Below are 115,343 nucleotides of genomic sequence, written 5' to 3'. Positions count from 1 at the left end.
CCGCCCTCGATCATCGCCGGGCCGGCCATGCCGATGCTGGCGTTGCGGGTGGCAATGATCACGTCGCAGCAGCCGAGCAGGGCGGCGTTACCGGCAAAGCAGCGCCCGGAGACCACGCCAACCAGCGGCACCTGGCCGCTGAGCCGGGCCATGCGCATGAAGGTGGTGCAGTCCAGACCGGCCACGCCGACCTTGTCCACATCGCCGGGGCGACCGCCGCCGCCCTCGGTGAAGAACACCAGTGGCAGGCGCCACTGTTCGGCCAGCTCCAGCATGCGGTCGGTCTTCTTGTGGTTCATCACCCCCTGGGTGCCGGCGAACACCGTGTAGTCGTAACTCATGGCCATGCAGCGGGCGGCCTCGGCACCGAACTGCCCGGCGTTGACCGTGCCGATACCGGCGATCAGGCCATCCGCCGGGCTCATTTTCAGCAGTTCCTCGTGACTACGGCGGGTGCGCTGGGCGGCCAGGGCGAAGCCGCCGTACTCCATGAAACTGCCCTCGTCCAGCAGCTCGGCGAGATTCTCCCGGGCGGTACGCTGGTCGGTCCTGCGCCGCCGGGCGACCGCTTCCGGGCGCTGGGCATCGGTCAACTGGGCCTGACGCTCGAGTACTTCCTGCAGATCGGCGCGGATATGCTCCAGGTCGATCTGCTCTTCACTGAGCTGCTGGCTGCCGGCCTCCCCGGTCGGTTCGATAAACAGCAGCGGGCTGCCTTCGAACAGGTTATCGCCTGGGCTGGCGGCCAGCGTGCGGATAACGCCGCTGCAGTCGGCCTTGACCACGAACTCCATCTTCATCGCTTCCAGCACCGCGACCTGCTGGCCGGCGGCTACATTGTCACCGGGTTGTACATCGAGGCTGACCAGCACCCCCTGCACCGGGGTATTCAGCGGCTGGCTGCCGGAGGGGGCCAGTTGCTGGGCCTGGCTGCTGTGCTGCGCCGTGGCACTGCCCTGGGCATACAGATGCGGATGCGCCTGGCCGCTGGCGCCGACCAGGGCCGCCGCATGGGCTTCGATAAAGCCGGTGGTGACCTGGTTGGCCTGCACATCCGGGTGTTGCAGCAGGTTCTGCAGGAAGTGCAGGTTGCTGGTCACGCCCTCCAGGCGGAATTCGCACAGCGCCCGGTAGGCGCGGCGCAACACCGCCGGGTAGTCGGCATCGGCATGCACGATCAGCTTGGCCAGCAGCGAGTCGAAGGCGGGGTTGGTGGTGTAGCCGCTGTAGCCATAGCCATCGACCCGCACGCCGTGCCCGCCGGGGGCTTCGCAGGCGCTCAGGGTGCCGCCGCTGGGGCGGGCGCTGCCGTCGGCCTGCATGGCTTCCAGATTGATGCGCAGCTGTACGGCAAAGCCCCGGGGAGCGGGAATCTCGGCCTGGCTCAGGCCCAGTTCTGCCAGGCTGGCACCGGCGGCCAGGCGAATCTGCAGTTGCGCCAGATCCAGCCCGGTGATCGCCTCGGTGACGGTATGTTCGACCTGGATGCGCGGGTTGGCCTCCATGAACACGAACTCGCCGCTGTCGGCGTCGAGCAGGAATTCCACGGTACACAGGCCGCGATAGCTGACCGCGCCAGTCAGGGTCAGTGCGGCGTCCAGCAGGCGCTGGCGCAATTGCGGATCGAGGTCGGGGGCGGGCGCCACTTCCAGCAACTTCTGATGCCGTCGCTGCAGGGTGCAGTCGCGCTCCCACAGGTGGCTGACAGCATGTCCATCACCGATGACCTGCACCTCGATATGCCGGGCACGGCGGATCAGTCGCTCGATATACAGGTCGCCATTGCCGAACGCGGCCTGGGCCTCGGAACTGCAACGGGCGAAGGCCTGCTCCAGTTCATCCGGCCCCTGCACCACGCGCATGCCGCGGCCACCACCGCCAGCCAGCGCCTTGAGCATGACCGGTGTCCCCGCCGGCAGTTCGGCGACAAAGGCGCTGGCCTGCTGCAGGCTGGTCGGCTGGTTGGTGCCCTGCACCAGCGGCACGCCGTGCTCCATGGCCAGTCGCCGGGCGCTGGCCTTGTCACCGAACAGCGCCAGCACGCCGGCATCCGGGCCGATGAAGGTGATGCCGTTGGCGGCGCACTGGCGGGCGAACTCGGCGTTTTCGCTGAGAAAGCCGTATCCGGGGTGGATGGCGTCGCAGCCATGCTCCCGGGCTATGCCGATCAACTGCGCGGCGTCCAGATAGGCCGGCGCGCCGCGCCCATGCAGGGCGACCGCGGCATCGGCCTTGCGCCGGTGCAGCGACTCGGCGTCATCCTCGGAATACACCGCCAGGCTGGGGATATCCAGTTCCGCCGCGGCCCGTGCCAGGCGGATGGCGATCTCGCCACGGTTGGCGATCAGCAGTCGTTTGAAGGGCATCAGATCCATTCCTTGAGTTCGTTCTTCTTCACCTTGCCGGTGGCGGTCATCGGCAGTGATTCGACCAGCCGTACCTGCGGGAGCTTGTATACCGCCATGGCCTGGCGGCACCAGTCGGTCAGGCTGTCCACCGTCAGCCCGCTACCGGGCTTGGCGATGACAAAGGCTACCGGCAGCTCGCCGCGCCGCTTGTCCGGCCGACCGATCACCGCCGAGGCGAGGATCGCCGGATGCTGGCCGAGCATGGCTTCCAGCTCGCTGGGGAATACGCTCATGCCATTGACCTTGAGCATTTCCTTGCGCCGCCCGAGGTAGCGGATGAAGCCCTGTTCGGTGATCACGCCGCTGTCGCCGGTATGCAGCCAGCCATCGCGTAGTGCCTCGGCACTGGCCTCGGGTTTGTTCCAGTAGCCTTTGAACAACGAAGGCGAGCGTACGCACAGCTCGCCCTCGCTGCCCAGCGGCAGCAGCTCTCCGCTGTCGAAATCGCAGACCTTGAACTCGGTGCCGGGCACCGGCAGGCCGACGAAGGTGGGGGCCGACTTGAGGTCGAAGTCATCTGCCTGCAGCCCGGCGGTGAAGGTGTCGCAGGTATGGGTCTCGGTCATGCCGAAGCTGGTCTCGAACAGCGTGCAGCCGGTCAGCTCACGCCAGCGGCGACGGTATTCGGGGGTCAGTTTCTTGATGAAGGATACGCAACTGGTGACCTCCAGCGAGCTGAGATCGAAGGCATCGCGCTGCGGGTGATCGAGGATCTCCGCGGCGCTGTCGACCAGCAGGCCACTATGCTGGACCCGGTAGTGCTGCACTGCGCCCATGAATGCCAGTGCGTCCCAGCGGGCCAGCAGCACCAGGGTGGTGCCACCGAAGACCGGGAACAGCAGCCCGGCGTTTTCCCCGGCGATCCAGAACTCGGGCATGAAGTTCAGGCTGACCCGCTCGCTGTCCAGGCCCAGCGCGGCGGGCAGGAAGCTGGCGCAGGTATAGAGCATGTCGCCATGGGTATGGACGCAGCCCTTGGGCAGGCCGGTGGTGCCGCCGGTGTAGTTGAGCGCGGCGATGGCCTCCAGCGCCGGCTCCGGCAGGTCGCTGCGTGGCTGGGTAGCGGCCAGCGCGGGCAGCAGGTCGAGACTGTCGCTGATCGGCAGCTTGGGTGCCCGTAGCAGATCCGGCGCGGCAAAGGGTGGTTCGGCCGGGCACAGCTCGGACAGGCTGGTGCTGATCAACAGCTGCAGCTGGCACTCCTCAGCCACCTGGCGCACCACCGGGAGCAATTGGTCGAAGCAGACGATGACCCGGGAGCCGCTGTCCTTGAGCTGGTAGGCCAGCTCCATCGGCATCGCCATCGGGCTGACCGGGCAGTGCACGGCACCGGCCTTGAGAATGCCGTAGAACACGATATGCATATGGGGGCAATTGGGCATGTATACCGCCACCCGATCCCCGGCTTGCACGCCGCGCTGCAGCAGCAGGGCGGCAAAGCGGTCGCTCAGGTCATCCAGCTCGGCATAGCTGAGGTCGTGGCCGTAGAAGCGCACCGCCGGCTTGTCGGGCGTGCTCCGGGCCCAGTGCCGCAGGTAGTGGGTCAGGGGGCGCTGGCCCAGCGGGTACTGGGGCTCGCTGGCGTGGCCGGAGGGCCAGACTGCCTGTTGCAGGGTTGCGAGCTTTTGCAGATAAGCCTGTTCCGACATCTTGTGCTTCCTGTCTTGGTCTTGTTCTGGGGAATGTGGTCAGGTTAAGGGGCGGTCAGACTCCGGGGAAGCGATGTTTATTCATCCGCAAGTATGAACAATCCTCATGATTTGCTGGCAGGTATATACTGCCTGTCCGAAATATGCCGAGCCCCGCATTCAGACATGAATGAGAAGAATATATCGCCATCATTGAGTCGTATCGATCTGAACCTGTTTCGCATATTCGAGGTGGTCTATCGGGAGCGTAGCCTGACTCGTGCTGCGGCTGTACTGCATGTCAGCCAGTCGGCGGTGAGCCATGCGTTATCACGCCTGCGTGAGCACTTTGCCGATCCGCTGTTCGTGCGGGAGGGCAGGGGAGTCGCACCTACCGTGATGGCGCTGCGTATGGCGCCGGCGATTCTCGATAGCCTGGAGCGTCTGCAGCAGGGGATCGGCAGGTTGCAGCAGTTCGATCCGGCTACCGATAGGCGTACTTTCACGCTGAGTCTGCCGGAGCAACTGGAACCGGTGGTCCTGCCCGCCCTGTTCCTGCATATGCGGGCGATGGCGCCGTACTGCCGCATACATACCGCAGGGGTGCGCTGGAACGAGCTGCCACTGGAAATGTCGGCCGGACGTATTGATCTGGCCATACAGATCGCTCGTCCAGCGGCAGCACCGCTGCGCCAGACACACTTGGCCAATGCGCAGCTGTGTGTGATGGCGAATGCGCGGTTTGAGGGGGAACTGACAGCTGAACGCTACCTGGCAGCCGAGCATATTGCCGTTGCTTCCTGGCGGCGTGGGTTGTCCTTCGAGGATCTGGCGATGCGGCACCTGGGGCTGACCCGCAATGTGGTGCAACGATGCCAGAACTATCTGGCCGCAAGCCAGGTGGTGGCGGGCAGTGATCTGCTGCTGACCATGTCGCGCGCACAAGCCGAGCAGTTGAACCCGGCGTTAGGGAATCGATTGCTGAATATGCCGTTGCCCCTTCCCGAGATGGGACTGAGTATCTACTGGCACGAGGATGTCGAGCATGATCTGGCCAATCACTGGTTGCGCCAGCAGATACTGACGCTGACTCAGAACAGCTCCAGTGGGGTCAGTGCATCGTCGCTGCTATAGCCGCCGGCTTCCAGTTCGCTGTAGGGCGGTGGCATGTCCTCTTCCTTGAAAATTTCCAGGAAGGCGCCGGGCGTGCCCGGTCGGGCGCTGCGGCCGGTCTGCGGATCGATGCGGGTCGTCACCAGCCCTTCGGGCTGCGGTTGGCTGTGCTCCGGCAGGTCCTCCAGCGCGGCGGCCATGAAGCGCATCCAGATCGGCAGCGCGGTGGTGCCGCCATACTCGCGCCGGCCCAGTGGTGCCGGCTGGTCGAAGCCGACCCAGACGGTGGTCACGTAGTCGCCATTGTAGCCGGCGAACCAGCCGTCCTTCTGGTCGTTGGTGGTACCGGTCTTGCCGGCCAGGTCGCCCCGCTGCAGGGCCCGGGCGCGGGAGGCGGTGCCGCGGGTGATGACATCCTGCAGCATGCTGTTCAACTGATAGGTGGTACGCGGGTCGATGATCTGTTCGGCGGTCTCGACCGACGGCGTCGCCTGGCCGGGAGTCAGGCCGGCATAGGCGTCGATGCGTTGCTGCTGGGCGACCACCGCCTCCGGGGTGACTGTCGGACGGGTGAAGTCGATCACCTGCTGCTCGCTGTTCTCGATGCGCTCGATCAGCCAGGGCTCGATCGCATGTCCGCCATTGGCGATGACCGCATAGGCCGCAGCCATCTGCAGCGGCGTCAGTTCCGGTGTGCCCAGTGACGAGGACAGGTGGCGCGGCAGGTCGCTGCGGTTGAAGCCGAAGCGCTCGATATAGGTCAGCGCCTCATCCACGCCCAGGTCCATCATCAGGCGAATGGATACCAGGTTGCGCGAGCGGTACAGGGCCTCGCGCAGGCGGATCGGACCGAGGAAGTCGCCGCCGGAATTGCGTGGCCGCCAATCCTCGCTCTGGTGGCCGTCATTGAACACCAGCGGGGCGTCGTTGATCAGGCTGGCGGGGGTATAGCCATGATCCAGTGCCGCGCTGTAGAGAAACGGCTTGAACGCCGAGCCGGGCTGGCGCCGCGCCTGGGTCACCCGGTTGTAATTGCTCTGCACGAAGGAGAAGCCGCCGGTCAGCGCCTGGATGCTGCCGTCCTGGGGAGACACCGTTACCAGCGCGCTCTGCGCCTCGGGCAGTTGCACCAGCTTGAACTGGCCAGCCTCGTCCAGCGGCTGGACGCGGATGATATCGCCGCGCTGCAGCACATCGGCCGGCTTGCGTGGATTGGGCCCCATGCTGTTCACGCCCAGATAGGGACGCGCCCAGCGCATGGCCTCCCAGCCGATGCTGCCGCTGTCACCATTGCGCAGCAGGATGGTCACCGTATCCGCGCCAACCTCGCTGACGATCGCCGGGCGCAGGCCGCCCATGCCGCGGTAGGGCTTGAGCAGGTTGGCCAATTGCGCGGGGTCGGCGTCCGGATGGCGTGCCTCCGGGCCGCGGTAACCGTGGCGCTGGTCATATTCGATCAGGCCGTCGCGCAGGGCCTGGTTGGCCAGGGTCTGCAGGTGGCTGTCCACGGTGGTATAGACATGGTAACCATCGGTATAGGCCGCGGGGCCGAACCGCTCGAGCATTTCCAGGCGGGCCATCTCGGCCACATAGGGTGCTTCCAGCTCCGGATTGGCGCCATGGTTGCGAGCGGTGACCGGACTGGCGATCGCCTCTTCATAGGTGGCCTGGTCGATGCTGCCCAGATACAGCATGCGTTGCAGGATCCAGTCGCGGCGGATACGTGCGCGCTCGGGGTTGGCGACCGGGTTGTAGGCGGATGGCGCCTTGGGCAGGCCGGCGATCATCGCCAGTTCGGCCAGCGGCAGCTCGGCGATCGGCTTGCCGTAATACACATGTGCCGCCGCCTCGATGCCATAGGCGCGGTTGCCCAGGTAGATCTTGTTCACATACAGCTCGAAGATCTCCCGCTTGCTCAGATTGCGCTCGATCTGCAGCGCCAGCAGGATCTCGTTGAGCTTGCGGGAAAACACCCGGTCGCTGGTCAGGAAATAGTTCTTCGCCACCTGCATGGTAATGGTGCTGCCGCCGGTCTGGATCTGCCCGGTGCTGAGCAGTTCGGAGGTGGCGCGCAACAGGCTCTTGGGGTCGACCCCATGGTGATGCAGGAAGTTGTCATCTTCAGCCGCCAGAATGGCGTCGATGAAACCCTGGGGAATCTGTTCGAAGCTGATCGGCAGACGGCGCATTTCGCCGAACTCTGCGATCAGTTTGTGATCTTTGCTGTAAACTCGCAAAGGAGTTTGCAATTTGACATCACGCAGTGTATCTACATCGGGTAGAGCCGGGCTGAGATACAGGGCGACGCCACTGAGGATGAGTAGCGGACCACTTGCTGCGGCGACCAGCAACCAGAACAGAATGATTAGAAAACGCATGAGGGATTGATCATTTCCCGGTTGAATAAAGCAGTTGATGGGAGATGGTGTTGAGAACGGGTTAACAGTCCGCATTATAAGCGTATTTTTTTCCCTTTAGCCATTTGCGCTGGAACAAGGACTGTTATTTAATGTGGTCAAATATAAACCACCCGTAAGTGGTGGATGCTGATAGGAAATTGGCTGTGCTAGGGCTCCTCAGGAAAAAAACGAATACGCTGCTGGGTATCGATATCAGTTCCACCACGGTGAAACTACTGGAACTCAGCCGATCAGGAAACCGCTACAAGGTAGAAGCGTACGCGGTTGAACCACTACCCGCCGGTGCCGTGGCGGAAAAGAATATCATCGAACTCGAAGGTGTGGGCCAGACCCTGGAAAAGGTTCTGGCGCGCTCGCGTACCTCGCTGAAACAGGCGGCGGTGGCGGTGGCCGGTTCCGCGGTGATCACCAAGATCATCGAGATGGATGCCGGTCTCGATGACGACGAGATGGAAGAGCAGATCAAGCTCGAAGCCGATCAGTACATCCCCTATCCGCTCGACGAAGTGTCCATCGATTTCGAAGTCCAGGGCGTCTCACCACGCAACCCGGATCGGGTCGAGGTACTGCTGGCGGCCTGTCGCCGGGAAAACGTCGATATCCGCGAGGCGGCGCTGGCGCTGGCCGGGGTCGACGTCAAGGTGGTCGAGGTCGAGGCCTACGCCATGGAGCGCGCCTGCGAGCTGGTGGTCGACCAGCTCAGCGGCGACCCCAACGAGCTGACCATCGCGGTGATCGATATCGGTGCCACCATGATGACGCTCAGCGTATTGAGCCAGGGGCGCACCATCTATACCCGCGAACAGCTGTTCGGTGGCAAGCAACTGACCGACGAGATCCAGCGCCGCTACGGCCTGTCCCAGGATGAGGCGGGCCTGGCGAAGAAGCAGGGTGGCCTGCCCGACGACTACGAAAGCGAGGTACTGGGTCCCTTCAAGGATGCGGTGGTGCAGCAGGTGTCCCGGTCGCTGCAGTTCTTCTTCGCCGGCGGCCAGTACAACGATGTCGACTACATCCTGCTGGCCGGCGGAACCGCATCGATTCCGGGGCTGGACCAGCTGATCCAGCAGAAACTCGGTACCGCCACGCTGGTGGCCAACCCCTTTGCAAACATGACCCTCTCGAACAAGGTGAATGCGGTAGCGCTCAGTAATGACGCACCCGCACTGATGATCGCCTGTGGTCTGGCAATGAGGAGTTTCGACTAATGGCTCGCATTAACCTGTTGCCCTGGCGCGAGCAGCTCAGGGAAGAGCGCAAGAAGCAGTTTCTCTCCATCCTGGTATTGATCGTGCTGGCTGCCGGTCTGCTGGTCTTTCTCGGCGACCGCAACCTGAATGGCAAGATCGATCAGCAGAATGCCCGCAATGAATTCCTGCGCAAGGAAATCCGCCTGCTGGACGGGCGCATCAAGGAAATCGAAGAGCTGCAGGCCCGGCGCACGCAGCTGCTCGATCGGATGAAGATCATCCAGGACCTGCAGGGCAACCGGCCGATCATCGTTCGGGTGTTCGACGAACTGGCTCGTACCCTGCCCGATGGCGTGTATTTCACCTCGGTCAACATGAAGGGACCGGTGATCGGTATCAAGGGTGGTGCCGAGTCCAACAGCCGGGTCTCCAACCTGATGCGTCAGATGGATGCCTCCGACTGGCTCACCACGCCGAACCTGACCGCCGTGAAGGCGGTCACCCAGGGAGCATTGGATCAGGCCAACGTATTCGAGATGTCGGTCCGCCAGACCGAGCCGGGTGCGCCAGCCGCTGAGGGAGAACAGCAGCAATGAGTTTTGCTCAATCCATGGAGAGTCTGAAGAAGGTCGATCTCAACGACCTCGACTTCAATAACATAGGTTCCTGGCCGGGGGCACTGAAGGTCATCGTCGGCATGCTGGTGTTCGCCGTACTGCTGTTCCTCGGCTACCACTTCCACCTCAAGGACCTGCAGAGCCAACTGGAGCGCACCGAAGGCCAGGAAGTGACCCTGCGCAAGGAGTTCGCCGACAAGTCCTTCAAGGCGGCCAACCTGGAAGCCTACAAGGAACAGCTGGTCGAGATCGAGGAGCGCTTCGGTACCCTGCTCAAGCAACTGCCCAGCGATACCGAAGTGCCCGGGCTGCTTGAGGACATCACCCAGATGGGCCTGAACAGCGGCCTGGAGTTCGAATCCATTACCCTGCAGCCGGAAGTGGCGCAGCAGTTCTACATCGAGCTGCCGATCCGCATCGTGGTGCAGGGCAATTATCACGATATCGCCACCTTCGTCAGCAGTGTGGCCAGTCTGCCGCGCATCGTGACGCTGCATGACTTCGATATCGTGCCGGTCAGCGAAGGCAATCCCAACCTGCTGAAGATGAACATCCTGGCCCGGACCTACCGTTACCACGATGCGGGAGGTCAGCAATGAGCATGTCCAGACCCATCGCTGGTGGTTTGCTGATGCTGGGTGCAGTGCTGCTGAGTGGTTGTGGCGGCAGTGACTTCAGTGACCTGCAAGTATTCATGGAAGAGACCCGGGCGCGTCCGGCAGGGAAGATCGAGCCATTGCCCCGGTTCAAGCCGTATGAGGCATTCACCTACGGCGCCACCTCCCTGCGCAGCCCCTTTCAGCCGCCGATTCGCATTGACCTGACGCAGCGGCAGAAGGGCTCGCAGGACATCAAGCCAGATGAGAACCGAGCCAGACAGTTCCTCGAGGGCTTCAATATCGAAGGCTTCGATATGGTCGGCATTCTCAGCAACCAGCAGGGCATGCAGGCGCTCATTCGCGGCGCAGGCAGCGTGCATAGAGTCAAGATCGGCGACTACCTGGGCCGCAACCACGGCCGGGTCACCAGCATCGAGGAAGGCCGTGTCGATGTGGTCGAGATAGTCCCGGACGGTGAAGGTGGTTGGTTGGAGCGACCGCGTACCCTCAGCTTGCCTGAGCGCGGATAAGGTCAACCAGGGAGAGATAACATGAACTGTAAACAGTCGCGCGTGGAACGCAATCAAATGCCTCTAACCAGGAAGTTTTCATTCGCAGCGCTGCTTGCGCTGCTCAGCCCGCTGGCCTTTGCCGCCGATCTCCAGCGCCTCGATGTGGCTTCGCTGCCCGGTGAGCGGGTGGAGCTCAAACTGACCTTCGACGAGCCCGTGGCCGCCACGCCGAAAGGCTATACCATCGATCAGCCGGCGCGTATCGCCATCGATCTGCCGGGCGTCAAGAACAAACTGGGGGAGCGCTCACGTGAGCTGGGCCTGGGCAATGCGCGCAGCCTGACCGTGGTCGAAGCCAATGACCGTACCCGCCTGATCATCAACCTGACCGATCTGGCCCCCTATACCACCCGGGTGGAAGGCAACAACCTGTTCGTCATGGTCGGCGCCAACAGTGCGCCGGGTTACGCTGCCGCTCCGGCACCTGCCGCAGTGAGCAGCGCACCCGCCACGGCCAGCGGCAGCGACTGGCGCAGCAACAACCAGCCGGCGGTCAGCAGTCCGGCCGCGGTGGGCGGCGGTCGTGCCATTCGCAGCCTGGATTTCCAGCGCGGCGAGCAGGGTGAGGGTAACGTCATCGTCGATCTGTCCGATCCATCCATCCGGGTGGATGTGCAGGAACAGGGCGGCCGGGTACGCCTGAGCTTCCCCGATACCAATCTGCCCGATGAGCTGCGCGTACGCCTGGACGTCAAGGATTTCGCCACGCCGGTCAACTTCATCAATGCCAGTACCTCCGGCAAGGATGCCAGCATCAGCATCGAGCCGACCGGTTACTACGAGCATCTGGTCTATCAGGCCGATAGCCGCCTGATCGTCAGCTTCAAGCCCATGACCCGTACCGAGATCGAGCAGCGGCGCGCCGACGAGTTCTCCTACAACGGCGAGAAGCTGTCGCTGAACTTCCAGAACATCGAAGTGCGTTCGGTACTGCAGTTGATCGCCGATTTCACCGACCTCAACCTGGTGGCCAGCGATACCGTACAGGGCAGCATCACCTTGCGCCTGCAGAACGTGCCCTGGGATCAGGCGCTGGATCTGGTGCTCAAGACCAAGGGTCTGGACAAGCGCCAGATCGGCAACGTGCTGCTGGTGGCGCCGGCTGAGGAAATTGCCGCCCGCGAGCGCCAGGAACTGGAATCGCAGAAGCAGATCGCCGAGCTGGCCCCGCTGCGTCGCGAGCTGATCCAGGTCAACTATGCCAAGGCTTCGGATATCGCCACGCTGTTCGCCTCGGTTACCTCCGGTGATGGTGAGCAACGCGGCTCGATTACCGTGGACGACCGCACCAACAGCATTATCGCCCTGGAAACCCAGGCTAAGCTCGATGAGCTGCGCCGTATCGTCACCCAGTTGGATATCCCGGTGCGCCAGGTCATGATCGAGGCGCGCATCGTCGAGGCCAACGTCGGTTTCGACAAGGCGCTGGGCGTGCGCTGGGGCGGTAACGTGAATCTGGGCCGTCGCTTCAATGCCTATGGCAATGATGGAAACTCGAATATTGGCATCACCGATGATCCGATCATGAGCCAGAATCCGGTCACCGGCGAGTACGATGTGGAGAACTACCGTAATCCCGGCGGCATCTTCGGTAACCCGACCATTCCCTTCAACACCCCCTTCGTCGACATGGGCGTGCTGGGTGCCACTTCGGGTATCGGTATCGGTTTCATCACCGACAACACTATCCTTGACCTGCAGCTGTCGGCCATGGAAAGCACCGGTAACGGCGAGATCATTTCCCAGCCCAAGGTAGTCACCTCGGACAAGGAAACCGCGAAGATCCTCAAGGGCTCGGAAATTCCCTATCAGGAAGCCAGTTCCAGCGGTGCCACCACCACGGCCTTTGCCGAGGCGGTACTGTCCCTGGAAGTGACCCCGCAGATCACTCCGGACAATCAGGTGATCATGGAAGTGATCGTCACCAAGGACGAGCCGGACTTCACCAGGGAAGTCAATGGTGTCCCGACTATCCGTAAGAACGAGGTCAATGCCAAGATTCTGGTGGCAGATGGTGAAACCATCGTGATTGGTGGTGTATTCTCCAGTGAGTCGCAGAAGAGTCAGGAAAAGGTACCCTTCCTCGGGGACCTGCCGGTTGTCGGCAGAGCCTTCCGGCGGGACATCAGTTACGAAAGCAAAACCGAACTGCTGATATTCCTGACTCCGCGCATCATCAACAATGGAGCTATCAGTCTTGCCAGGTAACCGCGTTGCGTAATGTCTTTCTGGTTGGCCCGATGGGGGCAGGAAAAAGTACCATCGGGCGTCTGCTTGCCAAAGAGCTCAGATACCCCTTCAAGGATTCAGACCGGGAAATCGAAGCCAGAACCGGAGCCGATATTCCGTGGATCTTCGATGTCGAAGGGGAAGAGGGATTTCGTCAACGCGAAGAAGCCATGATTGCCGAGCTGGTACAGGAGCGCGGCATAGTGCTGGCCACCGGCGGCGGCGTGGTGATGCGCGAGGCCAACCGCCGGGCCTTGGCCGACAACGGTCTGGTGGTCTATCTGCGCACCAGCGTCGAACAGCAACTGCAGCGCACCGGCAAGGACCGTCAGCGGCCACTGCTGCAGACGGCGGACCCGGAAAAGGTCTTGCGCGAGCTGATGGCCCGGCGCGACCCGCTGTACCGTGAAATAGCCCACCTGACCATCGATACGGATCAACGCGGACCCAGGGTGGTCGTCACCACCATCATGGCCCAACTGGCGCAAGAGCTGAACTGACGCGGCTGTGTGCGCAGATATTGCGGGACTGATGTATCCTTGCCGGGTTCCCAGGGAGAGTTCCATGCAGCAATTGACCGTTAATCTCGATGATCGCAGTTACCCCATCCATATAGGCAGCGGCCTGCTCGGGCAGATCGAGTTGCTGGCGCCGCATATCGCTGGCCGCCAGGTCTGCATCGTGACCGATGATACCGTCGCTCCGCTTTATCTGGCGCGACTCTGCCAGACCCTGGCGGACTACCGGGTGCTGCCGGTGGTGCTGCCTACCGGGGAGGCATTCAAGAACTGGTCCACCCTGCAGCAGATCTTCGATGCCCTGCTCGAGGCACGGCATGATCGCCGTACCACATTGATCGCGCTGGGTGGTGGGGTCATCGGCGATATGACCGGTTTTGCCGCCGCCTGCTACCAGCGCGGAGTCGACTTCATCCAGATCCCCACTACGCTGCTGTCCCAGGTCGATTCCTCGGTGGGTGGCAAGACCGGCATCAACCATCCGGCCGGCAAGAACATGATCGGTGCCTTCTACCAGCCCAAGGCGGTGCTGATCGATACCGACAGTCTGCGTACCCTGCCGGATCGTGAGATCAGCGCGGGGTTGGCGGAAATCATCAAGTACGGCCTGATTCGCGACCGCCAGTTCCTCGCTTGGCTGGAACAGCGTATGCCGGCCTTGCGTGCGCTGGAACCGTCGCTGGTGACCGAAGCGATTGCGCGATCCTGCGCGATCAAGGCCGAGGTGGTGGCGGCGGACGAGCGGGAAGGCGGGGTGCGCGCGATCCTCAATCTGGGACACACCTTCGGCCATGCGATTGAAGCGCATCAGGGCTATGGCAACTGGCTGCATGGCGAGGCGGTGGGCACCGGCATGGTCATGGCCCTGGAGTTGTCGCACCGCCTGGGTTGGCTGACCGAGGCCGAACACCAGCGCTGCGTGGCATTGATTGCCGCTGCCGGCCTTCCGGTGGCACCGCCGCACGGCATGCTCGCCGAGGATTTCAGGCGCTTGATGGCGGTGGACAAGAAGGTGCTGGACGGGCAATTGCGCCTGGTGCTGTTGAAACAGCTGGGCGAGGCGGTGGTGACGGCGGACTTTGACGGGCAGGCATTGAATTCGGTGCTGGCGGTGACGGGGCAATGAGCGAGCAACAGGACGTGGATATGGGCGACGTGAGCACCACAGAGGATTACCTCATTCATTACCAGTTGCAGCATGACCCTTTCATGGCGCGCACGCCGGGCTTTCGCTTCTTCACGCCCAAGCGCAAGCCGGTCCTGGCGCAGTTGCATCACATGGCACATTTTTCCGAACAGCTGCAGGTGGTGGTTGGTCCGTCGGGTGCCGGCAAGACCCTGCTGCGCCAGGCGATGGTCGCCAGTTGCAACAAGGACAAGGTGCAATGCGTCGTCACCTCCGGCCGTGAGCAGGCCGATGCCGGCGCGCTGAGCAGACTGCTCTGTCAGGCATTGAATGTCGCCGACACCCGGGCATTGCTGGAGCGCGCCGAGCAGCTGCATGCCACCGGCATGCAGCTGTATCTGGTGGTGGACGATGCGCACTGCCTGGAGGATGAGGCCATTCAACTGTTGGTCGATCTGAGCCAGGCCGATAGCCGGGCTGCTCCCCGGGTATTCCTGTTCGCCGAGGAGTCGATTGTCGAGGCCCTGGAGGCGGTGGATATGCCCGGCGACCGGGTCTGGCTGCAGCTGGTGGAACTGGCTCCCTTCTCCCTGGAGGAAACCCGTGATTACCTGGCTCAGCGCCTGGAGGCGGCGGGGCAGGGTATCGAATTGCTGGATGACGAACAGATCAGCCGGATTCATCAGCACAGCGGCGGTTGGCCCGGCGCGATCAATCGGGTGGCCAGGCAGGTGATGATGGAGGAAATCGAGGAGCCGGTACGGCCGGCACGGCAGCGGCAGGCCGCCTTGCCGGTGCGCTCGCTGGTGGCACTGGTCCTGGTCGGTGTTGGCGTGGCTATTGCCTGGATGATGGGAGGCGATGAGCCGGAGCCGACGCGCACGGTCATCAGCCTGCCCGATCAGGTCGCTACCGTGGATGTGACGAATGCCGCAACGGATGGCCCCCTGTTGCAGATGCCCAGCGAGGCGGCCAGCACTCTGGAGCGCATCGCCGAAGAGCCGGATGCCGAGCCGCTGGTGAATACCAGTGTGGCCCGCGAGCCGAGGGTGGAACAACCCGAGACGGATAGCGGACAACTGCCCGAGCCGATCGCCCTGCCTGAACCTGTGCCGGTCCAGGCACCGACAGTGGTTGCTGCGCCGGAGCCAGTGGCACCGGCGGCACCGGCTGGTACGCCCCCATCCACCCCGGAACCGGCGGCACAGGCGGCGACCGCGCCGACCGCGCCTGCTGCGGCGACGGCCTACCGACAGGCGGACTGGTATCGCCAGCGTGCCGCCAGCGAGTACGCCTTGCAGCTGCTGGGCACCCGTTCACGCCAGGCGGCACTGGACTTCATCAATGCGCAGCCAGGGGTCGCCGATATGGGCTATTTCGAGACCCTGCATGAAGGCAAACCCTGGTTCGTGGTAACCCAGGGGCGCTATGCCGGGCGCGCTCAGGCTCAGCAAGGCGTTGCCCAGTTACCTGAGTCCCTGCGCAAGCTGGAGCCCTGGCCGCGCAGTATGGGCAGTATTCAGCAATCGCTGCGCTGAGCTGACCCGTCCCTGGTCTCTGTCAAGGCGGAGACCAGAATCATATCAACAGTTCCAGTCGCTTCCCTCCCTGCTTGTGCAGGGGGGCGGCTAGCGGCTGCGTCTATTCCTGCCCCCCCTCTTGCTTGCCTGCGGCGCGATATCTCCCTTCTTTCTCGGTTTTTTTGCACTTCCATGGTGCATTCAGACGTTTCGTGCACTGCTTTGGTTCAAAAAGTTATATGCGAAATAAAAAATGCTTTCTTCTTTACGACATTTATATATGTTTTTGCGGCAAAAATAATTGTGGCTGCTTGGCGCGCTGTGTACAATCAAGCCCTCCTCCGCAACCGGTGCCTGCTTCGTTATATCCTGCGCATTGATTGCAAGTGTTTGAAATATATAGAAATATTGAGAGTGTGCCTATGAAAGCAGGTCTATATCAGCCTGATCAGTTCAGGGATAACTGTGGCTTCGGTTTGATCGCCCACATGCAGGGCGAGGCCAGTCATCATCTGCTGAAAACCGCCATCGAGGCGCTGACCTGCATGACCCACCGCGGCGGTATCAATGCCGATGGCAAGACTGGCGATGGCTGTGGCTTGTTGCTACAGATGCCCGATCGCTTCATGCGCGCGGTAGCCAGGGACGAGCTGTCGCTCGAGCTGCCGGTGCAATATGCGGTGGGTATGGTATTCACAGGTGTCGAGCCGGCGGCGCAGGCTCGCGCTCATCAGGCCTTCGAAGTGGCCCTGGCTGACCAGGGGCTGGCCTTGCTGGGCTGGCGCAAGGTGCCGGTGGATCCCAGCGTACTGGGGCCGTTGGCCCTGAGCTGCCAGCCGAATATCGAACAGGTATTCATCTCCGGTGAAGATCTGGATGAACAGCAGTTCGCCATCAAGTTGTTCTATGTCCGGCGCAAGGTCGAGCTGGCCATGCAGGCCGATGCGGACTTCTATGTCTGCAGCCTGTCGGCCAAGGTGATTTCCTACAAGGGTCTGATGATGCCGGCGGACCTGGACAGCTTCTTCCCGGAGCTGGGGGACCCGCGTATGGAAACCGCGATCAGCGTGTTCCACCAGCGCTTCTCCACCAATACCCTGCCGCGCTGGCCGCTGGCCCAGCCGTTCCGCCTGCTGGCGCATAACGGCGAGATCAACACCATCACCGCCAACCGCAACTGGGCTCATGCGCGACGCAACAAGTTCGTCAACGAGCTGTTGCCGGATCTGGACAGTCTGGCACCGCTGGTGAATGTCACCGGCTCGGACTCATCGAGCATGGACAACATGCTCGAACTGCTGCTGGCCGGTGGCATGGACCTGTTCCGTGCGGTGCGCATGGTGGTTCCGCCGGCCTGGCAGAACATGGAGACCATGGATGCCGACCTGCGTGCCTTCTACGAATACAACTCCATGCACATGGAGGCCTGGGACGGCCCGGCCGGTATCGTGCTGACCGAGGGCCGCTACGCGGTCTGTCTGCTGGACCGCAATGGCCTGCGCCCGGCGCGCTACGTGATCACCGCCAATGGCTACATCACCCTGGCCTCGGAAATCGGCGTGTGGGATTACCGTCCCGAGGATGTGGTCAGCAAGGGGCGGGTCGGCCCCGGCCAGATCCTCGCCGTGGATACCCGTACCGGTGAGGTGCTGCATACCGATGAGGTGGAAGGCCGTCTCAAGTCGCGTCATCCCTATCGCAAATGGCTCAAGCAGCACGCCCTGCGCATCCAGGCGACCCTGGAAGACCGCGATCACGGCAAGGAATTTCTCCAGCCCGAGACGCTGCAGCAATACATGAAGATGTTCCAGGTCAGCTTCGAGGAGCGTGATCAGGTGCTGCGCCCGCTCGGCGAGAACGGTCAGGAAGCGGTCGGCTCGATGGGTGACGATACGCCGATGGCGGTACTGTCCAGCCGGGTACGCACGGTCTACGACTATTTCCGCCAGCAGTTTGCCCAGGTCACCAACCCGGCCATCGATCCGTTGCGCGAGGCGGTGGTCATGTCCCTGGAGACCTGTCTGGGTGCCGAGCGCAATGTCTTCGAGGAAACCCCCGATCACGCCAACCGCGCCATTCTCAGCAGTCCGATCATTTCGCCGGCGAAATGGCGCACCCTGATGGAATTGCAGCGGCCCGGTTTTGCCCATCAGATCATCGACCTCAACGTCGATGAACAGGTGCCGCTGGACGCTGCCGTGGCCGCTATCGTCGAGCAGGCCGAGGCCGCCGTGCGTGCCGGCAACACTTTGCTGGTGCTCAGTGACCGCGCCATTGCCAAGGGCAAGCTGCCGGTGCATGCGGCGCTGGCGGTGGGCGCGGTGCATCACCACCTGATCGCCTGTGGTCTGCGTTGCGACTGCAACATCCTGGTGGAGACCGCCACCACCCGCGATCCGCATCATTACGCGGTGCTGATCGGCTTTGGCGCTTCGGCGGTGTATCCGTACCTGGCGTACGAAGTGCTGGCCGACCTGGTCCGCACCGGCGAGGTGATCGGTGACCTGTATGAAGTGTTCAAGAGCTACCGCAAGGGCATTTCCAAGGGGCTGTTGAAAATCCTGTCGAAGATGGGCATTTCCACTGTCGCCTCCTACCGGGGTGCGCAGCTGTTCGAGGCGGTGGGCCTGGCCGACGAGGTGGTCGAGCGCTGCTTCCGTGGCGTGCCCAGCCGTATCCAGGGTGCCCGCTTCAGTGACTTGCAGGCCGAACAGGCGCTGCTCGCCGCCGAGGCATGGAACCTGCGCAAGTCGATTCAGCAGGGCGGTCTGCTCAAGTATGTGCATGGCGGTGAATACCACGCCTACAACCCGGACATTGTTCGCGCATTGCAGGATGCGGTGCAGGGCGACAGTTACGACAAATACCTGGAGTACGCGGCGCTGGTCAACCAGCGTCCGGTATCGACCCTGCGCGATCTGCTGCAATTGCGCCGCGATCAGACACCGATTCCGCTGGAGGAGGTGGAGCCGCTGGAGTCCCTGTTCAAGCGCTTCGATTCGGCGGGGATCTCCCTCGGTGCGCTGTCGCCGGAGGCCCATGAAGCCATCGCCGAAGCGATGAACCGTCTCGGCGCCCGCTCCAACTCCGGTGAAGGTGGCGAGGACCCGGCGCGCTACGGCAGTATCCGCACCTCGAAGATCAAGCAGGTGGCCTCGGGACGCTTCGGTGTCACCGCCGAGTATCTGGTCAATGCCGAGGTATTGCAGATCAAGCTGGCCCAGGGCGCCAAGCCCGGTGAGGGTGGGCAGCTGCCCGGCGGCAAGGTCAATGAGCTGATCGCCCGGCTGCGTTATGCGGTGCCCGGGGTGACGCTGATCTCGCCGCCGCCGCATCACGATATCTACTCGATCGAGGATCTGGCGCAACTGATCTTCGACCTCAAGCAGGTCAACCCGCAGGCACTGGTCTCGGTCAAGCTGGTCGCTGAACCCGGTGTCGGCACCATCGCCGCCGGGGTGGCCAAGGCCTATGCCGACCTGATCACCATCTCCGGCTATGACGGTGGCACTGGCGCTTCGCCGCTGACCTCGATCAAGTATGCCGGCTCGCCCTGGGAACTGGGCTTGTCCGAAGCGCACCAGACCCTGCGCGGCAACGACCTGCGCGGCAAGGTACGGGTGCAGACCGATGGCGGCCTGAAGACCGGTCTGGATGTGATCAAGGCGGCGATTCTCGGTGCCGAGAGTTTCGGCTTCGGTACCGCGCCGATGATCGCGCTGGGGTGCAAGTACCTGCGCATCTGCCACCTGAACAACTGCGCCACCGGGATCGCCACACAGAATCGCCAGCTGCGCGACCAGCACTACATTGGCACCGTGCAGATGGTGATGAACTTCTTCACCTATGTCGCCAGCGAAACCCGTGAGTGGATGGCAAAACTGGGCGTACGCCGGCTGCAGGACCTGATCGGCCGTACCGACCTGCTGGAAATCCTGCCGGGCAACACCAGCAAGCAGCAGGGCCTGGATCTGCGCCCGCTGCTGTTCAGCGATGCGGTACCGGCGGACAAGCCGCAGTACTGCGAGGTCGAGAACAACCCGCCGTTCGACAAGGGGCTCACGGCTGAGAACATGGTCAGCCTCGCGCTGCCAGCCATCGAGGCGGGCAGCGGCGGTGAATTCGGCATGACCCTGACCAACTGCGATCGTTCGATCGGTGCCCGGGTGTCGGGTGAGATCGCCCGTCGCCACGGCAACCAGGGCATGAGCGCAGCGCCGATTACCTTCCGTTTCAACGGCACCGCCGGGCAGAGCTTCGGCGTATGGAATGCCGGCGGCCTGAACATGTACCTGGAAGGGGACGCCAACGACTATGTCGGCAAGGGCATGACCGGCGGCAAGCTGGTGATCGTACCGCCCAAGGGTAGCCCGTTCCGCTCGGAGAAGACCTCGATCATCGGCAATACCTGCCTGTATGGCGCCACCGGCGGCAAGTTGTTCGCCGCCGGGGTGGCCGGGGAGCGTTTCGCGGTACGCAACTCCGGTTGCCATGCGGTGATCGAGGGTGCCGGCGACCACTGCTGCGAGTACATGACCGGCGGCATGGTCTGCGTACTCGGCAAGACCGGCTACAACTTCGGTGCCGGGATGACCGGTGGCTTCGCCTATGTGCTGGACCAGGACAACAGTTTCTTCGACAAGCTCAACCACGAGCTGGTGGAGCTGCAGCGCATCAGCGGCGAGGCGATGGAAGCCTATCGCAGCCACCTGACCCAGGTGCTGACCGAGTACGTGGCGGAAACCGCTAGTGCCTGGGGGGCCGAAGTGCTGGAGGACCTGGATAACCACATCCGGCGTTTCTGGCTGGTCAAGCCTAAGGCGGCGAGCCTGCGCGCGCTGCTCAAGACCACGCTGGCGAATCCGCAGTAACTGCGGACGGAGCAACGGTCGGCCATGCAGGCCGACCACGGACGGGATGAATTTTGACGGTAACGCACCGCAGGTGCGGGACCGCAGCAACGAGGTGTAAAAATGGCAGAGCGTCTGAACAACGACTTCCAGTTTGTCGAAGTGGGCCGCCAGGAGCCGAAGAAACGGCCCCTGCGTCAGCGCAAGACCCGCTTTATCGAGATCAACGAACTGTTCAAGCCGCAGGAAGCAGCGGAGCAGTCGCATCGTTGCCTGGAGTGCGGTAACCCGTATTGCGAATGGAAGTGTCCAGTGCACAACTTCATTCCCAACTGGTTGAAGCTGGTCTCCGAGGGCAACATCATCGAGGCGGCAGAGCTGTCGCACCAGACCAACACCCTGCCGGAAGTCTGTGGCCGGGTGTGCCCGCAGGATCGCCTGTGCGAAGGGGCCTGTACCCTGAACGATGGCTTCGGTGCGGTGACCATCGGCTCGGTGGAGAAGTACATCACCGATACCGCCTTTGCCATGGGCTGGCGCCCGGATATGTCCCAGGTGGTGCCGACCGGCAAGCGCGTGGCGATCATCGGTGCCGGGCCGGCTGGCCTGGGCTGCGCCGACGTGCTGGCGCGCGCCGGGGTCAGCCCGGTGGTGTTCGATCGCAACCCGGAAATCGGTGGCCTGCTGACCTTCGGTATTCCCGAGTTCAAGCTGGAGAAGACCGTGATGTCGCGTCGCCGCGAGGTATTCACCGGCATGGGTATCGAGTTCCGCCTGAATACCGAGATCGGCAGGGATGTGAGCATGCAGCAACTGCTCGACGAGTACGATGCGGTCTTCATGGGCATGGGCACCTACACCTACATGAAGGGTGGTTTCCCCGGTGAGGACCTGCCCGGTGTGCATGACGCGCTGGATTTCCTGGTGGCCAACGTCAACCGCAACCTGGGCTTCGAGAAGTCACCGGAAGACTTCGTCGATATGAAAGGCAAGCGGGTTGTGGTGCTGGGCGGTGGTGATACCGCGATGGACTGCAACCGCACCTCGATCCGCCAGGGTGCCGACTCGGTCACCTGCGCCTACCGCCGTGACGCCGAGAACATGCCGGGCTCGCGCAAGGAAGTGAAGAACGCCAAGGACGAGGGCGTGAAATTCCTGTTCAACCGCCAGCCGATCGCGATTGTCGGTGAAGGCAAGGTGGAAGGCATCAAGGTAGTCGAAACCCGCCTGGGTGAGCCGGATGCCAATGGCCGCCGCAGTGCCGAGCCGGTTCCCGGCTCGGAGCAGATACTGCCGGCCGATGCGGTGATCATCGCCTTCGGCTTTCGCCCCAGCCCGGCGCCCTGGTTCGCCGAGGTGCAGGTCGATGTGGACGGGCAGGGCCGGGTGATCGCCCCTGAACAGGCGAAGTACCGGTTCCAGACCAGCAATCCTAAAGTCTTTGCCGGTGGCGATATGGTGCGCGGCTCGGACCTGGTGGTCACCGCCATCTGGGAAGGACGGCAGGCGGCGGAGGGGATTCTGGATTATCTGGAAGTGTGAGTTGTTGGCTTGGTGTCTGGTTGTCGGTCAGGCCTGGCTTCGCAGACACGCCGTGAACACGTCCCTGTGGGCTCGTTGATGCCATCCCTGGCATCAAACGGTCTGCGAAGCCAGGCCTGACCGACAACCTGCAAGATTCTCGATTGCTGAGGGATTTGAACCAATAGTACTCAGCAGACACTGGGTTTCACTGGTGTTTGGCCTCCGATCTTGCACGGAGATGACGGCAGCGGTTACTGGTCGGGTTAGCTCGACCGTCGGTTGCCAGGGATGGCAACCGCGAGCCCCCAGGGATGGGTTTACGGCGTGTCGAGCTGGCCCGACCGGTAACCGCAGTCCCTGCACGCCGGCCACCTCAACATATCCGCAACAAAAAGCCCGCCGCGCCCCTTTGCCGCACCGCCCCTTATCTTCCTGCCGATAACGGTTACAATGGTTGCCATTTACGCCACTGGATACCGATTTCATGTCTGAGTTGAAGAATGACCGTTTTCTGCGTGCGCTGCTGCGCCAGCCTGTTGATGTCACCCCAGTATGGATGATGCGCCAAGCTGGTCGCTATCTGCCTGAATACCGCGCTTCCCGCGCTCGCGCTGGCGATTTCATGGGGTTGTGCATGAATCCGGAAATGGCCTGCGAGGTAACTCTGCAGCCGCTGGAGCGCTATCCGCTGGATGCTGCCATCCTGTTTTCCGACATCCTCACCATCCCCGATGCCATGGGCCTGGGTCTGCACTTCGAGACCGGCGAAGGTCCGCGCTTCCGCAAGCGTATCGACACCCTGGCTGACATCGAGGCCCTGCCGATTCCTGACCCGCGCCAGGATCTGGGCTATGTCATGGACGCGGTCAGTACCATCCGTCGCGAACTGAATGGCCGTGTACCGCTGATCGGCTTCTCCGGCAGCCCCTGGACGCTTGCCACCTATATGGTCGAGGGTGGTTCATCCAAGGACTTCCGCAAGATCAAGGCCATGATGTACGACCAGCCCGAAGCGGTACATCTGCTGCTGGACAAGCTGGCGCAGTCGGTCACCAGCTATCTGAACGAGCAGATCAAGTCCGGTGCCCAGGCGGTGCAGATCTTCGATACCTGGGGTGGCAACCTGTCTGCCGATGCCTACCAGACGTTCTCGCTGGCCTATATGCGCAAGATCATTGCCGGTCTGATCCGTGAGAACGATGGGCGCCGTGTACCGGTCATCGTTTTCACCAAGAACGGCGGCCTGTGGTTGGAAAGCATTGCCGAGTGCGGCGCCGATGGCGTCGGTCTGGACTGGACCATGGATATCGGTGTGGCCCGCTCGCGGGTCGGCTCCAAGGTCGCACTGCAGGGCAACATGGACCCGACGGTGTTGTACGCCAACCCGCAGGCGATCCGTGACGAGGTGGCGCGCATCCTGGCCAGCTACGGCAAGGGCACCGGCCATGTGTTCAACCTTGGTCACGGTATTACCCCCGAGGTGGATCCGGCCCGCGCAGGCGTGTTCATCGAGGCGGTGCATGAGCTGTCGGCGGTCTACCATGATCCGAATGCGGTCGTTGCCCAGGGCTGACGGCTGATCTGTTACTAGGGAGCAAACAACAATGAAACTCGAAACCCTGGCGGTACATGCTGGCTACAGCCCCGATCCGACCACCAAGGCGGTGGCGGTGCCGATCTACCAGACCACCTCCTACGCCTTCGACAGCACCCAGCACGGCGCTGACCTGTTCGATCTGAAGGTACCTGGCAACATCTACACGCGGATCATGAACCCGACCAACGATGTGCTGGAGCAGCGGGTTGCGGCGCTGGAAGGCGGCGTGGGCGGTCTGGCGGTGGCCTCCGGCATGGCCGCGATCACCTATGCCATCCAGACCATCGCCGGGGTTGGTGACAACATCGTCTCCACGGCCAGGCTGTATGGCGGTACCTACAACCTGTTCGCGCACACCTTCCCGCGCCAGGGGATCGAGGTGCGCTTCGCCCCGCATGACGATATCGCTGCCATGGAAGCGCTGATCGACGAGAACACCAAGGCGGTGTTCTGCGAATCGATCGGCAATCCGGCGGGCAACATCATCGACCTGCAGGCACTGGCCGATGCCGCGCATCGCCATGGCGTGCCGTTGATCGTGGATAACACGGTGGCGACACCGGTACTGTGCCGGCCGTTCGAATACGGCGCCGATATCGTGGTGCATGCGCTGACCAAGTACATCGGTGGGCACGGTAACAGCATTGGCGGCATGGTGGTCGATTCGGGCAAGTTCCCCTGGGCTGACCACAAGGAGCGTTTCCCGCTGCTCAATACTCCGGACCCGTCCTACCACGGCGTGGTCTACACCGAAGCCTTCGGTCCGGCGGCCTTTATCGGGCGCTGCCGGGTGGTGCCGCTGCGCAATACCGGTGCGGCGCTGTCGCCGTTCAATGCTTTCCTGATTCTGCAGGGACTGGAAACCCTGAGCCTGCGCATGGAGCGGCACTGCGAGAACGCGCAGAAGGTCGCCGAGTACCTGCAACAGCATCCGCAGGTGGCCTGGGTCAAGTATGCCGGGCTCAAGGACAACCCCGAGCACCAACTGGCCCAACGCTACATGGGTGGCAAGCCAGCGGCGATCCTGTCCTTCGGCATCAAGGGTGGTCAGGAAGCCGGCGCCCGTTTCATTGATGCGCTGGGGCTGATCCTGCGGCTGGTGAATATCGGTGATGCCAAGTCACTGGCGTGCCATCCGGCTTCCACCACGCACCGTCAGCTGGATGACGAGGAACTGGAAAAGGCCGGTGTGCCGCGGGATCTGGTGCGGCTGTCGATCGGTATCGAGCATATCGACGATATCCTGGCTGATCTGGAGCAGGCGCTGGAAGCCGCCAAGTGATCTGATGTTAGGAAACAAGAAGGCGGCCAACGGCCGCCTTCTTGTTTCCTGCGATTCCTATTCTGGAAACAGCGGCCAGATCATCGGTATTACCAGGGTCGCCGCTGCCCACATGAGCAGGTTCAGCGGCATGCCGATGCGCACGAAGTCCATGAAGCGATAGCCACCGGCACTGTAGACGAAGGTATTGGTTTGATAGCCTATCGGCGTGGCAAAGCTGGCGCTGGCGGCGAACATGACCGCGACCACGAAGGGGCGAGGATCAGCACCGAGCTGATGCGCGACGCCAATGGCGATCGGTGTCAGCAGCACGCCTACCGCATTATTGCTGACGATCTCGGTGAGTATCGAAGTCAGCAGATAGATGAAGGACAGCATGAACAGCGGGCCGAGCAGTGGCGACAGGGTCATGACCTGACCGACGATGGAATCCACCAGCCCGACCTTGTTCATGGCGATGCTGATCGCCAGCATGCCGAATATCAGTGCCAGGATCTTCCAGTCGATGGATTTGTAGGCATCCTCCACGTCCAGGCATCCGGTGGCGATCACCACGGCCGCGGCAATGATGGCCAGACCTTCAATCGGCATCACGCCCAGCGCCGCCAGCACCATGACTGCGGCTATTGCGGCGATGGCGATCGGCGCTTTGTTACGGCGATAGGCGCGTTCCTGCACGGCATTCAGACTGATCAGGTCGCCATTGTCGGCGAACTTGCGAATCTGCGCCGGTGAGCCTTCCACCAGCATCACATCACCGAATTGCAGTTCGAAATCGTCCAGGTTGTCCTGGATCGGCTCGTCCTGGCGGTGTACGGCCAATACATGGATACCATAGCGGGCAGTCAGGTTGAGGTCGCGCATCGGACGGTTGATATAGCGTGAGCTGCGCGCCACCACGGCCTCGGCAAGGACCACATCGCGGGTGGAGATGGTCTCGAAACTCTGGTCACGGTTGAATTCCAGCACGCCGGTATGCCGCAGTTCGACGAAATCGCGCATGCCGGCGTGCAGTATCAGACGGTCGCCAGCGCGCAGGGTAGTGGTGTTCAGCGGGGTGGACAGCTCATCGTCGCCACGGAAGATCTTCAACACCTGGATACCGCTGTCGCCGTTGAGCTGGGCCTCGGCAATGGTGCGGTCGATCACCGGCGAGCTTTGCGGCACCAGCAGTTCGGTCATGAAGGTGCGGCTGCGCTGCGGTCGCAGACGCTCGGACAGGCTGTCACGGTCGGGCAGCAGTCGGTTGCCGAACAGCATGATGAAGCCCAGGCCCAGGGCGGAAAAGATCGCTCCGGCCAGGGTGATTTCGAACATGCCAAACGGCGCCATGCCCTGCTGGCGGGCTACCCCATCGACCAGAATGTTGGTCGAGGTCCCGATCATGGTCATGGTGCCGCCGAGGATGGTGGCGTAGGACAGCGGGATCAGCATCTTCGAGGCCTTGCTGCCGACCTTGGCGGCCAGGGTGACTGCAACAGGGGTCAGGATCGCGACCACCGGGGTATTGTTGATGAAGGTAGACAGCAGCATGGCCGTGACCAGCAGGGCGAACAGCATGCGGGTCGGGCTGGAGCCGCCGATACGTGCCAGCAGGCTGCCGAGCTTGTCGACGCAGCCGGTACGTTCCAATGCGGCAGACAGCACGAACAGGCAGGCGATGGTGATCGGAGCACTGTTGGACAGCACGCCCAGCACTTCCGCGGGGGTCAGCAGGGTACTGGCCAGCAGCAAGGCTACCGCGACGCCGACCACTACATCGGGGCTGAGCTTTTCACGGACAAATGCGTACATCACCCAGCACAGCAGTGCGGCCACGCCGAGCATGGCGAGGGTATCCCAGTTCATCGGCAACCTGAATCTCGTGTGAGGTATCGGTTCCGCAACTGGAACCAGTCAGAGGGCGTACCCTAGCTGGCTGCGCTTAGGCTGTCCAAGACCTGAAAACGATTTTCTTATTCTTTGCTGGAATATATGTAGGCAGAATCGCTTTTCGGGTTGTCGAGCCCCTGCTCGACGACTGGACCCTACATCACCACCGCTACATCAGGAAGAACAACTGATCTCCAGCCGCCGTCCCCAATCCGGTGGCGGTGTCGCATAGGCCTCCTGCCCCGGTTGCGCGGTAAAGGGGTGGCGCAGTATCTGGTGCAGTCGGCGCACTTCGCTGAAGTCGTTCTGCTCGGCGGCTTCGATGGCCTGCTGGGCCAGGTAGTTGCGCAATACATACACCGGGTTGCAGGCCAGCCGGCCGGCCATGGCGCTGGTATCGATACTCTGTCGGGCCTGGTGCAGGTGCAGCCAGTTGTCGAACGCCGGGCGGTCGATGATCTGGTCACGTGCGCGGGGATCGTCCTCGGCCAGCAGGCGCAGGGTGATGTGATAATCGCTGGCGCTGTCCTGCATCAGTTGCAGCAGCTGTGCCCGCAACTGTTCATCCTCCGGCTGCTCGCCGGCCCAACCCAGCCGGGCATTCATCAGGCGGCGGTATTCCGCATCATGAAGGGGCATGAGGGTGGCCAGTTCGGCCTTCAGGGTGTCCACTTCCACATAGGGCGTCAGCGCCTGGGCCAGGCAGGCCAGGTTCCAGTGGGCGATGGCTGGCTGGCGATTGAAGGCGTAGCGCCCGGCATGATCGGAATGGTTGCAGATGTGCCCGGCGTCATAATCATCGAGAAAGGCATAGGGGCCAAAGTCGAAGGTGATACCGAGTATCGACATATTGTCGGTATTCATCACCCCGTGACAGAAGCCATAGGCCTGCCAGCGGGCGACCATGTGCATGGTACGACGGGCCACCTCGCGGAACATCGCCAGTACCGGCTCGGCATCCTGCTGGCAGTGCGGATAACAGGTCTGCAGGGTGAAGTCGATCAACTGGCGCAGGGCGTCATGCTGGCGGGTGTAGTAGAAGTACTCGAAATGCCCGAAGCGGATATGCGAGGGAGCCATCCGCAGCAGCATGGCGGCGCGTTCCTGGCGCTCGCGGTAGACCGGGTCATCGCCCACGGTGACACAGAGTGCGCGGCTGCTGGGAATCCCCAGCGCCGGTAGCGCCTCGGAGGCGAGAAACTCGCGGATCGATGAACGCAGCACTGCCCGGCCATCACCCATCCGCGAATAGGGTGTGCTGCCGGCACCCTTCAGGTGCAGATCCCAATACTCGCCCTGCGCATTGACCACCTCGCCAAGCAGCAGGCCGCGCCCATCACCCAGTTGCGGGTTGTACACACCGAACTGATGGCCGGAATAGACCATGGCGCGCGGCTCGGCGGCGCTCCAGATCTGCCGTCCGGCAAACAGCTCGGTGAAGATATCGGCCTGCGCCGCCGAGGTATCCAGGTCGAGCAGCGCCATGGCCTCCGCACTGCTGACCACCAGACGCGGATTGGTCAGTGGTTCCGGCACGACCCGGGTCGAAAAGGTGTCGCCAAGCCGTGCGAAACGGTTGTCGAAATGCAGGTCGGCAAGAGAGGTCATAAGGGCGCCATCAACAGGATATGGAGGTTTATGCTGCCCGCCTTATGCTCGCGTATCAAGCAATGTAATGGCTTGTCGTTTTCGTTGACTGGTTGGTCAGGCGCGCATTAGTGTCAAACGACTGTATGAATACTACCCAGCCGGATCATCCTGCTGCTTCTGGAGACCCCAATGCCCGATTACAAAGCCCCGCTGCGCGATATGCGTTTTGTCATGGATGAAGTGTTCGATTTTGCCGCTGGATATGAGACCCACGGCTTGACCGATGCAACCCCCGACCTGGTGGATGCGATCCTGGAGGAGAGTGCCAAGTTCGCTGGTGAGGTGCTCGCACCGCTGAATCGTACCGGTGACGAGGAAGGTTGCCACTTCGACGATGGCGTGGTGACCACCCCCAAGGGCTTCAAGGAGGCTTACCAGCAGTACGTGGATAACGGCTGGGCGGCCATGAGCGGACCGGTGGAATTCGGCGGCCAGGGCCTGCCGGCCTCACTGGGGCTGGTGGTCAATGAAATGACCGCCTCCGCCAACTATGCCTGGAACATGTACCCGGGCCTGACCCACGGTTGCGCCGCGGCGATCCGCGCCCACGGCAGCCAGGAGCAGAAGGAGCTGTACCTGAACAAGCTGGTGCCCGGTCACTGGACCGGTACCATGTGTCTGACCGAGCCGCACTGCGGAACCGACCTGGGGCTGATCAAGACCCGTGCGGTACCCCAGAACGATGGCAGCTATGCGGTTACCGGCACCAAGATCTTCATTTCCTCCGGCGAGCATGACATGGCCGAGAACATCGTCCATCTGGTGCTGGCCAAGCTGCCCGACGCTCCGGCCGGTACCAAGGGTATCTCGCTGTTCATCGTGCCCAAGTTCCTGCCCGACGCCAATGGTGAGAAGGGCGAGCGCAATGCGGTCAAGTGTGGCTCCATCGAACACAAGATGGGCATCAAGGCTTCGGCGACCTGCGTGATGAACTTCGACGGCGCCACCGGGTTCCTGATCGGCGAGATCAACAAGGGGCTGAACTGCATGTTCACCATGATGAACAGCGCCCGTCTGGGGACCGGTATGCAGGGGTTGTGTCATGGCGAGGCGTCCTACCAGGGCGCGGTGGCCTATGCCAAGGACCGCTTGCAGATGCGCTCGCTGTCTGGCCCGGCCGAGCCGGAAAAGCCGGCTGACCCGATCATCGTGCACCCGGATGTGCGCCGCATGCTGCTGACCATGAAGGCCTTCAACGAAGGCAACCGTGCGCTGGCTTACTACACTGCGCAATTGCTGGATAACGCGCATTATTCCAGGGACGAGGCGGTACGCGCCAATGCCGAGGATCAGTTGGCGTTCCTGACGCCGATCTGCAAGGCATTCATGACCGAGACCGGTCTGGAAGTGACCTTGCTGGGCATGCAGGTGTTTGGTGGCCATGGTTATATCCGCGAATGGGGCCAGGAGCAGCAGGTACGTGACTGCCGCATTGCGCCTATCTATGAGGGTACCAATGGCATCCAGGCGCTGGACCTGCTGGGTCGCAAGGTGCTGATGAGTCAGGGCAAGCTGCTGCGCGCCTTCTCCAAGGAAGTACATCTGTTCTGCCAGGCCAACGAGGGGAACGCGCAACTGGGCGAGTATTTCAACAAGTTGATCGCGCTGAACAATCAGTGGGGTGAGCTGACCCAGAAGATCGCGGTCAAGTCCATGCAGAACCGCGAGGAAGTCGGCGCGGCATCGATGGATTTCCTGATGTTCTCCGGTTATGTCATCCATGCCTTCTTCTGGCTGAGGATGGCGGTCGTGGCGCAGCAGAAGCTGGAGGCTGGCGCAGCGGATGCTGGCTTCTACCAGGCCAAGCTGGCTACCCAGGAGTTCTTCTTCAAGCGTCTGCTGCCGCGTGCCCAAGCGCATGTGGAGGCGCTGGAAGCGGGGGCTGATACGTTGATGCAGTTGTCGGCGGAGCAGTTCTAGTCGTTGTCATCCTGCTTCGGTGTGTTTGGAGCAGGTCGAGTGAGAACGCGGCGGGTTTGTGCCGGGTTCCGGTGGGTATTATCCCCTTTCGGAACGCGCACCCCGCCATCCATGGCGCTCGTCTACGGCCGTCCCTGGCCGCAGACGGTTCCGAAGTGGGGCAACACCCACCGGAACTGCAGGTCTCTGCAGTTAGCTGCGGGAAAACAAAACGGGGTGTAGCGCGCCTGCGCTACGCCAGCTGCCTACCAGCAGTCCAATCCCCTCAGGCGTAGCGCAGGCGCGCTACACCCCATAACCCAATCCTTCCTCTTACCCATCATTGCGGGAAGCACGCCGTCATATCGAGCCGGAAACTCCCAGACATCTGGCCCTGGTGGGTCTCCCCCGTTTCAGAACCGTCTGCGGCCAGGGACGGCCGTAGACGAGCGCCATGGATGGCGGGGTGCGAGTTCTGAAACGGGGGAGACCCACCAGGGCCGTGCACATAAACCACAGTAAAACATGACCTGCTTGTGACTGCGATATAAAAATAAGTCACAACAAGACGCTATCCCTTTAAAAGTTCTCGGTCTACAATCGGCCAATTGATCCGGTTGAGCCGGCACATTGACTGCTGAGGAGTTCCCATGGCCGAGTACCAAGCCCCCTTGCGTGACATCCGTTTCGTTCTCAATGAAACCTTTGCAGCCGATCAGCTGTGGCAGAGTCTGCCCGGCCTGAACGGTGCGATCGATGCTGAAACCGCCGATGCCATGCTGGAAGAGGCGGGCAAGATCACCTCACAGACCATCGCGCCGCTCAACCGCAATGGCGACGAAGAGGGCGCCCAATGGAAAGACGGCGTGGTGACGACTCCGGCCGGCTTCAAGCAAGCCTATACCACCTACGCCGAGGGCGGCTGGGTAGGGCTGGCAGGTAACCCTGAATACGGCGGGCTGGGCATGCCCAAGGCGCTTGGCGTGCAGGTCGAGGAAATGGTCTACGGCGCCAACAGCAGCTTTGCCCTGTACATCGCCCTGACCGCCGGCAGCACCCTGGCGCTGGATGCCCATGGCAGCGAAGAGCTGAAGCAGACCTATCTGCCGAACATGTACGCCGGCACTTGGGCTGGCACCATGTGTCTGACCGAGCCGCATGCCGGCACCGACCTGGGCATCATCCGCACCAAGGCGGTCCCGCAGGCTGATGGCAGCTACGCGGTCACCGGCACCAAGATATTCATTACCGGTGGCGAGCACGACCTGACCGAGAACATCATCCACCTGGTGTTGGCCAAGCTGCCCGACGCCCCGGCCGGTCCCAAGGGCATCTCGCTGTTCCTGGTACCCAAGTTCCTGGTCAATGAGGATGGCAGCCTGGGTGAGCGCAACGCGGTCAGCTGCGGCTCCATCGAGCACAAGATGGGCATCAAGGGCTCGGCTACCTGTGTGATGAACTTTGACGATGCCAAGGGCTATCTGATCGGTGAGCTGAACAAGGGCCTGAACGCCATGTTCACCATGATGAACTACGAGCGTCTGTCGATCGGTATCCAGGGCATCGGCTGCGCCGAGGCGTCCTATCAGAGCGCAGTGGCCTATGCCCGCGACCGTATCCAGAGCCGTGCGCCGACCGGTGCGGTGCAGCCGGACAAGGCTGCTGACCCGATCATCGTGCACCCCGATGTGCGTCGCATGCTGCTGACCATGAAGGCGATGACCGAGGGCAGTCGGGCCTTCTCGACCTATGTCGGCATGCAGCTGGACACCAGCAAGTTCGCCGAAGACGAGCAGATCCGCAAGAAGGGTGAAGACCTGGTCGCGCTGCTGACGCCGGTGGCCAAGGCCTTCTTCACCGATGTGGGCTTTGAAAGCTGCGTGCATGGCCAGCAGGTGTTCGGTGGTCATGGTTATATTCGCGAGTGGGGTCAGGAGCAACTGGTGCGCGATGTGCGCATTGCGCAGATCTACGAAGGTACCAACGGCATCCAGGCGCTGGACCTGATGGGGCGCAAGACCGTGGCCAACGGCGGCGCCTTCTTCAAGGTTTTCGCCGAGGAGATTCAGGGTTTTATCGCTGATAATGCCGAGGGAGCCATGGCCGAATTCGTGCAGCCGCTGCAGGCCGCGCTGGACAACCTGCGTCAGCTCACTGACGAGGTGATCGAGCGTAGCAAGGCCAACCCCAATGAAGTGGGCGCGGCTTCCGTGGAGTATCTGCACACCTTCGGCTATACCGCCTACGCCTATATGTGGGCGCGCATGGCCAAGGCGGCGCTGGCAGCCGTGGAAAACGACAGTGATGGTTTCTACCAGGCCAAGTTGTCCACTGCCCGTTTCTACTTCAAGCGCTTGTTGCCGCGTATCCATTCGCTGAGTGAAGCGGTACGGGCCGGCAGCGAGGTGTTGTTCGAGCTGGAAGCGACCCAGTTCTGAGACACTTTATGCAGGGGTAGGAAAAGGCTTACAGAGTGTGGTGGTAATAGCCTATGGGGCAACTCGTTGCGCCTGCGTACTATTGGTCTTGCAGGGATGCAGCGCAGGAAGCGACGCAAGACCAACAGGGAGCAGGGAACGAGCTACAGGAAGTGCCAGTATTAAGGATGATCAGGACGTTATTCTGCAAAACCCCCGCCTTGGCTCACGCTTCGGCGGGGTTTTTTATGGGCGACTGTCTGAGCCGCTCCCGGTTCGCTCGCCTGTCTCGGGCTCTCTTCGTTGCATACGCCTCCAGCTGGCCTGCTGAATCAGCAGAGTGCCGGCTCCGGCGACCATCCCCCAGAACGCCGCCGCGATACCCAGCAGGGACACGCCCGAGGCGGTGACCAGGAAGGTGACCAGTGCTGCTTCCCGGTGCCGCTCCTCCTGCAGCGCGGCAACCAGACCGCTGCCGATGGTATTGATCAGGGCAAAACCCGCCACCGCCAGGACCAGCTCCTGCGGGAAGGCCAGAAACAGCGCGCCAATGCTGGCCGCGAAGATACCCGCCAACAGATAGAACAGCCCCGACGCGATTGCCGCTATATAGCGCCGGTCCGGATCGTCATGTGTTTCCGGGCCGGTGCAGATAGCGGCGGTGATGGCGGCCAGGTTGATGGCAAAGGCGCCAAACGGGGCGAATACCAGGGTCGCCAGCCCGGTCCAGCCGATCAGCGGCGAAGCGGGTGTGCGATAGCCGGCGGCCCGCAGTACCGCCAGCCCCGGCAGATTCTGTGAAGCCATGGTTACGGCGAACAGCGGCAAGGCCACCCCAGTCAGCGCCTGCAGGGTGAACGATGGCGTCACCCACTGCGGCGTGGCGATGGTGAAGCTCAGGCCGCTGAAGTCCAGCTGGTCACTGGCCCAGGCGATGATGCTCCCCAGCACCAGCGGTGCCAGGACCGCATAACGTGGCAAGACTCGTCGCGCCAGCAGGTACGCCAGCAACATGGGAAAGACCAGCGTGAAAGCAGTTTCCAGGGCAGCGAAGGCGTCCATGCCGAAGCGCAGCAGTACGCCGGCCAGCATGCCGGCGGCAATTGCCGGTGGAACGTGCCGCATGATCCGCTCGAACCAGCCGCTGAAGCCGCAAATGGCAGTCAATAGCGCGCACAGGATGAAGGCGCCTGTGGCTTCGGCCAGACTGGTACCAGCGGCGGCAGTCACCAGCACAGCGGCGCCTGGGGTGGACCAGGCGGTAACGACCGGCGTCTTGAACCGGTAGCTGAGGTAGATTCCCGACAAGCCGATCCCCAGGCACAGGGCGAGAATCCAGGAGGCGATCTGTGCCGGCGTCGCGCCCAGGGCATGAGCCGCCTGGAATACCAGTGCGGCGGAACTGGTGAAGCCGACCAGCACCGCGACGAAGCCGGCACTGATGGCGGATACCGAGCTATCTTCGATCAGCCGCATTGGTCGGCTACCCGTGGTGGTCGGTTATCCGCTATCCCTGGCTGTTCGGTCAATGGGCGGAAAAAGAAGTGGCGGGGTGGGGACACGAAGCAAGTTCCTGTTGTGGGCTGGCAGTAGGGCCACGGCTACCCGGTGGGCGGCACATGCTAAGATGGCCGCAGTTCCGCTCAATCGGCCGCCGCAGAAGCGCGCCAGCTGGCAAACAAGCGCAACAAACCGGGCAGCGGGCTGCGACGCGATCGATCATATCAACAATGGGGGGCAGCGTGTTTTCACTCAAGCGCAAGGGCGACTATCGTTTGCAGCTGACCCGCACATTGAAGAAGCCGGGTCGCTACAAGGTCGAGCTGTACCTGTTCACCCCCCATGAGAGCAACTTCTCCGCCTGGACCCTGGCCGAACGGCAGTTCTTCTTCAGCACCCTGTCCCATCGCTTCGGATTGATGGGCTTGCCGGACACGGATCGCATCAGCAAGGCCGACAGCTCCTTTGCGCTGCTCTCGCCGCACTACGAGATCATGTATGGCTCCTGGCTGTTCCAGTACCGCGCCTCGATGGATCGGCTGCGTCAGCAGATTCAATCCTCCGGGTTGACCGAAGAGCCGCTCAAGCGCGCCCTGCGGCTGAGCCAGACCTTCGCCCAGCGTCTGCGTCGCTCGGTACCGGGGCAGAGCAGCCAGCAGCGTTATTTCCGTCAGATGGACATCTACTTCTCCTGGTATGTCGAACAGTTCCTGCTGGAATGCATGACCCTGGAGGGTTATCAGGAGCTGGAGGCCGAGCTGAAGGAGGACATAGAGGAGTACCTTCGGGAAGAGTACCGGATTCGCAAGGAGCGCGAATACCTGAGCGACTTCCATGGTTCGCCGACCCGGGTGTGGAACCGCATGAGCCTGTATCACCGGCTGCTGGAGTACCCGGTCCTGCTGCGCTCGAAGATCACCGAGCTGGGCGAGGGCACACGCAAGCTGGTCAAGGCTGGATCGACCATGCTGATCATGTCGCTGTTCACCTACTTCCTGTTCAACGCGCGGGCAGGCACTCAGCAACTGTCCCTGGCACTGCTGTTGATCATCGCGCTGACCTATGCCGTGCGTGACCTGCTGCGTGACGACATGATCACCGCCATTACCCGCCGGCTGCGCAAGGGCAAGCCGCGCTGGAAGATCCGCCTGTTGATGCCCTACACGAAAAAGCTCATGGCCCAGCAACTGGTCTGGCTGGACTACCGCAAGCTCCCTGGCCTGCCGCAGCAGGTGCTGGAGCATTCCGGCAAGTGGGCAACCAACGAGGAACGGCAGATCATCTGCTACCGCTCGGTTCTCAACCTGGACAAGGGCGCGCTGGAACGGGACAAGATCCAGGAGCGCCTGAGCCTGGATTGTGAGCATCTGTGCGAGATGATCCAGGCCAGCCGCAATCAGTTGTTCGTCAGTGAGGACCAGGACAACCCGTTCGCCTCGATCCAGGCGCACCCCATCGACAAGCAGCATGATTACAACCTGCTGCTGGTCTACACCGAGCCTGGGGAGTCCCACTCCCAGGCGCAGCGCTGGCGGCTACGCCTGGGTGCCAATGGCATAGTGCAGTGCGAAACCAAGAAGGCGCATTGGCCAGACCCGGCGGAGCAGCAGGCCGCAGCCTGGCGCCCACGGCTGGGCGCGGTCTGGCGTCGCAGATGAGCGCTGAATCCATACCAAAGCGAATGGATGTTTGTGGTCATGGCGACTAGACTGAGGCACTGCCGGATACGGCGTTGACCCGCAGACTCTTTCTGGCTTCGGCCTCGGCGGTGATAAGCCTGCTGTCAAAAGAAGGACGCCGAATGAGTTTCAGATTCCGCATGGCGCGCAGCCTGCGTACCGCGACCCTCACCATGGCGCTGCTGGCGAGTGCCTGCAGCGTCGCTCCTCCAGCGGAGCCGGAACTGCCATTCAGCCTGCCTGCTGAATTCGTCGCCACCTCCACCAGTGCCTATGCGCCGGCCGAACGCTGGTGGACCGGCTTTGGTGATGCGCAGCTCGATCGCTTTGTCGAGAACGCCCTGGAGCGCAACCCGGCCCTGGCCCAGGCCATTGCCCGCAACCAGGTGGCCGAGGCGCGGGTGCGGGTCAATCGCGCCGACCAGTTGCCGCAGGTCGGCCTGGGTATCGGCAGCACGCGCCAGCGCCAGAACATGCTCGGCCTGCCGGATGAGTTCGGTGATATGTCGATCATCAGCAATAATCACAACGTTACGCTGGATGTCAGCTGGGAGCTGGATCTGTGGGGACGTCTGTCGGCGCTCACCGCCGCGGCGCGCGCCGAGTATCTGGCCAGTGGCGAACAGTTGCGGGGCATGCGCCAGTCGGTGGCGGCGCAGGTCGCGCAACTGTACTTCGACATAGTGCACGCCCGAGCGCAGGTCGAGCTGTCGGAACGTACTGTCACCGCGTTGGAGGAAATGGCCCGGCAGATCAACAACCGGGTGCAGGTCGGCATCGCCTCGCCGGCGGATGGCATGCTCGCCGACGCCAACCTGGGCTCGGCGCGTGCCGGGCTCGAACAACGCCGCGAGGCGCTGGAGCATAGCCTGCGCCAACTGGAAATGCTGATGGGCGACTACCCGGCGGGCCGCCTGCAGACCGCCGACAGTCTGCCTGAGGTACCACCACCACCGCCGGCCGGCATTCCCGCGCAGTTGCTGGCGCAGCGGCCGGACGTGCGTGCCGCCGAGCTGACGCTGCTCGGTGCCGGGTATCAACTGGGAGCGGCGCAACGCTCCTTCCTGCCCTCGCTATCGCTCACCGGTTCCGGCGGTTACGCCGGTAGCGAACTGTCCGACTTGTTCAGCAGCGGCAATCTGGTCTGGTCGATCGCCGGGCGCATCCTGCAGCCGGTATTCCAGGGCGGGCGACTGGTAGCCCAGGTGGATATCGCCGAAGGTCAGCGTGACGAGGCACTGCACGCCTACGCCGAGACCGCGCTGAATGCCCTGGGTGAAGTGGAAAGCATGCTGGCGGTCGACACGCTGCTGACGCGACGGGAGCAGGCCCTGGCCGGTTCGGCCGATGCGGCGGAAGAGGCGGTGCGAGTGTCGTTCAACCGCTATCTGCAGGGCATAGACCCGTTCCTCAATGTGCTGGAGAGCCAGCAACGTGCCCTCGATGGCCGCAGTGCCCATATTACCGCCCGCCATGCGCGCATCGACAACCGCATATCCCTGCATCTGGCGCTGGGTGGCGGCTTCGACACCAGGGGGCCGGCAACGCCCGTTACCGCCTCGGCAACCGATACCGCCAGCATGCCCATCAGCCCATGAAAAAAGCACAGATCATGACCAAGACCTGGATGACCGTTTTCCCCCTTTTGCTGCTGATAGGGCTGAGCGCCTGTGGCCAACAGAGCGAACCGCAGGCACCGCAAAACGAGCAGTCAGAGCAAGACCAGGGCAGGGCACAGCCGGTCACCGTCAGCGTGGTAGCGGTGGAGCGCCGCAACCTGCAGGCCTGGGTATACAGTCAGGGCACGGCCCGCTCGCGTCACCGTGAGTTCCTGACCTTTACCCAGCAGGGCGTGGTGACCCATATCGATGAAGACCTGCGGGTCGGCAGCCCGGTCAAGGCCGGCCAGTTGATTGCCTACCAGGCGCCCGAGCGGGTGGAAGCTGATCTGCAGGCGGCCCGGGCGGCACTGGCCGAGGCCGAGGCCAACCTGGAACTGGCCAGGGTCACCCGCCGGCGCTACGAAACCCTGATCGAGCAGCGCTCCGCCTCCCAGCAGGAACTGGACCAGGCGGTGGTGCAGGTGCAGCAGGCCGCCGCGGCGCGGGACAACAGTCGTGCGCAGCTGGCCCAGGCCCAGCTCGGCGTTGACGAGTCGCGGCTGGTATCGCCGATCAACGGGGTGCTGGCGCGGTTGAATATCGAGAAGGGCCGTTACTTCATGCCCAGTGTGGTACAGACCAACACCGAGCAGAACGCCCTGCGTACGGTCCCGGCGATGGTTATCGACCCCAGCCAGTTCGAGGTGCGGGTCGACCTGCCATCCTATGATTTTCGGCAGATCGAGAGCGGCGCCCGGGCGGTGATTGGTGGTGAACCGCCGCTGGATGGCCGTGATGTCGACCCGTTGTTGGGGGATGAGCGGGTGGCCGGCCGGGTGCATGCGGTCAGCCCATCGCTGGACCCGGAAACCCGTACCTTCGAAGTCATCGTACATACCCAGAGCGACAACCCCGGCCTGCAGGACGGTGAATTTGTCGCGGTATGGATTTCCCTGCCGGCGCTGCAGGACAGCCTGGCCGTGCCACTGGAGGCCCTGCGTTTTCGCAACGACCAGTCCTTCGTGTTCGTGGTCGATGGGCAAAGCGGCCGGGTCAACGAGCGCCGGGTCGAGCTGGGCCAGCAGGCCGGCGCCTATCGCGCCGTCAACAGCGGGGTAGAGGACGGCGAGGTGGTGGTGACCGATGGCCGGGCGGCGCTGTATGACGGCCAGCAGGTGCGTATCCTGCAAACCAACGGGGACGCTCCGTGAGTACCCCGAACGGCGTGGACGACACGCCAGAGCTGGACCGCACCGATCCTGCCCAGGAAACCGAGGAGGTGCGCAACGCCCACCCGCTGGCGCGGTTCTTCTTCCTGCAGCCGATCTTCGGCATCCTGTTGCTGGTGACTTTGCTGCTGGGCGGGCTGATGGCTTACCTGCAGCTGGTCAAGGAATCGCTGCCCGACCTGAACATTCCCCAGGCCACCATCACCACCACCTGGCCCGGTGCCGACCCACGCACCATGGAGGAGCAGGTGACCGACATTATCGAGGATGAGGTCACCACCCTGCAGGGCGTGCGGCGGGTCGACAGCGCCTCCTACGACTCCTTCTCGGTGATTTCCGTGGAGTTCGACGCCTCGGCCGATCCGGTGGATGCCATGACCCGCCTGCGCGCGGCGGTGGCCGATGCCGAAGCCGAGCTGCCGGCGGACGTCGAGCGCCCGGCGATCAAGCAGGCCTCGGTGGACGACATGCCGATCTTTACCTTCACCCTGCATGGCGAAGCCGGCTCGGCGACCATGAACCAGCAGGCCCGGCGCATCCGCGATGTGCTGGAGCGCCTGGCCGGGGTCAACGAAGTGAGCATTGGCGGTGAGCGCGAGGAGATAGTCCAGATCCTGCTGCGTCCCGAACGCCTGCTGGCGCTCGGCCTGTCACCCTCGACGATACGCAATGCGGTGCAGCAGGCCAACGTCGAGCAGCCCTTTGGCGAGATCCGCAGCGACGATATCGGCGCCGTGGTGCGGTTGGAAGGGCGCTTCCGTGATGTGGATGACCTGCGCGCCTTGCCCGTGGCGCGCCTCAGTGGTGTCGGCGCCGGCCGTGCGGTGCGCCTGGATGAGGTGGCTTCGGTACAGCGCATGCAGGAGACCGAAACCACCCGGGCCTTCTTCAGCAGCGATGGCGGCAGTTATGCCGCCTCGCTGGAGCTGTCGGTACGCAAGACGCCGGGCGCCGATACGGTGAACGTCGTCGAGACCCTGCGCACCACGCTGGAAGACCTGCGCCATGCCGGCGGCTGGCCCTCCGGCCTGGAGTACAGCGTTACCCAGGACGAGGCGGCGCAGATCTGGGAGTCGCTGGCCGAGGTGTTCGTCAGCGCCCTGCAGACCATGGCCATCGTCTTCGTCATTCTGCTGCTGACCATCGCCTGGCGCGAGGCGATCATCGCCGGCCTGTCGGTTCCGGTGACCTTCGCCGGGGTGCTGCTGATCATCCTGCTGATGGGCTACTCGCTCAACGAGCTGGTGGTGATCGGCATGGTGATCGCGCTGGTGATGATCGTGGATGTGTTCATCATCCTGCTGGAAGGTCTGCACGACGAGATCTACAACGGCGGCAAGACCTTCGGCCAGGCGGTGCTGGCGACGGTCAAGCGCTATGCCAAACCGGCCTTCGCCGCGCAGCTGACCACCATCCTGGCGCTGGCGCCGCTGATGTCGATCGGCGGCACCGTGGGCGAGTTCATCCGCGTGCTGCCCGCCACCACGGTGGTCTGCCTGATCCTCTCGTTCATCGTCGCCATGCTCTGTTCGCTGCCGCTATCCCGGATGCTGCTGGGCAAGCAACGCAAACCCGACAATCCCCGGCAGCAGGGCCTGTCGGACCGGGTGACCGGCAGGGCGGTGGCCACCCTGGAGCGCTGGAACGGCCGCTGGGTGGTGCGCAGTCGCGGGCAATCCTGGCTGTGGGTGTTTGCCGCCATCGGCCTGTTCGTGCTGTCGATGATGGCCTTCAGTCAGGCGCGGGTGGAGCTGTTTCCGCCGACCGACGGGGAGCGCCTTGGGATCAATATCGAACTGCCGCCGACGGCACAGCTGGGCGCATCCCAGGCGGTGGCCGACGAGATCGGCAGCATCCTCAGGGACAAGCCCTATTTCCAGAGCGTGGTGAAACTGGTCGGCCTGAAAAGCCCCTTCGCCGGCGGCTCCATGGCCGCCAACCTGCAGCCCAGCGAGGCGGAGAACTTCATCGGTTTTTCCGCCATCTTCCGCCCGCGTGATGAGCGCGAGGCCGAGTCCTATGAACTGGCTGATGAGTTGCGCCAGGAACTGTCGGCCTATCTGGAGCAGCGGGTCGCCGCGGCCCAATTGCTGGTGGTCGCCGAATCCGCCAGCCCCAGCAGCGGCGATCCAATCGAGATCCAGCTGATCGGTGCCGACATGGATGAGCTGCAGCGGCTGTCGCGCCAGGTGCAGGGGCTGCTGTCGGATACCGAGGGCGTGGTCGATGTGCGCGACAATATCGGCATGCTCAAGCCACAACTGGCATTGCAGCCCGACCGCGAGGCGGCCAACTTCTTCGGCATCGACCATGGCGACCTGGCCTCGCAACTGCGCATCGCCTTCAGCTCGGACGAGGTAGGCACCTTCGTCACCGACGACGGTGATGACAACATTGACATCCGCCTGGGCACTGAATGGCCGAGCCGACCCGGCGAGACGGGTGGGCCGCGCAATACCGAGGAGCTGTCCCGGGTGCGGGTATTCACCCAGGACGAACGCTCCATCGCCATGCAGCAGCTGCTCAAGCCGACCCAGTCGGAGGCGGCCATCGCCATCTCCCACGTCAATGGCGAGCGCGCGCTTACCGTCATGGCCAAGAACGAAGGGCGCACCGTCGGCGAAGTCATGGCCGACGTGCAACCCAGGCTGGATGAACTGCAGCAGCAATGGCCCTCCGGTTACCGCAGCGTGATCGGAGGCGAGTCGGCGGACACCAGTGAAACCTTCGCCTCGGCGCTGGTGGCCCTGGTCATCGCCATCGTGCTGGTGGTCGGCGTGCTGGTCATCGTCTTCAGCAGCTTCCGCCAGGCCTTCATCATCTTCGCCACCATGCCGCTGGCGGTAATCGGCTCGGCCCTGGGTTTCTGGGCCTTCGGCATCACCTTCTCGTTCTTCGCCATGATCGGCCTGGTGTCGCTGATCGGCATCGCCATCAACAACGGCATCATCATGGTCGATACCATGAACAGCTACATCAAGGACGGCATGTCCATCCCTGAGGCGGCCGCCGCCGGCTCGGCCCGGCGCCTGCGTCCGTTGATGACCACCGCCATCACCACCATCGTCGGCCTGGTGCCGCTGGCCGTCAGCAGCGCCTTCTACCGGCCGCTGACCCTGGTGATCATCTTCGGACTGATCTCGGTATCCATCCTGGCGTTGTTCGTGGTGCCGGCGCTGTACCTGCTGCTGACACCGGGGGATGCGGGACAGCCAGAGTCGCTGGACTGAGGGGGTTCCAGATCAACGCCCGGCGGGGTAGGTTGTAACCGTTCCGGCCATCTGATTTCAGAGGAGACGCGATATGGAACGATTCACTGGCGGCTGCCTATGCGGCGATGTCCGCTTCGTGGCGTCGGGACGACCTTACCGGGTTGGCCTGTGCCACTGCCTCGAATGCCGCAAGCACCACGGCGCGCTATTTCATGCCTCCGCGATATTCCCCCAGGAGGCGGTGAGCATCGAAGGCGAAACAGCTGAGTACGCCGGGCGCTTCTTCTGCCCTCGTTGTGGCTCGTCGGTTTTTGGCCGCACCGCAGATGAAGTCGAAGTGAACCTGGGGGCGTTGGATACGCCTGATCAACTGGTGCCGACCTATGAAAGCTGGATCATCCGGCGTGAATCCTGGTTGCCGCCGTTTCCGCTTGCCAGGCGGTATGAGCGGGATCGGGATGGTACGGGGCGCTTCGAGGGAGGCTAGACGGTGGAACACTGCAGGCTCCCGCCAGGGTTGGGCTCAGGAGCAGAGTTCGCCAAGCGTATCGGCAAGGGCCTTGGCAGCAACAGACAGTTCATGGTCGGCTTTGGTCAGGATGCCGATCGGTCGCTCTATCACCGGGCTCGTCAATGGAATGCAGCGCGCACCTAGTTCATGCATCTGCTGAATGCACAGGGCGGGCACCACGCTCACACCCAGGCCGCTAGCTACCATGCGTCCTACAGTCGCCAACTGGTGGCTCTCCATTGATACGTCCAGTTTTTGCGCGCCGATGCTCAGGCTGTCCTCCAGCATGACCCGAACGCTGGACGGCCTTTGCAAGGTGATAAAAGGGTAGGGTAGTAAATCTTCCCAGCAAACCTCTTCGCATTCCGCCAGGGGGGATGTCTCCGGTACTACCGCGACGAAGCGGTCCAGATACAAGGGCTTGAAGCTGAGTGACGTGTCGCTGCCAGGCTCAAAGGCAATCCCCAGCTCAACCTGGCGGTTACGAACCATCTCTATTACCTGCTCGTTGATCACATCGTGGACTGTGATTCCGATTGCAGGATAGCGCTCGCGAAAATGCATGAGCATGGGTGGCAGGCGGTTGCCGGCAAAGGACGGCATGGCGGCGATGGAGACGCGCCCCCGGCGTAAAGTGAAGCGCTGGCGCAGTTCATCTTCGGCATTGTCCCAGTCGGCAATCAGGCGGCGGGCCAAGGGTAGCAGGGCATGGCCTTCCGGGGTGAGGTTGACGGCCCGAGTGGTTCGGCTGAACAGACGCCCGCCCAGCCTGTCTTCCAGGGTCTTTATCGACAGGCTCAGGGCAGATTGGGACATGTAGAGCCGTTCTCCGGCCTGAGCAAAGCTCAAGGTTTGCGCTACCGCGAGAAAGGCTCGCAACTGTTTGACTGTCATGCCGTATCCGCCTAGAGGATGAGTGTACCTATTTATTGATTTTCCGGGTCAATAGCGTGAAAAAACAAATTTAACAAATAACTCCCTTTCTCTCACACTCATGTTTACCAGTAAAGAACTCAATAAAGGTAAACAACATGTCTGGTTTCGATAAACGTGTGGCTTCTTATGCCGAAGCACTGGATGGCCTGCAGGATGGCATGACAGTTCTGGCGGGGGGCTTCGGGCTGTGCGGTATACCGGAAAACCTGATTGCAGAGATCCGCAGAAAGGGCACCACAGACCTGACGGTGGTTTCCAATAACTGCGGAGTAGATGGATTCGGGTTGGGTGTGCTGCTCGAAGAGCGGCAGATCCGCAAGATGATTGCCTCCTATGTCGGCGAGAATGCCCTGTTTGAACGCCAACTGCTTGATGGTGAGCTGGAGGTCGAGCTGACCCCGCAGGGCACCCTGGCCGAGAAGCTGCGGGCTGGGGGAGCCGGCATCCCTGCGTTCTATACAGCCACCGGATTCGGCACCCCTATTGCCGAAGGCAAGGAAGCCCGCGAGTTCGCTGGCCGTCATTATGTGCTGGAGCACGCCATTGTTGGCGACTTCGCCATCGTCAAGGGCTGGAAGGCCGATCGCTTCGGCAACGTTATCTACCGCCATACCGCACAGAACTTCAACCCGCTGGCCGCTGCCGCCGGAAAGATCACGGTTGTGGAAGTGGAAGAAATCGTCGAGCCCGGCGAAATCGAGCCCAGCCAGATTCAGACGCCCGGCATCTACGTTGACCGGTTGATCTGCGGCAGTTTCGAGAAGCGTATCGAGAAGCGCACCCTGCGCGATTGATACAGCGCTGCTGACAAAAAACAAGAGGACATAGACATGGCACTGACTCGTGAGCAGATGGCGCAACGTGTTGCCCGTGAACTGCAGGATGGTTTTTACGTGAATCTGGGGATTGGTATCCCTACTCTGGTGGCGAACTATGTGCCGGAAGGCATGGAGGTCATGCTGCAGTCCGAGAACGGTCTACTCGGAATGGGGCAATACCCCACGGAAGACGAGCTGGATGCGGACATGATCAATGCCGGGAAACAGACCGTCACCGCGCGCATTGGCGCCTCGATCTTTGACTCCGCTGCCTCCTTCGCGATGATCCGGGGAGGGCACATTGACCTCACCGTGCTCGGTGCCTTCGAAGTGGATGTGCATGGCAATATCGCTTCATGGATGGTCCCAGGCAAGCTGGTCAAGGGTATGGGAGGGGCGATGGATCTGGTTGCCGGAGCGGAAAACATCATTGTCACCATGACCCACGCCTCCAGGGACGGTGAATCCAAGCTGCTGGAGCGGTGCAGCCTGCCGCTGACCGGGGCCGGATGCATCAAGCGCGTGCTGACTGATCTGGCTTACCTGGAGATCGCAGAGGGCGCCTTCGTTCTGAAGGAGCGGGCTCCTGGCGTCAGTGTGGAGGAAATTGTCAGCAAAACGGCGGGTCGCCTGATTGTGCCGGAGTACGTACCGGAGATGCAGTTATGACGAGAGGGGATCGTATGCGGGAGGTTGTCATTGTCGATGCGACACGCACAGCGATCGGCAGCTTCCAGGGCGCTTTGGCCGGTATCCCGGCCCATCGACTCGGTGAAACGGTCATCCGAAGCCTGTTGGCGCGAAATGGTCTGGCCCCCAATGCAGTGGATGAGGTCATCCTTGGACAGGTACTGACCGCAGGGGCTGGCCAGAACCCTGCCCGACAGGCAGCCATCCATGCCGGTTTGCCGGTGACGGTACCTGCGATGACCATCAACAAGGTGTGCGGATCAGGGCTCAAGGCAGTCCATCTGGCAGCGCAGGCGATTGCCTGCGGCGACGCCGATGTAGTGATTGCCGGCGGACAGGAAAATATGAGCCTGGCGCCCTATACGCTGCCCAAGGTGCGGACCGGTTTGCGGATGGGACATGGCAGCCTGTTGGATACCATGATCATCGATGGTCTATGGGATGCATTCCACGATTACCATATGGGCCAGACGGCGGAGAACCTTGCCAACCGATTTGGTATCAGCCGCGAGGATCAGGATGCCCTGGCAGTGGCATCCCAGGCCAAAGCCGTGGCAGCGATCGATGCGGGCAGGTTCAAGGAAGAGATTACACCGGTCATATTGCCCCAGCGCAAGGGCGAGGCGCTTCGCTTCGAGGTTGACGAGCAACCGCGCAGAGAAACGACCATCGACTCGCTGGCGCGTCTGCGGCCAGCGTTCGACAAGGACGGTAGCGTTACTGCTGGCAATGCCTCCACGCTCAATGATGGCGCTGCAGCCGTGCTGCTGATGAGTGCTGACAAGGCCGAGAAGCTCGGCATGCCCGTCCTGGCACGGATCGTATCCTACGCCAGTTCAGGCGTAGAGCCGGAAATCATGGGCATGGGGCCGGTTACTGCAACCCGGCGTAGCTTGGATAAGGCGGGGTGGGCAGTCTCTGACCTGGATCTCATCGAAGCGAACGAGGCTTTCGCCGTGCAGGCACTGGCGGTCAGCCGGGAGCTCGGCTGGGATCACAGCAAGGTGAATGTCAACGGCGGTGCCATTGCCCTGGGACATCCAATTGGAGCCTCCGGGTGTCGCGTGCTGGTATCGCTGCTCCATGAAATGCGGCGCCGGGACGTAAAAAAGGGCTTGGCAACCCTGTGTATCGGCGGGGGGCAGGGGGTCGCCATTTGCGTGGAGCGAGAATAGCCCCCCTTTTTCCTGGATGTTTGGCTGAGGCGTCATACACGCAAAGTGTAGTGGCCAACTAATAACGGAAAGGACTAACCATGCCAGCAGCGATACCAGCCATTCTGTTCGGTGACCTGTAGCTCGGTCAGGTACAGCGCCGACAGGTTGGTATCTCAACGAACCATGGGCCATTGCGACAGTCTCAATTTAGGAACACGTCTAGTCACTCAGGAGAAGCCCTATGGACACCTTTGAGAAAATGCTCAACAACTGGGAGTCCAAGTCTCAGGAATCCAGTGAATGGGTTGAATACACCCTGACGATGCACAAGCATGATCTGGTCAAAATCAAGGCTTTTGCGCAGGCATACGGGCTGGATGAAGCCACCATTACCCAAGGTCTGATCCACTCTGCTATCAAGGAAGCAGAACAGGCCATGCCATACGTGAAGGGAACAGACGTGATCCGTGTCGAGGAAGGTGAAGAGATCTATGCCGATGCGGGTAAGACACCTGTATACGTTGAGGCTGAACAGAAACTGTCCAAGACCCTATGAGACCCTGAAACAGTCAGGTAATCGGAAGGAGCGAACTACAGGCTAGACATCCTCGGGATCAGGCGTAAGCCTTTCCAACTGAGGACCCGCCCATTCGACAAAGGCTCTCACCCGTGGCGAGAGCCGCAGGGAATGCGGATAGACCAGCTGGACCGGCAGGTCCGTCGGCTCGAAACTCTTGAGCACCCTGAGCAGACGACCATCGGCCAGCTCATCTGCCACCTGATAATGCATCAACCGGGTAACGCCCAGGCCCTGCACACAGGCTTGGCTGGCGGCACGGATTTGGTTGCACACCAGCCTCGGAGCGATTTCTTCGGCCAACACCTTCCCTTGGTGTCGGTAGTACCAGTGTCGCCCCTGTGAGGACAGTGCTATGCAGGCGTGCTCGCGCAACGATGCGGGGCTGTCGATAGCCGGTGCGGCACGAAGGTAATCCGGGCTGGCGCAGGTGATGAGCCGAGTCGCACCGACCTGTCTCGCCACCATGGCCGAGTCGGGAAGATGCCCGAGGCGGAGCGCAAGGTCGAGGCGCTCATCCAGCAAGGGCACCACCTGGTCAGTCAGGTTCAGCTCAACCCTGACTTCCCCGTTTTCCTTGATGAACTCGTTCACCAGCGGCGCGAGGTAGCGGTGCCCGAACTCCACGGGTGCTGTCACGCGAAGCAGGCCTCGTACGAGGCCATCCTTCGCTTCCAGTCGCTGCTCCATGTCGTCGAAGTCTGCGAGCATACGGCGGCTCCAGGCCAGGTATTCTTCGCCTTCATCCGTCAGGGCCATGCGCCGGGTACTGCGGTTCAGCAACCGAACCCCAAGATGGCGTTCCAGAGCCGCCAGCGAGCGTACAACCGATGCCACCGATTGCCCTGTCGCATCAGCCGCCGAACTCAAGCTACCGCTGTCAACGATCCGGACGAAATTAGCCATTGCCTTGAGCCTGTCCATTGCTACCTTCCGATTTGTGCATTTAACGCATAAGTATTGTCAGGTTCGCGGCATAGGTGAAATGTGCCCCTTGTCTGACACTGCACTGACTGATCTCATCCGGAGTCGACTATATGAGCCAGCAGCCAAGCCCCGCTCGCATTCTTGCATATGACCACATCGGCATTCGTGTCAGCGACAAGAGCCGGGCGATGTCTTTCTACCAGGCACTCGGGTTCGTCGAGAGTGCCGATTTTCCGCTGTACGAAGCCAACGAGATGCTGAGTCCCGACGGCGTTCGTATCAATCTGATCTTCAACGGTGCTCGCGTACCGCATGCTCACAACATCCTGCTGGACGCGCCAGTGAAGCTGCCGGGGGTGACGCATCCGGCCTTCGTTGTCGATGATCTCCAGGCACTTGAAGCCTGGCTCGGCGAGCAGGGGATAGTTGTCACGCAGGGGCCGCATCCCATCGGTCCCAGGAGAGTCGCACTGTTCATTCGCGACCCTGACGGCAATGTCCTCGAGTTCAATCAGCTTATCAATGGAGGTGCAGAATGAAACTCTATGATCTGGAAGCATCCGGTAACTGCTACAAGGTGAGGCTTTTTGCTTCCCTGGCCAACATCCCGCTTGAAGTGATGGCGGTGGATTTTGTGAGCGGGGCACATAAAAAGCCGCCGTTGTCAGATCTGAATCCCTTGGGGCAAGTACCTGTTCTGCAGGACGGGTCGCATGTGGTTCGCGACTCGCAGGCCATCCTGGTATACCTCGCTGGTAGCCACGGCGGTCTGGCCTGGTGGCCAGCGCATGCTCAGGGCCAGGCTGACATTGTGCAATGGCTGTCTTTCGCCGCCAATGAGATCGAGCACAGTCTCTGTGCTGCGCGGTTGGTGAAGAAGTTCGGCCAGCCCTTGGACAAGTCGGCAGCGCTGGCGAAGTCAACAGTGGTGCTCTCACTGCTGGACAAGCATCTGGAGTGCAACGACTGGCTTGCGATGAGCCGCCCCACTATTGCGGACTGCGCCGTCTACCCCTATGTCGTGCTGGCGCCGGAAGGTGGTGTGGATCTCACGCCCTACACACATGTTGTCCGGTGGGTTAAGAGGATGGAAGGATTGCCAGGTTATTTACCTAAGCCGTGATCAGGCATGCAGGTCGCGTTGTCTGTAGCGAAGTGCCGAGGGACCAGGTGCGTAAGTGGCAACATGATATTGAATCGACTTATCATCGTCCCCATGACAACAGCAACGTTGTGTAGAGATCAATGCGATCTGCCACTGGCGCGGACATGCGGGCAGTTGATACTGGTCGCCCTGTGTTGGCTGACACTCGGGATCACTGTCAGCGTGCAGGCGGGTTCGCCACTGCCGCTGCGGCTGGGAGGCACGCCGGAGGCGGTAGCGTATGCTCGCCTGCTGCTGGAAAGCGCGCTGGAGACCAGCGGGCATGAGGTGGCAGTGGAGGTGAGGGCTGATCGGGGAGATATCCCCATGACTCGCCTGGAGGTAATGTTGCAGCAGGGTGAGATCAGCGCGCTGATCCTCGGGCAAACGGCAGAGCGTGATCGCCGGTTTCTCCCGGTGTTGGTTGGCATGACCGATAGCTTGGTCAATCATCGAATTCTCTTCATCCACAAGGGCAGTCAGCCGCGCTATGACGCGGTATATAGCCTTGAGGACTTCCGAAGAACGGGCAGGGTGGCGGCCATCGGGGAAGCCTGGGCCGACCGGGTAATCTGGGAAATCAATGGCCTGCCGGTGGAAACCATCAGTGGTGATTGGCGGCGCCTTTACCGGATGGTGGCCTCACCGGCGCGCAAGGTGGATTACCTGCCCCGGGGCGCGCATGAAATGAGCCAGGAGTGGGCGCAGTATCCCGAGCTGGATGTGGAGCGCAACCTGGTATTCGTCTACGACCAGGACCATATCCTCTACGTCTCACCCGCCCAGCCCGAACTGCACCGGCTATTACTCGAGGTGATGCCGGCAGCGCGGGACTCGGGGCTGATCCGGCGTTTGGCCAGGAAGCATTACGCCGAGGTCTTCGAACCACCAGTGAGTTTGCAGGAGCGGCGTCTTATCCGGCTTGAATCAGGCGCACCCTGAGCTCCTCTCGATATGCATAACATCCCGCTCAAGGCAGTGTTGATTACTGACAATAAAGGCGACGACAATGCCTATTCAGACGGAGTACGATCCGCCGCCTTGGAGAGCCAAATCAGCGGCTGGAGATATATCCTGTTCGGTTGAAAGATGTTTACGTATCTCAAGGGCATAGTGTGGACAGAGAACAACTGGAACAGAATCAGATTCCAATCTATTTCGCCGCCGTCATCCTGGCGGCTATCGGAGGCCTTGCATTCCCCACTGCCTCCCAGGTATTGAGCGTACTCGTGACTCCTGCCATTGCAGTACTCATGTACGCCATGTTCCTGCAGATCCCGTTTCTCGAGCTTCGAGAAGGGCTCAGTAACAAACGCTTCATGCTTGCTCTTCTGATAGCGAATTTCGTCCTCATCCCTTTGCTGGTGTGGGCACTGACCAGGGGGCTCTCCGATCACCCGGCGATTCTGGTGGGGGCCTTGCTGGTCTTGCTTACTCCCTGTATCGATTATGTCGTGGTGTTCACCCACCTGGGAAAGGGTGACGCCAGGCTGACACTGGTCGCCACGCCGGTACTCCTTTTGCTGCAGCTTGTGTTATTGCCTCTATACCTGGCTTTCATGCTGGGTCCTGATTCAGCTGTTGTGATCTCCATTGGTCCATTCGTCGAGGCCTTTCTGTTGTTGATCGTATTACCCCTGGTGTTGGCGGTATTCACCGCCGCGGGGGGCAAAGGATCCAGGGTTGTGAATCTATGGAACCACGCCTGGGGTTGGGTGCCTGTCCCAGCCATGGCCACGGTATTGGTCGTGGTGATCGCGTCGCAGGTGGCGTTTGTGGTGGGGGATATAGAGCAGCTATTGCCCGTCTTTCCCGTGTACATCAGCTTCATGCTCCTGGCGCCGTTGATAGGGATGCTGGTTGCACGCGCCTTCAGATTGCCTGTGACAACGGTGAGATCGGTCGCCTTCAGTAGTGCGACACGTAACTCGTTGGTGGTTCTGCCCCTGGCACTGGCCCTTCCCGAAGAAATCCGAGGGCTCGCAGCGGCCGCAGTTATCACGCAGACACTGGTCGAGTTGGTCAGTGAGCTGATCTATATCCGCGCGATTCCCTCCTTGGTGCGGGAGAGAGCAGAGGTTCCGTTCCGGCGCTGACCTGGCAACCTGGGATTGGGGTCAGGTACAATTTTCAGGCTTGCGGGGCGGTATGAACGGGATCGTGAGGGCGCGAGAATGCAACTCGATATTTTCCAGGTGGATGCTTTTTCCTCCGAGATTTTCGGCGGCAATCCTGCGGCGGTCTGTCCGCTGGAGGCCTGGCTGCCTGATGAGGTGCTGCAACGAATCGCAGCAGAGAACAATCTGTCCGAGACGGCCTATTGTGTACGCAATGGCGAGGTGTTCGAGCTGCGCTGGTTCACCCCCACGGTGGAAGTCGACCTTTGCGGGCACGCTACTCTGGCAACTGCATGGGTACTGTTCGAGCAGTTCGGCGAAGCGCGGGACGTGTTGCGTTTTTCCACCCGCAGCGGTGAGTTGCGGGTGAGCCGCAAGGACGGGCGCCTGGCCATGGACTTCCCGTCCAAGCACCCTGAACTGGTCGCTGTTCCGCCTGGATTGCTGCAAGCCCTGGGCCTGGAGCGGGCCGATGCGCTTTATCGCACCGACGATTATCTGGTCGTGGTCGAGGATGAAGCCATCGTCGCCGGGCTTGCCCCCGACTTCGTCGCATTAGCCGCGTTCGACGTGCGCGGTGTCGCGGTAACCGCGCCGGGTCGCCATTTCGACTTCGTCTCTCGCTGGTTTGGCCCTCGGGTTGGGGTCAACGAGGACCCTGTCACCGGCTCGGCCCATACCTCCCTGGCGACATACTGGGCCAAGCGCCTGGGCAAAAGCGACCTGATTGCCGAGCAAGGCGGGGCGCGCAAGGGGCAGTTGCATTGCGAAGTCCTGGACAATGACCGAGTCATCATCAGCGGGCAGGGGGCACTCTACTTGCGCGGCACGATCTTTATATGAGGTCCGCCCTGCACGTGGTTGGCTGAAGAACACGGCGTCTGATCCGGCCTGAATCAGCGGCGCATTGAACCTATTGCATGCCACGTCGGCAGGAGAAAGCAGGGTGCGGCATCTTTCATTTGCCTCCCGTCAGCGTGTTGTAGCTGTTGATCAGGTTGCGATAGTCCGGGATATGGTTGGAGAACAGCGTGCCCAGGCCCTCGACATCATTGCGCCAATCGCGGTGCAGTTCGCAGGCGACGCCGAACCAGGTCATCGGCTGGGCTCCGGCAGCGATCATGCGATCCAGCGCCGAGTTGCGTGTCAGCTCGTTGAAGGTGCCGGAGGCATCAGTCACGACGAATACGTCAAAACCTTCGGCCAAGGCTGAAAGAGCGGGGAAGGCCACGCAGACTTCAGTCACCACACCCGCGATGATCAACTGCTTCCTTCCGGTCGCTTTTACCGCCGCGACAAAGTCCTCGTTGTCCCAGGCATTGATCTGGCCTGGGCGGGCGATATAGGGCGCATCCGGGAAGAGTTCCTTGAGCTCGGGCACCAACGGGCCGTTCGGACCGTCTTCGAAGCTGGTGGTGAGGATGGTGGGCAGTTCGAAGTACTTGGCCAGATCCGCCAAGGCCAATACGTTGTTCTTGAAGGTATCGGGGTGGATGTCTCTTACCAGGGACAGCAGGCCGGTCTGGTGATCGACCAGCAGTACGGCGGCATCGTTCTTGTCCAGGCGAATATAAGGTGTGCTCATGGCCATCTCCTGTTCATGGGATCCGGTGTCATTCATCGGGTAGTGATGAGCTGCAACAGCAGGGGTGATCAAGACCGACTGATAGAGCTTAGGCCCAAGAAGTGGTATTGGGTATGACGCGAGGCTGCCATTCGGCGTTTTATCTAAAGGCCCTGCCACTCACGCTGGTGACCTGAGTGGCCCCCCAAGGCCCCAACTTCTTGTGGGTACTTGGGGGAGGACAGCTTATTGCCTGTGTCAGAATTTCACTCTGATACCCGTGGTCAACACTGAAATATCTTCATATTCAAGATCATATGAGGTTCTGCCACTGAAGGTTTCCCAGCTTTTGCGTTTGAAACTATGGACCTTGGCGCCCGCATAAGCATCGAACATATGCGTAGGACTCCAGACATAGCCCGCGCCTATCACGGTTCCCACATCGCCCACCTTGTTCCTGTCCTTGGTTACTCCCCAATGAACATCGAATGCATGTTTGCGACTGGGACGATAGCCCAGCTTGACGTAGCGAAACTTCGCCAACTCCGAGCGGTTGTGCGTCAGGTTGCCGGTTTTCGATGCCTCGGTCTGTTTCTCTACCCGGTTCAGCGCGGCGAAGGTGACGTTGATGCCGTTCTCGGCGATCCAGGATACCGAGCCGCCATAAGTCCGCACATTCGGATCGAAGCTGCTGTCGTCCGGGTCGAAGGATACGCTGGGATCGGCCGAGTTTCTTTTCGCGCGTGAGTACCCCAGGCCAGCCAGCGCCCTGCCGCCCAGAACACGTACACCGGCTCTGGCGCCCACCTCGAGAATGGAGTTGTGGCTCTGCTCACCGGTGCCGTGCCCGGTGCTGACGGACAGGGTTACCGGGCCCATTCGCGGGCTGTCATAGCGGATGCGGTCGTGGCGGCCTTCGAAGTTGAAGTCGCGAATACTGCCGATAATGGAGACCTTGTTCGGGTTGCTGTCAGGGGCCGGTGGGCCCACGCTGGTGACGTTGCCACTGGCGTTTCTGTTGGTGATCACCGATTTCCTGGTCTCATCGAAATACAGCCCGCCGCCGATTAGCCCCGGGTGCCGAAAGCTGATTACGCCGGTACCGGAATAATCTCTCCTGCCTGTCGCGTAGGCTGCGCCTTCGCCTCGACCGAGGGTTATTTTGCCGAAAGGAGAGTCAACGAAGCCATCAGTGATTCTCTGTTCCAATTCTCCAGAGGTACTTTTATCCTGCGGTGACACATCGGTGGAGAGGTTCGAATACATCCCGGTCTCTAGTAGTGCGCCGGCAGTCCAGCCATCCAGTAGCCTCTGTGTGCCTCGCACATTGATGCGTGAAGGGCTGTTTCTGTTATCGACATGATAAAGTTCCGAATTGGAGCCGAGCCCCCTGAAGTTCTCGCTGTACCCATCCTCAACATACATTGCTGCACGATTGATTTGGCCGCCGATTTCCACTTCGAGCGCCAATGCCGGCAGCACGGGCAAGCTGAAAATGCTCGATAGCATCACCATTCTCGAAAGCTTCATGCTTCCTCCTAATTCTTATTCTATGGCGTTTCGCCTGATATTCGTGTGAGAAACCAGGTTTTCTCAGCGGAGTTATCCACTATTATGAATACTTATGTAAATTCGAAATATCGGATAGATATATGCGTTTTCTGCATGTTATTTGGAGAATGACTTGAATATCAAGAAGTTGAAGTGCTTTCGCGCTGTTGTTGTTCACGGCTCATTGGTTGCGGCAGCCTCGGTGATGAACTTGAGCCAGCCGGCGACCAGCCGGCTGATCTCGACGTTGGAAGATGAACTGAAACTGAAGCTCTTCAAGCGCGAAAAACGCCGACTGGTGCTCACGCCCGAGGGGAAGGAGTTCTATCGGGAAACGGAAAAGATACTCTCCAACCTCGAGGACCTGCCGCGTATCGTACGTGAAATCAAGGAAGGCGGGACCCGCACCCTGCGTATCGTCGCGCTGGCCAGATTGGCCAATAGTCTTGTGTCTCCGGCCTTGGCGCGCTTTGTAAAGGAGCATCCCGACCAGCGCTTCAGTGTCGATGTGCGCGGGCATCGGGATATCGAACAATGGGTCGCGGGTCGTCATTACGATATTGCCGTGGCGCTGACCAAGCCCTGTAATCACCCATCGGTCATTCAACGGCCGTTTTTCGATACCGATGCGATGGTGATGATCCCCACAGGGCATCCTCTGGAAAGCGCCGAGGCCGTGTCGGCCAGGGATCTGGCAGAGCACGATATTATCGCCCTGGCCTCGGGGTTGAGGCCCCGGCTACAGATGGAAGAGATTTTCCAGGCGGCCGGTGTGGAGTTGAACTGCAAGATCGAGACAACGTCGAGCGTGCTTGCCTGCCAGATGGTTGCCGAGGGGCTGGGGGTAACGATTATCGACCGTCTGACCGCCCTTGCAGTCGACAGGACGCGCTTCTGCCTGCGCCCGTTGGCTCCGCGTTACAGATTGCAATTCGTTCTGCTGTTTCCTCCCGGATTCGAAGAGACGCCCGCTACCACCAGCCTGGTCCGTTGCCTGCGGGAAGAAGTCGTGTCCGCCCTGGGGGATAACGCAACGATGACCGGCGACGAGTGATCCGCAATACATGCATTAATTGCATATTTCTATTGATTATATGCAATTTTAAAAAGCATTAGCCCTGCCTACACTCAGCTCATTGCTTGATCTCCAATAAATACAACAGGAGGAGAAATGAGGATTCACTATCCACGCCGGGTTGGCATCTGCCTGACAGGCTTGTTGGCCGCCGGCGCGCTGTCGATGTTCGCTGACGCTGGGGAGCGTAGCGACACGCTGGTGGTTGCGCTGGCCATGCCTCTGACCACGGTTGACCGGCTTTATTCTGTTCAGCGCGAGGGGCTCATCCTGTCGCAGCTGACTGACGACGGGCTGTTTCACGTCGATCCGGAAAGCCTGGAATTTGTACCGCTGGCAGCCGCGTCTTACGAATGGGTGAGCGAAACCCGTCTGGATGTCGTCTTGCGTGACGATGTGATGTTTCACGATGGCAGCCGCCTGACCGCCGAAGACGTGGTGTATACCTTCGATTGGGTTCTGCACAAGGACTCCGGCACCAGTCGCGGCCCGGTCATAAGAGGCTGGCTGGACAGTGTCGAGAAAACGGCTTCCAACAAGGTCTCGTTCCATCTCAAGGTGCCTTATCCCATGGCGCTGCGCGACATGGCGGTGAGCGTTCCGCTGCGCAAGAAGGATACCTACGCGGAGGTCGGGACAAGAGCGGTAGAGCAGCCGCTGAATGGCATCGGCCCCTACCGGGTCACGAATTTCAGGGCCGGCCGGGAAATTGTCCTGACCCGTTTCGAAGGGTATTACCAGGCCAGTCCCAAGGCCAACCCGGCGATCGAGAACATGGTGTTCCGGGTCATCCCCGACCAGGGTACCCAGCAGGCCGAGTTGTTGAGTGGCGGCATCGATCTGATGCTGGATGTGCCGCCCGATGTGGCGGATAACGTTCGTCATTTGCCCAATGTCGTGCGCCTCGAGGGTGACGATATACGCATAGGGTACATAACCCTCGATGCCGCCGGTTACTCCGACCCCGAGACGCCGTTCAGGAACCTCAAGGTACGCCGCGCACTCAACCACGCCATCAATCGTCAAGCCATCACAGAGTATCTGGTGCGGGGTAGCGCCGAGGCTATCGATTTTGCCTGTCATCCGCATCAGTTCGGTTGTGAAGGCAGCGGTCCCGTCTACGCCTATGACCCGGACAAGGCCAAAGCGCTGTTGGCCGAAGCAGGCTACCCGCAAGGCTTCTCGTTTGATCTGTGGGCCTACCGGGACAAGATCATGGCCGAGGCGATTGTCAGCGACCTGAGGGCCGTGGGTATCAACGCCAACCTCCGCTACGTCAAGCTGAATGTGTTTTCCAAAGTCCGTAATGACAGGGACATGTCGGCGTTCTTCGCTTCTTACGGTGGTGGCGGTACCGCTGACGCCTCTGCGATCACCGGCGTTCACTTCGTTGCGAATACGCCACGCAATTACTCCGGTGACGAAGACCTGGCTGCAACGGTTCTGGCGGCTGAACGCACCATCGACCCGGAAAAGCGTCGTGCACTTTATAGGCAAGCGCTGAACCGCATTGCCGAGCAGGCCTACTGGGTGCCGATGTTTTCCTACAGCCAGAATTTCCTGCTATCGCCTGGCCTCGAATTGTCGGTTCCCAAAGATGGTGTTCCCCGTCTTTGGCAGGCCCGCTGGAGTCATTGATCATGCTGAACTACATCCTTCGAAGAGGCTTTCTGGCCCTGCTGGTCGCGCTGTTCGTTTCCTTTGGCACCTTTGCGCTGTTCTACTTCGCGACCGACCCGGCACAAACGATTGCCGGTGAAGACGCCCCGCCGGAAATGGTTGAAGAAATTCGTCAGGAGTACGGTTTCGATCGTCCCGTATCGGTCCAGTACGTCGAATGGCTGGGCGGGGTTTTGCGTGGCGACTTCGGCGAAAGCTATTTCTGGAAGCAGCCGGTGGGGGAGCTGATAAAAGAGCATGCGGGGGTGACCATCATCCTGGCGCTGTCCTCATTGATGATCACCATCCTGATCGCATTGCCGTTGGGCATCGGTGCAGCGCTTCGCCCGAATAGCTGGGTGGATCGGCTTGCGCTATCGATCGCCGTTTCAGCCCAGGCCATTCCCAATTTCTGGCTGGGGCTGATGGTCATCATCCTGTTTGCGGTGACGTTCCCGATCTTTCCCGTATCGGGTGATGCGACCTGGCTGCATTACGTGCTGCCGGCGCTGGTGCTCGGCGCCAGTTCGGTGCCCGCCGTCATGCGGCTGACCCGCACCGGCCTGCTCGATGTGCTGTCCGCGGACTATATCCGCACGGCGCGTGCAAAAGGCTTCATGGGCTATCGGCTGATCTTCCAGCAGGCTTTGCGCAACGCCTTGTTGCCCGTTGTCAGCGTTCTGGCGGTTCAGCTTGGACACAAACTGGGCGGATCGGTCGTGACCGAGTCCGTCTTCAGCATGAACGGCCTGGGTCGTCTGGCCGTGGAGTCGATTTTCAATTCGGATATTCCGACGGTGCAATCGTTGATTCTCATCTTTGTGCTGACCTTTGTACTGCTCACGCTGGCGGCTGACTTGATCAACGCCTGGCTTGACCCGCGGATTCGGATGGGGTGAATGATGATGACAAGTGAAACAGTGAACAGCCCTCGCTTCGTCGCCGAGTCGCAGAATGACGGCGAGCAGATCGACACCGGCCTGGGATTGAGCCCGGCAAAAGCGGCCTTGAAGCGTGCCCGCCGCCATACCGGTCTGAAGATCGGTTTCGGGATCATTCTGGTGATGGCGTTCTTTGCACTTTTTGCGCCCTGGCTGGCGCCTCATGATCCTTACCTGCAGAACCTGCCATTGCGACTGCTGCCGCCTGCCTGGGTCGAAGGCGGGGAGTGGCGGTACCTGTTCGGCACCGATCATCTCGGTCGGGATTACCTGAGCCGGATCATCTATGGCGCAAGAATCTCATTGGCGATAGGCGTCGGCGCCGCAACAGTCGGCGCAATCATTGGCGTGACCCTTGGGCTGCTCGCCGGCTACTACGGTGGCTGGCTGGATCAGGCGGTCAACTTCCTGGTGACCTGCCAGTTGGCGATACCCAGCCTCCTGCTGATCATGGCGCTGGTTTTCGTGATCGGCCAATCGATCACCGTGGTGATCTTTGTGATCGGGGCAACCCATTGGGTGTTCTACCTCGTGGTTACCCGCTCCGCGACGCTGCGCTTGCGAGAGATGGATTTTGTCGCCGCCGCGCGATCGATGGGCTGCAGTCGGTTTCAGGTGGCGGTGCGGGAGGTGTTACCGAACCTGTCCAACCAGATCATGGTGATTTTCACGCTGGAAGTGGCTATCGCCATTCTCAGCGAGGCGACCCTGTCTTTCCTGGGCTTGGGCATTCCGTCACCCATGCCTTCCTGGGGCCTGATGATTGCCGAGGGCAAAACCTCCATGTTCTTCCAGCCATGGCTGGTCATTCTGCCCGGTGTAGCGCTGTTCATGCTCGTTATCGCCGTCAACTTGTTGGGTGATGGCGTACGGGACGTCACCGTTACGGATCGGAGAAGCTGATATGAGCACGCATTCACTACTGGATATCCGCAATCTGTCCGTCGAGATTCCTACCGAGTCGAGCACGTTGAAGGCGGTCAGAGGTGTCAGCCTCGATCTGAAACGTGGAGAAACCCTTGGCATCGTCGGCGAGTCCGGGTCGGGCAAGTCCATGACGGCGCTGGCGATGATGAGCCTTCTGCCCCCCTCTGCCCGTCGCACTGCCGCCTGCATCAATTTTGATGGTGACGACCTGATGCGTGCCAGCGAACGGGACTTTGCCATGCAGGTGCGCGGGCAGCGTATCGGCATGATCTTTCAGGAGCCGATGACCAGCCTGAACCCGGTGTACACCATCGGTCGCCAACTGAAGGAAGCGATGACGCTGCATCGGAAGGTGTCGGAGGCCACGGCCGAGGCGCGGGCGATTTTCTTGCTGGAAAAAGTCGGGTTGCCTGATCCCGCCAGCAGGCTCAAGCAGTACCCGCACGAACTCTCCGGCGGCCAGCGGCAGCGCGTCATGATTGCCATGGCGCTGATGAACGAGCCCGAGCTGCTGATAGCCGACGAACCCACCACGGCGCTGGACGTGACCATTCAGGCCCAGATACTGCGCCTGCTCAGAGACTTGCAGCAGGAGCTGGGCATGTCGATGATCCTGATCACCCATGATCTGGGCGTGGTGTCACGGGCGGCGGACAAGATTGCGGTGATGTACGCGGGTGATATCGTCGAAACCGGCAGCACCAGGGAAGTGCTTCTGGACCCGCGGCACCCTTATACGCAGGGTTTGCTGGAATGCGTTCCCGGCTACCGGAACGGGTCGCTGAAACGGCTCGGCTCCATTCCCGGCATCGTGCCGGCCATGACCGGAACCATTCAAGGCTGTGCGTTTGCATCGCGCTGTTCGCGTGCCGTTGAGGCATGCAGAACAACGACACCTCCCAGCAAGGAAGTCAGCGCGGAGCGTATGTATGTTTGTCATGACCCACACGAGACGGCAGGCGGACTGAAGGCCGCGCCGGCAGCCATGAGTCAGGCTGCGATTGATCCTGTGAAGCCGGTCAGTACCAGCGTTCTGACTGTCGACTCGGTCAGTTGCACCTTCTTTGTACGACGCGGGCTTTTCGGCAAGCGGAAACCGCTGCGGGCCATGAATAACATTAGCCTGGAGGTCAGAAAGGGCGAGGTTCTGGCTCTGGTCGGCGAGTCCGGGTGCGGAAAGACGACCCTTACACGGACCATCATGGGGCTCCAGCAACCGGATAGCGGATCGGTCATCCTCAATGGCCAGCGGATAGAAACCCTGCCGGCCATGCAGCGCGCGCGAATGATCCAGCCCATCTTCCAGGACCCGTATTCGTCGCTGAATCCGCGTAAAACCATCGGTGAGATCATCGGCAAGCCGCTGGCCGTGCACAAGCTGGGCAGTCGGCAGGAACAACTGGCCAAGACCTACAGCATGATGGAGCTGGTCGGGTTGCCGCGCCGGGTATTCAACAGCTACCCGAACCAGTTGTCCGGCGGGCAGCGCCAGAGAGCGGCCATTGGTCGAGCGTTGATCATGCGGCCTGAAGTGGTCATCTGTGATGAGCCGACCTCGGCGCTGGATGTGTCCGTTCAGGCGCAGATTCTGAACCTCCTGCTGGACCTGCGCGATGAGCTGGACCTGACCTATCTGTTCGTCACCCACAACCTTTCTGTCGTTCAGCACATGGCTGATCGGGTCGCCGTCATGTATCTGGGTGACATCGTGGAATGCGGCGACCGGGACGAGGTGATGTTGAATCCCCGGCATCCCTACACCCGCGCGCTGATGGATTCGGCGCTGAGTATTGCGCCAGGGGAGATCGTGCCGGACCTGGGGCTTGCTGGTGATTTCCCCAACCCGATGAACCGGCCATCCGGGTGCCCGTTTCACCCTCGCTGTCCCATTGCCGGTCCGGTTTGCCGAGAGCAGGTTCCAGGGCCGGAAATGATCGGCACCACATTGGTTAAATGCTGGAAGGCGCAGCCCTCCAGTGACCGCCCCACTCCGTGATCAAAACAACAATACAGAGGACCCATATCATGAAGATGAGCGCCTTGTTTTTAGTCGGGATTTTTTCATTCCTGGCCGGCTGTGCTCCGGTCTCGCTGGAGACACCTTTTGCCTCGCTGAACACCAGCGATCGTTACGGCTCGATCGAGGTGGAAGCGGGATCTGCCGACAAGCCGGTGACCATGCGAGTCTTTTACGCCCAGCCAAGGCAAATGAGGCCGGACACACCGGTCGTGTTCGTCATGCATGGCGGGCGACGCGATGCCAATATTTACCGCGATATCTGGGGCCGATACGCCACGCAATATGACGTGCTGATCGTATCGCCTGAAGTACCCGAGAAAGAGTTCCCGACGGGCTGGGGGTATCAGACCGGCAACTGGGTCACCCGGGATTCATCGTCCCTGGATGCTTCAAAGGGACAGCGCATCCCACCACAGCAATCATCGTTCGCCGCGGTGGAGCGGGTGTTCGATCAGATCCGCCAGGAGTTCGGCCTGGAAGCCGAGCGGTACGACATTTATGGTCATGGCGGTGGCGCTCAGTTCGTACACCGGATGGTGATGCTCTGGCCGGACGCCAGAATCCGCACCGCGATAGCGGCGAACGCCGGTAATTACACCTTCCCCGACTACAGTCTGCCCCTGCGCTATGGCCTGAAGAACACCGGCATTGATGATGAAAGCCTGAAGCGCTCTTATGCCCACCGGTTGGTCATCATGTTGGGCACCGATGACAACGATCCACATCACCGCATCCTGAACAGAACCGCTGTAGCCATGGCGCAGGGCCCCCATCGTCTTGCCCGCGGAAAAAGCTTTTACGCCGTCTCGAAAGCCAAGGCCGAGGAAATAGGCGCCGAGTTCAACTGGGAGGTAGAGACCGTTTACGGGGTAGGCCACAACGCTCGCGGGATGGCTCCGTCCGGCGCGCGGTTGCTGCTGTCTGGTGCAAGAGAAACATCGCTGTTTTCCAATTCGGGTGCAAGACGTGATGCCGCCGGAGCAGAAGACGAAAGCGGTGAAAGCAAAACACCGTTTAGAGGGGCTGACGACGATGAAGATTATCCGTTCTGAAACATGCCCGTTACGGCATCGAATCGTTGCTCACTGAGGCTAGCCAGGAAGTTACACATGAATCAAACGAACAAGGCCGGCAGACCGGCAGCACGATTAAGCGTCAACTTGGAACACGGCCGGATCAGCTATCTGGAGCAGGGCGAGGGGGAGCCATTGGTATTGCTGCATGGGATCAATGGCAACGCCTCAAGCTGGGAGGAGCAAATAGGTGCCCTATCGCCGAGCATGCGGGTCATTGCATGGGATGCGCCCGGTTACGGTAACTCGGATGTGGCAGGTGATGACCTCACCGATCTGGCTCGTGCCGCGATTGCGTTTATCAAGCAAGTGTCGGCGGCGCCGGTGACGTTGATAGGGCACTCGATGGGCGGACTGGTCGCCATGAAGGTAGCCATTTTGGAGCCCGCACTGATCAAGCGTCTGGTTTTATCCTGCACCCATCCTGGTCATGCCTTGGACCGCAACGGAGAGGCCGATGATCGCTATAAGCGCCGTCTCGACGAACTGAGCAACCTGCCTCTTGAAGTGTATGGAGAGCGCCGGGCAAAGGGCATGCTGCCTGCTGGAACGGCTGACGATGTATACAAGCGAGTGGCTGAGATTGCCGCCGAATCAAGGTTAGAGGGCGTGTCAGCCGCTGCCTGGGCGATTCAGACTGCCGATCTGAAACCGGAACTCGCCAGGATACAGGCGCAGACCCTGGTGATTACCTGTGACCAGGACTCTGTTGCGCCACTGGCAAAGGCCAAACCTCTGCTGGCGTCGATTCCCGACGTTCGCCACGTCCAGCTTTCAGGTTTGGGGCATGCGCCCTACCTGGAGGATTCCCATAGATTCAACGCTGCCATATCGGACTTTCTGGCGTCGCCGTAATGAGCCATTCGGTTGGGGGAGAGACAAGCATGATGTCAGGAAAACCGGCAAGTGAGCTGTTCAGCATATCCTCGAAAATCCAGGCATGGCTGGACGTCGAGGTGGCGTTGGCCAATAGCCAGGCCGAGCTTGGCATGATCCCTGTGGAAGCAGCCAGGGAGATAACGCTCAAGGGAAAAGCCGATTGCATCGATCAGTCAGCCCTGCTGAGCGATATGGAGGTGACCAAGGCGCCCATCGTCTCTCTGGTGCGCTTTCTGGCCCGCGCCTGTGATGGCAATGCGGGTGACTATGTGCATTGGGGCGCGACAACGCAAAACGTCATGCAAACCGCTGAGATTCTTCTCATCCGTCAATCCCATCAGCAGTTGCTGAACAGCCTGGCCGGATGTCTTGAGGCCCTGGCCCTGCTGGCCGAGAACGGCTCTGACATGGTCATGGCCGGCAGGACGCAGCGCCGGCACGCACTGCCCATCACCTTTGGCTTCAAGGCCGCCGCCTGGATTGATGAGCTGCTGAGGCATGAGGAGCGGCTGCGGACTGCGGAACCCCGGGTGTTCGCTCTGATCTTTGGTGGTGCCGTGGGCGCCATGCATTCGTTTGGCAGTCAGGGCGAGGCATTGAGCAAGAGTCTTGCCAGGAACCTGGCGCTGCACTGCTTTGATGTCCCGAGCCGGTCTGCCAGCGATCATCTCATTGAGTACGTCCTGTTGCTGGGTTTGCTGGCGGCCACCTGTGGGAAAATAGCCCAGGAGCTGTATGTACTGATGTCGGAAGAGTTCGGCGAAGTATATGAGGATCTGGGTGATGCCGTGGTGGGCAGCAGCACCATGCCACAGAAAGTTAACCCAAAACTGTCGGTTAACGTCATTGCGCTGGCAGCGCAGCTCAGGGCTCAGGTGAATCTGGCGCTGGAGGCTGGCCAGGTCAGTCATGAGGGGGACGCGGCGTCGAGCAAAATCCTCTATGCCGCTATCGACATGGCCTGCCCGTTAGCCAACAAAATGCTGTTTGAGCTTGAAGAGTTGCTTGGCAAACTGCGCCTGAATCCGGCCAGAATGCGTACCAATCTGGAGCTTTCCCATGGTCTGATCAATTGTGAGAACGTGATGATGAAGCTGGCTGGCGCAGGTCTGGGCAGGCAGCTTGCTCATGATGTCGTGCATGAGGCCGCCAGCACTGCGGCGCGTACACACCGCCCGGTGGGACAGGTTCTGATTGGAAACCCTATCGTCAACAGGATAATGCCGCGCGAAGGCATTCAGGCGGCACTCGACCCGGAAAGCCACCTGGGCGATAGCGTAAAGCTCGCAATCAAACTTGCCCGTCGTGCGCGGTCCGAGGCTGAACGAGTTCGACGCCACACCGCATTGCTGGGTGGATAGAACTCATAGGCTGAGTAGTCCCAGGGAGGGCAACTGGTATCAAGAACAATTTGCGTAGGGAAAATGGTGGGCCCAGTAGGACTTGAACCTACGACCAATCGATTATGAGTTTGCCGCTGACACGCTATGTCTAGGAAAATCAAGCGTATACGAGCGTAATCCAATTAAGTATAAAGTACTTGCGTGTCAGTAGTTTAGCGCAGTTTGGCGAAATAGGGCAGACCTAATGAATGTACCGCTACTGTACCGCCAAGTTGCCCTTGTCACGATACCTTGCCCGCCGTGTATGGACAGTCTTCTATTTGCGTAGTAACGTACCTACATTAGTGATTCGTGTAGGAGGTTTCACCATGACCATCACAACCCTATCCAGTCGAGAGCTTAACCAGGATGTGACCCGGGCAAAGAAAGCGGCCAAGAGTGGTCCTGTGTTCATCACTGATCGCGGAAAGCCTGCTCATGTGCTGTTGAGCATTGAGGAATACCAGCGGCTTACAAGGCAACGTCGCAACATCGCTGATTCTCTGGCTATGCCGGACATTGCGGACATCGAGTTTGAACCGCCGCGTGTGACAATCGGCACCCAGCCGGCTGATTTCTCATGATGTTCGTTCTCGACACCAACGTGGTGTCCGAACTGCGAAAGGTTCGGGTTGGCAAGGCTGACCCGAACGTGGCGGCATGGGCTGAAAGCGTCGATGCCGCCGAGCTTTTTGTGTCCGCTATCACCATCATGGAGCTGGAGCTCGGCGTGTTGTCGATTGAACGCAAGGACGCCACCCAGGGCGCCATGCTGCGCTCGTGGCTGGAGCAACATGTATTGCCGGAGTTCTCCGGACGAACATTGCCAGTCGATACAGCCGTGGCGCAACGCTGCGCCCGGCTGCATGTGCCCGACAAGCGCGGTGAGCGTGACGCGCTCATAGCGGCAACGGCCCTTGTGCATGGCATGACGGTAGTCACTCGCAACGTGGCCGATTTCGAGCTTACAGGAGTGGCCGTGCTCAACCCGTGGGAGGCGCTGTATCGATAACGACCGCCCGCCAGCCTAGCTTCTTCTTTTGGCGAAGATGGCCAGAACGGGTGAGTTTACCGCTACTTTACCGTTCGGGCATCACTTGTTGGTACACCTTTGGTCGAACACTAAGCACTTTCCGGTGTGGAGACGCCGATGGGCAGAAAACAGGAAAATGACTAAGGTAGTCCGAGGTATTACCTCGGACTAGGGAGGCCGCGACATGGCAACGGCAACATCCATCAAGCTTGATGATGAACTGAAGGGGCGCGTACAGCACTTGGCTGAAGCGCGCCGCCGTACTTCGCACTGGATCATGCGCGAGGCCATCGCGCAGTACGTCGAGCGTGAGGAAAAGCGCGAGGCGTTGAAACAGGATGCTCTGCGTGCCTGGGAAGACTATCAGCGGACGGGCTTGCACCTGACGCTTGAGGAGGCCGATGCCTGGTTGGCGAAACTTGAAGATGGCGAGGATGCGTAGTTGCCTGAGTGTCACGTCTGATTTGGACAGCGCCAGCACTGGGTGACGTTCAACGGCTCTACCGCTTCCTGGCTCTGATAGATCTCGACGCTGCACGGCGGGCCGTGAGGGCAATACGTTTGGGGGGCAAGGTGGCTGGCCCATCAACCGAACCTCGGTCGTCCCATGGACGATATGGACGCAGAGTATCGGGAATGGCTGATCGACTTCGGCAGCAGTGGTTACATTGTCCTATACCGCGTCGAAAGAGAGATGGCCGCTATTGTGGTTGTTCGTCACCAAAAAGAGGAGGGGTACTGAATGGCGCAGATGGTTACTCTGTCTATCAGGGGTGAGTCGGAGCTAAATCAAAGCATCGCGTAAACATCACAAGTAAATCAGGCAGTATTGGCTGCTGTGAAGAGGGTCAGCCTATCGACTATGCAGAAGTGGGGGGGCAGTGACAAGAAACCAAGTGGCCCGTTCGAAACTGCTGAATTCGGTCGGGCGCAAGGAACTGGGTGTGGTATCTTCAGCCCTATCTGACTCGAAGATCTGAGGTGTCCAGCTTGAACTCCTTGTCGATTCCGAGTTTTTGCATTATGGCGGGCAAGACCTGATGAAGGATCCTCATCCCGACCAAGAGTTCGTTCATATATATGTCAGGATGTACTCGTGATGAGTTGAATCCGAGGCTCTCGGCCTCCGCTTCATGCCCGAGCTCCTCGGCGGAATCGTAAACCAAGCCAAGAAGTTCTGCTCTCAAGGGAATTCCTGCACGGAAGGCCCGATCCTTGACGATATTGAGCCATTCCTCGTAATCCTTTGTGATCTGGTGCCTGAATTGCCCTATCTTTGGTGCGAACTCGTTGCTTGTTTCAATCTTGCAAGCTGCAAGTGAAATTAGGCCTGACTCGATGTTCTCAGCGGGTGTGTCAAATAATTCCAACTCATCATCCCACAGTAGGTCGGCCACATAGGCGGCATAAAAGCCATACACGTCTGTAAGCGAATTGTAGACTTTGTAGATGAGAGAGGAATACGGATTCTCGTCAATCAGGCTCCCGATATCCTCACTGTCGAGGTCTTCATAGTCAACATCCAGTTCCTTAGGGAATTCCTTCGGAATGCTGACACCCATATCCATGAACACCTGAACAGTGTGCCAACACAGTGTCCCCAATTCGTCATCCAATGGGTAAGTACGGTATCCCGTTTCGTCATTATCTTGCGCAAGCTCAGCAAGATAGCGGATAAGCCGCTCCCACTTGTTGGCCTCCTCGAGTGAACCTGCCCAAAGAACGAATGAGGGGTCTTTGTCGCCGATCCTGGCTATTTTGCGAAGCTTGTTTTGCATTTCCAGGGACATATGCTCACCTTTCTTCCACTTGCTGATTTGGGTCGGTGACACTCCCAAGTGAAGGGCCAGTTCCTTCTGGCGACAGGACAAGGCATCCAGCGCCAGTTGCACAAGAGCTCCGCTATCCATTTCTCTATCCCTCATTCTGATGGAAAATTTAGTGTATTTTCTGATATGGTCGGTAAATCTTAATCTATCGAGGATTTAGGTTTTATGCAATGTTATTTACTAAATTTATTGCAGCGCCATCCTGAATTATTTATCCGTTCGGCGGAAGTCAGGCGCAGCGTTACAAGCTTAATGTCGAGCCCAGGAGTCGAAGGCATAGATGGGTGAAGCTGGTGTAATTGATGTGCTGAATCAGGTCGGCACTTTCACGATGGCGCGGCCAAGCCGACCAAACGATGGTTCGGAGAAGAGTGGCGTCAAGAGGGGGAGTGAAATGGTGGGCCCAGTAGGACTTGAACCTACGACCAATCGATTATGAGTCGACTGCTCTGACCAACTGAGCTATAGGCCCCCAAGCTGACATTGCGACAGCCGGGGAATTATACGGATTGAGGGGGTGGGTGGCTAGGCTTGTGAGCATTCTGGAATAAATTGCAGGCCATAATGAAGAACGCCCGGCGAGCCGGGCGTTTTCGATGCTGCTGGTATTACTCGTCGAGGAAGCTGCGCAGGTGGTCGCTGCGGGTCGGGTGACGCAGCTTGCGCAGGGCCTTGGCTTCGATCTGACGGATCCGCTCCCGGGTGACGTCGAACTGCTTGCCGACTTCTTCCAGGGTGTGATCGGTGTTCATGTCGATGCCGAAGCGCATGCGCAGTACCTTGGCTTCACGCGCGGTGAGGCCGGAGAGCACTTCGCGGGTGGCTTCCTTGAGGCTTTCCACGGTGGCCGAGTCGATCGGTGATTCCATGGTGCTGTCCTCGATGAAATCGCCCAGGTGCGAGTCTTCGTCGTCACCGATGGGGGTTTCCATGGAGATCGGCTCCTTGGCGATCTTCAGCACCTTGCGGATCTTGTCCTCGGGCATTTCCATGCGCTCGCCAAGCTCTTCGGGCGTGGGCTCACGGCCCATTTCCTGCAGCATCTGACGGGAGATGCGGTTGAGCTTGTTGATGGTCTCGATCATGTGCACCGGAATACGGATGGTGCGTGCCTGGTCGGCGATCGAGCGGGTGATCGCCTGACGGATCCACCAGGTGGCATAGGTCGAGAACTTGTAGCCGCGACGGTATTCGAACTTGTCCACGGCCTTCATCAGACCGATGTTGCCTTCCTGGATCAGGTCGAGGAACTGCAGGCCACGGTTGGTGTACTTCTTGGCGATGGAAATCACCAGACGCAGGTTGGCCTCGACCATTTCCTTCTTGGCCCGGCGCGCGCGCGCCTCGCCGATCGACATGCGGCGGTTGATGTCCTTGACGTCGGCAATGCTCAGCTGGGCGTCCTGCTCCAGGGCGATCAGCTGTTTCTGGGCACGGAGGACGTCGCCCTTGACTGCTTCCAGAGCCTCGGCATAGGCCGGGCCTTTGGCCAGCAGATTATCGATCCACTGCTCATTGGTTTCGTTGCCGGGGAAGCTGCGCAGGAAGTCGGCACGCGGCATGCGTGCATCACGTACGCACAGCTGCATGATGGCGCGTTCCTGAGCGCGGATGCTGTCCTGGGTGCTGCGCACACGAGCTACCAGAGCATCATATTGCTTGGGTACCAGCTTGATCGGCATGAACAGCAGGGCCAGGGCTTCCAGCTCGGCGACGACTTCCGGGCTGCTGCGCTCGTGCTTCTTCAGGGCCTTGTTGAGCTTGAGCAACTGCTCCTGAACGGCGCCGAAGCGCTGACGGGCAACTTCCGGGTCCGGACCACCGTCGCTTTCCTCTTCGGTGTCGTCCTCTTCGGCTTCCTCTTCCTCATCCTCGTCATCGTCAGCCGCTTTCTTGTCGCTCTTGGGCTTGACTGCTTCGCCGGGAACGATGGCGTTGTCGGTGCCCGACAGGCCGTCATCATCCGGGTCGATGTAGCCGCTGAAGATATCCGACAGGCGTCCACCTTCCTCGGTAATGCGCTGGTAGTCACCGAGGATGCCATCGACAGTACCGGGGAACATGGAAATCGCAGCCATGACCTCGCGGATGCCTTCCTCGATGCGCTTGGCGATTTCGATCTCGCCTTCGCGGGTCAGCAGCTCGACGGTGCCCATCTCACGCATGTACATGCGTACCGGGTCGGTGGTGCGGCCGATGTCGCTCTCGACGGCGGCCAGGGCCGCGGCGGCTTCTTCCGCGGCGGCCTCGTCGGCGTCGCTATCTGCCAGCAACAGGGCATCGGCATCGGGTGCAGCCTCGAAGACTGTGATTCCCATGTCGTTGATCATGCGAATGATGTCTTCAACCTGTTCCGGATCTGAGATATCCTCAGGCAGATGGTCGTTGACTTCCGCGTAGGTCAGGTAGCCCTGCTCGCGACCGCGGGCGATGAGCTCTTTGAGACGGGATTGCTGTTGCGCTTTTCCGGACATAACAACCCTATGTGGATGCCTTGGTGTGCAAAAAAGTAAGCTGCGGATTATACCCTGAAGATAGGGTGTCTTGCCAGTTTGCCTGATTGTCAGTTCCCGGCAGTTGGTGTATGCCGGCTGTTCAGGAGCTCCCGCAGCTGCTGTTTCTCCTCGGTATTGAGTGGGGTCTGTGCCGACTTGTCGAGGAGGTGCTGAATCTGACGGTCGGTCTGTCGTGCCATTAGTGTATTTATAGTGTCGAAAAACTGTTGTTCAAGGTTGGCGCTGGGAATATTCAGCAGCCACTCCTTCTCGGCCAGGCGATTGAGCTGGTCTCCCAGGGCCGTTCCGTGCCACCTCGCCAGCAGCTCTATGGTCGATAACTGCGGGTTTTTCTGCAGGGTATCGATCAGCGCGATCAGCAGTTGAGCCTCTTCGTCATCCTCGTTGGCCAGTTGACTGGCCTGTTTCGCCAGGCCGGCCAGGTGCGGGTGATGCAGCAGGGTGCGGGTGGCGCTCATGACCGGATTTTCCACCGCGCTGGTGTCGCGCTGGCGTTGCGGTTGGCGCTGGCTCCGGCTGGGACGGGTGACCGCCGGCTGGCTGGTCCAGTCGGGTGTCTCGTCGTAGTGCCGCTCATAGCCGTCCCAGGCTACGTTGTCATACTCGCTCGGCGGCGCGCTGACCGGCTCGGCAGGTGCTGCCGGCAGGCTGTCCAGGTCCATCCCGGTACGCTGCTCCAGCGACTGGCGCAGCAGGCGACGCAGCAGGTTGCCGGGCACCTGTTCGATCAGCGGCAGCGCCAGCGTGGCCAGGTGTGCCTTGCCTTCGAGGCTGTCCGGCGGCGCCTCTTCAGCCAGATGACGGAACAGGTAATCGGTCAGTGGCTGCGCCTGTTGCAGCATGCGCGCACGGAAGGCGTCATGGCCTTCGCTGCGGATCAGGCTGTCCGGGTCATGGCCTTCGGGGAGGAACATGAAGCGCACGTGGCGGCCGTCCTCCAGCGCCGGCAGGCAGGACTGCAAGGCCCGCCAGGCGGCCTGCCGGCCGGCATTGTCGCCATCGAAGCAGAACACCACGTTGTTGACGATGCGAAACAGCCGCTTCAGATGCTCTTCGCTGGTTGCGGTACCGAGGGTGGCCACGGCGTTGGTCACCCCGTGCTGGGCCAGGGCAATCACGTCCATATAGCCCTCCACCACCAGGATGTCCTCCAGTTGGCGGTTCTGCCGGCGTGCCTCGTACAGGCCGTACAGCTCGCGGCCCTTGTGGAACACCGGGGTCTCGGGCGAGTTCAGGTACTTGGGTTTGTCATCCCCCAGCACCCGGCCGCCGAAGCCGATGACCCGCCCGCGGCTGTCACGGATAGGAAACACGATGCGGTCGCGGAAACGATCATAGCGCTTGCCGCTGTCGGGGTTTTCCACCACCAGCCCGGCCTCGATCAACACCTTGCGTTCGGTATTGTCGGTGGCCAGGTGGTTCATCAGGTTGTCCCAGCCGGGCGGCGCGAAGCCCAGGTCATAGGTCTTGGCGATCTGGCCGGTCAGGCCGCGCTGCTGCAGATAGTCTACCGCTCGCTTGCGCTGTGCGTGCTTGCGCAGTTGCTGGCGGTAGTAGGCGGCGGCATTCTCCAGCACCGGATACAGCGGACTGTCCTGGCGTGAGGGGCGTTGGCCGCGACGGTCGCTGCGCTCCTCGCGAGGTACGTCCACACCAGCCTGGCGTGCCAGTTCTTCCACGGCCTGGGGGAAGTCCAGGCGCTCGAAGTCCATCAGGAAGCCGATGGCATTGCCGCCGGCGCCACAGCCGAAGCAGTAATAGAACTGCTTGTCCGGGCTGACGCTGAACGAGGGTGATTTTTCGTTATGGAACGGGCAGAGTGCGGAATAGTTCTTGCCGGTTTTCTTCAGTTTCACGCGCGAGCCGACCACCTCGACCACGTCGGTGCGTCCAAGAAGATCGTCGATGAAACCCTGCGGGATCAGCCCGGCCATGCATGCTGCCTTGCGAACGTGAAATGGATATCTGGAATGTCGAGCCCTGGGACGACCGACCGGGCATGGAAACAGGTGCCGGATGCAAGTCTGTCGGGGCGAGATGATAGCATACGCAGGCCACACGAAAATCCAGCCATTTCCAGTAAAACCGGAAGGCCGGACCAGTGCGTACGGTATGTCTGTGCGTGTCCTGCCGCGACGGGGGCGGGAGACTTGCTCGGCGGGCCTGGGATCAGGCCCGGCAGGACGCTACAGCTGAACTCAGTACAGGCGCTCGCGGCGACGATTTTCGCGCTGCAGCTTCTTGGCGTGACGCTTGACGGCAGCAGCTGCCTTGCGCTTGCGCTCGGTAGTGGGCTTTTCGTAAAACTCGCGACGGCGAACTTCAGCCAGAACACCGGCTTTTTCGCAGGAGCGCTTGAAGCGACGCAGGGCCACGTCGAAGGGTTCGTTCTCTTTTACTTTGACGGCAGGCATTTCGTACCTTTCTCAAAAATGATGCTGTTTGGTAAATAGCCCCGATCGTGATCAGAGCGATTGCATTTCAAGGGGAGCGGATGTTACCGCCTTCGGCACAGAAATGCAAAGGCGATTTGCCTCGATGTCCGGCCGCTGCCAGCCGAGGCCTGCCGTTTATCGGTCGTTTGCCGGTATCGGTGGTGGGTTCGGTCAGTAAAGGCTGGTCTGGGCTGGATCGGGGCATTATCATGCACGCCTCTTTTCCAACTGATCGGCCTTCCTGACTCCATGCGTGTTCTGGGTATTGAAACCTCCTGTGACGAAACCGGCATTGCGCTGTATGACAGCGAGCGCGGCCTGCTGGCGGATGCCCTGTTCAGCCAGATCGACCTGCATCGCATCTACGGTGGTGTGGTACCGGAGCTGGCCTCGCGGGACCATGTGAAGCGCCTGGTACCACTGATGCGCGAGGTGATTGAGCGTGCCGGCGTGAAGCCAGGCGAGGTGGATGGGATTGCCTATACCGCTGGTCCGGGACTGGTTGGTGCGTTGCTGGTCGGCGGTGCCTTTGCCCGCGCGCTGGCATTCGCCTGGCAGGTGCCGGCGCTGGGTGTGCACCATATGGAAGGCCATCTGCTGGCTCCGATGCTGGAGGAGCGGCCCCCGGCCTTTCCCTTCGTTGCGTTGCTGGTTTCCGGCGGTCATACGCAGTTGGTGCGGGTCGATGGTATCGGTCAGTACGAACTGCTGGGAGAGTCGCTGGACGATGCGGCGGGGGAGGCGTTCGACAAGACCGCCAAGCTCATGGGGCTGCGCTATCCCGGGGGCCCGGAAATCGCCCGGTTGGCCGAGCAGGGCCAGCCGGGTCGGTTCGTGTTCCCGCGGCCGATGACCGATCGTCCCGGCCTCGACTTCAGCTTCAGTGGCCTCAAGACCTTCACTCTGAACACCTGGCAGCGCTGTGTCGCCGAGGGTGATGACGGTGAGCAGACCCGCAGCGACGTCGCCCTGGCGTTCGAGCAGGCGGTGGTCGAGACCCTGACCATCAAGTGCCGCCGCGCACTCAAGGCCACCGGCTACCAGCGGCTGGTGATCGCCGGTGGCGTCAGCGCCAATCGGCGCCTGCGCGCCTCGCTGGAACGCATGGCCGCTGGTCTCAAGGGCGAGCTGTTCTATGCCCGCACCGAGTTCTGCACCGACAACGGCGCGATGATCGCCTATGCCGGCTGCCAGCGGTTGATGGCTGGGCAGCAGGATGAGCAAGGCCTGGAGCCACGTGCCCGCTGGCCGCTCGAGCAATTGCCGGCTATCGTCGGTTGATCAGAATCTGAAACGGTTTTCGTTACCGGCCAGCAGACGGCCGATGTTCACCCTATGGCGCAGCAGAATGAACAGTACCATCAGGCTGACGGGAATCTGTAATTGAGGACTGTGCCAGGCCATCCACGGCAGTACCGCGACGCAGGCGGCCAGCGAGGCGAGGGAGGCGGTGGAGCGCACGGCGAAGGCACCGAGCCAGACCAGCGCCGCTATCGCAGCGGCGGGCCAGGACAGCACCAGCAGGACGCCGGCGCCGGTAGCTACGCCCTTGCCGCCCTGGAAGCGATGGTACAGCGGCAGGATATGGCCAACGACCGCAGCCAGCCCGACCCAGGCCTGCTGCACCGGCTCCAGCCCGAGCTGACGCGCCAGCCAGACGGCGAGGGCGCCCTTGCCCATGTCGCCCAGCAGCGTGGCCAGGGCCAGGGGGCGGTTGCCCAGGCGCAGCATGTTGCTGGCCCCGGGGTTGCGCGAGCCGAAGCTGCGTGGGTCGGGTTGATGGCGCAGACGGGCGAGCAGCACGGCGAAGGAGATTGAGCCGAGCAGGTAGGCTGCGCAGAGCAACAGGTTGAATTCGACGGTCATGATACGTCTGGCCGGGCTGAGTGAAAGGCCATTGTAGTCGACATGGGAGAAAACAGTGGATCAGGTTTTTATCAGAGGGCTGGAAGTCGAGACGGTGATCGGCGCCTATGACTGGGAGCGCAATATCCGCCAGCGCCTGCTGTTCGATCTGGACATGGCCTGGGATATCCGTGCTGCCGCAGCGCAGGATGATCTGGCGCTGGCGCTGGATTATGCCGCGGTCAGCCAGCGTGTTCTGGACTATGTGAGTGCCAGCAGCTTCGAGTTGATCGAAAGCCTGGCCGAGCGCGTCGCCGAGCTGGTGATGAGTGAGTTCGGCGTGCCCTGGCTGCGCCTGAGCATCACCAAGCCGGGTGCGGTCAAGGCTGCTACCGGTGGTGTCGGCGTGCTGATCGAGCGCGGAGAACGTCGCGCATGACGCGAATCTACCTGGGTGTGGGCAGCAACACCGAGCGCGAGCATCATCTGCGCCGGGGGCTGGATGCCTTGGAGCAGCTGCTCGGTCCGTTGCAGCTGTCACCGGTATTCGAAAGCGATGCGGTCGGCATTCTGGGTACCCGCTTCTACAACCTGGTGGTGGCGGCGGACTGCCAACTGGAGCTGGGCGACCTGAATGCGGCGCTCAAGGCCATCGAGGCGGCCTGTGGCCGCCGCGAACAGAGCGTGGCCGGGCGTATCACCCTGGACATCGACATTCTGCTGTATGGCGATCTGCGGGGGCGGCACGAGGGTGTGCTGTTGCCGCGCCCGGAGATCGTCCGCAATGCCTTCGTGCTCTGGCCTCTGGCGCTGCTGGCGCCCGAGGTGCAACTGCCGGGCAGCGAGCTGTCCATTGCCGGACTGTGGAATGGCTGGCGTGGCGGGCAGAAGGTCTGGCCTGTGGCCTTCGACTGGCACGGACAGGCATTGACGCCGGAATTGCTGCTGCGCCAGGGATTGCCCGCGGTTGATCAGGCACCCGGTAGCGGCGCGGCCTGAATGTCGAACCCCAGTGTCGAGATGGAACTCGACACTCCATGGAGCGCAGTACGAGCCGGTGCTCGTGCCGGGCTCCCCGAGCGGTTCGTCTGCCCTCAGCGGGCCGCCTGGCAATACTCCGCCACCAACCGCAGTCGTTCCTTCTCCATCTGCTCACCCAATTCCGCGCCCTTGAACCCCTGCTCCAGTAGCACCTTCACATCCGCCGAGCGGGCCGCGTTCGCTGCGCCGCGCAGATAGTCGGCCTGGGGATAGTCGCGCTGCTCAAGCCCGGTACGGCCCCTGGCATCGGCTTCGCAGGCGCCGAGGAACTGCTCGAACCGCTCGGGCCGGCGATAGATATCGAAGGCCTTGAACAACTTGAGCAGGGTGCCGGGCTTCAGTTCCAGGGCGCGATGGCAATGGGTGTGGTATTCGCAGGTCAGCAACGCCAGCTCCTGGCACTCGCGTGGTGCCTTGCAGCGTTGGTTGACCGTCTTGACCGCCGTCAGCCCCTTGCTCTCGTGGCCATGGTGCTTGGGCCAGAACTGCTCCGGGGTGCGGCCCTTGCCAAGGTCATGCAGCAGGCAGGCCCAGCGTGCCGCCAATGGCAGCCCCATCTCGGCGGCCATGTGCAGTACGAGCAGCACGTGTTCGCCGGTGTCGACCTCGGGGTGATGGGCTGGCGGCTGCGGTACGCCGAACAGGCGGTCCAGCTCCGGCAACAATTCGGCCAGGGCACCGCAATCACGCAGCACGCGGATGAACACATCCGGGCGCGATTCCATCAGCGCACGGCTGATTTCCTTCCAGCTGCGCTCGGCGGTGAGGGCCTGCAGCTCGCCAGAGTCTGCCAGCTCGCGCATCAGTTGCAGGGTCTCCTCGGCCACGCGAAAACCCAGCGGTGCATAGCGGGCGGCGAAACGTGCCACGCGTAGTACCCGCAGCGGGTCTTCGGCAAATGCCGGGGATACATGGCGCAGCAGGCGGTTCTGCAGATCCTGCTGCCCCCCATAGGGGTCTATGACGGCCCCCTTATCATCCATGGCCATGGCATTGATGGTCAGGTCGCGGCGTTGCAGATCCTGCTCGAGGGTGACGCCGGGCGCGGTGTGGAAGGTGAAGCCGCCATAGCCCTGACCGCTCTTGCGCTCGGTGCGGGCCAGCGCGTATTCCTCGCCGGTCTCGGGATGCAGGAACACCGGAAAGTCCTGGCCGACCGGGCGAAAGCCGACCTGCATCAGCTGTTCCGGCGTGGCGCCCACCACTACCCAGTCGCGTTCATGGTAAGGCACACCCAGCAGATGGTCGCGGACCGCGCCACCCACCAGATAGGTCGTGAAGTCTGTTTTCATCGGCAAAGCTTAGGGGCTGCTCCCGTTTCATTGCAAGCTGTGCCGCGCCGATCAGTCAGATCGGCGGGATGTTCATATCGAAGCGGGGGACGGGTTCCTCTCCCGCGTTGGGACGGGGCGGCATGTGCGCTTCGGTCTTGATCGTATCGCCATCCATGCTCAGCAGGTGGATATCGAAGCCCCACAGCCGGTGCAGGTGCTTGAGCATGCGTTCGGTGGTCTTGCCCAGCGGTTTGCCCTCGTGGCGCTGGTGGCGCAGAGTCAGTGAGCGGTCGCCACGCCGGTCGACTTCCCATACCTGGATGTTCGGCTCGTTGTTGCCGAGGTTGTACTGCGCCGCGAGCAGTTCCCGCACTCTGCGGTAGCCGGGATCGTCATGGATCGCCGCCACTTCCAGATGGTCATCCTTCTCGTCATCGATGATGGCGAACAGCTTGAGGTCGCGGATCACCTTGGGCGACAGGTACTGCAGGATGAAGCTCTCGTCCTTGAAGGTGCGCATGGCGAACTTGAGGGTTTCCAGCCAGTCGCTGCCGGCAATATCGGGGAACCAGCGGTGATCCTCCTCGGTCGGGTTTTCACACATGCGGCGGATATCCTGCATCATGGCGAACCCCAGGGTATAGGGGTTGATGCCGCTGAACCACTCGCTGTCGAATGGCGGCTGGTAGATGACGCTGGTATGCGACTGCAGGAACTCCATCATGAAGCCGTCGGTGACCTTGCCCTCGTCATACAGGTGGTTGAGCAGCGTGTAGTGCCAGAAGGTGGCCCAGCCCTCGTTCATCACCTGGGTCTGGCGCTGGGGATAGAAGTACTGCGCCACCTTGCGCACGATGCGCACCACCTCCCGTTGCCAGGGTTCGAGCAGCGGAGCGTTCTTCTCGATGAAGTACAGCAGGTTCTCCTGCGGCTCGGCCGGGTAGCGCGGCTCTTCATGGTGCTTGTTATGTGCGTCCGGGTTGATCGGAATGGTGCGCCACAGGTCGTTGACCTGGCGTTGCAGGTATTCCTCGCGTTCATGTTGCCGGCGGCGTTCCTCCTCGGCGGACACCGGGTAGGGGCGCTTGTAGCGGTCCACGCCATAGTTCATCAGTGCGTGACAGGAGTCGAGCAGGTCTTCCACCGCATCGATGCCGTAGCGCTCCTCGCACTGGCTGATGTACTGCTTGGCGAATACCAGATAGTCGATGATCGAGCCGGCATCGGTCCAGCTGCGGAACAGGTAGTTGCCCTTGAAGAACGAGTTGTGACCATAGCAGGCATGGGCGATCACCAGCGCCTGCATGGTCATGGTGTTCTCTTCCATCAGGTAGGCGATGCACGGGTCGGAGTTGATCACGATCTCGTAGGCCAGGCCCATCTGGCCGCGCTTGTAGTGTTTCTCGGTATGCAGGAAATGCTTGCCGTAGGACCAGTGATGGTAACCCAGCGGCATGCCCACCGAGGCGTAGGCATCCATCATCTGCTCGGCGGTGATCACCTCGATCTGGTTTGGGTAGGTATCCAGGCCGTAGATATCATGGGCGATGCGCGAGATCTCGCGGTCGTATTCGCGGATCAGGTCGAAGGTCCATTCCGACCCGGTGGAGATGGGCTGACGGGTCATGTGGCCATCCTCTTCTGGAACAGCTTGCGGAACACCGGATAGATATCCCCCGCATCGACGATCTGCTGCTGGGCGAAGCTGTCGGGAAAGTGTTCGGCAACCTGTTCGTATTCGTACCACAGCGCCTGATGCTCACGCGGGGTGATCTCGACATAGCAGTAGTACTGCATGGCCGGCATCAACTGGCGGATCAGCAGTTCGCGGCAGATTGGCGAATCATCATTCCAGTTGTCGCCATCCGAGGCCTGGGCGCAATAGATATTCCACTCCGCCGGCGAGTAGCGGTCGGCGATGATCTGCTGCATCAGCCGCAGGGCGCTGGAGACGATGGTGCCACCGGTTTCCCGGGAGTAGAAGAATTCCTCCTCGTCGACTTCCTTGGCACTGGTGTGGTGGCGGATGAAGACCACATCGATCCGTTCGTAGTTACGCTGCAGGAACAGGTACAGCAGTATGTAGAAACGCTTGGCTATGTCCTTGGTGGCCTGGGTCATCGAGCCGGAGACGTCCATCAGGCAGAACATCACCGCCCGCGAGCTGGGGTCGGGCTGCTTGACCAGCAGGTTGTAGCGCAGATCGAAGGTATCCAGGAACGGGACGCGGTCGATGCGTGCGCGCAGCTGCTGGATTTCCTGCTCCAGATCATTGATGTCGATCAGGTTGTCCGGCTGTTGCTGGCGCAGCAGTTCCAGCTCGCGCAGTGCCTCACGCAGGCGTGCCCGGCTGCCCCCGGACAGGGCGATGCGCCGGGCGTGGGCGGAGCGCATCGAGCGGACGATATTGATGCGCGACGGGTTGCCCTGCTGGCTGATACCGGCGCGCACGGTGCGGAAGGTATCGGTGCCGGTCAGGTGGCGCTTGATCAGGTTGGGCAGGGCGAGGTCCTCGAACATGAAGTCGAGAAACTCCTCCTGGGTGATCTGGAAGACGAAATCATCCTCGCCTTCGCCGGAATTGCCGGCCTGGCTGCCACCGCCCCCTCCGCCGCCCCCTTCGGGTCGGGGGATGCGATCGCCGGTGGCGAACTCCCGGTTACCGGGAAATACCCGGGTCTGCCTGCCTCCCGGGCCATGATGGAAAATCGGTTCATCGATATCCCGGCCGGGGATGCTTATCTGCTCCCCGTGGTCGATATCGGTGATGGAGCGGCGGCCTACCGCCTCTTCCACCGCTTTCTTGATATGCGCCTTGTAGCGGCGCAGAAAGCGTTGGCGGTTGACCGTGCTCTTGTTCTTCCCGTTCAAACGACGGTCGATCACATAACTCATAGGCCCCTCCGGGGTAGCTTGCGGCTGCTGTTACTGCGCTTTGCGCACCCGCAGATACCATTCCGACAGCAGGCGGACCTGCTTCTCGGTATACCCACGTTCGACCATTCGGGTCACGAAATCGTTGTGTTTTTTCTGATCCTCGGTGGAGGCCTTGGCGTTGAAGCTGATCACCGGTAGCAGATCCTCGGTATTGGAGAACATCTTCTTCTCGATCACCATGCGCAGCTTCTCATAGGACAGCCAGCTCGGATTCTTGCCATTGTTGTGGGCGCGGGCGCGCAGCACGAAGTTGACGATCTCGTTGCGGAAATCCTTGGGATTGCTGATGCCGGCCGGCTTCTCGATCTTCTCCAGCTCTTCGCTGAGCGCGCCACGATCAAGGATTTCGCCGGTGTCCGGGTCGCGGTATTCCTGATCCTGGATCCAGAAGTCGGCGTACAGCACATAGCGGTCGAAGATGTTCTGACCGTACTCGCTGTAGGACTCCAGGTAGGCGGTCTGGATTTCCTTGCCGATGAACTCGACATAGCGCGGCGCCAGGTACTCCTTGAGGAAGCGCAGGTAGCGCTCGCTGACGTCGGCGGCGAACTGCTCCTGCTCGATCTGCTGCTCCAGCACATACAGCAGGTGTACCGGGTTGGCTGCCACCTCGGTATTGTCGTAGTTGAATACCTTGGACAGGATCTTGAAGGCGAAGCGGGTCGACAGACCATTCATGCCCTCGTCGACACCGGCGGTGTCGCGATACTCCTGGATCGACTTGGCCTTGGGATCGGTATCCTTGAGGTTCTCGCCATCATAGATCCGCATCTTCGAGTATACGTTGGAGTTTTCCGGCTCCTTCAGGCGCGACAGCACGCTGAACTGGGCGAGCATCTTCAGTGTGTCGGGCGCGCAATGGGCATGGGCCAGCGAGCTGTTGGTCAGCAGCTTCTGATAGATCTGGATCTCGTCGCTGACCCGCAGGCAGTAGGGCACCTTGACGATATAGATACGGTCGATGAAGGCTTCGTTGTTCTTGTTGTTGCGGAAGGTGTGCCATTCCGATTCGTTGGAATGCGCCAGTACCACGCCGTTGAACGGCAGGGCGCCGAGGCCCTCGGTACTGTTGTAGTTGCCTTCCTGGGTGGCGGTCAGCAGCGGGTGCAGCACCTTGATCGGCGCCTTGAACATCTCGACGAACTCCATCAGCCCCTGGTTGGCACGGCACAGGGCGCCGGAGTAGCTGTAGGCATCCGGGTCGTTCTGCGGGAACTCCTCGAGCTTGCGGATATCCACCTTGCCGACCAGTGCCGAGATGTCCTGGTTGTTCTCATCGCCCGGCTCGGTCTTGGCGATGGCGATCTGCTGCAGGATCGAGGGGTACAGCTTGACCACGCGGAACTGGCTGATGTCACCGTTGTACTCATGCAGGCGCTTGACCGCCCAGGGCGACATGATGCTGGTCAGATAACGGCGGGGAATACCGTAGTCCTCCTCCAGGATGTGGCCATCCTCGGTGGCGTTGAACAGCCCCAGCGGCGACTCGAACACTGGCGACCCCTGGATCGCGTAGAAGGGCACCTGCTGCATCAGCGCCTTGAGTTTCTCGGCGATGGAGGACTTGCCGCCGCCAACCGGGCCCAGCAGATAGAGGATCTGCTTCTTCTCTTCCAGGCCCTGGGCGGCATGCTTGAAGAAGGACACGATGCGCTCGATGGCATCCTCCATGCCATGGAAGTCGGCGAAGGCCGGGTAGCGCTTGATCACCTTGTTGGAAAAGATGCGCGAAAGCCTGGGGTCCAGAGAGGTGTCAATCAATTCCGGCTCGCCGATGGCCATCAGTAGTCGCTCGGCACTGGTGGCATAGGTCGAGGGGTCGGCCTTGCACAGTTCAAGATACTCCTGCAGGGACATTTCCTCCTGCTGGGTGGTCTCGAATCGGTTCTGGAAATGACTGAATATGCTCATGGCATGACCTCGCTGTTACCTGAAATGAGTTGCGGGACTTCCGGGTAGGAGCCCACCTGCCGCGCAGCGAAGGGCGAAGATGATGTCATGTGCAATCCCCCATTACCGCTTGTCAGACAAGGCTCGGGAGTACGTCGATGGCAGCGTGGTGTTGCGCTTCGACCTGCTCCCCTGTTTATCGGAAGCCAGCAGACCGGCTTGCTTTAGATTTTGATTGCCTTGAATTGAGGATAGTTCGTTTGCGCGGGGGTGACAGGGGATGTGGAAAAAAATTTACAGCGGCGCCCGCAGGCACCGTCTCAGTCGCGGCTGACGCGGGAGGGAAACTGCTGCTGCCAGAGCTCGAAACCGCCGTCCAGGCTGTACACTTCGGCGAAGCCGACGCTGGCCAGCCAGGCGGCGGCCTGCTGACTGGAATTGCCGTGATAGCAGCACACCACCAGCGGGCGCTGGCGGTCGGCACTGGCGACGAACTGCTGCACCGTGTCGTTATCCAGATGCAGGGCGCCGCTGATGTGCCCGGCCTGATAGCTGTGCGGGTCGCGAATGTCCACCACGGCGGCATCCGCATCCAGCAACTGGGCGGCGGTGTCGGGGGCAATGCGCTGGAAGTCGGTCATGGTCATGCTCCTTCAGTGGTGACAGTCACAGTGGCGCTTTTCGCCACTGTCCACATTCATCAGGGTCAGGCGGTTGCCCCAGACGCAGCCGGTATCCAGGGCATGGATGCCGGCAATATCGACCTGACCCTCGAGGGCTGCCCAGTGGCCGAAGATGATGTCGACCTCGGGATCACGGCGGGGCAGGGTGAACCAGGGTGCGAAACCCTTCGGGGCGTTGCCGGGCGTTTCCTTGGATTTCAGATCCAGGGTGCCATCGGCCCGGCAGAAGCGCATGCGGGTCAGGTAGTTGGTAATCACCCGCAGGCGCCGGGTGCCGTCCAGCTCGGCGCTCCAGCGTGCCGGCTCGTTCCCGTACATCTCATCGAGAAACCACGGCAGTTGCTGGTCACAGCGCAATACCGCTTCGACTTCGGCAGCATACTGCAGGGTCTCTGCGGTATCCCACACCGGTGGTACCCCGGCATGGGTCATGATGATGCCGCGGGTCCTGTCGAAATGGGCCAGCGGGCGCTGGCGCAGGTTCCCCAGCAAGCGGTCGCGGTCCGGCGCCTGCAGGATCGGCAGCAGGGTATCGGATTTGCGCAGGCGCTTGGGGTCGTAGGCGGCAGCCAGCAGGTGCAGGTCATGGTTGCCCAGCACGCTGATGCAGGCATTGCCCAGGGTATCCAGGTAGCGCAGGGTGTCCAGCGAGGCCGGGCCGCGGTTGACCAGGTCACCGACCGCCCACAGGGTGTCCTGCGACGGGTTGAAGTCCACCTCGCGCAGCAGGCATTGCAGCGGCGCGAGGCAGCCCTGGATATCTCCGACAGCGTAGACAGCCATGCTGGGCCTCAGTGCAATGCGTTGGGGCGGGCCAGGCGGAACACGCTGACCGGGGCACGGAATTCCTCACCATCGGTGCTGCGCATGCCATAGCTGCCCTGCATGCTGCCCACCGGGGTCTCCAGCAGGCAACCGCTGGTGTAGGTATGGCTGGCACCGGGCTCGATCAATGGCTGCTCGCCGACCACGCCGGCTCCGCGGACCTCCTGAACCTTGCCATTGCCATCGGTGATGATCCAGTGGCGGTCGAGCAACTGGGCCGCAACCTGGCCGGCATTGTGGATGGTGATGGTATAGGCGAAGGCGAAGCGGTTCTGCGCCGGGTCGGACTGTTCGCTGAGATAGCGCGGCTGCGCGTCGACGATGATCGCCCGCAGTTTCGATTCAGACATCGGTGCTGCTCCCTTGTCGCGCCAGTCGATTGGCCAGGCGCACGAAGCCGGCCAGGTCGACCTGCTCCGGCCGGACGGTGGGGTCCAGGCCCTCGGCTTCGATGGCCTCGGCATCCAGCAGCCCCTTGAGCGTGTTGCGCAGGGTCTTGCGGCGCTGGTTGAAGGCCTCGCGCACCACCACCTCGAGCAACTGCACATCCTCTGCCGGGTGCGGCAGGCGGGCATGCGGGGTCAGGCGGACGATCGCCGAGTCGACCTTGGGTGGCGGATTGAAGGCGCCAGGACCGACATCGAATAGATGCTCCACTTCGCACCAGTACTGCACCATGATGCCGAGGCGGCCGTAATGATTCATGCCGGCGCCGGCGGCCAGACGCTGCACCACCTCCTTCTGCAGCATGAAATGCATGTCGGCGATGCAATCGGCCTGTCCCAGCAGGTGGAACATCAGCGGTGTGGAGATGTTGTAGGGCAGGTTGCCGACCACCCGCAGTTTCTCGCCGGCACTGGCCAACTGATGGAAGTCGAACTTGAGGGCGTCGCCCTTGTGCAGGGTGAACTGCGGGTTGCCGCCGAAGCGGGCCAGCAGCAGCGGGTGCAGGTCATGATCGAGCTCGACCACGTCGAGCTTGCCGCCACCCGCCAGCAGCCCTTCGGTCAGCGCGCCCTGACCCGGGCCGATCTCGACCAGGTGCTGGCCTTCACGCGGGGCGATGGCGCGCAGGATGCGATTGATCACGCCGTGATCATGCAGGAAGTTCTGACCGAAGCGCTTGCGCGCCCGGTGCGGTGCGAATTGACTCATTGCTGGCCTCGGGCTTCGATCATGTTGATGGCGGAGTGCAGGGCGACGCGAAGGCTGCCGACGTCGGCTCGCCCGGTGGCGGCCAGATCCAGCGCCGTGCCATGGTCGACCGAGGTGCGGATGATCGGCAGGCCGAGGGTGATGTTCACCGCCTGACCAAACCCCTTGTGCTTGAGCACTGGCAGGCCCTGGTCGTGATACATGGCCAGCACCGCATCGGCCTGATCCAGGTGCCTGGGAGTGAACAGGGTATCGGCTGGCAGCGGGCCGTCGAGCAGCATGCCTTCAGTGCGCAGACGCTCGAGCAGCGGGATGATGATGTCGATCTCCTCGCGGCCCAGATGCCCGCCCTCGCCGGCATGCGGATTCAGCCCGCAGACCAGGATGCGCGGTGCGGCGATGCCGAACTTGCTGCGCAGATCCTGCTGCAGGATGCGGATGACCCGCTCCAGCAATGGCGGGGTAATCGCGTCGGCCACCTCGCGCAGCGGCAGATGGGTGGTTGCCAGGGCGACACGCAGACCGGGACAGGCGAGCATCATGACCACCTGCTCGGTGCCGGTCTGGTCGGCGAAGAATTCGGTATGCCCGGAGAAGGGCACACCGGCATCATTGATCACGCCCTTGTGCACCGGCGCGGTGACCACCGCGCCGAACTGGCCATCCAGGCAGCCCTGGCCACCCAGGCGCAGGGTTTCCAGCACGTAGCGGGCATTGGCCGGGTTGAGCTTGCCGGGCTGGCAGGTGGCTGCCAGTGGCACGGGTAGAACGCTGAGCTGGCCGGCCCGTTGGGGCGCCGGTGCTTGTGCTGGGTCATACAGCTGCAACTCGACCTGCAGGCTGAGGAGTCTGGCGCGCTCGGCGAGCAGATCCGGGTCGGCGATGATCACCCGCTGGTGAGAACAGGGCTCGCTGGCCAACTGCAGACATAGATCGGGGCCGATGCCGGCGGGTTCGCCGGCAGTCAGCGCTATGGCGGATACGCTCACTTAACTCTTGATCTCTACGTAGGCTTCGTCGCGAATTTCCAGCAGCCAGGTTTGCAGTTCCTCATCGAACTTGCGGTTCTGCAGCAGGTTGCGTGCTTGCTGTTCGCGCATTTCATCGGTCATGTCGACCTGGCGCTGATCCAGCACCTGCAGAATGTGCCAACCGAACTGGCTCTGGAACGGCGCGGAAATCTGTTCCAGCGGGGTATCGAGCATGACCTCGCGGAACTCGGGCACCATGGCGTCAGCGGTCACCCAGTTCAGCGAGCCGCCGTTGAGTGCCGAGCCGGGATCTTCCGAGAAGGAACGGGCCAGGGTGGCGAACGACTCGCCGGAGCGGATGCGCTCGTACAGGCGCCGGACCAGTTGGGCTGCTTCCGCCTCGCTGCGGATCTCGCTGGGCTTGATCAGGATGTGACGCACATTGAACTCGTCCACCAGCTGGTTATCGCCGCCGCGTTTTTCCAGCAGCTTGAGGATGTGATAACCGGCCGGCGAGCGCAGCGGCTGAGTGACGCCACCGATGTCCAGGTCGGCCACCGCATTGGCAAAGGCCGGAGGCAACTGGGCGGCCTTGCGCCAGCCCAGTTCGCCACCTTCCAGGGCGTGCTCGCCACCGGAGCGGCTGACCGCCAGGCGGGTAAAGTCGGCCCCGTCGCTGAGTTCGCGGTAGATCTCATCGGCCAGTTCGGCCTGCTGGCGGGCATCGTCGTTACTGGCGCTCTCCGGCACCGGCAGTACGATCATCGCCAGGCGGTAGTCGGCGGAGGTCTGGTAGCGGCCCACTTCCGAATTGAGGAAGTTGCGCACTTCCTGGTCGCTGACCTGGATGCGTTCGGCGACCCGGCGCTGGCGTACCCGGTTGATGAGCAGCTCGCGGCGTACCTGTTCGCGGGCATGGGCATAGCTGATGCCGTCCTGCTCGAGGGCGGCCTGGAACTGCTCGAGACTGACGCCGTTGCGTTCGGCCAGTTGCTGCATGGTCTGGTTCAGGGTGGCATCGTCGATGCGGATGCCGGCCCGGTCGGCCATCTGCAGCTGGATGCTTTCCAGCACCAGACGGTCCATGACCTGCGCGCGCAGTTCCTCATCCGGCGGCAGGTCGGTGGCGCCGCGCTCGCTCAATTGCTGGCGGATGGTGTTCATCCGCTCCGCGACCTGGCTGGCCATGATCACGTCGTTGTCGACAATCGCGGCAACACGATCGAGTTCGACCATCTGGGCCTGCAGGCCGGTGCTGATCAGCAGACCGGCGCACAGGCCGATCAGCGTACGGTGTAGCTTAAAATGCATTGGTTTCACGCTCTCTGTAGCCAGGGATGCCCTCGTCCAGAAGGCTTTCGACACGATTGCCGGCGACGCTGCCCAGTCCTTTCAGGACCACCTGCAGGAAGATCCCGCGGTTGCCCTCGTCACGGGTGACCGACTCGAATTCGTTGTAGTCGACCCAGTAACGATTGATGAAGCGCAGCTTCCAGCAGCAGCTGTCATATTCAAGACCGCCGAAGGCCTCGAGGGTTCGGTCATCGGCGAAATCATGCTGCCAGCGACCGATCATGCTCCACTGCTGGGTCAGGGGCCAGATGAAGGACAGATCGGACTGGTCGATGCGGCGGTTGTCGTCGCGGATGAAGTTGCCGGTCAGGGCATTGAAGGTGTTGGTCTCGTTGCGGAAGCGATAGCCGGCATTGATCACCTTGCGCGGCTCCGGCTGATAGTTGGCCATCAGGCTACCGGCATTGTCGGCGCTTCTATCGGGATTCCACAGCGCATCGCCGCGCAGTTTCCAGGCATTGCTGACTTGATACATGAACTCGGCGGCGTAGGCCGAGGTCGAGTCGTTGTCCCGTTCCCGGCGCTGGCCCAGGGTATCGACCAGTTGAACCCGCTGATCCTCGAAATAGAAGATCTGGCCGAAGCTGGCGCGCGCGCGCTCGACGCCCCTGGAGGTCAGGGCGCGGCTGGTCACACCCAGTGCCAGCTGGTTGGCGTCGCCGGTGCGGTCGTTGCCGCTGAAGCGGTCATCACGGAACAGGGCGTTGTAGCTGAAGGTGTTCTCGTTGGTGTCGAACAGCGGCTGGTCGTTCTGGTTGCGGTAGGGGGCATACAGGTAGAAGGCCCGGGGCTCCAGGGTCTGGCGCAGGTCGCGGCCGAACCAACTGGTCTCGCGGTCGAAATACAGCCCGGCATCCAGGCTGGCCACCGGTATGGTGCTGGACGGGGTGGTGTCGGCGGCGTCGTAATCGAAGAACAGGTCCGGGTCGGTGCCGACATCAGGATGCTGACGCTTGTTGAAGTCCAGGTCGTAATAGGTCGATTGCACACGTGCTGCCGGGGTGACATAGGCCCAGTTGTTCTGCCACGGATAGCTGATGCGCGGGCTCAGGCTGACCCGGTGGCCGGTGGCGCGCTGCAGACCGATCAGACTCTCATCCGGGGTGCGGATTGCGTCACCGAAGGCATCGAAGTGGATGCCGTCCTTGCCGGTCAGGAAGCCACGATCCAGATCGCGATCGAAGTAGCTGTATTCGGCGCGGTAGTCGAGTTTCAGACCGCTGTCGCCGAGCCAGTGTCCACCGTCCAGGCGCAATTGCGGCAGCCGTTCGTAGGGGGTCACCGAGGTGATGGTGGCCAGTTCATAGGCATGCAGCGCCGCCTGGAACTGCCAGCCATTGCCGCGGTAGGTCATGGCGCCGCGCTGGTTGACGTAGGTATCGCCGCGGGCATCCAGGGCGCTGTTCAGGTCCTGGAAGTAGAACGGGTCGCTGATGTCGAAATACTCGACCTCGGTGGTCCAGCGACTCTGCAGACCGCCCGTATGCTCCCAGCCATACAGCCAGCGGTTATCGTCATATTCCTTGTCATCCAGGAACGAGGCACTGATCTGGCCTTCGTGCCCCGGCTGCATATAGCGGAATTCGCCTTCCATCTGCAGGCCGCGCTTGCTCATCAGGCGCGGGTACAGGGTGGCGTCATAGTTCGGCGCGATGTTGATGTAGTAGGGCGTGACCAGCTCGGTGCCGTTGTCGGTGGAATGGCTGATGGCCGGCGGCAGCAGGCCGGTCTGGCGCCGGTCATCCAGCGGGAAGTAGATGTACGGGGTGTAGAACACCGGTACATCCTTGACCCGCAGGGTCACGTGCTTGGCTTCGCCCCAGCCCTTCTCCTGGTCCAGTTCGATATCGTCACTGTGCAGGCTCCAGGTGTTGCGGCCCGGATCACAGGTGGTATAGGTGCCATTGGTCATGACGATCACGGCATCGTCGCGGCGCATCAGCTTGTCCGCGCTGCCGCGGGCATTGGGCTCATGCACCACGTAGCGCACCTGTTCGATGCGGGTTTCGCCATTGTCGATCTGCATCTGGGCACTGTCGCCCATCACCAGCAGGCCCTGGTCGCGCAGACGCACGTCGCCATCCAGGCGGACGATATTGTTGGCCTGATCGAAGCTGGCCTGGTTGGCCTGGGCCTGCAACCGACCCTGGCGCAGCAGCACATCGCCCTCCAGCGTGCCGGTCTGGCTACGCTGCTCGAAGCTGCTGGAGTCGGCGCTGGCATACACCGGCAACTGGTCGAAGGGCGTATCGTCATCCCGTCCGATACGCGGCGGCTCGATATAGTCGCCGCTGCAATAGGGCGCGATGGCGGCCCGTTGGGCCTCGGTCAGTTGCTCGCGCGGTACCCAGTCCAGTTCGCTGTAGTCCACCGGCTGCGGTTGCCTGGCAGCCTGGCGTGGTGTCTCGGTGGTCTCGGTCGGCTCCGGCTCGGTGGCGCGCACCACCGGTTTACCGGGGCGCGGAGGCAGCTTGGCGGTCGATTGCAGCGGTGCACAGACCCAGCCGCCGCCATCACTGCTGGCGCGACACTCAACCTGGCTGGTGGCCTGGCTGGATACGGGTTGGGCCAGCAGCAGTCCGCTGGCCAGCAACAGGGAAAATGAGGGGCGAAACGGAGGTTTTGGGTAAGCCATTATAGTTGTCCGGGCGTTCAGTCGGGCGTGCAGGCTCGCGATGACTCGGGAACTTGTGCGAGGCAATTGCAACATGCATGCTGCTTCTGCGTGTCGAGATCGTGGATAATAAAGCATTGTGAGGCGCCAGAGCCAGCTAAGGAACCCAATGATGGATGCAAGACGAAATTTGCTCGAAGCCTGGTTGCCCTCGGCATTGTCCGCGGCGCAGCGGCAACGGGGCTGGGGCGAGGTCGGAGCGGGGCAGTTGCAGCCGGCCAGCAGCGATGCCAGCTTTCGCCGCTATTTCCGTTGGAGCGACGGTCAGCACAGCCTGATCATCATGGATGCGCCGCCGGAGCACGAGGATGTGCGTCCCTTCATCCGCATTGGCGGGCTGCTGGCCGCCGCCGGAGTGAAGACCCCGGAGATCCTGGCGGCCGATCCGCAGCAGGGGTTCTTGCTGCTGGAAGACCTGGGCGCGCGCACCTATCTGGAAAGCATTCAGGCCGGGGTGACGGCGGAGGAACTCGAGCGCCTGTTCGCCGGCGCCATCAGCACCCTGGTGCGCTGGCAGGCGAGCAGCCGGCCGGGCGAACTGCCGGACTACGACGAGGCTGTGCTGCGCCGCGAGTTGCAGCTGTTTCCCGAGTGGTTCGTGGCCCGGCACCTGCAGCGCGAATGGGACGCCGCCCAGCAAGCCGATTGGGATGCCCTGTGTCGCCTGCTGCTGGACAGTCACCTGGCCGAGTCCCGGCTGTTCGTGCATCGCGACTACATGCCACGCAATCTGATGACCGCGCCAGGTGAGCCGGGCGTGCTGGATTTCCAGGATGCCCTCTACGGTCCGGCCAGCTATGACGTGACCTCCCTGTTCGCCGATGCCTTTTTCAATCTGCCGCTGGCCGAGCGCGAGGGCTGGATCCGTCGCTACTGGCAGCAGGCGCGTGCCGCTGGCATCGCCTTGCCCGAGCAATTCGATGAATTTCTTGGCCAGTCACGGCTGATGGGCGTGCAGCGGCACCTCAAGGTACTGGGCATCTTTGCCCGTATCCGCTACCGCGATGGCAAGCCGCGCTATCTGGAAGATGCGCCGCGCTTCATCCGGTACCTGCGTGATGCCAGTGACAACGATAGCCGTCTGCGGCCGCTGGAGCGGCTGCTCGACAGTCTGGGGCTGTAGAACAGATGAAGGCGATGATCCTCGCGGCGGGCAAGGGTGAGCGCATGCGCCCCTTGACGCTGCACACCCCCAAACCGCTGTTGCCGGTAGCCGGCAAGCCGCTGATCCAGTGGCATATCGAGGCCCTGGGCCGCGCTGGCTTGCGCCAGTTGGTGATCAACCACGCCTGGCTGGGTCTGCAGATCGAAGCGGCCTTCGGTGATGGCACGAAGCTGGGCGTGCATATCGACTGGTCGGCCGAGGAGCAGCCGCTGGAAACGGCCGGCGGCATCCTGCGGGCCTTGCCCCTGCTCGGCAAGGCGCCCTTCGTGCTGGTCAATGGCGACATCTGGACCGATTTCGATTTCGCCGAGCTGCGCCTGCCTGCCGGCAAGCTGGCCCACCTGGTGCTGGTCGGCAATCCGCCCTTCAAACAGGGCGGCGACTTCCTGCTGGCAGGCGGTTCGGTGGCCAATCCCACCACGCCGCAGCCGGCCGAGGCCCTGACCTACAGCGGCATCGCGGTATTGTCGCCGCAGCTGTTCGACGGCCTAGTCGACGGCCCGCAGCCGCTGGCTCCCTTGCTGCGCGCAGCGGCAGGGCAGGGGCTGGTCAGTGGTGAGCACTACACCGGACGCTGGATCGATGTCGGCACGCCCGAGCGGCTGCAGCAGGCCGACCAGCAGGCGCGGGAGGGCTGAGGTGCTCTGGCCGGTCACAGTCGCGGGTCTGTTGTTGGGCGGAGTGGTCGCCGGCGTGCCGGGCGGCATCCTCGGTGGCGTGCTGGGGCATGCCCTGGACCGCCATTGGCGCCTGCAGCGCTGGTCCGACCTGCCACGTCAACTGGGCCTGAAACCGCCGTTTGAGCAGGTGCTGTTCCTGTGCCTTGGGCGAATAGCCAAGGCCCATGGCCGGGTGACGCCCGAACACCTGCAGCTGGCCCGTGAGCTGATGGGCCAGTACCGGCTGGATGAGGCGCAGCGCCGGCAGGCGATGGACAACTTCAATCGCGGCAAGCTGCCGGCCACGCGGGTCGAGCGGCAGTTGCAGCGCCTGTACCGCCAGCAGCTCGAACGCAGCGCCGAACTGCTCGATTGTTGCTGGCGCATGGCGCTGGTGCATGAGCGCCCGAGCGCTGCTGCCCAGCAACTGCTGGATGCCTGGGCGCAGATGGCCGGGTTGGGCAAGGCGGAGCAGCAGCGGCTGCGCCAGCGTCATCAGCGCCGCCAGCCAGTCGGCGCACCGGTCGCGACCGGAGGCGGCCTGCGCCAGGCCGCGGCGCTTCTGGGTGTCGAACTCAACGCCGAGCCGGCGCAGATCAAGCGCGCCTATCGCCGACTGCTCAGCCGTCATCATCCGGACAAGCTGGTCGCGGGCGGCGCCAGCGAAGCGGAGCTGGCCGCCGCCGGCGAGCAGGTGCACCGTATTCAACAAGCTTATGAAAAGCTGCGGCGCTACCGCGGATTTCGCTGACATAAGGCTGGTGTCGAGATGGAACTCGACACTCCATGGTGCCGGGCCCATGGACGGCCGGGTTCCATCCCGGCCAGCGGTGTTTCAGGTGGCTTCGTTGGTCGAATGGGTATTCGACCGCGCCGGAAGCCCGGATGACCCACTGCATCCCCCACGAACGCCGTCCGAGAGGGTAGAATACCCCGGTTCCGATTAACCCAGAGGTCTGCCATGCCTGATTACGCCATCGCTCCGTCCATCCTGTCCGCCGACTTCGCCCGTCTCGGGGAAGAGGTGGATCGGGTGTTGGCGGCAGGCGCCGATATTGTTCACTTCGATGTGATGGACAACCATTACGTGCCCAACCTGACCATCGGTCCCATGGTCTGCAGTGCCCTGCGCAAATACGGCGTCACCGCACCGATCGATGTGCACCTGATGGTACGCCCGGTGGATCGCATCATCGGCGACTTTCTCGAAGCCGGCGCTTCGTTCATCACCTTCCACCCCGAAGCCAGCGACCACGTGGATCGCTCGCTGCAACTGATCAAGGATGGCGGCGCCAAGGCCGGTCTGGTATTCAATCCGGCGACCTCGCTGGACGCGCTGAAATACGTGATGGACAAGGTCGACATGGTGCTGCTGATGAGCGTCAACCCCGGCTTTGGCGGCCAGAAGTTCATCCCCGGGACCCTCGACAAGCTGCGTGAAGCCCGCGCTCTGATCGATGCCAGTGGTCGGGATATCCGCCTGGAGATCGACGGTGGTGTGAATGTGCAGAATATCCGTGGGATTGCCGAAGCCGGCGCTGACACCTTCGTCGCCGGTTCGGCGATCTTCAATGCGCCGGACTACAAAACGGTAATCGACCAGATGCGTGCCGAGCTGGCCCAGGCGCAACGCTGAGATGACGGCTCTGCAGCGTCTGTTCGACGGCGGCCTGCCGCAACTGGTGATGTTCGACCTGGATGGCACCCTGGTCGACTCGGTGCCGGATCTGGCGGCGGCGGTCGACCAGATGCTGATGCTGCGGGGGCGGCCGCCCGCCGGCATCGAGCGGGTGCGCAACTGGGTCGGCAACGGTGCGCTGGTGCTGGTGCGCCGCGCGCTTGCCGGCAGCATCGAGCATGCGGCGGTGGACGAAGCCGAGGCGCAGGCGGCGCTGGCTGACTTCATGCACGCCTACTCCGGTGACCACAGCGCCACCTCCGTGTATCCCGGCGTGCCGGCGCTGCTGAACTGGCTGCGTGCGCGTGACATCCCGCTGGCGGTGGTCACCAACAAGCCCGAGCGCTTCGTGGCGCCGTTGCTGGAGGAGAAAGGGCTGGGGGCGTTCGACTGGATCATCGGCGGCGATACCCTGCCGCTGAAGAAACCCGACCCGGCCGGGCTGCTGCATGTCATGGCCAGCGCCGGGGCCACGGCCGAACGCAGCCTGTTTGTCGGTGACTCGCGCAACGATGTGCTGGCGGCCCAGGCCGCCGGTGTACGGGTGGTGGCGGTCAGCTACGGCTATAACCATGGCCGGCCGGTGGCCATGGAGAACCCCGACCTGCTGGTTGATTCACTTGATGCGCTCATATAGTCTTGCAACGTTACCCGCTTGCAGAATCAATGGATCAGCCGTGTTTGTCAGCAACCGCATACTGATGGGAATAATGAAGGCGCTCGCCCGCTGGCGTTGGCGTCCCTGATATTGTTCCGCCTGCGCCCAGCGCAGGCACCGGTTTGTGTGTGACATTTACCCGCCCGTGAGGCTGATCATGACCCAAGACGAATTTCGCCACCTGGCTGCTCAGGACTGCAATCGCATCCCTGTGGTACGTGAAGTGCTGGCCGACATGGACACACCGCTGTCCACCTACCTGAAACTGGCCGATGCGCCCTATTCCTACCTGCTCGAATCAGTACAGGGCGGCGAGAAGTGGGGCCGCTATTCGATCATCGGCCTGCCGGCCCGCACCGTGTTGAAGGTGCGCGGGTACACCGCCAGTGTCTATGTGGACGGTGTCGAGACCGAATCCCACGAATGCGAAGACCCGCTGGCCTTCGTCGAGCAATTCAAGGCCCGCTACCAGGTGCCGGACATTGCCGGCCTGCCGCGCTTCAATGGCGGGCTGGTCGGCTATTTCGGCTACGACTGCGTGCGTTATGTCGAGCGCCGGCTGGGCGCCTCGCCGAATCCCGATCCGCTGGACAACCCGGATATCCTGTTGATGGTCTCCGACGAGGTGGTGGTATTCGACAACCTGGCCGGCAAGCTGCATGTCATCGTGCTGGCCGATACCGCCGCCGGGGATGCCTGGGAGCAGGCCAACCGCCGTCTGGATGAGTTGCTGGCGCAACTGGCCGCGCCTTTCACCCCGCGCCAGGGGCTGAACCTGGGGGCGGTGGCCGAGCGCGACCTGGAATACCGTGCCAGCTTCACCCGCGAGGACTACCAGAACGCCGTCAGCACCATCAAGGAATACATCCTGGCCGGTGACTGCATGCAGGTGGTGCCGTCCCAGCGCATGAGCATCGACTTCCAGGCTGCGCCCATCGATCTGTACCGGGCGCTGCGCAGCCAGAACCCCACGCCTTATCTGTACTTCTTCAATCTGGATGATTTCCACGTGGTCGGCAGCTCGCCGGAGGTGCTGGTGCGGGTGGAAGAGGGCGAGGTCACCGTCCGGCCGATCGCCGGCACCCGTCCGCGCGGCGCCACCGAGGAAGCCGACCTGGCGCTGGAGCAGGACCTGCTGTCCGACCACAAGGAACTGGCCGAACACCTGATGCTGATCGACCTCGGCCGCAATGATGTCGGTCGGGTGGCCGAGATCGGCCAGGTGCAGGTGACCGAGAAAATGGTCATCGAGCGCTATTCCAACGTCATGCACATCGTCTCCAACGTGCGCGGCCGCCTGCGCCCCGAGCTGACCGCGATGGACGCGCTGCGCGCCATCCTGCCGGCCGGTACCCTGTCCGGTGCGCCGAAGATCCGCGCCATGGAAATCATCGACGAGCTGGAGCCGGTCAAGCGCGGCGTCTACGGTGGCGCCGTGGGTTACTGGGCGTGGAACGGCAATATGGATACCGCCATCGCCATCCGTACTGCGGTCATCAAGCACGGCGAACTGCACGTGCAGGCCGGCGGCGGTATCGTGGCCGACTCGGTACCTGAGCTGGAATGGGAAGAAACCATCAACAAGCGTCGCGCCATGTTCCGTGCGGTGGCGCTGGCTGAACAATCCGTGAAGTGAGGGAATCGGCATGTTATTGATGATCGACAATTACGACTCCTTCACCTGGAACCTGGTGCAGTACTTCGGTGAGCTGGGTGCCGAGGTCAAGGTAGTACGCAACGATGAGTTGAGCGTGGCACAGATCGAGGCGCTGGAGCCGGAGCGCATCGTGGTCTCGCCGGGGCCATGTACGCCGAACGAGGCGGGAGTATCGGTAGCGGCGCTCAGACACTTTGCCGGCAAGCTGCCGATCCTCGGTGTCTGCCTTGGGCACCAGAGCATCGGCCAGGCATTCGGCGGTGAGGTGGTGCGGGCGCGTGAAGCCATGCATGGCAAGACCAGCCCGGTCTACCACCGTGACCAGGGTGTGTTCGCCGGCCTGGCCAACCCGCTGACGGTGACCCGCTATCATTCACTGGTGGTGCGCCGCGACAACCTGCCCGAGTGCCTGGAGGTCACCGCCTGGACCCAGCACGCTGACGGTTCGGTGGACGAGATCATGGGGCTGCGCCATCGCCAGTACCTGATCGAGGGGGTGCAGTTCCACCCCGAGTCCATTCTCAGCGAACAGGGCCATGAACTACTGGCCAACTTTCTCAATCAGCAGGGCGGCATGCGCAGCTGAACGAATCTCAGGAGAGCAATGATGGATATCACCACAGCACTGGCCAGGGTCGTTGAAAACATCGACCTGTCCACGCAGGAGATGCAGGATGTCATGCGTCAGATCATGACCGGCCAGTGCACCGATGCGCAGATTGGCGGCATGCTGGTGGCCCTGCGCATGAAGAGCGAGAGCCTGGACGAGATCACCGGTGCGGCGCTGGCGATGCGCGAACTGGCCTCGGGGGTGACGATCGAAGGCGACAATCTGGTCGATACCTGCGGTACCGGTGGCGACGGCGCAAATATCTTCAATGTGTCATCGGCTGCCGCCTTCGTGGTAGCCGCCGCCGGTGGCAAGGTGGCCAAGCACGGCAACCGTGCGGTGTCCGGCAAGAGCGGTAGTGCCGATCTGCTGGAGGCGGCCGGCATCAACCTGAACCTGACCCCCGATCAGGTGGCCCGTTGTGTGGAGAGCGTCGGCGTCGGCTTCATGTTCGCGCCGGCCCACCATGGCGCGATGAAATATGCCGTTGGCCCGCGTCGCGAGCTGGGCATGCGTACCCTGTTCAACATGCTCGGGCCGATGACCAATCCGGCCGGGGTCAAGCATCAGGTGATCGGGGTGTTCAGCAAGGCGCTGTGCCGGCCGATGGCCGAGGTGCTGGCGCGGCTGGGCAGCCGCCATGTGCTGATCGTGCATTCGCGCGACGGCCTGGATGAAATCAGCCTGGCCTCGCCCACGCACATCGCCGAGCTGAAGGATGGGGTGATCAGCGAATACGAGGTCAGCCCGGAGGAGCTGGGTATCAAGAGCCGCAGCCTGATCGGCCTGACCGTAGAGGGGCCGGAGGCTTCGCTGCAGCTGATCCGCGATGCGCTGGGCAAGCGTGAGACCGAGGTCGGGGAGAAGGCGGCGGACATGATCATCCTCAATGCCGGTGCGGCGCTGTACGCGGCGGATGTGGCATCGTCGCTGAAGGAGGGTGTGGAACTGGCCTCCGATGCCCTGTATTCGGGCATGGCCCGGGAAAAGATGGCCGAATTGGCCTCCTTTACTGAAATCTTCCGTGAGGAGGCGCTGCAGAAATGAGCCTGCCAACCATTCTGGAAAACATCGTCGCCCGCAAGTACGAGGAAGTGAAGGAGAATCGCGCCAGGGTATCGCTGGCCGAGCTGGAGCGCCTGGCTGCCGGTGCCGACAAGCCGCGCGGCTTTGCCCAGGCGCTGCGCCAGCGTGCAGCGGCGCAGCAGCCGGCGGTGATTGCCGAGGTGAAGAAGGCCTCACCGAGCAAGGGAGTGATCCGGGAAGATTTCAATCCGGCCGAGATCGCCGCCAGCTATCAGCAGGGTGGGGCGGCCTGTCTGTCGGTGCTGACCGATATCGATTTCTTCCAGGGCAGTCCCGAGTATCTGCAGCAGGCACGGGCGGCCTGTGCGCTGCCGGTGATCCGCAAGGACTTCCTGGTCGACCCTTACCAGGTGGTCGAGGCGCGGGCGATGGGCGCCGATTGTGTGCTGCTGATCGTCGCCTCGCTGGAAGACAGCCAGATGGCGGAGCTCAACGCGGTGGCCGTCGAGCATGGCCTGGATGTGCTGGTGGAAGTGCACGATGGGGCGGAACTGGAGCGCGCGCTGAAACTGGATACGCCGCTGGTGGGTATCAACAACCGCAATCTGCATAATTTCGAGGTGTCGCTCGATACCACCTTGCAGTTGCTGCCGCGGATTCCGGCGGATCGCCTGGCGGTGACCGAGAGCGGCATTCTGTCCCGTGCCGATGTCGAGTTGATGCTGGAGAATGGCGTATACAGCTTCCTGGTGGGCGAGGCGTTCATGCGCGCGGCTGATCCGGGGGCGGAGTTGAAGCGGCTGTTCTTCTGACGTTTTGTACCGTTCAGTCGGCAGCCACTTCATGCTGCGACGCAGTGCGAAGTGGCTGCAGTAAATCTTTCCTCCCCCTCCGATACTCCGCACTCCATGGCGGCGTTTCCCGGTCGGGTCGGCTCGACCGTTTGATGCCAGGGATGGCATCAACGAGCCTGCAGGGACGTATTCACGGCGTGTCGAGCTGACCCGCCCGGGAAAGGCAGACCTTGCACGAACAGCCAGCAGCTGATCTGGGATATATCTATAAAATAGATGTTTCTGCTCTACTATTTCCGCTTTTAGTTTTCCTATCCCGATGTATGATCATTTGCATCATCCAATACAGGACGTATAGCAATGCACCTGAAAAATACGCGGAACAGCTATGGGCTGGTGTCCATCCTGCTGCACTGGGTAGTGGCGCTGACCGTGATCGGGCTGGCCATTCTCGGGTTGTGGATGACCGACCTGAGTTACTACAGCCCCTACTACCGCAGCGCGCCGTTCTGGCACAAGAGCATCGGCCTGGCGCTATTGGCAGTACTGGTGTTGCGCTTGCTGTGGCGCTGGATCAACCCGCGGCCGGCGCATCTGCCCAACCACAAGCGCTGGGAAGTCAGCGTGGCGGGAGTGGTGCATGGGCTGCTATACCTGTTGCTGTTCGTGATCGTAGCCAGTGGTTATCTGATTTCCACGGCCAAGGGGCAAGGTATCAGCGTATTTGGCTGGTTCGAGGTGCCGGCGCTGGTGACCGGGTTGCCAAGTCAGGCTGACCGGGCCGGGGCAGTGCATTACTGGGTGGCGATAGGGGTATTGGGGCTGGCCGCGCTGCATGCGCTGGGTGCTCTGAAGCATCATTTTCTTGACCATGACGACACGTTGCGCCGCATGCTCGGCATGCAAGGGCGGCAATTGACTGACTCCAAGGAGAAACAAGCATGAAAAAGATTTTCGCAGGTATTGCACTGGGTGGTTTGATGGCTCTGTCCGGCTCGCTGTACGCCGCTGATTACGCGATCGACAAGGAAGGTCAGCACGCCTTCATCAACTTCAAGACCGGACACATGGGCTTCAGCATGCTGCATGGTCGCTTCAACGACTTTGACGGCAGCTTCAGCTGGGATGCGGACAACCCGGAGAACAGCAAGGTCAGCGTGACCATCAACACCGCCAGCGTGGATTCCAACCATGCCGAGCGTGACAAGCACCTGCGCAGCGATGACTTCCTCAACGTAGGCAAGCATCCCCAGGCCACCTTCGTTTCCACTGCGGTGGAAGTGACTGGCGAGAATACCGCCAAGGTCACCGGTGACTTCACCCTCAACGGGGTGACTAAGCCGGTGGTGATCGATGCCCGCTTCATCGGTGAGGGTGATGATCCGTGGGGTGGCTACCGAGCCGGTTTTGAAGGCACCACCAGCATCAAGCTGGCCGACTACGATATCTCCATGGACCTGGGGCCGGCCTCTGCGGTGGTCGAGCTGGATCTGACCATCGAAGGTATTCGCAAGTAACGGCGAAATGGGAAGTAACAAAGGCGAGCCCGTGGGCTCGCCTTTTTCATGGGCGATCGATTGTACCGGCGAGGCGGTTTTGCTAGTCTCGCAAACAATAATTATTCGCAGATGTTCCCCCCTGTTTCTGCTGCTGTCGGTAGCGCTTCGTCGTTGCTGTTGGAGACGGCTGCGGGTATCGAAAAGGAGTTGTCATGCTGTCAGGTCTTTCCCGTTTTGCTGCGCTGTCCGGAGTCTGTCTGGCTCTGACGCTGGGTGCTGGTGCCGCTGTAGCGCAGGCAGAGAACATCACCATTACCCACTCCAGTGGTCAGGCTCAGGTGCCGGTCCAGCCACACAAGGTGGTGGTGCTGGACTGGTCGACGCTGGATACCCTGGCGCAGCTGGGGGTGACGGTCAGTGGTATTCCTTCCTCCAATCCGCCGGAGGTGCTCAAGCAGTACCGTGATGGCGATTACATTCGTGCTGGCAGCCTGTTCGAGCCGGACTTCGAGGCGCTGAAGAACGCCCAGCCGGACCTGATCATTCTCGGTCGTCGTGCCCAGGGGCAGTATGACGAGACGTCCAGGTTCGGCACCACCATCGATCTGACCCCTGATCCGAACGACCTGCTGGGCAGTGTCGAGCGCAATACCTTGCTGCTCGGTGAGATCTTCGGCAAGCAGGATCAGGCTGCCGAGCTGGTCGCCCGGCTCAAGAATTCCGTCACCGAACTGCGTGGCCTGACCGAAGGGCAGGGTGATGGCCTACTGGTCCTCACCACCGGCGGCAAGATGGCGGCGTTCGGCAAGGGCACCCGCTTTGGGCTGATCCATGATGTATTCGGCGTTGCCCCGGCGGTCGAGGAACTGCAGGTCGGCCGCCACGGTCAGGCGGTGTCCTTCGAGTTTCTGCTGGAGGCCGATCCGGACTGGCTGTTCGTGATGGACCGTGACGCTGCCATCGGCCGTGAAGGTACCGCTGCTGCTGAGCTGATGGACAACGAACTGGTGCAGGCCACCAGTGCCGGCAGCAAAGGGCAGATCGTCTATCTGGATCCGGCCAGCTGGTATCTGCTGGACAACAGCGGTATCGGCGTGATGCAGAACAGTGTCGATGAGCTGATTCAGGTGTTCTCCGCCGGGCGCTGAGTTTTCGCCCCTTTGCTGGTCAGGCAGGATGCATGTCCCATTCCATTTCTTCTCCATCCAGGGCGCCCCGCATGGGCGCTCTCTGGTTGTTCCTGTTGTTGGGCCTGGTGGTCGTACTGGGGTTGTGCAGTCTGAATGTCGGTGCCAGCCGCATGAGTCTGCTCAATGTCCTCACTGCCGACCCGGATGACCGGATTTCCAAGATTCTCTTCGTCAGCCGTCTGCCGCGCACCATCGCATTGATTCTGGCCGGCGCCGCGCTGGCGGTGGCCGGCGCGATGCTGCAGATGATGGCGCGCAACCGGCTGGTGGATACCTCCACCACCGGCCCGATGGCAGTAGCTGCGCTTGGTATGCTGGTGCTGGCTATCGCATTGCCCCAGGGGCTGCCGCTGTGGGGCCGGTTTCTGGTGGTCAGTGCCTTTGCCGCTGGCGGTATCCTGCTGTTTCTCGGGGTACTGCAGCGCATGCCGCTGCGCTCGGCACTGATCGTGCCGCTGGTCGGTCTGGTCATGGCCGGGGTGATACATGCCGGCAGTGGCCTGCTGGCGCACCACTTCGACCTCTCGCAATCACTGCGCGCCTGGAATAGCGGTGATTTCTCGGCGGTGTTGCGCGGTCGCTATGAACTGCTGTGGATAGCGGCCGGCCTGACCGGGGCGGCGATGCTGTTGGCCGATCGCTTTACCGTGATTGGCATGGGTCGTGATTTCGCCACCAATATCGGTGTCAACTACTCGCTGCTGATGGGCGCCGGTGTGGTGCTGGTGGCGATGATTGTCGGCAGCGTGGTGGTGACCGCCGGGGTGATTCCCTTTATCGGGCTGGTGGCGCCGAATCTGGTACGGCTGCTGGCCGGGGACAACCTGCGCCGGTCGATACCGCTGGTGGCGCTGCTGGGAGCGGCCCTGCTGCTGGCGGCTGACCTGCTGGGTCGGCTGCTGATCCATCCCTACGAGGTGCCCTCGTCCAATCTGCTGTCGATTGGTGGTTGCGTGGTGTTTCTCGCGGTCCTGCTGCAGGGGAGGGCGAAATGGTCCTGACTTCCTGGCGCAGTCCGGCGCTGCGGGTGCTGGTGCTGGGCGTGCTGGCGCTGCTGTGCATGGTCGGCTTCATGACGGTGAACGTGCAGACCGATTGGGACTTCATCCTGCAGTACCGTGGTAGCCGGCTGCTGGCATTGCTGCTCACCGCCTGCGCCATTGGTATTTCCACCGTGCTGTTCCAGACCATTACCCACAGCCGTCTGTTGACGCCGGCGCTGATGGGGTTCGATGTGCTCTATGTGCTGGTGCAGACCCTGGCACTGCTGGTCTGGGGCGGTAGCCAACTGGCCGAGTGGCCGCCGTCGTTGCGCTTTGCCATGCAGGTGCTGGTAATGGTGATGTTGGCGCTGCTGCTGTTCCGCCTGCTGTTTTCCGGCTCGGTGCGCAGTCTGCATCTGATGATTCTGCTTGGCATGCTGGCCGGTATGTTGTTCCGCGAGCTTTCCGAGCTCGGCGCCCGGGTACTTGACCCGAGCGAGTTCGGTATCAGCACTGGCGTGCCCCAGGCCAGTTTCAGGCGCATCAATACCCAGCTGCTGGGCGCAGCGGCGGTTGCCCTGACGCTGGGCGGTCTGTTGCTGCTGCGCTGGTGGCGTTGCCTGGATGTGCTGTCGCTGGGGCGGGATATCACCATCAACCTCGGCGTTGCCCACGGGCGGGTAGTGCTGGGCATCATGGCGGTGGTGGCGATCCTGGTGTCGGTGGCCACGGTGCTGGTCGGCCCGACCCTTTTCTTCGGCCTGCTGATCGCCAACCTGGCCTACTGGTTCACTGGCTCCCCGCGTCACTGCTGGACGCTGCCGGCCAGTGTGTTGGCCGGGATCATCTGCCTGGTCGGTGGTCAGGTGCTGCTGGAGCATGTGCTGGCCTCAACCCTGCCGCTGGCGCTGGTCATCGAGCTGGCCGGCGGCCTGCTGTTCATAGCGCTGCTGATGCGCGGAGTCAGACAATGATTGAAACCCAAGGTGTTTCCAAGCGCTACGGCGATGTGCTGGTGGTCGATGACGTCAGCCTGAGCATTCCCAAGGGCGGTTTTACCTCGATCATCGGGCCGAACGGGGCGGGCAAGTCGACGCTGCTGTCGATGATCAGCCGCCTGACGCCGATGAGCGCCGGCACGGTACTGGTCGATGGCATGGATGTCACCCGTACACCGGGCAGCGTGCTGGCCCGGCGCCTGTCGATCCTGCGTCAGGACAACCAGACTTCGCTGCGCCTGACGGTGCGGGATCTGGTCGCCTTCGGCCGTTTTCCGCATTCGGGCGGACGCCTGACCGCCGAGGACATGCGTCACGTGGATGAGGCCATGGACTACCTGCGGCTGAACGAGTACCGCGACCGGCCGATCGACGAGCTGTCCGGCGGCCAGCGTCAGCGAGCCTACGTGGCCATGGTCATGTGCCAGGACACCGAGTACGTACTGCTGGATGAGCCGCTGAACAACATCGACATGCGCTTTGCCGTGGACATGATGCAACTGCTGCGCCGCGCCGCCGACGAGAAGGGCAAGACCGTGGTGGTGGTGCTGCACGATATCAACTTCGCCTCCTGCTATTCCGACCACATCATCGCCATGCGCCAGGGCAAGCCGGCCTACCAGGGCACGCCGCAGCAGATCATCCGTGATGAGGTGCTGCGCGATCTGTACGAGATGGATATCGCCGTGCATGAGGTCAATGGGCAGCGGATCTGCGTCTATTTCCGCATGGCCTGACCGGGGAAGAGGACCCGGGTTGTCGAGTACTCCGGTACCGCCCTCGGGTTGTCGAGCGCCTGCTCGATGACGCTGTTGGCTGGCAGGCCCCCAGGCGTAGCGCAGGGGCGCTACACCCCGGTACGACCGTCGGGTTGTCGAGCGCCTGCTCGACGACGTTGCCGGTTGGTATGCCGCGAGGCGTAGCGCAGGGGCGCTACACCCCAGCACCGCTCTCGGATTGTCGAGCGCCTGCTCGACGACGTTGCTGGTTGGCAGGCCGTCAGGCGTAGGGCAGGGGCGCTACACCCCAGTACCGCTCTCGGGTTGTCGAGCGCCTGCTCGACGACGTTGCTGGTTGGCATGCCGCCAGGCGTAGCGCAGGGGCGCTACACCCCAGTACCGCCCTCGGGTTGTCGAGCGCCTGCTCGACGACGTTGCTGGTTGGCATGCCGCCAGGCGTAGCGCAGGGGCGCTACACCCCAGTACCGCCCTCGGGTTGTCGAGCGCCTGCTCGACGACGTTGCTGGTTGGCAGGCCGCCAGGCGTAGCGCGGGCGCGCTACACCCCGGTACCGCCCTCGGGTTGTCGAGCGCCTGCTCGACGACGCTGTTGGCTGGCAGGCCGCCAGGCGTAGGGCAGGGGCGCTACACTCCGTTTGTGCCACGGTATGTTTCAGCTTCCTGGATCACCCAGTCGCGGAATCCCTGCAAGGTGGCGGATTCGGCCTTGCGTTCGGGAATCACCAGGTAATAGGCATTGCTGCTGTCGAAGCTGCGCGGGCAGGCCACGACCAGTCGGCCACTCTCCAGCTCGTTGCGGATCAGGAACGGCGGAATCAGGGCCACACCCATACCATGCATGGCGGCCTGGGCCAGCATCGAAAACAGCTCCAGCCGGGTGCCATTGAGATCATGCTCGATACGCATGTCGCAGGAGGCGAACCACTGGCGCCAGGCATAGGGACGGGTTGACTGCTGCAGCAACGGCAGTTGGCTGATCTGCTGCGGGGTCAGCTGTGCCTGGCCTGCCAGCAGCCCGGGGCTGCACACCGGCACCGGTGATTCATTCATCAGAAAATGCACCTCGGTGCCCGACCATTCTCCGTCGCCGAAATAGATTGCCGCATCGAACTCGGTGTCGGCGAACAGGAAGGGCCGGGTGCGGTTGGTCATGTTGATGGTGACTTGCGGATGTTGCACAAGGAAACGGCCCAGGCGCGGCAGCAGCCATTGAGTGCCGAAGGTCGGCACCAGGGCCAGCTCCAGGGTCGCGGTGCCCTGGTTGCCCATCACCGACAGGGTGTCGCGTTCCACTGCGTCCAGGCGGTTGGCGATGCGCCGGCTGTAGGTCTGGCCGGCCTCGGTGAGCCTCACGCCCCTGCGGGTGCGGCGGAACAGCTGAATATCGAGGAAGCTCTCCAGATTGGCAATCTGCCGGCATACCGCGCTCTGCGTCAGCGCCAGTTCCTCGGCAGCCTTGGTGAAACTCTCATGCCGGGCGGCGGACTCGAAGCAGATCAGGGCCTGGGTCGGGGGGATCTTGCGGCGCATGTCACTCTCACGGATAACCATCACGGAGTTCCAAGTTAGCACAACATGCTGCAAAAAACGCGTTTGCCTAAGCTCCGTCCGAAGGCTAGTCTGTTTTGCAGTTCAAGGGGCCGGCAACAGGCTCGCATCTACAACGACATTCTCTATGGAGTACCCATGGCCGATAGCAAAGCAAGTTTCAACTGGATGGACCCGCTGTTGCTGGATCAACAGCTCACTGAAGAAGAGCGTATGGTGCGTGACTCGGCAGCGCAGTACTGCCAGGACAAGCTGATGCCACGGGTACTGGAGTCCTTCCGTCATGAGCAGACCGACGCGGCGATCTTCCGCGAAATGGGTGAACTCGGCCTGTTGGGCGCGACCATTCCCAGCGAGTATGGCGGCAGCGGTCTGAACTATGTGTGCTATGGCCTGATTGCCCGCGAAGTCGAGCGGGTGGATTCCGGCTATCGCTCGATGATGAGCGTGCAGTCATCCCTGGTGATGGTGCCGATAAACGAGTTCGGCTCCGAGGAGCAGAAACAGAAGTACCTGCCCAAGCTGGCCAGTGGCGAATATATCGGCTGCTTCGGTCTGACCGAGCCGAATCACGGCTCCGATCCGGGCTCCATGGTTACCCGTGCCAAGAAGGTCGATGGCGGCTACCTGCTCAAGGGTGCCAAGATGTGGATCACCAACAGCCCGATCGCCGATGTGTTCGTGGTCTGGGCCAAGACCGAGGATGACGTGATCCGTGGTTTCATCCTGGAGAAGGGCTGGAAGGGCCTGAGCGCGCCAGCGATCAAGGGCAAGGTCGGGCTGCGTACCTCGATCACCGGTGAAATCGTGATGGACGATGTCTTCGTGCCGGAAGAAAACCTGCTGCCCGGCGTAACCGGTCTGCGCGGGCCCTTCACCTGCCTGAACTCGGCCCGTTACGGCATCGCCTGGGGCGCCCTGGGCGCGGCCGAGTTCTGCTGGCATACCGCCCGCCAGTACACGCTGGACCGTCTGCAGTTCGGCCGCCCGCTGGCGCAGACCCAGCTGGTGCAGAAGAAGCTGGCCGACATGCAGACCGAGATTACCCTGGCGCTGCAGGGCTGCCTGCGCCTGGGTCGGATGAAGGACGAAGGTACCGCAGCGGTGGAAATCACCTCGATCATGAAGCGCAACTCCTGCGGCAAGTCGCTGGATATCGCTCGGGTGGCGCGGGACATGCTCGGCGGCAATGGTATCTCCGACGAGTTCGGCGTGATCCGCCATGTGGTCAACCTCGAGGTGGTCAACACCTATGAAGGTACCCACGATGTGCACGCGCTGATCCTGGGCCGGGCGCAGACCGGACTGCAAGCGTTCTTCTGAAGCGGCTTCGCATCGTGTGAGACAGACGGCCCCGGTAGCTACCGGGGCCGTCTGCGTTTGGGGATCAGATCTCGGTGTTGGCGGGAATCAGCAGCACCGGCTGCCGGCATTCCCGGGCTACACCCTCGGCGGTACTGCCGATCAGCAGGTCCTGGATCGGCGTGGTGCCGCGCTTGCCGAGGATCACCAGTGCCACCTGTTCGGCCTCGGCGGTCTTTACGATTTCCCGTACCGCCGAACCCTTCACGTGGCGTGATATCACCTGTTCATGACGGCTGGTGATCTCCGCCACCTGCTCATTGATGGTGGCGACATTATCGACTTCTTCGGTTTCCACCCAGAGCACCAGGCCGTGGCGGCCTCCGCTGAGGAAATGCTCGAAGGCACGCTGGGCGACCCGTGCCGGACGCGAGCCGTCGGTGGCCAGCAATACCGGGGCGCTGGGCTCCACGACCGGCCCGCCGCCCGGCAGGATCAGCAGTGGCAGGCGGGTCAGGCGCGCCAGGTTCAGGGTGATGTTGCCATAGAACAGGGCGCGCCCGGCGGAATGGCTCTGGTTCAGTACGATCAGGCCATCGGCCTTGTGCCGCCGCGCCGCTTCATGCAGCTCGGTGGCGGCGAAGCCCTGGCGCACCTCGTAATCCACGGCGATGCCCAGTTCCGCGCCGAGACTGGCGGACAGCTCCTTGAGGTGACTGGCAGCTGCGGCGGCGCTGTCCTCTACGTTCATGCGCCGGGTAGTGTCCACCACATGTACCAGCGTCAGCTTCTGCACGCCGGCCAGCTGCAATACCGATGGCAGCCGATCGCAGGTTTTCTGCCAGCTTTCCGAATAGTCGAAACCGAGAATACAGTGCTTCAGCATGGGCAGCCTCCTGTTGTCATATACGCAAGTCTAGTCCATGGCTGGCGCATGAGGGCTGACCAGGATCAAAACGACAGACGCTCCTGCGGCGTCACCTTTCCACAATCCTCGGTAGTCCAGCGGGAGATTTCCTGCAGTTGGATACTGGCTGTCGCTGCGGGGTTGTCTGGTTCGCTGCGGACCTGGCCGAGGCCCAGATAGGATGAGCGGACCTCATAACTGCTGATGATTTCCAGGTGGCCCTGCATGTCGCCATTGAAGCCCTGATCGCTTTGGCAGTGGCCATGGATGCTCAGGGTCGAGCGATCCACCGGGTGTACCGTCAGCTCACATTCGGGCACATCGCGCTGGATTTCCCGCTGCAGGGTCTCTATCTGCACCAGCTCTTCGGCACGTTGTGCAGTGATGCATTCCATTTTGACTTTCGGGGGACTCTGACTGATGGCGGCGTCCAGCAACGCCCGGCGCTCGCCCGGCAGCTCCTCCAGCATCTGCTGCTGGGCCTGTTGCAGGGCCTCGATACGGTCTTCGGGGCCTATAAGAATACGTGTTTCACTGCGCCACAAACCCGCTTCGAGGGTAGGGCTCAGTTCATAGGCATGGACGGAAAAAGTGAACGCAACGAGCAGTGGGAGAGCGGGTAATGCGCCTTTCATTATCGAAGCCTCCTGTTTGGACGCAGCCCCCCATTAATGGGGTAAACAGTGACTATAGCCGCTGCGCTCGATTGCGCCACGAATTTGACGCGCAAAAGCGCCAATAGCTCTAGCGCGGCGTTTCCCGCCGCCTGGCCCGGCTACGGCGCTGCTCCTCCTGCTGGCGCTCGGCCAGCACTTCCTGCACATAGCCGATATGCGCGCCAGCGTGGCGCCGGGCATCCTCGGCACGCCCCTCGATGATGGCTTCGAACAGTTGCTGATGCTGCCTCATCAGCATCTGCCGGGTTTCCGGGCGCAGCGCATACATGCCGCCGATATTGGTCACCACGTTGCGCTTGAGCAGGTCGAACAGGCCACGGATGGTGTGCAGCAGGATGATGTTGTGGCTGGCTTCGGCAATCGCCAGATGAAAGCGCGCATCGGCGGCGCCTTCTTCGGCGCGGCCGCCGGTGTCGCCACTGGTATAGCAGGCTTGCAGCGCCTCATAGGCTTCACGCAGATGCTGGTGATCGAGCTCGGTGGCACGCAGTGCAGCGTAGTAGGCGCAATCGGCTTCCAGGGTGTGGCGAAATTCCAGCAGGTCGCGGTGGGCGTCGGGGCGGCCTTCGAGCAGGCCCAGCAGCGGGTCGCTGAAGCTCGAGCCCAGTGACTCGGTGACATAGTTGCCCCCGCCTTGGCGGCTGGTCAGCAGGCCGCGGGCAGCAAGCTTCTGGATCGCTTCGCGCAGGGAAGGGCGGGACACGCCGAACTGTTCCGCAAGCACCCGTTCCGCCGGTAGGCGCTGGCCTGGCTTGAGGGCACCGTCGAGCATCATCAACTCCAACTGCTCGACGATATTGTCCGACAGTCGGCGCTGCTGGATCTGGCCGATTTCCATAATGGCTGCTCCTATTGGTCTGACCAATGACGATGCATTATGCCGGCTGGCCTGCAACCGGAAAAGCCTTTGTTCGCCGATAAGACCAATGTCTAAGAATTATATGTTTGACATGCCGGCATGGCTTTTTTACGCTGATCCTCATCCGCGGTAAATTGGTATTACCAATTTACCTGAAGCCTCTCCAATAACAATTATGGAGCGCTGTATGTCATCTGGATTTCTCGCCTTGCTGGCGTTTGCACCTATTCTTCTGGCCGGCGTCCTGCTGATCGGTCTGCGCTGGTCGGCCAGGACCGCGATGCCGGTGGTATACGGCATCACCGCGCTGATCGCCCTGTTCGCCTGGGACATGAGCTTCAACCGGGTGCTGTCCTCGACCCTGCAGGGGCTGGTGATCACGCTCAGTCTGCTATGGATCATCTTCGGTGCCATCCTGCTGCTCAACACCCTGAAATATTCCGGCGGCATTGCCGCCATCCGCTCGGGTTTCGCCGCCATCAGTCCTGATCCGCGCATTCAGGTGGTGATCATCTGCTGGCTGTTCGGCTGCTTCATCGAGGGTGCTTCCGGGTTCGGTACCCCGGCGGCGATCGTTGCACCACTGCTGGTGGCGATGGGCTTCCCGGCCATGGCTGCGGTATTGATGGGCATGCTGCTGCAGAGCACGCCGGTGTCCTTCGGCGCGGTAGGTACGCCGATCATCGTCGGCGTCAGCGCTGGGGTGGATAACGTCGCCATTGCCGAAACACTGATTGCCCATGGCTATGCCTGGACCGATTACCTGAACTGGATCTCGGTACGGGTGGCCATCATTCATGCAATGGTGGGTACCATCATGCCGGCGCTCATGGTGCTGATGCTGACCCGTTTCTTCGGTAAGGAAAAAAGCTGGAAAGCGGGTTGGGAGGCAGTACCTTTCGCTCTCTTCGGCGGTCTGGCCTTTACCCTGCCGTATGCCCTGACCGGTATTTTCCTCGGACCGGAATTTCCTTCGCTGCTGGGTGGTCTGGTCGGCCTGGCAGTGGTTACCCTGGCTGCCCGGGCTGGATTTCTGGTGCCGAAGAATGTCTGGCAGTTCGCTGACCGCAAGGACTGGCCGCTCAGTTGGGTGGGCACCATCGAGATGCGTGCCGAGGATCTCGGCAGCCGCCCGATGAGTGCGCTGCGGGCGTGGATCCCCTATGTGCTGGTGGGGGCATTGTTGGTGGTCAGCCGGGTATTCCCCGAGGTCACCGCAGCGCTGAAAGGCGTGGCGCTGAACTTCACCGCGATACTGGGAGAGGCCGGGATCAATGCGGGTCTTGACCCGCTGTACCTGCCCGGCGGCGTGCTGGTGGCAGTGGTGATGGTTACCTTCTTCATCCATCGCATGCGTCTGAGTGAGCTCAGTCGGGCGGTACGCGAGTCGAGTGGTGTTCTGCTCAGTGCCGGCTTCGTGCTGCTGTTCACCGTGCCCATGGTACGCATCCTGATCAACTCGGGGATCAACGGCGCCGAGCTGCCGAGCATGCCGGTGGCCATGGCGCACTTCGTCGCTGACAATGTGGGCGGTATCTATCCGTTGTTCGCTCCGGCAGTTGGCGCACTGGGTGCCTTCCTGGCTGGCTCCAATACCGTTTCCAACATGATGTTCAGCCAGTTCCAGTTCGGTGTGGCGAACAGCCTGGGGCTGTCTACGGTGCTGGTGATCTCCGCCCAGGCGGTGGGAGCTGCCGCCGGTAACATGATAGCTATCCATAATGTGGTCGCGGCTTCGGCTACAGTGGGTATGCTGGGCCGTGAAGGGCTTACCCTGCGCAAGACCATCTGGCCGACTATCTATTATGTGACCTTGACCGGCATCATTACCCTGATCGGCTGCTATGTGTTGGGTCTGACCGATCCGGTGGCCCTGGGCTGATGCGGGCGCTGACCACTTACGATAAAACATGGGATTAGTTCGATGATCATTTCTGCCTCTACCGATTACCGTGCCGCCGCCGAACGCCGACTGCCGCCGTTCCTGTTCCACTATATCGATGGCGGTGCCTACGCCGAGCATACGCTCAAGCGCAACGTCGAGGATCTGGCCGGTATCGCGTTGCGCCAGCGGGTACTGAAGAACATGTCCGAGTTGAGCCTGGAAACCCGGCTGTTCGACGAGACCCTGGCCATGCCGGTGGCCCTGGCGCCAGTCGGTCTGACCGGTATGTACGCGCGCCGGGGCGAGGTGCAGGCGGCGACTGCAGCCGCTGCCAAGGGGATCCCCTTCACCCTGTCCACCGTCTCGGTGTGTGCGATCGAGGAGGTGGCGCCGGCCATCGACCGGCCCATGTGGTTCCAGCTATATGTGCTGCGTGATCGGGGATTCATGAAGAACGCCCTGGAGCGGGCCAAGGCTGCTGGCGTCACCACCCTGGTGTTCACCGTGGACATGCCGGTACCGGGCGCACGCTACCGCGATGCCCACTCCGGCATGAGCGGTGCCAACGCCGCGATGCGGCGCATGCTGCAGGCGGTGACCCATCCGCGCTGGGCCTGGGATGTGGGCCTGCGGGGCAAGCCGCATGACCTGGGCAATATTTCCACCTACCGTGGCAACCCGACCGGACTGGCGGACTACATTGGCTGGCTGGGCGCCAACTTCGATCCGTCGATCAGTTGGAAGGACCTGGAGTGGATTCGCGAATTCTGGGACGGCCCCATGGTCATCAAGGGCATTCTCGACCCCGAGGACGCGAAGGATGCAGTGAGCTTCGGCGCCGACGGTATCGTCGTGTCCAACCACGGCGGCCGCCAGCTGGATGGTGTGCTGTCCAGTGCCCGGGCCTTGCCGGCCATCGCCGATGCGGTGAAGGGGCAGATCAAGATTCTCGCTGACTCCGGTATCCGCACCGGGCTGGATGTGGTGCGCATGCTGGCGCTGGGTGCCGATTGCACCATGCTCGGCCGCGCCTTCATCTATGCCCTGGCGGTGCATGGCGGCGCCGGTGTCACCAACCTGCTGGAGCTGATCGAGAAGGAAATGCGCGTGGCCATGGTGCTGACCGGTGCCCGCTCGATCAGCGAGATCACCCCCGACCTGCTGGTGCGCGAGCTGGCGCATCTGTCGCTATGACCATGGAGTGCCGATGAAGCTGCCCGCTGATTTCCTCGCCGCTGTGCGGCGGCTGATTCCCGCCCAGCGGTTGTTCGATGATCCGCTGTCGACCCTGGCCTTCGGAACCGATGCCAGTTTCTACCGGCTGATCCCACAACTGGTGGTGCGTGTCGAGGCCGAGCGCGAGGTGGTTGGCGTGCTGCAACTGGCCAGGCGTTTTGGCGTGGCGGTGACCTTCCGCGCCGCGGGCACCAGCCTGTCCGGCCAGGCGCTCAGTGATTCGGTGCTGATCGTGCTCGGAGACCACTGGAATGGGCGCGAGATCCTCGATGGTGGTGCGCGCATCCGCTTGCAGCCGGGGGTGATCGGCGCCGCCGCCAATGCCGCCCTGGCCCCCCTGCAGCGCAAGATCGGTCCCGATCCGGCCTCGATCAATGCGGCGAAGATCGGTGGCATTGTCGCCAACAACTCCAGTGGCATGTGCTGCGGTACCGCGCAGAACAGCTATTACACATTGGCCGGGCTGCGCCTGGTACTGGCCGATGGCACGGTACTGGATACCGAGGATACGGCCAGCGTGGCGGCATTCCGCCGTAGCCATGCCGATCTGCTGGCCGGGTTGGCCGAGCTGGGCCGGCAGACCCGGGCCAATACCGAACTGGCCGAGCGTATCCGCCACAAGTATCGGCTGAAGAACACCACGGGACTGTCGCTCAACGCGCTGGTGGATTTCGATGAGCCACTGGACATTCTCAGCCACCTGATGGTCGGCTCCGAAGGCACGCTGGGCTTCATCAGCTCGGTGACCTATGACACCGTACCCGAGCATCCGCACAAGGCCAGTGCCTTGCTGGTGTTTCCCGATGTGGAAACCTGCTGCCGGGCGGTGCCGGTGCTGAAGCAGCAGCCGGTATCGGCGGTGGAACTGCTTGACCGTCGCAGTCTGCGGTCGGTGCAGGACATGCAGGGCATGCCCGCCTGGGTGCGCGAACTGTCGGCCAATGCCTGTGCGCTGTTGGTGGAATCGCGCGCGGCCACTGCAAGCCTGCTGGACGAGCAGATCAGCCGGATCATGGCTGCCGTCGCCGAATTCCCGCGGGAGAAGCAGGTCGATTTCAGTACCGATCCGCTGGTCTACAACCAGTTGTGGCGCATTCGCAAGGATACCTTTCCGGCGGTCGGTGCGGTGCGTGCCATCGGTACCACGGTGATCATCGAGGACGTGACCTTCCCGGTTGAGGCGCTGGCGGAGGGCGTCAATCGCCTGCTCGAGCTGTTCGACCGCCACGGCTATACCGAGGCGATCATCTTCGGTCATGCGCTGGAGGGCAACCTGCATTTCGTCTTCACCCAGGGATTCGATGATCCGGCCCAGGTGGCGCGTTATGAAGCCTTCATGGGTGACGTGGCGCAGCTGGTGGCGGTGGAATTCGGTGGGGCGCTGAAGGCCGAGCACGGCACCGGGCGCAACATGGCACCCTTCGTCGAGCTGGAGTGGGGCGCGGATGCCTATGCGCTGATGTGGCGGATCAAGCGACTGCTCGATCCGACCGGCATGCTCAACCCGGACGTGATCCTGTCCGAAGACCCGCGTATTCACCTGAAGAACCTCAAGCCGCTGCCGGCCGCCGATGCCATCGTCGACAAGTGCATCGAATGCGGCTTCTGCGAGCCGGTATGTCCATCCAATGGCCTGACCCTGACGCCGCGCCAGCGTATCGTCATCTGGCGTGACATCCAGGCGAAGAAGCGTGCCGGCATCGACACCAGCGAGCTGGAGCAGGCCTATCAGTACCAGGGTATCGACAGTTGTGCGGCTACCGGTCTGTGCGCGCAGCGCTGTCCGGTCGGTATCAACACCGGCGATCTGGTGCGCCAGCTGCGCGCCGGGCAGGCTGCCCATGGTGGCCGGGCCGACTGGTTGGCCGGGCACTTCGGCGCCGCGCTGGGTGGCATGCGCCTGACCCTGCGCCTGGCCTCGGCCAGCGAGCGGCTGCTCGGTGCGCCGCGCCTGCAGCGTCTCAGCGCCTCGCTCACGCGCCTGTCCGGGCAGCGTCTGCCAACCTGGACGCCGGCCATGCCGCAGGCCGTGCGGCTCATCCAGCCGTCGCCGGCAGTCGTTGCCGAGCGGCCGCGGGTGGTCTACCTGCCGGCCTGCGTATCGCGGGTGATGGGGCCGGCGCGGGGTGACCGTGAGCAAGTGTCGCTGCTGGACAAGACCCGTCACCTGCTGGAGAAGGCCGGTTACCAGGTGGTGTTCCCGGCGGGCCTGGATGAGCTGTGCTGCGGGCAGCCGTTCACCTCCAAGGGCTATCCCGAACAGGGCGAGCGCAAGCGTCGGGAGCTGCTCGATGCGCTATTGGATGCCAGTCGTGACGGCCGTGATCCGATCTATTGCGATACCAGCCCCTGCACCCTGCGGCTACTGCAGGACAATACCGACGCGCGGCTGGATATCCATGACCCGGTGCGCTTCATCCGCACGCATCTGTACCAGCGGCTGTCCTTCACTGCGCAACCGCAGCCGGTGGCCGTGCATGTCACCTGCAGTACCCAGCATCTGGGTGAGGCGGAAGGGTTGATCGAGATTGCCCGGCGTTGCAGTGAGCAGGTGGTGATCCCCGAGGGAATCCACTGTTGTGGCTTTGCCGGTGACAAGGGCTTCAGTGTGCCGCAATTGAACAGCCACGCCCTGCGCAATCTGAAGGGTGTGGTGGGGATCTGCGAGGAGGGAATTTCCACCAGCCGGACCTGTGAGATCGGCCTGAGCAGCCACAGTGGTATCGACTACCACGGGCTGGTGTATCTGGTCGACCGGGCGACCCAGCCGCTGGTCTAGCCTTCGGCGTGGTCGAGCGCCGGCAATTGGGCTCGACACCGCAGTGCTATCGGCATGGCGCAGGAGCGCTATACCCCGGAAGCCGCGAGGGCTCCCGGGGAGGCAGATCAACTACCGAGCAGCGCCGGTTTTTCCTGCTTGCGACCATGGGGGCGGTTGCCCGAGGCCGGCGTGGCCGGAACAGCCTTGTTACCCAGTGCCTGCAGACGGCGTTCGCGGGTCACCGCGTCCTCCGGCTCGACGATGCCGGGCCGGGCCTGCTGTGGCCGGCGCGGTTTGCCGGCGCCATTGCTGCTGCGCGGCTTGTCGTTGCGGCCCTGGCCGCGGGGCTGGCCCGCCGGACGCTGGTTGCGGCCCTTGGAGGGGGCGGCACCACGAGGGCGTTCCGGGCGGTCACTGTTGAGTTCGGCCTGGGCCGGCGGGACGAAGCCCTCCAGGCTGCCTTCCTCGAACTTCTGCCGGGTCAGGCGCTCGATGGCCTTGAGCAGCTTCTCCTCGTCGGGGCTGACCAGCGACACTGCTTCGCCACTGCGACCGGCACGGCCGGTACGACCGATACGGTGCACGTAATCTTCCGATACGTTGGGCAGCTCGAAGTTGACCACATGCGGCAGCTGGTCGATATCCAGGCCGCGGGCGGCGATATCGGTGGCAACCAGTATCCGAATCTTGTTGGCCTTGAAATCGGCCAGGGCCTTGGTGCGCGCGCTCTGGCTCTTGTTGCCATGGATCGCTGCGGCCGGCAGGCCGTTCTTTTCCAGGTATTCGGCCAGGCGGTTGGCGCCGTGTTTGGTGCGGGTGAACACCAGCACCTGTTCCCAGGCACCCATGGTGATCAGATGGGCCACCAGGGCCCGCTTGTGACCGGCCTGGACACGATAGACGCGCTGCTCGATGCGCTCGACCGTGGTGTTCAGCGGGGTGACCTGGATGCGCGCCGGATTGTGCAGCAGGCGGTTGGTCAGCTCGGTGATCTCGGCCGAGAAGGTGGCCGAGAACAGCAGGTTCTGACGTTTGGCCGGCAGCTTGGCGATGACCTTCTTCACATCGTGGATGAAGCCCATGTCGAGCATGCGGTCGGCTTCGTCCAGGACGAAATACTCGACGGCAGACAGATCGACGGCGCGCTGACCGACCAGATCCAGCAGGCGGCCGGGGCAGGCCACCAGGATATCCAGACCGGGGGCGAGCGCTTTCATCTGCGGGTTGGCACCCACACCGCCGAAGATGCAGGCGCTGTGCAGCTGCAGTTCGGTAGCGTAGGAGCGGATATTGTCATGCACCTGGGCCGCCAGTTCGCGGGTCGGTGTCAGCACCAGTGCGCGGACCTGGCGCGGGACGCGCTTGTAGTCGGCGGGGCGCTGACCATTGGGAAAGAGTCGTTCCAGGATCGGCAGGGAGAAACCAGCGGTCTTGCCGGTGCCGGTCTGGGCTGCAACCATCAGGTCGCGGCCTTCAAGTACTGCAGGAATAGCCTGGACTTGAACTGGGGTGGGTGTGGTATAGCCGGTTGCGGCAATAGCGCGCATAAGCGCATCGGACAGGCCGAGAGAAGCAAAGGACATTCAGATAAACCTTGTGATGGCCGTTTGCGAACAGGGCTGTCCGTGCGGCCGAGATAGTAAGAGAAAGGTGAAGAGACGCGAGTTTAACAGAAATCGCCGCTCCCCACAGAAAAAATGCTGACAGCTTCTCTGCTGGGTGGGTCGAGCGCCTGCGCGACGCATGAGTGACGCCGAGCAGGCGTAGCGCAGGTGAGACCGTGAAAGTATTTCCTCGCCTTCGCTCGCGAACCCAAAAGGCGGGATAGGAGGCTGTTATCTACTATTGCCC

Annotated in this window: 93 protein-coding genes, 1 tRNA gene and 1 pseudogene (1 of these 95 running past the window's edge); 63 read left to right on the top strand and 32 right to left on the bottom strand. The window is 61.9% G+C overall.

Annotation, left to right across the window (positions count from 1 at the left end; translation table 11 throughout):
• Both CQ007_RS11220 and CQ007_RS11215 read right to left on the bottom strand, forming a co-directional pair.
• Positions 1-2,366: the 5' portion of a carboxyl transferase domain-containing protein gene (locus CQ007_RS11220; protein ID WP_105645914.1), read on the bottom strand. 919 nt of this gene lie to the left of the window's left edge; 2,366 of the gene's 3,285 nt are visible here — the first part of the coding sequence; its start codon is at positions 2,364-2,366; its stop codon lies beyond the left edge, outside the window.
• A complete protein-coding gene (locus CQ007_RS11215; RefSeq protein ID WP_105645913.1) occupies positions 2,366-4,057 on the bottom strand; it encodes an AMP-binding protein in 1,692 nt (563 codons plus the stop codon). The genes CQ007_RS11220 and CQ007_RS11215 overlap by 1 nt, the downstream gene beginning before the upstream one ends.
• Positions 4,058-4,222: 165 nt before the next feature.
• Here CQ007_RS11215 and CQ007_RS11210 point away from each other — a divergent pair, with 165 nt between their 5' ends.
• A complete protein-coding gene (locus tag CQ007_RS11210; protein WP_105645912.1) occupies positions 4,223-5,170 on the top strand; it encodes a LysR family transcriptional regulator in 948 nt (315 codons plus the stop codon).
• On the opposite strand, the gene CQ007_RS11205 is transcribed toward CQ007_RS11210, so the two are convergent.
• Positions 5,128-7,527, bottom strand: a complete 2,400-nt coding sequence (locus CQ007_RS11205) for a penicillin-binding protein 1A (RefSeq protein WP_105645911.1) — start codon at positions 7,525-7,527, stop codon at positions 5,128-5,130. The two genes, CQ007_RS11210 and CQ007_RS11205, sit on opposite strands and share 43 nt — an antisense overlap.
• Positions 7,528-7,712: 185 nt before the next feature.
• On the opposite strand from CQ007_RS11205, the gene CQ007_RS11200 reads away from it, so the two are divergent.
• From CQ007_RS11200 to CQ007_RS11145, 12 genes are all read left to right on the top strand, one after another.
• Positions 7,713-8,777, top strand: a complete 1,065-nt coding sequence (locus CQ007_RS11200; protein WP_105645910.1) for a pilus assembly protein PilM — start codon at positions 7,713-7,715, stop codon at positions 8,775-8,777.
• Positions 8,777-9,355 carry a PilN domain-containing protein gene (locus CQ007_RS11195; protein ID WP_105645909.1) on the top strand — a complete coding sequence of 193 codons (579 nt, stop codon included), beginning with the start codon at positions 8,777-8,779 and terminating at the stop codon, positions 9,353-9,355. The genes CQ007_RS11200 and CQ007_RS11195 overlap by 1 nt, the downstream gene beginning before the upstream one ends.
• Positions 9,352-9,975 carry a type 4a pilus biogenesis protein PilO gene (locus tag CQ007_RS11190; RefSeq protein WP_105645908.1) on the top strand — a complete coding sequence of 208 codons (624 nt, stop codon included), beginning with the start codon at positions 9,352-9,354 and terminating at the stop codon, positions 9,973-9,975. Before CQ007_RS11195 ends, CQ007_RS11190 begins: the two co-directional genes overlap by 4 nt.
• A gap of 2 nt (positions 9,976-9,977) precedes the next feature.
• A complete protein-coding gene (locus CQ007_RS11185) occupies positions 9,978-10,505 on the top strand; it encodes a pilus assembly protein PilP (RefSeq protein WP_256582278.1) in 528 nt (175 codons plus the stop codon).
• 57 nt (positions 10,506-10,562) lie between these two features.
• A complete protein-coding gene (pilQ, locus tag CQ007_RS11180; RefSeq protein ID WP_105646044.1) occupies positions 10,563-12,755 on the top strand; it encodes a type IV pilus secretin PilQ in 2,193 nt (730 codons plus the stop codon).
• A 5-nt stretch (positions 12,756-12,760) separates the two neighbouring features.
• The gene (gene aroK / locus CQ007_RS11175) at positions 12,761-13,276 is read left to right on the top strand and encodes a shikimate kinase AroK (RefSeq protein ID WP_105645906.1); all 516 of its coding nucleotides are present in this window, start codon (positions 12,761-12,763) and stop codon (positions 13,274-13,276) included.
• Positions 13,277-13,340: 64 nt separating this feature from the next.
• A complete protein-coding gene (gene aroB, locus CQ007_RS11170; RefSeq protein WP_105645905.1) occupies positions 13,341-14,420 on the top strand; it encodes a 3-dehydroquinate synthase in 1,080 nt (359 codons plus the stop codon).
• The gene (locus CQ007_RS11165) at positions 14,417-15,958 is read left to right on the top strand and encodes an AAA family ATPase (RefSeq protein WP_105645904.1); all 1,542 of its coding nucleotides are present in this window, start codon (positions 14,417-14,419) and stop codon (positions 15,956-15,958) included. Before aroB ends, CQ007_RS11165 begins: the two co-directional genes overlap by 4 nt.
• 404 nt (positions 15,959-16,362) lie before the next feature.
• Positions 16,363-20,811 carry a glutamate synthase large subunit gene (gene gltB, locus CQ007_RS11160; RefSeq protein WP_105645903.1) on the top strand — a complete coding sequence of 1,483 codons (4,449 nt, stop codon included), beginning with the start codon at positions 16,363-16,365 and terminating at the stop codon, positions 20,809-20,811.
• Between the two features lie 102 nt (positions 20,812-20,913).
• Complete coding sequence (locus CQ007_RS11155) at positions 20,914-22,332, top strand: FAD-dependent oxidoreductase (protein ID WP_105645902.1); 1,419 nt, start codon at positions 20,914-20,916, stop codon at positions 22,330-22,332.
• 466 nt (positions 22,333-22,798) lie between these two features.
• Positions 22,799-23,887 (top strand): uroporphyrinogen decarboxylase, encoded by a 1,089-nt coding sequence (gene hemE, locus CQ007_RS11150; protein WP_105645901.1) that lies wholly within the window; start codon positions 22,799-22,801, stop codon positions 23,885-23,887.
• A 31-nt stretch (positions 23,888-23,918) separates the two neighbouring features.
• A complete protein-coding gene (locus CQ007_RS11145) occupies positions 23,919-25,193 on the top strand; it encodes a bifunctional O-acetylhomoserine aminocarboxypropyltransferase/cysteine synthase (protein WP_105645900.1) in 1,275 nt (424 codons plus the stop codon).
• Between the two features lie 57 nt (positions 25,194-25,250).
• On the opposite strand, the gene CQ007_RS11140 is transcribed toward CQ007_RS11145, so the two are convergent.
• Both CQ007_RS11140 and selO read right to left on the bottom strand, forming a co-directional pair.
• Complete coding sequence (locus CQ007_RS11140) at positions 25,251-27,041, bottom strand: SLC13 family permease (protein WP_105645899.1); 1,791 nt, start codon at positions 27,039-27,041, stop codon at positions 25,251-25,253.
• Positions 27,042-27,239: 198 nt separating this feature from the next.
• The gene (gene selO / locus CQ007_RS11135; RefSeq protein ID WP_105645898.1) at positions 27,240-28,673 is read right to left on the bottom strand and encodes a protein adenylyltransferase SelO; all 1,434 of its coding nucleotides are present in this window, start codon (positions 28,671-28,673) and stop codon (positions 27,240-27,242) included.
• Between the two features lie 171 nt (positions 28,674-28,844).
• Here selO and CQ007_RS11130 point away from each other — a divergent pair, with 171 nt between their 5' ends.
• Positions 28,845-30,635, top strand: coding sequence for an acyl-CoA dehydrogenase C-terminal domain-containing protein (locus CQ007_RS11130; RefSeq protein ID WP_105645897.1), 1,791 nt, complete (start codon positions 28,845-28,847; stop codon positions 30,633-30,635).
• Between the two features lie 629 nt (positions 30,636-31,264).
• On the top strand, positions 31,265-33,052 hold the full coding sequence (locus CQ007_RS11125; protein WP_105645896.1) for an acyl-CoA dehydrogenase C-terminal domain-containing protein: 1,788 nt from the start codon (positions 31,265-31,267) through the stop codon (positions 33,050-33,052).
• Positions 33,053-33,277: 225 nt separating this feature from the next.
• Here CQ007_RS11125 and CQ007_RS11120 read toward each other — a convergent pair whose 3' ends face one another.
• Positions 33,278-34,507: a benzoate/H(+) symporter BenE family transporter gene (locus CQ007_RS11120; protein ID WP_105645895.1), complete on the bottom strand. Its 1,230-nt coding sequence runs from the start codon at positions 34,505-34,507 to the stop codon at positions 33,278-33,280.
• A gap of 266 nt (positions 34,508-34,773) precedes the next feature.
• Between CQ007_RS11120 and CQ007_RS11115 the strand changes: the two genes are divergently transcribed.
• The 5 genes from CQ007_RS11115 to CQ007_RS11095 all read left to right on the top strand — a co-directional run bounded on the left by CQ007_RS11115 (position 34,774) and on the right by CQ007_RS11095 (position 42,739).
• Positions 34,774-36,189, top strand: a complete 1,416-nt coding sequence (locus tag CQ007_RS11115; RefSeq protein ID WP_105646043.1) for a hypothetical protein — start codon at positions 34,774-34,776, stop codon at positions 36,187-36,189.
• A 143-nt stretch (positions 36,190-36,332) separates the two neighbouring features.
• A complete protein-coding gene (locus tag CQ007_RS11110) occupies positions 36,333-37,808 on the top strand; it encodes an efflux transporter outer membrane subunit (RefSeq protein ID WP_105645894.1) in 1,476 nt (491 codons plus the stop codon).
• Positions 37,805-39,022, top strand: a complete 1,218-nt coding sequence (locus tag CQ007_RS11105; RefSeq protein ID WP_105645893.1) for an efflux RND transporter periplasmic adaptor subunit — start codon at positions 37,805-37,807, stop codon at positions 39,020-39,022. Before CQ007_RS11110 ends, CQ007_RS11105 begins: the two co-directional genes overlap by 4 nt.
• On the top strand, positions 39,019-42,270 hold the full coding sequence (locus CQ007_RS11100) for an efflux RND transporter permease subunit (protein ID WP_105645892.1): 3,252 nt from the start codon (positions 39,019-39,021) through the stop codon (positions 42,268-42,270). Before CQ007_RS11105 ends, CQ007_RS11100 begins: the two co-directional genes overlap by 4 nt.
• Before the next feature lie 73 nt (positions 42,271-42,343).
• Positions 42,344-42,739, top strand: a complete 396-nt coding sequence (locus CQ007_RS11095) for a GFA family protein (protein ID WP_105645891.1) — start codon at positions 42,344-42,346, stop codon at positions 42,737-42,739.
• A gap of 36 nt (positions 42,740-42,775) precedes the next feature.
• Here the strand turns inward: CQ007_RS11095 and CQ007_RS11090 are convergent, their stop codons facing one another.
• The gene (locus CQ007_RS11090; protein ID WP_105645890.1) at positions 42,776-43,657 is read right to left on the bottom strand and encodes a LysR family transcriptional regulator; all 882 of its coding nucleotides are present in this window, start codon (positions 43,655-43,657) and stop codon (positions 42,776-42,778) included.
• 137 nt (positions 43,658-43,794) lie between these two features.
• Here CQ007_RS11090 and CQ007_RS11085 point away from each other — a divergent pair, with 137 nt between their 5' ends.
• From CQ007_RS11085 to CQ007_RS11070, 4 genes are all read left to right on the top strand, one after another.
• Positions 43,795-44,493, top strand: coding sequence for a CoA transferase subunit A (locus CQ007_RS11085; protein WP_105645889.1), 699 nt, complete (start codon positions 43,795-43,797; stop codon positions 44,491-44,493).
• A 36-nt stretch (positions 44,494-44,529) separates the two neighbouring features.
• On the top strand, positions 44,530-45,186 hold the full coding sequence (locus tag CQ007_RS11080; RefSeq protein WP_105645888.1) for a CoA transferase subunit B: 657 nt from the start codon (positions 44,530-44,532) through the stop codon (positions 45,184-45,186).
• Between the two features lie 14 nt (positions 45,187-45,200).
• Entirely contained in the window at positions 45,201-46,382 is a 1,182-nt protein-coding gene (locus CQ007_RS11075; protein WP_105645887.1) for an acetyl-CoA C-acetyltransferase, read from the top strand.
• A 223-nt stretch (positions 46,383-46,605) separates the two neighbouring features.
• The gene (locus CQ007_RS11070; RefSeq protein ID WP_105645886.1) at positions 46,606-46,920 is read left to right on the top strand and encodes a hypothetical protein; all 315 of its coding nucleotides are present in this window, start codon (positions 46,606-46,608) and stop codon (positions 46,918-46,920) included.
• 42 nt (positions 46,921-46,962) lie between these two features.
• On the opposite strand, the gene CQ007_RS11065 is transcribed toward CQ007_RS11070, so the two are convergent.
• On the bottom strand, positions 46,963-47,865 hold the full coding sequence (locus CQ007_RS11065; RefSeq protein WP_105645885.1) for a LysR family transcriptional regulator: 903 nt from the start codon (positions 47,863-47,865) through the stop codon (positions 46,963-46,965).
• A gap of 113 nt (positions 47,866-47,978) precedes the next feature.
• On the opposite strand from CQ007_RS11065, the gene CQ007_RS11060 reads away from it, so the two are divergent.
• The 5 genes from CQ007_RS11060 (at position 47,979) to CQ007_RS11040 (ending at position 51,972) form a co-directional block, all read left to right on the top strand.
• The gene (locus CQ007_RS11060; RefSeq protein WP_105645884.1) at positions 47,979-48,407 is read left to right on the top strand and encodes a VOC family protein; all 429 of its coding nucleotides are present in this window, start codon (positions 47,979-47,981) and stop codon (positions 48,405-48,407) included.
• Positions 48,404-48,991: a glutathione S-transferase family protein gene (locus CQ007_RS11055; RefSeq protein WP_105645883.1), complete on the top strand. Its 588-nt coding sequence runs from the start codon at positions 48,404-48,406 to the stop codon at positions 48,989-48,991. The genes CQ007_RS11060 and CQ007_RS11055 overlap by 4 nt, the downstream gene beginning before the upstream one ends.
• A 93-nt stretch (positions 48,992-49,084) precedes the next feature.
• Positions 49,085-49,954 carry a hypothetical protein gene (locus CQ007_RS11050; RefSeq protein WP_256582274.1) on the top strand — a complete coding sequence of 290 codons (870 nt, stop codon included), beginning with the start codon at positions 49,085-49,087 and terminating at the stop codon, positions 49,952-49,954.
• A 173-nt stretch (positions 49,955-50,127) separates the two neighbouring features.
• Positions 50,128-51,108, top strand: a complete 981-nt coding sequence (locus tag CQ007_RS11045) for an arsenic resistance protein (protein WP_105646042.1) — start codon at positions 50,128-50,130, stop codon at positions 51,106-51,108.
• A gap of 78 nt (positions 51,109-51,186) precedes the next feature.
• The gene (locus CQ007_RS11040) at positions 51,187-51,972 is read left to right on the top strand and encodes a PhzF family phenazine biosynthesis protein (RefSeq protein WP_105645882.1); all 786 of its coding nucleotides are present in this window, start codon (positions 51,187-51,189) and stop codon (positions 51,970-51,972) included.
• Between the two features lie 115 nt (positions 51,973-52,087).
• Here the strand turns inward: CQ007_RS11040 and ycaC are convergent, their stop codons facing one another.
• Positions 52,088-52,714: an isochorismate family cysteine hydrolase YcaC gene (ycaC, locus tag CQ007_RS11035; protein WP_105646041.1), complete on the bottom strand. Its 627-nt coding sequence runs from the start codon at positions 52,712-52,714 to the stop codon at positions 52,088-52,090.
• 237 nt (positions 52,715-52,951) lie between these two features.
• Positions 52,952-54,223, bottom strand: coding sequence for a porin (locus tag CQ007_RS11030; protein WP_105645881.1), 1,272 nt, complete (start codon positions 54,221-54,223; stop codon positions 52,952-52,954).
• 154 nt (positions 54,224-54,377) lie between these two features.
• Between CQ007_RS11030 and CQ007_RS11025 the strand changes: the two genes are divergently transcribed.
• From CQ007_RS11025 to CQ007_RS19400, 12 genes are all read left to right on the top strand, one after another.
• The gene (locus CQ007_RS11025; RefSeq protein ID WP_105646040.1) at positions 54,378-55,298 is read left to right on the top strand and encodes a LysR substrate-binding domain-containing protein; all 921 of its coding nucleotides are present in this window, start codon (positions 54,378-54,380) and stop codon (positions 55,296-55,298) included.
• 117 nt (positions 55,299-55,415) lie between these two features.
• The gene (locus CQ007_RS11020; RefSeq protein WP_105645880.1) at positions 55,416-56,957 is read left to right on the top strand and encodes an ABC transporter substrate-binding protein; all 1,542 of its coding nucleotides are present in this window, start codon (positions 55,416-55,418) and stop codon (positions 56,955-56,957) included.
• Between the two features lie 2 nt (positions 56,958-56,959).
• Positions 56,960-57,877 carry an ABC transporter permease gene (locus CQ007_RS11015; RefSeq protein WP_105645879.1) on the top strand — a complete coding sequence of 306 codons (918 nt, stop codon included), beginning with the start codon at positions 56,960-56,962 and terminating at the stop codon, positions 57,875-57,877.
• Complete coding sequence (locus CQ007_RS11010; protein WP_105645878.1) at positions 57,878-58,822, top strand: ABC transporter permease; 945 nt, start codon at positions 57,878-57,880, stop codon at positions 58,820-58,822. It abuts the gene before it with no gap.
• On the top strand, positions 58,782-60,842 hold the full coding sequence (locus CQ007_RS19405) for an ABC transporter ATP-binding protein (protein WP_218278870.1): 2,061 nt from the start codon (positions 58,782-58,784) through the stop codon (positions 60,840-60,842). The genes CQ007_RS11010 and CQ007_RS19405 overlap by 41 nt, the downstream gene beginning before the upstream one ends.
• 29 nt (positions 60,843-60,871) lie before the next feature.
• Positions 60,872-61,918 (top strand): hypothetical protein, encoded by a 1,047-nt coding sequence (locus tag CQ007_RS11000; RefSeq protein ID WP_146114576.1) that lies wholly within the window; start codon positions 60,872-60,874, stop codon positions 61,916-61,918.
• Positions 61,919-61,975: 57 nt separating this feature from the next.
• Positions 61,976-62,794 (top strand): alpha/beta fold hydrolase, encoded by an 819-nt coding sequence (locus tag CQ007_RS10995; protein ID WP_105645875.1) that lies wholly within the window; start codon positions 61,976-61,978, stop codon positions 62,792-62,794.
• Positions 62,795-62,823: 29 nt separating this feature from the next.
• Complete coding sequence (locus CQ007_RS10990) at positions 62,824-64,179, top strand: adenylosuccinate lyase family protein (protein ID WP_218278869.1); 1,356 nt, start codon at positions 62,824-62,826, stop codon at positions 64,177-64,179.
• A 350-nt stretch (positions 64,180-64,529) separates the two neighbouring features.
• Complete coding sequence (locus tag CQ007_RS10985; RefSeq protein ID WP_105645873.1) at positions 64,530-64,784, top strand: type II toxin-antitoxin system Phd/YefM family antitoxin; 255 nt, start codon at positions 64,530-64,532, stop codon at positions 64,782-64,784.
• Complete coding sequence (locus CQ007_RS10980; protein ID WP_105646039.1) at positions 64,784-65,212, top strand: type II toxin-antitoxin system VapC family toxin; 429 nt, start codon at positions 64,784-64,786, stop codon at positions 65,210-65,212. The genes CQ007_RS10985 and CQ007_RS10980 overlap by 1 nt, the downstream gene beginning before the upstream one ends.
• Positions 65,213-65,417: 205 nt before the next feature.
• A complete protein-coding gene (locus tag CQ007_RS10975; protein WP_105645872.1) occupies positions 65,418-65,675 on the top strand; it encodes a CopG family ribbon-helix-helix protein in 258 nt (85 codons plus the stop codon).
• A gap of 165 nt (positions 65,676-65,840) precedes the next feature.
• Positions 65,841-65,975, top strand: coding sequence for a hypothetical protein (locus CQ007_RS19400; protein WP_218278868.1), 135 nt, complete (start codon positions 65,841-65,843; stop codon positions 65,973-65,975).
• A gap of 217 nt (positions 65,976-66,192) precedes the next feature.
• Here CQ007_RS19400 and CQ007_RS10965 read toward each other — a convergent pair whose 3' ends face one another.
• The 5 genes from CQ007_RS10965 to rpsU form a co-directional block, all read right to left on the bottom strand.
• Positions 66,193-67,143: a helix-turn-helix domain-containing protein gene (locus CQ007_RS10965; protein ID WP_105645871.1), complete on the bottom strand. Its 951-nt coding sequence runs from the start codon at positions 67,141-67,143 to the stop codon at positions 66,193-66,195.
• Positions 67,144-67,457: 314 nt separating this feature from the next.
• Positions 67,458-67,534: transfer RNA gene (locus CQ007_RS10960), tRNA-Ile, on the bottom strand.
• Between the two features lie 136 nt (positions 67,535-67,670).
• Positions 67,671-69,536, bottom strand: coding sequence for an RNA polymerase sigma factor RpoD (rpoD, locus tag CQ007_RS10955; RefSeq protein WP_105645870.1), 1,866 nt, complete (start codon positions 69,534-69,536; stop codon positions 67,671-67,673).
• Between the two features lie 89 nt (positions 69,537-69,625).
• Positions 69,626-71,512, bottom strand: a complete 1,887-nt coding sequence (gene dnaG / locus CQ007_RS10950; RefSeq protein ID WP_105645869.1) for a DNA primase — start codon at positions 71,510-71,512, stop codon at positions 69,626-69,628.
• Between the two features lie 264 nt (positions 71,513-71,776).
• Positions 71,777-71,992 carry a 30S ribosomal protein S21 gene (gene rpsU / locus CQ007_RS10945; protein WP_036989131.1) on the bottom strand — a complete coding sequence of 72 codons (216 nt, stop codon included), beginning with the start codon at positions 71,990-71,992 and terminating at the stop codon, positions 71,777-71,779.
• Between the two features lie 270 nt (positions 71,993-72,262).
• Between rpsU and tsaD the strand changes: the two genes are divergently transcribed.
• Complete coding sequence (gene tsaD / locus CQ007_RS10940; protein ID WP_105645868.1) at positions 72,263-73,294, top strand: tRNA (adenosine(37)-N6)-threonylcarbamoyltransferase complex transferase subunit TsaD; 1,032 nt, start codon at positions 72,263-72,265, stop codon at positions 73,292-73,294.
• Here the strand turns inward: tsaD and plsY are convergent, their stop codons facing one another.
• Positions 73,295-73,879 carry a glycerol-3-phosphate 1-O-acyltransferase PlsY gene (gene plsY / locus CQ007_RS10935; RefSeq protein ID WP_105645867.1) on the bottom strand — a complete coding sequence of 195 codons (585 nt, stop codon included), beginning with the start codon at positions 73,877-73,879 and terminating at the stop codon, positions 73,295-73,297. It abuts the gene before it with no gap.
• 55 nt (positions 73,880-73,934) lie between these two features.
• Here plsY and folB point away from each other — a divergent pair, with 55 nt between their 5' ends.
• On the top strand, positions 73,935-74,297 hold the full coding sequence (gene folB / locus CQ007_RS10930; protein WP_105645866.1) for a dihydroneopterin aldolase: 363 nt from the start codon (positions 73,935-73,937) through the stop codon (positions 74,295-74,297).
• Positions 74,294-74,857 (top strand): 2-amino-4-hydroxy-6-hydroxymethyldihydropteridine diphosphokinase, encoded by a 564-nt coding sequence (gene folK, locus CQ007_RS10925; RefSeq protein WP_105645865.1) that lies wholly within the window; start codon positions 74,294-74,296, stop codon positions 74,855-74,857. Before folB ends, folK begins: the two co-directional genes overlap by 4 nt.
• Before the next feature lie 95 nt (positions 74,858-74,952).
• On the opposite strand, the gene CQ007_RS10920 is transcribed toward folK, so the two are convergent.
• From CQ007_RS10920 to CQ007_RS10870, 11 genes are all read right to left on the bottom strand, one after another.
• Complete coding sequence (locus CQ007_RS10920; RefSeq protein ID WP_105645864.1) at positions 74,953-76,191, bottom strand: multifunctional CCA addition/repair protein; 1,239 nt, start codon at positions 76,189-76,191, stop codon at positions 74,953-74,955.
• A gap of 55 nt (positions 76,192-76,246) precedes the next feature.
• Positions 76,247-77,800: a SpoVR family protein gene (locus tag CQ007_RS10915; RefSeq protein WP_105645863.1), complete on the bottom strand. Its 1,554-nt coding sequence runs from the start codon at positions 77,798-77,800 to the stop codon at positions 76,247-76,249.
• The gene (locus CQ007_RS10910) at positions 77,797-79,068 is read right to left on the bottom strand and encodes a YeaH/YhbH family protein (protein ID WP_105645862.1); all 1,272 of its coding nucleotides are present in this window, start codon (positions 79,066-79,068) and stop codon (positions 77,797-77,799) included. The genes CQ007_RS10915 and CQ007_RS10910 overlap by 4 nt, the downstream gene beginning before the upstream one ends.
• Before the next feature lie 30 nt (positions 79,069-79,098).
• Entirely contained in the window at positions 79,099-81,021 is a 1,923-nt protein-coding gene (locus tag CQ007_RS10905; protein ID WP_105645861.1) for a PrkA family serine protein kinase, read from the bottom strand.
• A 299-nt stretch (positions 81,022-81,320) separates the two neighbouring features.
• Positions 81,321-81,641, bottom strand: a complete 321-nt coding sequence (gene glpE, locus CQ007_RS10900; protein ID WP_105645860.1) for a thiosulfate sulfurtransferase GlpE — start codon at positions 81,639-81,641, stop codon at positions 81,321-81,323.
• A 12-nt stretch (positions 81,642-81,653) separates the two neighbouring features.
• Complete coding sequence (locus CQ007_RS10895; RefSeq protein ID WP_105645859.1) at positions 81,654-82,466, bottom strand: symmetrical bis(5'-nucleosyl)-tetraphosphatase; 813 nt, start codon at positions 82,464-82,466, stop codon at positions 81,654-81,656.
• An 8-nt stretch (positions 82,467-82,474) separates the two neighbouring features.
• Positions 82,475-82,858, bottom strand: a complete 384-nt coding sequence (gene apaG, locus CQ007_RS10890) for a Co2+/Mg2+ efflux protein ApaG (protein WP_105645858.1) — start codon at positions 82,856-82,858, stop codon at positions 82,475-82,477.
• Positions 82,851-83,663: a 16S rRNA (adenine(1518)-N(6)/adenine(1519)-N(6))-dimethyltransferase RsmA gene (gene rsmA / locus CQ007_RS10885; RefSeq protein WP_105645857.1), complete on the bottom strand. Its 813-nt coding sequence runs from the start codon at positions 83,661-83,663 to the stop codon at positions 82,851-82,853. The genes apaG and rsmA overlap by 8 nt, the downstream gene beginning before the upstream one ends.
• On the bottom strand, positions 83,660-84,652 hold the full coding sequence (pdxA, locus tag CQ007_RS10880; protein WP_105645856.1) for a 4-hydroxythreonine-4-phosphate dehydrogenase PdxA: 993 nt from the start codon (positions 84,650-84,652) through the stop codon (positions 83,660-83,662). The genes rsmA and pdxA overlap by 4 nt, the downstream gene beginning before the upstream one ends.
• Positions 84,653-85,945 carry a peptidylprolyl isomerase gene (locus tag CQ007_RS10875; protein ID WP_105645855.1) on the bottom strand — a complete coding sequence of 431 codons (1,293 nt, stop codon included), beginning with the start codon at positions 85,943-85,945 and terminating at the stop codon, positions 84,653-84,655. It abuts the gene before it with no gap.
• Positions 85,935-88,622, bottom strand: coding sequence for an LPS-assembly protein LptD (locus CQ007_RS10870; protein ID WP_105645854.1), 2,688 nt, complete (start codon positions 88,620-88,622; stop codon positions 85,935-85,937). Before CQ007_RS10870 ends, CQ007_RS10875 begins: the two co-directional genes overlap by 11 nt.
• A gap of 151 nt (positions 88,623-88,773) precedes the next feature.
• Here CQ007_RS10870 and CQ007_RS10865 point away from each other — a divergent pair, with 151 nt between their 5' ends.
• The 15 genes from CQ007_RS10865 (at position 88,774) to CQ007_RS10795 (ending at position 102,315) form a co-directional block, all read left to right on the top strand.
• Positions 88,774-89,784 (top strand): aminoglycoside phosphotransferase family protein, encoded by a 1,011-nt coding sequence (locus CQ007_RS10865; protein WP_256582273.1) that lies wholly within the window; start codon positions 88,774-88,776, stop codon positions 89,782-89,784.
• Positions 89,785-89,789: 5 nt separating this feature from the next.
• Positions 89,790-90,464 carry an N-acetylmuramate alpha-1-phosphate uridylyltransferase MurU gene (murU, locus tag CQ007_RS10860; RefSeq protein ID WP_105645852.1) on the top strand — a complete coding sequence of 225 codons (675 nt, stop codon included), beginning with the start codon at positions 89,790-89,792 and terminating at the stop codon, positions 90,462-90,464.
• Between the two features lies 1 nt (position 90,465).
• Complete coding sequence (locus CQ007_RS10855; RefSeq protein WP_158256756.1) at positions 90,466-91,236, top strand: DnaJ domain-containing protein; 771 nt, start codon at positions 90,466-90,468, stop codon at positions 91,234-91,236.
• Between the two features lie 210 nt (positions 91,237-91,446).
• Positions 91,447-92,121 carry a ribulose-phosphate 3-epimerase gene (gene rpe / locus CQ007_RS10850; protein ID WP_105645850.1) on the top strand — a complete coding sequence of 225 codons (675 nt, stop codon included), beginning with the start codon at positions 91,447-91,449 and terminating at the stop codon, positions 92,119-92,121.
• A 1-nt stretch (position 92,122) separates the two neighbouring features.
• Positions 92,123-92,800 carry a phosphoglycolate phosphatase gene (locus CQ007_RS10845; protein WP_105645849.1) on the top strand — a complete coding sequence of 226 codons (678 nt, stop codon included), beginning with the start codon at positions 92,123-92,125 and terminating at the stop codon, positions 92,798-92,800.
• A gap of 178 nt (positions 92,801-92,978) precedes the next feature.
• Positions 92,979-94,457: an anthranilate synthase component I gene (gene trpE, locus CQ007_RS10840; protein ID WP_105645848.1), complete on the top strand. Its 1,479-nt coding sequence runs from the start codon at positions 92,979-92,981 to the stop codon at positions 94,455-94,457.
• Positions 94,458-94,467: 10 nt separating this feature from the next.
• Positions 94,468-95,064: an aminodeoxychorismate/anthranilate synthase component II gene (locus CQ007_RS10835; RefSeq protein ID WP_105645847.1), complete on the top strand. Its 597-nt coding sequence runs from the start codon at positions 94,468-94,470 to the stop codon at positions 95,062-95,064.
• A 21-nt stretch (positions 95,065-95,085) separates the two neighbouring features.
• Positions 95,086-96,135: an anthranilate phosphoribosyltransferase gene (gene trpD / locus CQ007_RS10830; RefSeq protein WP_105645846.1), complete on the top strand. Its 1,050-nt coding sequence runs from the start codon at positions 95,086-95,088 to the stop codon at positions 96,133-96,135.
• Entirely contained in the window at positions 96,132-96,926 is a 795-nt protein-coding gene (gene trpC / locus CQ007_RS10825) for an indole-3-glycerol phosphate synthase TrpC (RefSeq protein WP_105645845.1), read from the top strand. The genes trpD and trpC overlap by 4 nt, the downstream gene beginning before the upstream one ends.
• Positions 96,927-97,268: 342 nt before the next feature.
• Positions 97,269-97,853 (top strand): cytochrome b, encoded by a 585-nt coding sequence (locus tag CQ007_RS10820; protein ID WP_105645844.1) that lies wholly within the window; start codon positions 97,269-97,271, stop codon positions 97,851-97,853.
• On the top strand, positions 97,850-98,425 hold the full coding sequence (locus tag CQ007_RS10815; RefSeq protein WP_105645843.1) for a YceI family protein: 576 nt from the start codon (positions 97,850-97,852) through the stop codon (positions 98,423-98,425). Before CQ007_RS10820 ends, CQ007_RS10815 begins: the two co-directional genes overlap by 4 nt.
• A gap of 194 nt (positions 98,426-98,619) precedes the next feature.
• Positions 98,620-99,555: a siderophore ABC transporter substrate-binding protein gene (locus CQ007_RS10810; RefSeq protein ID WP_105645842.1), complete on the top strand. Its 936-nt coding sequence runs from the start codon at positions 98,620-98,622 to the stop codon at positions 99,553-99,555.
• A 32-nt stretch (positions 99,556-99,587) separates the two neighbouring features.
• On the top strand, positions 99,588-100,598 hold the full coding sequence (locus tag CQ007_RS10805; protein WP_218278867.1) for an iron chelate uptake ABC transporter family permease subunit: 1,011 nt from the start codon (positions 99,588-99,590) through the stop codon (positions 100,596-100,598).
• Complete coding sequence (locus CQ007_RS10800) at positions 100,589-101,554, top strand: iron chelate uptake ABC transporter family permease subunit (RefSeq protein WP_105645840.1); 966 nt, start codon at positions 100,589-100,591, stop codon at positions 101,552-101,554. The genes CQ007_RS10805 and CQ007_RS10800 overlap by 10 nt, the downstream gene beginning before the upstream one ends.
• A complete protein-coding gene (locus CQ007_RS10795) occupies positions 101,551-102,315 on the top strand; it encodes an ABC transporter ATP-binding protein (protein WP_105645839.1) in 765 nt (254 codons plus the stop codon). The genes CQ007_RS10800 and CQ007_RS10795 overlap by 4 nt, the downstream gene beginning before the upstream one ends.
• 626 nt (positions 102,316-102,941) lie before the next feature.
• Here the strand turns inward: CQ007_RS10795 and CQ007_RS10790 are convergent.
• A complete protein-coding gene (locus CQ007_RS10790) occupies positions 102,942-103,847 on the bottom strand; it encodes a LysR family transcriptional regulator (RefSeq protein WP_105646038.1) in 906 nt (301 codons plus the stop codon).
• Positions 103,848-104,003: 156 nt separating this feature from the next.
• On the opposite strand from CQ007_RS10790, the gene CQ007_RS10785 reads away from it, so the two are divergent.
• Entirely contained in the window at positions 104,004-105,188 is a 1,185-nt protein-coding gene (locus CQ007_RS10785; RefSeq protein WP_105645838.1) for an acyl-CoA dehydrogenase, read from the top strand.
• 64 nt (positions 105,189-105,252) lie between these two features.
• Here CQ007_RS10785 and CQ007_RS10780 read toward each other — a convergent pair whose 3' ends face one another.
• The 3 genes from CQ007_RS10780 to CQ007_RS10770 all read right to left on the bottom strand — a co-directional run bounded on the left by CQ007_RS10780 (position 105,253) and on the right by CQ007_RS10770 (position 107,589).
• Positions 105,253-106,053, bottom strand: a complete 801-nt coding sequence (locus CQ007_RS10780) for a universal stress protein (protein ID WP_105645837.1) — start codon at positions 106,051-106,053, stop codon at positions 105,253-105,255.
• 65 nt (positions 106,054-106,118) lie between these two features.
• Entirely contained in the window at positions 106,119-106,709 is a 591-nt protein-coding gene (locus tag CQ007_RS10775; RefSeq protein ID WP_105645836.1) for a DUF3617 family protein, read from the bottom strand.
• A gap of 109 nt (positions 106,710-106,818) precedes the next feature.
• Complete coding sequence (locus CQ007_RS10770) at positions 106,819-107,589, bottom strand: FCD domain-containing protein (RefSeq protein WP_105645835.1); 771 nt, start codon at positions 107,587-107,589, stop codon at positions 106,819-106,821.
• Between the two features lie 208 nt (positions 107,590-107,797).
• On the opposite strand from CQ007_RS10770, the gene CQ007_RS10765 reads away from it, so the two are divergent.
• From CQ007_RS10765 to CQ007_RS10755, 3 genes are read left to right on the top strand one after another with little or no spacing between them, the layout of a single operon-like run.
• Positions 107,798-109,492 (top strand): L-lactate permease, encoded by a 1,695-nt coding sequence (locus CQ007_RS10765; protein ID WP_105645834.1) that lies wholly within the window; start codon positions 107,798-107,800, stop codon positions 109,490-109,492.
• 42 nt (positions 109,493-109,534) lie between these two features.
• Positions 109,535-110,689 (top strand): FMN-dependent L-lactate dehydrogenase LldD, encoded by a 1,155-nt coding sequence (gene lldD, locus CQ007_RS10760; RefSeq protein WP_105645833.1) that lies wholly within the window; start codon positions 109,535-109,537, stop codon positions 110,687-110,689.
• A 13-nt stretch (positions 110,690-110,702) separates the two neighbouring features.
• Positions 110,703-113,510: an FAD-binding and (Fe-S)-binding domain-containing protein gene (locus tag CQ007_RS10755; RefSeq protein ID WP_105645832.1), complete on the top strand. Its 2,808-nt coding sequence runs from the start codon at positions 110,703-110,705 to the stop codon at positions 113,508-113,510.
• A 418-nt stretch (positions 113,511-113,928) separates the two neighbouring features.
• Here the strand turns inward: CQ007_RS10755 and CQ007_RS10750 are convergent.
• Positions 113,929-115,075 (bottom strand): annotated as a pseudogene (locus CQ007_RS10750) (DEAD/DEAH box helicase); the annotation flags it as partial.
• Between the last annotated feature and the right edge of the window lie 268 nt (positions 115,076-115,343).

This window comes from Pseudomonas sp. MYb185 (genome assembly GCF_002979975.1).
In the GTDB taxonomy this organism is placed as follows: domain Bacteria; phylum Pseudomonadota; class Gammaproteobacteria; order Pseudomonadales; family Pseudomonadaceae; genus Halopseudomonas.
Note: the sequence above shows the minus strand (reverse complement) of the source record. Positions and strands in the feature narration are given on the sequence as shown.

What these genes read in the sequence shown, in the direction of transcription:
- CQ007_RS10785 (WP_105645838.1), top strand. Translation starts at nt 104,004, where the DNA reads ATGGCCGATAGCAAAGCAAGTTTCAACTGGATGGACCCGCTGTTGCTG.
- rsmA (WP_105645857.1), bottom strand. Translation starts at nt 83,663, where the DNA reads ATGAGTCAATTCGCACCGCACCGGGCGCGCAAGCGCTTCGGTCAGAAC.
- glpE (WP_105645860.1), bottom strand. Translation starts at nt 81,641, where the DNA reads ATGACCGACTTCCAGCGCATTGCCCCCGACACCGCCGCCCAGTTGCTG.
- CQ007_RS11185 (WP_256582278.1), top strand. Translation starts at nt 9,978, where the DNA reads ATGTCCAGACCCATCGCTGGTGGTTTGCTGATGCTGGGTGCAGTGCTG.
- CQ007_RS19400 (WP_218278868.1), top strand. Translation starts at nt 65,841, where the DNA reads ATGGACGATATGGACGCAGAGTATCGGGAATGGCTGATCGACTTCGGC.
- CQ007_RS10975 (WP_105645872.1), top strand. Translation starts at nt 65,418, where the DNA reads ATGGCAACGGCAACATCCATCAAGCTTGATGATGAACTGAAGGGGCGC.
- CQ007_RS10915 (WP_105645863.1), bottom strand. Translation starts at nt 77,800, where the DNA reads ATGACCCGTCAGCCCATCTCCACCGGGTCGGAATGGACCTTCGACCTG.
- CQ007_RS10775 (WP_105645836.1), bottom strand. Translation starts at nt 106,709, where the DNA reads ATGAAAGGCGCATTACCCGCTCTCCCACTGCTCGTTGCGTTCACTTTT.
- trpD (WP_105645846.1), top strand. Translation starts at nt 95,086, where the DNA reads ATGGATATCACCACAGCACTGGCCAGGGTCGTTGAAAACATCGACCTG.
- CQ007_RS11145 (WP_105645900.1), top strand. Translation starts at nt 23,919, where the DNA reads ATGAAACTCGAAACCCTGGCGGTACATGCTGGCTACAGCCCCGATCCG.
- dnaG (WP_105645869.1), bottom strand. Translation starts at nt 71,512, where the DNA reads ATGGCCGGGCTGATCCCGCAGGGTTTCATCGACGATCTTCTTGGACGC.
- pilQ (WP_105646044.1), top strand. Translation starts at nt 10,563, where the DNA reads ATGCCTCTAACCAGGAAGTTTTCATTCGCAGCGCTGCTTGCGCTGCTC.
- CQ007_RS11075 (WP_105645887.1), top strand. Translation starts at nt 45,201, where the DNA reads ATGCGGGAGGTTGTCATTGTCGATGCGACACGCACAGCGATCGGCAGC.
- CQ007_RS11040 (WP_105645882.1), top strand. Translation starts at nt 51,187, where the DNA reads ATGCAACTCGATATTTTCCAGGTGGATGCTTTTTCCTCCGAGATTTTC.
- CQ007_RS10905 (WP_105645861.1), bottom strand. Translation starts at nt 81,021, where the DNA reads ATGAGCATATTCAGTCATTTCCAGAACCGATTCGAGACCACCCAGCAG.
- CQ007_RS11010 (WP_105645878.1), top strand. Translation starts at nt 57,878, where the DNA reads ATGATGATGACAAGTGAAACAGTGAACAGCCCTCGCTTCGTCGCCGAG.
- CQ007_RS10795 (WP_105645839.1), top strand. Translation starts at nt 101,551, where the DNA reads ATGATTGAAACCCAAGGTGTTTCCAAGCGCTACGGCGATGTGCTGGTG.
- CQ007_RS10980 (WP_105646039.1), top strand. Translation starts at nt 64,784, where the DNA reads ATGTTCGTTCTCGACACCAACGTGGTGTCCGAACTGCGAAAGGTTCGG.
- CQ007_RS10800 (WP_105645840.1), top strand. Translation starts at nt 100,589, where the DNA reads ATGGTCCTGACTTCCTGGCGCAGTCCGGCGCTGCGGGTGCTGGTGCTG.
- CQ007_RS11140 (WP_105645899.1), bottom strand. Translation starts at nt 27,041, where the DNA reads ATGAACTGGGATACCCTCGCCATGCTCGGCGTGGCCGCACTGCTGTGC.
- CQ007_RS11000 (WP_146114576.1), top strand. Translation starts at nt 60,872, where the DNA reads ATGAAGATGAGCGCCTTGTTTTTAGTCGGGATTTTTTCATTCCTGGCC.
- CQ007_RS10790 (WP_105646038.1), bottom strand. Translation starts at nt 103,847, where the DNA reads ATGCGCCGCAAGATCCCCCCGACCCAGGCCCTGATCTGCTTCGAGTCC.
- CQ007_RS11020 (WP_105645880.1), top strand. Translation starts at nt 55,416, where the DNA reads ATGAGGATTCACTATCCACGCCGGGTTGGCATCTGCCTGACAGGCTTG.
- CQ007_RS11215 (WP_105645913.1), bottom strand. Translation starts at nt 4,057, where the DNA reads ATGTCGGAACAGGCTTATCTGCAAAAGCTCGCAACCCTGCAACAGGCA.
- CQ007_RS11050 (WP_256582274.1), top strand. Translation starts at nt 49,085, where the DNA reads ATGACAACAGCAACGTTGTGTAGAGATCAATGCGATCTGCCACTGGCG.
- folK (WP_105645865.1), top strand. Translation starts at nt 74,294, where the DNA reads ATGACGCGAATCTACCTGGGTGTGGGCAGCAACACCGAGCGCGAGCAT.
- ycaC (WP_105646041.1), bottom strand. Translation starts at nt 52,714, where the DNA reads ATGAGCACACCTTATATTCGCCTGGACAAGAACGATGCCGCCGTACTG.
- CQ007_RS10815 (WP_105645843.1), top strand. Translation starts at nt 97,850, where the DNA reads ATGAAAAAGATTTTCGCAGGTATTGCACTGGGTGGTTTGATGGCTCTG.
- CQ007_RS10920 (WP_105645864.1), bottom strand. Translation starts at nt 76,191, where the DNA reads ATGAAAACAGACTTCACGACCTATCTGGTGGGTGGCGCGGTCCGCGAC.
- CQ007_RS10965 (WP_105645871.1), bottom strand. Translation starts at nt 67,143, where the DNA reads ATGGATAGCGGAGCTCTTGTGCAACTGGCGCTGGATGCCTTGTCCTGT.
- aroB (WP_105645905.1), top strand. Translation starts at nt 13,341, where the DNA reads ATGCAGCAATTGACCGTTAATCTCGATGATCGCAGTTACCCCATCCAT.
- selO (WP_105645898.1), bottom strand. Translation starts at nt 28,673, where the DNA reads ATGACCTCTCTTGCCGACCTGCATTTCGACAACCGTTTCGCACGGCTT.
- rpe (WP_105645850.1), top strand. Translation starts at nt 91,447, where the DNA reads ATGCCTGATTACGCCATCGCTCCGTCCATCCTGTCCGCCGACTTCGCC.
- CQ007_RS10865 (WP_256582273.1), top strand. Translation starts at nt 88,774, where the DNA reads ATGGATGCAAGACGAAATTTGCTCGAAGCCTGGTTGCCCTCGGCATTG.
- CQ007_RS10770 (WP_105645835.1), bottom strand. Translation starts at nt 107,589, where the DNA reads ATGGAAATCGGCCAGATCCAGCAGCGCCGACTGTCGGACAATATCGTC.
- CQ007_RS11090 (WP_105645890.1), bottom strand. Translation starts at nt 43,657, where the DNA reads ATGACAGTCAAACAGTTGCGAGCCTTTCTCGCGGTAGCGCAAACCTTG.
- tsaD (WP_105645868.1), top strand. Translation starts at nt 72,263, where the DNA reads ATGCGTGTTCTGGGTATTGAAACCTCCTGTGACGAAACCGGCATTGCG.
- murU (WP_105645852.1), top strand. Translation starts at nt 89,790, where the DNA reads ATGAAGGCGATGATCCTCGCGGCGGGCAAGGGTGAGCGCATGCGCCCC.
- CQ007_RS10895 (WP_105645859.1), bottom strand. Translation starts at nt 82,466, where the DNA reads ATGGCTGTCTACGCTGTCGGAGATATCCAGGGCTGCCTCGCGCCGCTG.
- CQ007_RS11060 (WP_105645884.1), top strand. Translation starts at nt 47,979, where the DNA reads ATGAGCCAGCAGCCAAGCCCCGCTCGCATTCTTGCATATGACCACATC.
- CQ007_RS11130 (WP_105645897.1), top strand. Translation starts at nt 28,845, where the DNA reads ATGCCCGATTACAAAGCCCCGCTGCGCGATATGCGTTTTGTCATGGAT.
- CQ007_RS11055 (WP_105645883.1), top strand. Translation starts at nt 48,404, where the DNA reads ATGAAACTCTATGATCTGGAAGCATCCGGTAACTGCTACAAGGTGAGG.
- hemE (WP_105645901.1), top strand. Translation starts at nt 22,799, where the DNA reads ATGTCTGAGTTGAAGAATGACCGTTTTCTGCGTGCGCTGCTGCGCCAG.
- CQ007_RS10755 (WP_105645832.1), top strand. Translation starts at nt 110,703, where the DNA reads ATGAAGCTGCCCGCTGATTTCCTCGCCGCTGTGCGGCGGCTGATTCCC.
- CQ007_RS11155 (WP_105645902.1), top strand. Translation starts at nt 20,914, where the DNA reads ATGGCAGAGCGTCTGAACAACGACTTCCAGTTTGTCGAAGTGGGCCGC.
- CQ007_RS11195 (WP_105645909.1), top strand. Translation starts at nt 8,777, where the DNA reads ATGGCTCGCATTAACCTGTTGCCCTGGCGCGAGCAGCTCAGGGAAGAG.
- gltB (WP_105645903.1), top strand. Translation starts at nt 16,363, where the DNA reads ATGAAAGCAGGTCTATATCAGCCTGATCAGTTCAGGGATAACTGTGGC.
- CQ007_RS10805 (WP_218278867.1), top strand. Translation starts at nt 99,588, where the DNA reads ATGTCCCATTCCATTTCTTCTCCATCCAGGGCGCCCCGCATGGGCGCT.
- CQ007_RS11125 (WP_105645896.1), top strand. Translation starts at nt 31,265, where the DNA reads ATGGCCGAGTACCAAGCCCCCTTGCGTGACATCCGTTTCGTTCTCAAT.
- CQ007_RS19405 (WP_218278870.1), top strand. Translation starts at nt 58,782, where the DNA reads ATGGCGTACGGGACGTCACCGTTACGGATCGGAGAAGCTGATATGAGC.
- trpE (WP_105645848.1), top strand. Translation starts at nt 92,979, where the DNA reads ATGACCCAAGACGAATTTCGCCACCTGGCTGCTCAGGACTGCAATCGC.
- CQ007_RS11095 (WP_105645891.1), top strand. Translation starts at nt 42,344, where the DNA reads ATGGAACGATTCACTGGCGGCTGCCTATGCGGCGATGTCCGCTTCGTG.
- apaG (WP_105645858.1), bottom strand. Translation starts at nt 82,858, where the DNA reads ATGTCTGAATCGAAACTGCGGGCGATCATCGTCGACGCGCAGCCGCGC.
- plsY (WP_105645867.1), bottom strand. Translation starts at nt 73,879, where the DNA reads ATGACCGTCGAATTCAACCTGTTGCTCTGCGCAGCCTACCTGCTCGGC.
- CQ007_RS10875 (WP_105645855.1), bottom strand. Translation starts at nt 85,945, where the DNA reads ATGCATTTTAAGCTACACCGTACGCTGATCGGCCTGTGCGCCGGTCTG.
- CQ007_RS11120 (WP_105645895.1), bottom strand. Translation starts at nt 34,507, where the DNA reads ATGCGGCTGATCGAAGATAGCTCGGTATCCGCCATCAGTGCCGGCTTC.
- CQ007_RS10990 (WP_218278869.1), top strand. Translation starts at nt 62,824, where the DNA reads ATGATGTCAGGAAAACCGGCAAGTGAGCTGTTCAGCATATCCTCGAAA.
- CQ007_RS10820 (WP_105645844.1), top strand. Translation starts at nt 97,269, where the DNA reads ATGCACCTGAAAAATACGCGGAACAGCTATGGGCTGGTGTCCATCCTG.
- CQ007_RS11030 (WP_105645881.1), bottom strand. Translation starts at nt 54,223, where the DNA reads ATGAAGCTTTCGAGAATGGTGATGCTATCGAGCATTTTCAGCTTGCCC.
- CQ007_RS11015 (WP_105645879.1), top strand. Translation starts at nt 56,960, where the DNA reads ATGCTGAACTACATCCTTCGAAGAGGCTTTCTGGCCCTGCTGGTCGCG.
- CQ007_RS11070 (WP_105645886.1), top strand. Translation starts at nt 46,606, where the DNA reads ATGGACACCTTTGAGAAAATGCTCAACAACTGGGAGTCCAAGTCTCAG.
- CQ007_RS10845 (WP_105645849.1), top strand. Translation starts at nt 92,123, where the DNA reads ATGACGGCTCTGCAGCGTCTGTTCGACGGCGGCCTGCCGCAACTGGTG.
- CQ007_RS10870 (WP_105645854.1), bottom strand. Translation starts at nt 88,622, where the DNA reads ATGGCTTACCCAAAACCTCCGTTTCGCCCCTCATTTTCCCTGTTGCTG.
- CQ007_RS11190 (WP_105645908.1), top strand. Translation starts at nt 9,352, where the DNA reads ATGAGTTTTGCTCAATCCATGGAGAGTCTGAAGAAGGTCGATCTCAAC.
- rpsU (WP_036989131.1), bottom strand. Translation starts at nt 71,992, where the DNA reads ATGCCTGCCGTCAAAGTAAAAGAGAACGAACCCTTCGACGTGGCCCTG.
- CQ007_RS11110 (WP_105645894.1), top strand. Translation starts at nt 36,333, where the DNA reads ATGAGTTTCAGATTCCGCATGGCGCGCAGCCTGCGTACCGCGACCCTC.
- lldD (WP_105645833.1), top strand. Translation starts at nt 109,535, where the DNA reads ATGATCATTTCTGCCTCTACCGATTACCGTGCCGCCGCCGAACGCCGA.
- trpC (WP_105645845.1), top strand. Translation starts at nt 96,132, where the DNA reads ATGAGCCTGCCAACCATTCTGGAAAACATCGTCGCCCGCAAGTACGAG.
- CQ007_RS10910 (WP_105645862.1), bottom strand. Translation starts at nt 79,068, where the DNA reads ATGAGTTATGTGATCGACCGTCGTTTGAACGGGAAGAACAAGAGCACG.
- CQ007_RS11065 (WP_105645885.1), bottom strand. Translation starts at nt 47,865, where the DNA reads ATGGACAGGCTCAAGGCAATGGCTAATTTCGTCCGGATCGTTGACAGC.
- CQ007_RS10810 (WP_105645842.1), top strand. Translation starts at nt 98,620, where the DNA reads ATGCTGTCAGGTCTTTCCCGTTTTGCTGCGCTGTCCGGAGTCTGTCTG.
- CQ007_RS11105 (WP_105645893.1), top strand. Translation starts at nt 37,805, where the DNA reads ATGAAAAAAGCACAGATCATGACCAAGACCTGGATGACCGTTTTCCCC.
- CQ007_RS11080 (WP_105645888.1), top strand. Translation starts at nt 44,530, where the DNA reads ATGGCACTGACTCGTGAGCAGATGGCGCAACGTGTTGCCCGTGAACTG.
- CQ007_RS11210 (WP_105645912.1), top strand. Translation starts at nt 4,223, where the DNA reads ATGAATGAGAAGAATATATCGCCATCATTGAGTCGTATCGATCTGAAC.
- CQ007_RS10835 (WP_105645847.1), top strand. Translation starts at nt 94,468, where the DNA reads ATGTTATTGATGATCGACAATTACGACTCCTTCACCTGGAACCTGGTG.
- CQ007_RS10765 (WP_105645834.1), top strand. Translation starts at nt 107,798, where the DNA reads ATGTCATCTGGATTTCTCGCCTTGCTGGCGTTTGCACCTATTCTTCTG.
- rpoD (WP_105645870.1), bottom strand. Translation starts at nt 69,536, where the DNA reads ATGTCCGGAAAAGCGCAACAGCAATCCCGTCTCAAAGAGCTCATCGCC.
- CQ007_RS10780 (WP_105645837.1), bottom strand. Translation starts at nt 106,053, where the DNA reads ATGCTGAAGCACTGTATTCTCGGTTTCGACTATTCGGAAAGCTGGCAG.
- CQ007_RS11205 (WP_105645911.1), bottom strand. Translation starts at nt 7,527, where the DNA reads ATGCGTTTTCTAATCATTCTGTTCTGGTTGCTGGTCGCCGCAGCAAGT.
- CQ007_RS11165 (WP_105645904.1), top strand. Translation starts at nt 14,417, where the DNA reads ATGAGCGAGCAACAGGACGTGGATATGGGCGACGTGAGCACCACAGAG.
- CQ007_RS11085 (WP_105645889.1), top strand. Translation starts at nt 43,795, where the DNA reads ATGTCTGGTTTCGATAAACGTGTGGCTTCTTATGCCGAAGCACTGGAT.
- CQ007_RS10995 (WP_105645875.1), top strand. Translation starts at nt 61,976, where the DNA reads ATGAATCAAACGAACAAGGCCGGCAGACCGGCAGCACGATTAAGCGTC.
- CQ007_RS10985 (WP_105645873.1), top strand. Translation starts at nt 64,530, where the DNA reads ATGACCATCACAACCCTATCCAGTCGAGAGCTTAACCAGGATGTGACC.